This is a genomic window from Pedobacter terrae, from assembly GCF_900100705.1.
Taxonomy (GTDB): Bacteria; Bacteroidota; Bacteroidia; order Sphingobacteriales; family Sphingobacteriaceae; genus Pedobacter; species Pedobacter terrae.
This window is the reverse complement of record NZ_FNCH01000002.1, coordinates 173,015-288,357: the sequence shown is the minus strand read 5'-3', so window position 1 is coordinate 288,357 and position 115,343 is coordinate 173,015. Positions and strand designations below refer to the sequence as shown.

The following is a 115,343-nucleotide window of genomic DNA, read 5'->3' as shown; positions in this document are numbered from 1 at the left end:
AGGATGTAATAATAAATACAAAATCAAGAATAAAACCAAAACCTAGAAAATGAAAAAGCAAAAACTGAAAAATCTACCTGTACAGCCACAGCCGTCTGTCATCGAAAGCCAACTCGCAAAAATAACTAAGATAATTTTAAATAGATATAAGGTAGAAAAGATTATTTGTTTTGGAAGCGAAATTATTACAGTTCTAAAGGAAAGTTGCTTCATAGTTTTAGGAAACGGGTCGGTACCTCTAACAAAATCAAATAGTTACTGTTTGCTGGTGATACCTTCAAAAAATGAGACATGCCATGATATCAAAATGCAACAATGTCTAGAAGAGCTTTTAAGGTCTGAAGCATCGGTCACCATTTTAGTTCATAGAATGGAAGAATTTAATGAGGCTTTAAATAAGGGTAGTTCGTTCTTTACATCCATCTATAGAAAAGGAATTATTTTGCACGATAGCAACGAAGAGCAATTCGATTCTCCAGCTGAAGGAACACCTATCAACAAACGCACTATACGTAAAGAAAAGGATTGGAACCAATGGCATCATTTATCTTTGGATTTCATCAAGGGTAGTAAGTTTTTTATTGATGAAGGCCGTAATAGCTTGGCAGTTTTTATGTTGCATCAGGCACTTCAACATTGTTATTTTGCGATGATCAAACTTCTTACGGGGTACAGGGCTAATAGCAATAGTTTGCGTCGTTTACTAAATTTAATCAATATAGCCTTGCCCGATTCTTCTTTGGTAGCGCCAAATAAAACCACGCCAGAAGATTTGCGAGTAACTGGACTGTTATTGAAAGGTTTTAGTCATGCACGTTACGATGATAAACTTATAGCCACCGAGAGCGATGTAATGACGCTTTTAAAAAAAGTAATTGCGATAGTTGAAAACGCAAATACCATTTGTTCAGAGCGTATAGCCGATTTGAAAGATGGCAAAACTGCTTATGGTAATTAAAATAAAAAAGGCAGATGTAGTTGGTGATCTGCCTTTTTTATTTTTTTAGCTGAAATCATTTCGCGCACAAATCAAAGGATATAAATCCATTCTGCTGATGAAGTCATTTGTGATCAATCCTGCACATCCGATGATTTTTTCATCCTTCTCCAGAAGATACCATTGGGGTAACGACTGTTCAGTATTTATACTATTAGTTATACAATTTGCATAGACAATTGGTGAAACTTCCGGCCAACTTTTTTGTAAATACTCAATAGCTATCTGTTTGTATTCTGGATTTTGCCTTATTGATACTATCTTCATTATTATTCTATAAATAGGTAAGAGTGGAGTAATTTGACTTGATACAGCAAGTTGTAGCTGAGTCGTTAAATGTACAGGTCGTTCGTATTTGCGTTATCCAATTCTAAGAGAACCTCAGCAATTCGATTCGTAATTTCACAGAAAAACCTTTCCCCCTTTTCAATAGTAGAGGCTGTCGGATCTCCAATACCAGTATCTTCAGTTACCTGTGACCATTTTCGCTCAGCCCATACCCAACCTTCCCTGAAAGCCAAAATTCTATTTTTTTTCTCAGCTCCGAGCCCAGCCTCTTGCAAAGGACGTACTAACGAGGGCGACAGATATAGCATCAAACTGGTTTCCATTTCATCGGCATGATCACCAGGTTGCTTAAAGAAATCCATTTTTCCCTTAAACTGGAACCAGTTGCATAGGCAGATAAACATATCCTGAAATTCCAGCCCCAACTCTCGGATAATTGGTTTGAAATCATTCCCGCCGTGGCCATTTAATATCATTAGTTTGTACATACCTTGACGCCGCAAAACCTGCACAATGTCACGTAAGATGGCAAGCTGTGTACTTGGGTTGATATTGATGTCAAGCTTTATATCTGCCTGCCCAGTGTTTACCCCGAATGGTATTGTGGGCAACACAGTAACTTTTGCTCCGTTTTGCCATGCAATTCTGGCAGCTTCTTCTGCGATTCGTTCAGCCTGTATATTATCAGTTGCGTAAGGAAGATGATAGTTGTGAGCTTCAGTTGCGCCCCATGGTAATATCACCAGATTGAAATTTTCTTCTTTGATGGTTTTCCAATTCGATTCTGCTAACAAGTATGGCTTCATGAGTGCTTTTGTTTTATGCACTAAAGTACGATTTATTGTTATGCTAGAACAAAAGAAGTCATAGCTTTATTAAACATTTGTCATTAAGAGTATTTACATTAATGGTATAGCTAATCCAGAAATTTCTTATTCGATCAATGATCTATTCAATAGATTTTTAAATTTAAACATTGTACTGACTTTTGATTCTATTCAAGTGATCCCTGTTCTAAATTTGTATAACTGAAAGGGTTGATTTATATTGCGTCATCTAAATATCTTAAGCCTTGTACGTTCTCTTAAATTTTCATATTTCTGAAGCTTCTCTTCGCTAAGTATATCTTGGATTCCCGTTTATCTTGTCGATAAACGAGTTTATAATAATTAAAAAAAATAAAACATGAATTACTGGATTGATACAACAAGATTATTTCCACCAGGCGAAAGAGATAGTTTTCCTTTAATACATATGACCCAGAACTGGGACATTTTAAGATTAATTTTAAAGGAAGGTTTGAGACCTAGTTATTGTCGTGAAAACGTTACAAATGACTACGAAAATAAGTCTGCCTGCTTTCCGATGATTAGCACTTCAAACGTTTCGATAGATTTTGCAATTGATTACCAACGGTCTTACGGGACTTTAGGAATTGTTCTTGATAAAGCCTGGGGAGAAATCAATGATTTTAATCCTGTACTTTATTTAGAAAGAAAGTCTGACTTAACGAATGAAATTATCGAAGGTTTCAAGAGCATTTCGGCTGCTTCAATTGAGGATATTCAATCTGCTGTTAATGGAACCACTACAGATCATAAAAGTTTAATGACTAAACAACTCGTAAAAATATTTGCTCATTCAAAAAACTACGATGGTGAATTGGTAAGAAATGAGAGGCTATTGGCTGAAAAGTATCCGTACGGTATGGAACGAGAATGGCGTAAAATAATTAAAGTTGATTATGCTCCATATTTTATAGTTGGGCATGATATAGAAAAAAAGAAAGATTTTAATGATCTTATCAAAGAAGTAAGAATAGACTATAAACTAGAACATCTACGAGCTGTAATAGTAGAGGACTATGATCAGCAAGATGTAGTTAAAGATATTATCTGCAAGAAATTCGATTTAAATGAGTTTCCTAAAGAGATTAAGATTAAGGTAAATACAATAAGACACGTGCCTGACGAATAACAATATTTAAAATTTGACTGAAGTCATAAATGATTAACTTCCTTTCGGTCTCAGTTTCTCTAAAACCTAAATTCTGAAATTTTCAAGCTCTAAATTGACTGCATTAAAATGATAATTAACAATCTCACCAGACACAATCACTTGTTTTATCTAAATCAGATTTTCCACTCAGCAAAAAATATTTTTATAATAAGTCCATTTATTACTAAAAATATTCAACTGATAAATTTTGGTGATTTCAATTATTTACAACGAGTCACAATAGTCACTACTTTGAAGCCTTTTGATAAAGACCAATATACAAAAATCGCCTATTTCAAAGAGCTCTATTGCATTTTCAATCAAAAAAGTATATCACTAGAGATCCTAATAGACAATTCGCTTCACGGAAAGATTTTTCTAGGTGAATACAACGATCATAGCGCTAAAGCAATTATTACTTCAGCCAATTTTACCGATAGTGGTTTGAGGATAAATAATGAGTGGGGTATTTTAATTGAAGACTTAGCTGAAATCAATAAAGTAAAGTTTGGCATCGTTGATAAAGTAAAGTATAAACGACTAAATGAAAAGTCTATAGACGATTTTATAAAGAAGATTGAAGAATACCCCAAGCCACCCCTTGAAAAAAATCCGATTGAACTCAACTTATCATTGCTTTTCTGTCCTAAAGAAAATTTCTTTAATATTGGGAAAGATATTACTTTTTGGCTCAAACCTATCGGGGTTACTGAAAACAGAGTTCCACTAGACAGTAGATTTGATGAAGTTGACAAGGACTTACATTTTTCGAAGATTATGCCAAAGGGCGTTAAGAAAGGCGATTTGTTAATATGTTACGCAGTTGGCCACCAAAATATTCTTTCAATTTATCGAGTTAATTCCGAAGTCCGAAAAACTACTTTAGAAAACGATAGGTGGCCTTATTATGTAGTTGGAGAAAATCTCACTCCAAATTATGGCAGGGAGTGGTCTAAACAAAATATCACTATTTCAAATCAAAAAGATTTAGTGCTGAAACAGGGGCAGTTTAACGTTACACCAACTGGAAAAAACAGTTTTGGTAGTTTAATGAGGGGCGGTGATAAGCTAAGATTGACTAGAGAATTTGGTCTTTACCTATTTAATAAAATATCAAAAATTGATTATGATTTAGTAAAATCTTGATAGACCGATGAATTTATCCAAAAAAACTTCTAAAAGTACGTTAATAAATTACAGCAAAATTTATTTTTTCGGAATAGAGATTGCATTTCGGGAACTGTTAGACTATTATAGTATAATTGAAGATGGTTTAGTTTCAGAAAAAAACAAACGTTTCCAAAATTTCAGCAAAAATAATAAGCACGCAAATGAGGCTGCAACTGATCCAGAATATGAAAGCTTCTTAGAAAGCGAACTGGCTAGTGAATACATGAAATTAGATTATTATTTTCCTCATAATTTCAGAGCATCATTTCTAATTCAAATTTTCTCTTTTGTCGAGTATGAATTGAAACAAATTTGCAATCAACATCATTATCAATTTTCAACAGCTGTTTCGATTTCAGATTTGAAGGGAAGTAGTGATTTGGACAAGGCAAAAGTCTATCTAAGCAAAATTTGCAAAATAGACTTCAATAGATTACAGCCTGAATGGAGCTATCTAAATTCGTTAAGAAAGATACGCAATAGATTGGTACACCATCAAGGAACAATTACACATGATGATCCCGATAGAAAAAAGCTACTTTCTTTTATTAGCGAGAATGCTGATGTTTCAATTAAAGAAGACTTATTACTTAATAAGGATTTTGATGGGGAAGAACTCACTATCATGATAACAGGAAGAGCTTTGAATGAATGTTTTTTAGAATATGCTGAAATTTTCTTTAAAAAACTATTGGAGGAAGAAGGGAAGGATTTGTTTACAGTTTGATATATTTATTCCAAGTAGTTGCTGGGAATGTATTCCTATATTCTGAAGCACTAATTGTTATTAATTTCTTTCTGGTTCTTTGTACTGAAATAATTTGGGTAATGGTCGCTGCCATTTTAAATACTATTTACATTTAATGACCTCAATAACTTGAATTTTTTGAAATTGAGTATATTCTTGCAATATGGAAAAATATATACAATGCACTAAGTGTAAGAAGAATTTCGATTATACAATAATTGAAGAAACTGGGCCAGGAAATAAAACTAAAGAGGAAATTTACTGCCCCCACTGCGGTGAGTCTTATCGCCAACTAATGACTAGCGGATTGGTAAGAAGTTTTAAAATCTGGTTATGATTTGGAAAACACGAAATGCCCCATTTATTGGGGCATTTTTAGCACTATATCATTTATCTGAAAGTTTAGAAACTGTTTACATTAGGCTGTGATAAATTACAAGATAAAATTTCGAGTATCCCATAACTTCCCATTTTTGATATTTGGAATTAACTAATTATAATTTTACCAATTTTGCAATCAGATTTATATCGCAGGCATCTACAGATAATTTTACACCAGAAGGATACTCCAATGTAATTTGTTTCTCTACTATGATATTGTTAGTGAGTACGCTAGCTAACTCGTCCCGATGAGATTCCACTTTTCTGTATATGGTCGAATGTGCAAGTTCACCACCATATTGTGGATAGCTGTCTTTTGTTATCTTCGCAATTCCCTGAATTTGATCAGACCGTAGAAAATTATTTTCTTTAATAATCCCTCTTTCCGTAATTAGTAGTTCTGAAATTGAACCAGATTTACCCTTAAAAGAACGCCAGTAGTTCGAAAATGGTCGTGGTTGAAAATCAATCAACCAGGCAAGTAGTTCGATGTTTTTATCTCGCGTATTAATTCTTTTTTTTAAAAATGTACAGAGTGGCCTGAATTTATCTATATCCCATTTTCTAAATGGGATATCTGAAAGTTGTTTCTGGAACGGAAGTTCAAAGAATTCTTTGAGCATTCTAACGTCGGAACTATTCGTACAAGCGCTTAGTAAAGCAAATACTTCTTTGCGTATTTTGGCGGGTGTGATGTTGGTCAAGTTTGGCGAAAGTTGACCCGCATCTCTTTTCAATTCATAAAATTCGATAACCTCCGATTTGTATTTTTCTATCATCGTTCAAAATTTGATTAATAAATTTAGTTGCTATATATTTCAAGCTGATTTTTTTATTTGGAATTACGGAAAACCGTAAAATTGAATCTATATTTAATTTTATCTTTGAATTATCAGTTAATAGAGGAGAAAGTATTTAACCGGAAAAACTTGGTTATTTTCCTCAACATTTAATTATATTTAAATTTTCGACTTAGCAATGGAAACAACAAATAAAGAACGAGAGTCAATGGATTACGTTATCCAACTTGCAACTCAACACGGCGACACTTATAAAGAGAACAACGACGCTAAAATTGCCGCTAAGGGGTTTGCTTTAGGATACCAACAGGCATTATCTGAAAAAAATATAGAGTTGAAAGAGCTGGCTAAAATTGTGAAGTTGTTGCTTCCAGGTATTTATCATATACCAGATGAAAATCTAAAAATTATTGAGGAATTCACTGCCAAATCAGACTTATTTAAACTTCAGGAATAGCGGTTAGCTATCATATTAAATCTCATCGATTTCCTATTATTTAAACTGTTGTCTTTGCCAGTAATCTAAGATTACGGTCAGAACAGCTATCAATAGTACTCCAATAAATAGAATTAAAGCAGCATCTAAACCGTTAGCATTGTAATCGATTTGTTTTCGATGATAGAAATATAATTCAGAACATCCTGTTGAATAACATTGATCCATTATGTAGTAAATTTAGAGAGGCAACGAGATATATTCTAAATTCATATACATCTACTAGCCAGATTTTTTACTGATTAATTGTAACTAAGACGATATCTCTTTTAAACTTTATTACTTGCTTTTCGCTAAGCCTGTCAATAATGAGATTGAAATGAGTAATAACATCTTCTGTTTCTAATACTGGGCCGAGGTTTACTAGAAAATCCCCTTTCTCAATTTCAGAGATTGGAATGGTTTTAAATTCAGTATTGTTCAAAAAATCATTCATAGGCAAAAGGTTTACCCACAGAGTGGAGAGGTTTATTTAGATATTTATTAATTTAATTTCGCGTTTTACAATGAGAACTTTTATTCTAATAAGGCGGAGACATCCAAGAATGGATTTGTCCCCGCTTATTAACGCTCTCATTTCAAAGGTAATCATTTTTAAATTTTTTAGTATTCCCTTTAAAGTGAGAATACACAAATGATTTAATGAGATGAAACTACTTGTGACAGGTATTCCCTTTAATAGCCAATTTTTCATCATTTAATTCAACCCTCAATCCTGAGATCATATCTAATCTTATCACTTGGATTTCGATTTGATTATTTCTGGAATATCAGGATATGACGTTAATAAACCTATTAATTTAGGTAAATACCATTCTCTTATCAAATCCTCATACATTGATCCCAGATTCGTCAACTTTTGCCATAACATAATGATATCATTTCTTGCCTTATCCCATTCTAAACTATCACTCTGCAAATAGTTTTTTAATTTTATCATTTCCTGTTTTGCATCAGGTAAAACAAGCCAAGCTTCATAATTCCATATATCAAGAATTTCTATTTGCTTTATGAAGAAAATAGCCAATTCATAAACTTCTCTTTCGGTCACTTTCAGATCTTTCTCTAGAGTATCTCGGTAAGTAATTACCGGCCAGAATTTTATCTTAAAAGCATAACTTAGTTCATTTCTCTGATAGTTGAATTTGGTAAATGCAGCCAGTAATTTAGATCGCTTTCCGTAAAGCTTTAGCGCAGTCGAACTAATTATGCTATTTTTCAGATTGTTCAATACTGGTATTTTTACAGTTAAAGTCAGCTGGGTTGCATACTTCGGTTTTTGTGGCAGTATAATCTTGTCTATGTAGTCATTCATGTTGATGAAATAAACATCTCTGGATTGAATATCAACATAAAACAAAAGTACCGATACGCTAGCACCTAAACTATGGATAGTATAAATGGAGTTAGTATCAAAACTGTATTTAACTAGGTCTAGGTTGATGTATTCAGATTTATCCTGATTCCATTTTCCTTTAGCTACGTTTCCAACACTATATATTTTTTCTGTGGTAATAGGTATTTTTTCCTTAGATTTTACCTGTATATATATAAACTCTCCAAGGGTCTCATAAGTATGATCATCTACTTTATCAAATAATTCGATTATAAGATCAATGCCGTAGTCAGGTCGATTAAACTCTCTAATCACCCATTCCCTTGGAATAAGATCTTTGATGATCTGATACGATTCATCTTCCATTATGTGCTGATTTACCCTTTGCTTCTTACGGGCCATGATATAAGTTTGTTAATTTTCTCAAATATACAGCCATCACTATATAATTGGCACAAGAAAAAATGGGTATTTCATGGGTAATATTGGTCATTTAAATTAATATTGTAATCAAAATAAAAAGTATGTCAAAACCAACACGAATTGAAATTACTGCGGTTTCTGAATTTGATTTTGAAGATCTTCGCGATGTTAAAAAGAGACTAGAAGCTAATAAGTGTATGGAAAATGCCATTATTTGCGGAAAAGTCTGGAATGCAGAATTTGTCGAAGGTATTCTTAAAACCACTCTGAAAGACGGCACTGGAGTATTTGTGGCGCATGCCTGGAATTGTCTAAATGGAACGTACTTTGATGTTACGAGGGACTTCTTTCTTTGTAAAATTGATCCGGAGAATACTTATGAATACTTTGCAAATCAAAAATATTCACCAAAACAATATAAAATCAATAAACAAAAACTTTACTCCTGGAAATCGGATGTTTTAGAAGGGGCCAAATTTTTAAATGAAAAACTTAAAAATATGCATTAGCCTTAATTTTAACTGGAACAATTTTTCTGGCATTACCCCACTATTACGCATTTTATTCTTTGCTAGGGCTTTCAGCTGAATCACGGTTTTTGCGGTTTTTTTTCTTTACTAATCATTTTGGTAAGAAAGATTGGTGAGCTTAATTAAAAGAAGCTTCTAATCGTTCCCACACAGTTCAATTCAATTGAATTTACTTCGCAGAACACCTTTTAAAAACTTCTTGTCAGCAAGATTACTGCTTGTTGTCTGTCCATTTAATTTTCACTGCTGAAATTTTGTCCAGTTCAAGCCTGATTTCGCTTAAAATTTCAAATCCGCACTTTTCATAAAACTTCAAAGGTGAATAGTAAACGGTTCCGTTTTTCTTCAGGTCATTATGGTGGTCAATTACCCAACCGTTCAGTACTTTCTCATTTCGCTTAATTTCATTAAGCATCTTTCTTCCCAATCCTTTTCCCTTAATTTTTTCGGATAGAATGATGGCAAACCAGGCCTCGTTATCCCTTCGAAAGGTAAGTGCCCAACCTAAAACAAGGTCTTCGTTACTTTCCAATAAAAAATGATTGAGGTTCGTAAGGTTTTCCAGATAGTCATCGAATTCAGCAAGTTCATTGTAAGCAAGTTTTTCAGGGTATTCGCTATTCCATAAGTCAAATACCTGCTTTTTCGTATAGTCGTCTAGTTCGGTTGCTCTGGTAATCTCAAAGTTATCTGTCATTTGCTTTGCAGGTTTATTGGAAGATATTTTAGGTATTAGACCTAAACTTCAATCTGATATACTCTTGATTTTTCCTCCCATGGATGATACCCCTCGCCCAGATAGGTAAATCCATATTTTTCATAATAACCAATATGGTCGGTACATAAATTCAAGTATTTAAATCCAAATGCCTTAGTATCCTCTTTTGCCTTATCTATAAGTAGCGAACCGTAGGCATTTCCCCTAAATTTTTCGTCAATGTATATGGCACAAATCCAAGGATATAGATCCATTCTACTTATGAAATCGTTTGTGATCAATCCTGCACAGCCGATGATTTCTCCATCATTTTCTAGCAAGTACCATTGAGGTAAAGGCTGATGGGCATTGATGCAATTTGAAATGCAGTCTTCATAAATAATTGGCATAACTTCAGACCAACTTTTTTGAAAATATTTGATAGCTGTATCTTTGTATGATGGATTTTCTCTTACGGATATGATGTTCATATTAAAATTTTTTGCTGTCAGAGCTCTTGTTTCGCATTTGTCATTGAGATACAACATTGGCCTGATACTTTGCTAATGTTATAGCGTGATAAACAAATAATATCATTAAATTATGACAACGTGTCGCGGAATAAAGCGGCATGAGAATTATTCATAAATCCTAATTTTCAAAAGAAGATTTAACAGCAATAAGCAAATTAATGTGATAAAAGTGGGGTTAGGGCAGTTGGTAATCTAGCTAGTTAATTTCCAGTTCTACCTGTTTTTTCTAACAAATCCATAATACGTTTGTTCATCTCCACAACGTTGTCAATCAAAGTTAGAATCGCGTCATTCTGTTTTTCGTTTGTTGTTGAGAATGTACTATTCGTCTGAATAGCTATAGGAGAATTGGTAATGTTTTCTAGCACATGTCCTTCCGACACATTCAACAATGTGAACGGGTCGATATTCAAAAATTCAGATACCTTTTGTATTAGCTCTATGGTTATTTTAGTTTCTCCACGCTCATACTTTGTGTAAGCAGCTTCGCCAATACCCACATATTCAGCAACCTCAAAGGCTTTTTTGTCTCTAAATTTCCTAAATCTGGATATATTTCTACCTATAGCCTTATTTTCAAGCACCGTAAAATTTTCGTTAGTTTCTGTATCTGACATAGCGTTGTATTTTTTAAACAAATTGATAACCTAAAACTACTAAAAATAATAGCATTAAGCCAATCAAACTGGATATATTGCTTTATAAAAATGATGAAACTACAAAGATAAGATAGTTATTAGTTTAAAAATTATAATTTTGCCATACTTCTGATGTAAATTACATGGTATGGCTTACGAGCCTCGCACCGTTAAATCTGACAATTTACCCCGCGAGCGTAAGCAGAGCAACCTTGTTCCTATACAAGCTATAGGGCTGGTTCTCGCTTATGTCTAATGGGGAGCCCTTCCATATGGAAGGGTGGCTTTGTCAGAGCCGACGGTCATTAGTCTTTGCGAGTTACCAGCCCTATTGTATTTTTCAATAGTTGGTTTCTGTAGGCTGACAAAGGTTCGTTGTTAAGGCAACGGGAATGAAAAGCAATACCAACAAACAACTCAACAGATTTAAATTACGGCAGCCTTGGTTAACGGGGCTTAGCGTCGTGTTAAGGTTATCTGCTTTTCATTGTTCAAAGGCATCAAGTCAATACCATACAGATATATTAACACATGATCAGCGATTGGAGGTTACTGGTATTAACTGGATAAGTCGTCCACAGACTGGTTCTTCCATTTTAATATTACCATTTAAGGAATTAGGTTTTAGCAGCAATGCTACAAGGCCCGTTTTACATTGGTGCCTAAAAACACATTTTTACCTTTTAGTATACTGCAGTCGTAACATACAAATACTTACCAGCAGACTTATCATATTAATCAGTTTGGTAATATGCCACCCTGAGTAAATAATATATTTAGCAAAACGGCAACACCTAGGTTTAGTTAATGATAGTTTTTACCCGTTGCCGTTTGCTTTTTTCCTTAGTTAATAGATCAAACTAACCTTATTCACAATCTCATGAAAAAAATAACGACATGCCTCGTAATGGCTTTGCTTTGCCTAAAATTTTATGTAAATGGGCAGGAAAATAAGCCGGTTGATGTAACATCAAAAGGCATCCAAATCGGCCAGACAGTACCAGATATAACCATTAACAACATTCATAACTACAAAACAAAAACTGCAAAAATCTCAGATTTTAAGGGTAAACTTTTGATACTAGATTTTTGGGCAACTTGGTGTTCGCCCTGCGTAGCTATGATACCAAGAATGGATAGCCTCCAAAAGAAGTTTGGAGATAAAGTACAGTTTCTTTCGGTGACCTACCAGAGTGAAAAGGAAGTGCTCCCCTTTTTGGAAAAATTGGAAAAGAGGGATGGAATGAAATACACTATACCGCTTGTTAATGCAGAAAATGAACTACATAAGTTATTTCCCCACGTTTACCTACCACATTACGTCTGGATTGATGTAAAAGGGAATGTATCTGCAATTACCAGTCATAGGGAAATAAACGAGATAGAAATCCACAACTTTTTTTTAAAAGGAAATGTTGCTGAACATAAAAGAGACGAATATCTGCCTTATGATTTGAAACAATCTTTTGCTTCAAATCTCAATGGATCGCAACTTGAAACGTCATATTCCTCTACGCTTACTAAATATATAAAAGGACTTACACCTTTATCGGATGTGTCAACTGATGAGGCTGGAACGAAAAAAATCATAGTTCTGAATGGCTCATTAATGGGACTTTACCGCACATCATTAAGAGACAAGTTTATCATGGCCAAAAACAGAGTTATTATGGAAACTGTAGACAGTAATCTGTTAAATACAAGATTTAAAGGAGCTGAATATCTGAATTGGCTTAATAAGGGAAATGGCTTTTGTTATGAATTAAAGGTAGAACCAGCACTTGCCAAAGATATTTATGGATTTATGAGAGACGATCTTAACAGGCTGTTCCCAAAATATAAAGCTGTTATAGAAACCCGCAACAAGGAGGTTTATGTTCTAAGAAGAACATCGAAAGTTGACAAAATTAAAACAAAGGGTGAACCTTACTTAGCCACATTCAATCTTAATGGATGTAAAATGGTAAATACTTACCTGATACAATTTATTAGTGAGCTTAACAAAATTTATCAGCAAAGAAGTCCATATCCTATTATAGACGGAACCGGGTATATGGAAAAGGTAGATATTGAACTAGAGGCAAACCTTAGCGACATCAGTTCTATTAATAAAGCGATCAAACGCTACGATCTTTTATTAGAGAAATCAATAGCGCCAATTGAAGTATTGGTAATCAAGGACACTTCTGTTCTTACTGCAAAATAATCCAAACATGAAAAAGTATCTAAACCTAATATTATTGCAATTAGCGTTTTTTATTATCGCATCAGTTGCATTTGCTCAATTTAAAATAACTGGAAAGGTGGTTTCTAATGTATCAAACCTGCCAATTGAAAAAGTATCAATATCAATTAATGAAAGCACTCAAATTGTACAGACTGACAGTGAAGGGAAATTCACAATCATTGCTGCAACTAACGGAATTTTAACAGCCAGCCATGTTGGTTATTTAGATTATACAGTTAGTTTAAAGGCTGAGCCCAATGCGCAAACATTATTAATAAGACTACAACCAAACACTCAACAATTAAGCGAAGTGACAGTTATCTCTACAGGATACCAAAAGATTCCAAAAGAAAGAGCAACTGGATCATTTGCGCAAGTTGATAATAAATTGCTTAATAGACGAATCAGTACTGACATACTCTCTCGACTTAATGACGCTGTGCCAGGCTTAATATTTAATCACGAAAGTGGTGCAAGGGCCAATAGTATTAGCATTAGAGGTCAAAATACCATAAATGCCAATGATCAACCATTAATTGTGTTAGATAATTTCCCGTACGATGGCGACATTACTAATATTAATCCTAATGATGTAGAAAGCATAACTATACTAAAGGATGCATCTGCTGCGTCTATTTGGGGTGCAAGAGCTGGAAATGGCGTAATCGTCATTACTACAAAAAAGGGATTGTTAAATCAGCCCTTACAGATTTCATTTAATTCAAATCTGACAATTGGGACTAAGCTCGACTTATACTATACACCCATAATGTCATCTGTAGATTATATCGAAACAGAAAAGAAATTGTTTGCCCAAGGGTATTACACTACACTTGAAACATCTGTTTCAAAACAGCCCCTAACGCCTGTTGTTGAGTTATTAATCGCAAAACGTGATGGAAAAATAAGTGCGTCCGAAGCTGATAGACAGATTGAGCAATTTAAAGATTTTGATGTACGTAATGATTACAATTCATATTTACAAAGACGAAGCATAAACCAACAATACAGCCTTAATTTGAAAGGTGGAGGCCAGTTTCACAGATATTATTTGTCATCTGGTTACGATAAAAATCTCTCAAACCTCATAGGAAATGATTTTAGTAGATTGACTTTTAATCTTGGAAATTCATTTAGCCTGATAAATAATAAGCTAGATATCGCAACAAATGTTTTATATACCAATAGCCGGACAGATCAAAACAGTATAGGTATTTCAAATCTTGGATTACAGGGAAGAGATCTGTATCCTTATGCCAAGTTTGCTGATGCGAACGGCACTCCACTTTCTATTGCCAGAAACTACAGAACAAATTATATTAATGAGCTTGCCAATAACGGAATAGGCCTTTTAGACTGGAACTATCGACCCTTACAGGAATTAAACCTTTCAGATAATTTTTCAAACTCTTTTGACTATTTGATTAATACAGAGGCTAGATATAATCTTATTAAAGAATTAGACATTTCTATGCAGTATCAATATGGTAAAACTTCTTCAAAAACTGAAAACCTAAACAATGCAGATAGCTATTACACAAGAAACCTTATTAATGAGTTTACTATCATCAATCCGGGTATGCCAATTGAGAGGCCAATACCATTAGGTGGTATATTGAATTATTCAGATCAATCTTCGATCAGGAACAACTTACGCACCCAACTAAACTTTAATGACAAATTTGGAGAAAAACATAGTTTAAACGCTTTAGCAGGTGTCGAAATAAGAGATTTTAATATTATAGGAAATTCATATCGCATTTATGGTTATGACAGCGAACATGCAACTGGAAAAGCTGTGGATTATGTACATGCCTATAGTAATTTTGTGTACCCACAATCTAATAACAATCTAATTCCAAATCGGGATAATAGGCAAGAACTAACAGATCGTTATTTGTCTTATTATTCTAATCTAGCATATACTTTTGATGATAGGATCATAATATCTGCAAGTGGAAGAATTGACAAGTCAAATCTTTTTGGTGTAAATTCCAATCAAAAAGGTGTACCGCTATGGTCTATGGGTTCTAGTTGGGAAATATCTAAAGAGAGCTTTTATAATTTAACATGGTTACCTTATTTACGAATTAGAGCAACTTATGGTTATAGTGGAAACATCGATAAAACACTGTCGGCGTATACTACTGCAATGTATTATAATGGCAATGATATTGTTACCAAACAACCTTATGCAAATATAATTAATCCACCCAATCCAGAATTAAGATGGGAAAGGATTTCAACAACCAATTTTGGAGTTGATTTCAAACTATTTGACAATAGGTTTGGCGGAAGCATTGAGTACTATGCGAAGAAAGGAACTGATCTTATTGGTGAAACTGCATTTCCACATTATACCGGAATAACTTCCTTCAGAGGAAATAATGCCGACATTAAAGGCAATGGTATTGAAGCAAACCTATACACTAAAAACCTGAATGGAGTATTTAAGTGGTCTACGGATTATCTTTTTACTTATGCTAGTGATGAGGTGACGAATTATAAAGTTGATGGAACGGTAAGCAAGTTTCTTACTTACCTGAATACTCCGCAAGTTGGAAGACCTCTCTATGCAATCTATAGTTATAACTGGGCAGGTCTTGATCCTTCAAACGGAAATCCACAAGGTTATTTGGCTGATGGTTCAATAAGTTCTGATTATGCAAAAGTTATTGCCCAAACTACTGCATCTGATCTTAAATATAATGGAAGAGCAAGGCCACTATTCTTTGGTGCAATGCGTAACAATGTGTCATGGAATAATTTTTCCCTTTCTGTTAACATCAGCTACCGTTTGGGTTATTATTTTAGAAGATATTCGGTACAGTACGGCGACAATTATGGTTTAGGTTCCCACGGCGATTACGATCTAAGATGGCAACAACCAGGAGACGAACAAAGAACACAAGTTCCGTCTATTCCACTAACCCCGAATACGAATAGAGATAGTTTTTATTTGAGATCGGAAAATCTTGTTGAAAAAGGCGATCATATCCGACTTCAGGATATCAATTTAAGTTACAATCTGTCTAAACTAGGAATAGCCAAATTACCTGTTAGAAACTTGCAGTTGTACCTCTATGCAAATAATCTTGGTATTTTATGGAAAGCATCAAAAAGCAGGATCGATCCCGATTTTCAAGCTTCACTACTTCCGCGCACACTATCGATTGGTGTAAAAATTGATTTTTAAACATACACGAAATGAGAAAGATATTCATTATTATGGGAGTTTCCCTATTTATCTTATTCGCAGGTTGCGAAAAGGATTTTCTTGATAAAAAGCCAAATAAGGCCCTGCTAGTTCCAACAACATTAAATGACTTTCAGGCTTTGCTTGATAATAATATCGTCTTTAATGTAAGCCCAGCCTTAAACATTATTGCCGGAGACGAATATACAGTAACAAATAATGGAGCAGGATTAAATGCCTTACAGAGTAATACATATTATTGGGCAGACGATATTTATCAGGCCGCTACTGCAATTACCGATTGGGACATACCTTATAAGCAGATATTTTATGCAAATATCGTACTGGACGGATTAGGAAAGATTGACAGGAATATTAATCCAGTGCAATATGACAATATAAAAGGGAGTGCACTTTTTGTGCGGTCTTTTGCCTTTTATAATCTTGCACAGCTATTTGCTCAACCTTATAGTCCCGCTAGTGCAAATACTACTCCTGCCATTCCGATGCCGTTATTTTCGGACGTCAACAAACGTCCAGGACGTGGGAACTTACAACAATTATATGCTCAATTATCAGCTGATCTAAAGATTGCAGTTGAACTTCTACCTGCCACTTCGCAATTTAAAACAAGACCGAGTAAATGGGGCTGTCTTTCGTTTCTTGCAAGAGTCTATTTAACTATTCAGGATTATCAAAATGCGTTTGAATTTGCAGAAAAAAGTTTAGCCATTAATAAGGACCTGCTTGACTACAACAATTTGGATGCTAATGCTGCCAATCCTTTTCCCAATACATTACCTAATGGAAATTTAGAAGTATCCTATCACAGCGAAAATATATCTTATGCCTTTGTACGTTCAGCAATAGTGAAGTTTAATACCGACCTGACAAATTCTTATGTTCAGGGAGATTTAAGGAAAAATATGTTCTTTATTCCTTCAAATGGAAGGTTTAGGGGATATGTAGGTATAGCAAATGATGAGGTATATCTTATACGTGCAGAAAGTGCATGTAGGTTAGGCAAATTGGAGTTGGCGGAACAAGATCTTAATTTTCTTCTAACAAAGCGTTATAAAACAAATACTTATGTTCCTACTAATGGAATGGAGCAAACGGATCTTTTGAAAAGAATACTTTTGGAAAGAAAAAAAGAATTGGTAGCCAGAGGATTGAGGTGGACAGATCTTCGACGGTTAAATCAAGATCCACTTACGGCTATTACCTTGCAAAGAAAAAGGGATCAAGTTGATATCTTACTTGCTCCAAATGGATTAAAGTATACGTTTCCTTTGCCTAATACGGAGCTAATGGATGGTATAGAGCAAAATCCAAGATAACATTAGAAATGGGTGTTCATAAACCGAACACCCATTTTTTTTAGTTCAAAGAAAAGTCTCCATCCAATGTTGTTCCACTATCTGGAATAGAAGAACCACTTGTTGGCGGGGTACTGAACAATCCACTACAGGTTTCTGAACTTGCATCGCATCTGTAAGTTCCTGGAGCCGGGTTACCAGAATTATCCATTGTTTTTCCCTCAATTAATACCCATTGATTATTGGCTTGGTCATAGCCATATTTTTGAGCAACTGAATTGCTTTTAGCTGGTGTAAAAGCCATTGCTGCAAATGCAACAAGTGCAATTGCAAATAATCCGATTTTGTTCACGCTTTTAAGCGCAATGTTTAATTTGTTCATGATTATAGATTTTTAGGGTTCTGTTATTTAAAGATTTTATTAGAACCTGTCTGATATTGAAATCCTAGAAGCTATAATTTCTTTATCAATAAGAATGATATTTTGTATATACAGGCCAGCTTTATCCTGAATTATAATTTTATCTGAACTGATTTGCACGCTCCTTTCTATTTAATAGGTTTAACCATTTATTGTTTTCTATCCCTAGCCCTACGATTGCGATTAAAATGAAAAAAAGATTAAAAATTAGATGCTTACCATAACTCATGTTCTCCAATATACCCCCGCAACTACAAGGAATACGCCCAAATATTCCGGTCATTATAAGACCTATGTAAGAAGAAAAGAGGATCAACAATGCAAGGGATGCCCAAAGCGCCTTAATTCTTGTAAAAGGAAAAAGCAACCCTAACATTAAAATTATTTCTATGGTGGGGATTAACCAGGTCAGTATTGAAGATATTAAAGAAGGGAAAATCTGATTGTTCATCTGGTCCCTTGACTTGTCATAATCCATTAATTTGCTATATGCTGCATAAAAGAAAAGCGCTGCAATTATTGCAGTGATTATCGCCAATATTGTTTCCTTTTTCATATCTGATTAACTGGTAAAGTAAAATTAGATAGCTTATAATCAGAAAACTATAGGTCAATTAGAAAGTATTTGGAATATTTTAAACGGTTTTAGGGTTGGATTTCTAACCTCGGTATAGTCAGATTTCAAATCGATCTTGGATAATCAACATGCATTTGATTCAAGGGGGGTATACCTTAAAAATAAAAAAAGCTAGGATTATTTATTGTTTCTTTTAATACTATAGTAGTATTTTTTGTCGATCCTTAATATCTGTGATATTTGTTCATCAGTAATAGCTTTTTCCATTCCTGGATTCATCTGATTGAAATATTTTCGGCGCTCAACGGCATTTGGAATGCGTAACATTAGCTCCCTCTTACGCCCCTCTAAAAGATTTTCCTCATAAATTTCTAATAACATTTTATAAAGATTTACATCTTCTTTCGCTAGTTTTTCCGCACGAAGCAGATTTAACGCATATGCTGTTGTAGGCTTCAATATTTCAATTATTTCCGAAATGCCCTTTGTTGCTAAAAAACCGTGGCTTGGAATTAAAAAGCCAGTTTCGAGCATCCAAAGTGTATAGGTAGATTCTTTGTATTCTACGGAACCCCGTACTAGGCCAATTGAAATAAAGTAGAGCATCGGAACTGATTGTATCGTCCCGCCAAATATCCAACCTTTCTTAAATTCTGTTTTGACAAAGAGATTAATTAATAATTCGATGGTGTCTTTCTTTGCAGTATTAAGAGTTTTCAGTTTTTCTACAAGTGCTTTCATCCGTCATTATTTTGGTAAACATTTCCAATAAACCAATTTTTTTCAAATAATTCGCATGACACTTTTTACATAAAATGTGTCATGTTTAAATGAAATCGAGCTTACTAAGGTTATGAAAGGCAATTTTGGATGACAAAAATTATTTCGTTTTAACGCCTAATTTCATGATATTTATTCTTTATTACGCAATCGTCCCAAATGAACGACCTGTATTTTTAGACTCTGAAAAATATAAGCGTCTATTCTCCGAAAGGGAATTCTAGAAAGAAGAGCATATGAATGAGGTATTAAATAAACTACAGACACACGTTGATTCTTTTGGACAATTAGTCAATTTCAATACTGAAAACAGAGAATATATTGAGCATGAAAAGATACTAAAGGAAACTTTAGGTACTTTTAGCGATAGATTACAGGAACGTATTGGTGAACAGGATACAGAGGTGAAGCTATCTGTATTTATAAAGCTAACACAAGCTCGTTTAACAGAATTTTCTGATAGGGTATTTCAATATCATAGTGGATTATGCTCCTCCAATTTGGAATGGGAGATTAAGTTGAAGAGCTTATATATTGATATTGAGAATAAAATTATCAAGGTTTTAGAATTTCTACGAATAAATTTTTCACCAAATTTTGACTTTTTTGCTAAAGTTCCGATGTGGGTGGTTTATGAAGATAAGGATGTTCCAGCAAAAAAAATGTTCGTTATCAATGGACTAAAGGAGAAAGCCGTCGATGAGAACCTTATTTCCATTATCACCAATTTCTTAGATAAGTATCAGGATTTGAATTCTTTTGCATTCGAAAACTGGCATCAATACCTTTATTATAAAAATCTATTATCTGCAATTTTCAATTATCTCATCTCGGATGAATCTGGAGATGACTCGATGAACATAATCAAGTTGTTAATAGGTTATAATTTTAATCCTTTAGTCTTCTATAATTTTATGGTCGAATTTGGGGAAAGCATAGTCTCCAAAAGAGCTCCATTTGAAGAGCAGGAAATTGCTTTACTCAATCTTCTCAAGACTGTGGGCAACATTCGCCCTGAAGTCAGTATAGGCTACAATCCAGAAGTCCAGCCAATACTTGATTCTATATCCGGCTCAATTCTCCATGAACTTGCAATTATTGCGAAATTGAAGGAAGTTGAGAGTTTTAATGCCATAGATGAAGGTGGCAAAAAAAAAGCATGGCAATATTTCGAAGTCTCTACGACTTTAGAAGAACTTTTCTTTTTACTCAAAGTGATGCAGGCTGTCAATTTCTTGAAAACGAGATATAATGCAAATCTTTATAGATTTGTTGAGCGCCACATTAAAACGGATCGGATAAGGAATTCAAATGCTTCACCTCATTATATGCGTAATATCTTTGCGCCGAAATGGGAGTTTTCATCTCGCGTTGTCAAAAAAGTAAGATCATGGCTGACTATGATGATAGCTTATATTGATGCCCAATTTCCTGAACAGCTTAGGATTTTAGTAACTATTTCGTTTCTAGAAGTTCCAGTAAATCTCTATTTTTCAATAGCCTAACTAACTCATTGAACCATGAATAGCAAAAACCATCTAACTTTAACAGCTTTCCCCAGCCCACATCCGTAATATCTCTTATTGTTAAGAAGCCGAATTCAAGACTTTTCTTTTTGAAATTGTCAGTAACAGGTAATTGATCGATAAGTATATCAATGAATCCTTCATCTTCATTTATGTTCTTTTGCATAATATCGAAAGAGCATTAATCTAATTTAGCCGTTTAAAATTGAATTAAATTTTTGCTTGATGGTATTCTTACAGTTTGAAAAGTTGCTAACTGACCTTTAAATGATTACTTCAGCTTATCCCCATTAGCCTAAAGTATTGTTTCCCTAATTACTATGCTTTGTCCTATCAAATGTAATCAACGATTATTAAAAAAATGGATATTTTGAAAAAAAATAACTGGCCTAAAATGTCACATAAATATATGTTCTTACCTATTTTAAATGCCTGTATTTAATATAAATGACACTTATTGCATGTCATGTTTGTCACTTTTTTGGCAAGAATAGCTTGTCCAATTTGGGGAAAAATAACCTAAATCCCTGAACTATGAAACCAACATTTAAAATCATGCAGTGGACAAATGAATTTATCCATCCTAACGTATTAATCAATGGTAAAGCCAGCAAGGAAGAGCTCACGAAACTTCAAACTGGATTCTTAAATCAGTTACGGAATTATAGTGAGGTTCCCTTTGTAAAATCAAATTTCAATAAAAGGAAAACCTTGATGCATCTAAGACAACTGGTTGGCATAAGTAATGCAATCTATGCCTACCTTTTCCATCTGTCGCCTGTTTGGAAGAAAAAAAGAACATCTTCTAACATTAAATCAACGTATTTAAATCTTCTCGATTCAATAGAAAGAACGATTATTAATGTTAAGCAGATTGAGCCGGAAGCTGACTCAAAACTACCCATCACCATGTACCATAATTATTGCATGAGGATGGATTTAAATGGTGTATTCAACTCATTTCTTGATCTTTTAAATAAATTATCCATAGAACCGGAATTATATCGCCTGGTTGAGAAATTTCTTATGTTATTTAGACAAAAGAAGAATATTACTCAATGTGAAATTGACTATATAACTAATCTAATCAAGCAAATTGAAACTAGCAACATTAGTGATACATCACACTTAGTTGATTTATTATATCTACAAGGATTTAACACTAGGGAATTTTTCCATTTTTATAGCAATTCATTTAATAATCATCTAAAATCTATTTCTAGCCTGCCTGATCAGATACAATCCATAATAAGTGAGCAAGACAGGTTAAATGGTTTGCTGGTAGGCAATAGAAGGATGTCGATTCACCACGATCAAATAGACAGACAGTTTAAAAATTTTCTTTTGAAAAAGGAAAAGCACCTATCAGAAATTCTAAATCTTCGTAGAGCTATCGTTCAAGACGAGCAGTTTTCGAAAACAACAAGTAGATTGAAAATATTTCTATCTGTAGCGCAACTGGGTCTGCTCATTCGTTTATTCATCGAAAAAGGACTTCTAGCAAAAGAAAATATCGGAGAACTCTTTACTTTCTTTGCAACCCATTTTTCTACGCCACAAACGCAATACATTTCATCAGATAGTTTAAGGAAAAAATCTACTGATGTGGAGTTTTCTACGGCGCAAAAGCTTAAAGGACATTTGATAGGAATGTTAAACTGGTTGAACGAAAATTACAACCTTTCCAATTACAAAAACTCATAATTTTTTCACTTCTGAATAGAAGATTTAAGCAGGGGGTGACCATTTTTTGGTCATCCCCTGTCACTGTTTTGGCCCCCCTCTAATTTCTTGCTTTGTTTCGGAAATGATAGTTAAACCAACATTTTAAGGAACTCTTATGAAGCTGAAAGACCTGTTTTATCTGTTGAAAAATGCCACTGAACAAGGGGTTGACAATGCCCTTTTAGAAAGTGGACAACTACAGGAACAGCTTAGTAAGGCAGAAGCCTATCGGCTTTTTGGTCGTGGCAATGTGGACCGTTGGATCAATGAAGGTCTAATAAGCCCGATTCAAAGCACAGAGAAATGTTCCAAAAAATCCCTTGACCGGAATAAGCTAGAAGCAATTGCAGCTGCCAGCAACCGGATTACCTATCTGCCTGTGGCAGATAGGTAGACTTCTTCATTTCCCAAAGGTCTTTGACGTATAGGGATGAAGCATTAACCCGCCTTAAAGCCGGGAAATTTTGCGAAAGTGAGGTTAGTTATCTATTCTACTTTACAGGCTAATATCGCCTGTTACAGGAATGGATCAAGCACCAATAGCTGAAAGCGCATTGGCAGGCCGAGGGAACTATCGTGTATAGTCCCCAAGTGGCCCGTATCGTAGGATACGACGCTAGTAGTCCCGAATTAATAAACCGGCAAAGCGGATTATAGCGGGCTCGTTACCCGTTGCCGGTTCTCCAGAGGAACTTCTATTCCCTATCCCATTTCTCTTAAGCTAAATCTTTATGAATATTTTATTAACCGATTACCAGTTAGGAATACTCTTGCGCAATGCTGCCGAAATGGGTGCCAAGCTTGTGCTTTCCAGAACCGGAAAGATCAAACCTTATCTGAACAAGTCAGAGGCATTTCGTCGCTATGGACGAAAGAACATTGAAAGGTGGATTGATCAGGGATTAATTACGCCACGCAAAGACGGTAACCAGTCTGCTGCCTGGCGGATCGACCGTATTGAAGTAGAAGCCATCCAAAAATCGCTAGATGCTATGCTATACATCTAAACCATTTCTCATTAATCCTAAATAAGACCATGAAGAAAAATTTTTTAAATGCAGGTTCCATAAAGGAACAAGTGCCCATATGTACATTACTAAAACACTTAGGGTACAAACCAGCTAAAATAAATGGCGTTGAACATCATTATATTAATGTGTTAAAAAGTGCCGAAATAAAGTCAGCTTTTGTTGTAAATGAACAGCTAAATATCTGGTATGATCGTTTAACAAAGAGAAGTGGCAATATAATAGACTTTGGAATTGCCTATTGGCCAGATCTTAATTCAGAGCAGGTAATAGAAAAAATCAGCCAATTTTTTCAGATATCAAAACGACCTACTGGAATCCAAAAAACAAATGGCCAGAGAAAAAGGCTTGCAGTGAAAATACCTTTCTATCATATTGAGGAAATTAAACCTGTTGGCTGTAATGTCGAAATCACGGCTTATCTGCAGTCTCAAGGATTGTGGGAAATTTCAATAGGCCATTTAAAGGAAGTCTATTATTATGTGGTAGATGAAAAACGCAGGCGCAAGGAATTTTTTGCAGCCGGATGGCAGAATGAAAACGGCGGCTGGGAAGTTAGGGGCAAGAATTTTTCAGGCTGTTTGGGGCATAAAGGAATGACGTTTATTCCTGGCAACGAAAGCAGCCTGATCTTGTTTGAAGATTACATTGACTACCTGAGCTGGAAATTTGCTAATAAACTTCTTGGCCCCAGCATATTGATTTTAAATTCCCCTGAATTTGTAGAAGCAGCAAAAAAGCGGGCTTCCAAATTTCATGAAGTCGCAGTTTTCTTTGGAAAACAACATCTGAATGCAGAGGTCTTATCTGCCATTCAGGGTATAAATCCACCTAAAATTATTAATTCGCCATGACAGAGTTTTTAGATATGTCCACATTGGAAAATATTTCCATTGTAGATTTTTTATCCCGTTTGGGCCATCAGCCCGTAAGGAAGATTGGCAGGGAACACTTTTATCATAGTATGCTTCGGGAAACCAAAAAAGATACCCCTTCTTTTACGGTTTGGGATGCTGGTGGTAAGTGGATTGATCGCGGTGGTCCCGGACAAACAAACATTAAAGGTGGTGGTATTGTGCAGTTAGGTTTGGCATATTGGCCCCAATTAACCTTTATTCAAGTCCTGCACAAGATTAAAGAAGTCAGTAACCTGGATACCTCATTGCTCCCTGAATATATACCACCTGTAAAGTACGCGCATGAAAAGGAAGAAGAAGGCTACAAATTTGAATTGGTAAATACCAGACCAATAGGATCAAATTACGTACTGACCCAATATCTTAAATCGAGGGGCATACTCGATGTAGCAGCACCTTATCTAAGTGAGGTTTATTACCGACATAAAAGCGGAGCTGGAGATCAGCGGACATTTTACGCCATTGGCTGGCAAAACGAATATGGCAATTGGGAATTTTCTAATGCAAAGGGTTTCAAAAGTAGTATTGGCGCCAAAGGTATTTCGGTAATAAATGGAAACCCTGATCATGTGGTACTTTTTGAGGGAACGTTTGATTTTTTGAGTTGGCTGAAAGAAAAACAGCCTCAAGTGATGCCTACCGTAATCGTTTTAAACTCAATAGTGTTTTTGGATAAAATCATTGAACCCCTTAGTGATGTCCAAATGGTTGACGTTTATTTTGACCATGATGGACCGGGAAGAAGGTGTACAGCTCAATTAATAAACGAGATACCCCATGCCATTGACCGCTCTTATGAATATCAAGGCTATAAAGATTATAACGAAAAAATAAATAAAGAAATGGAGCCGCCGAATTATGCTCAAAAGTCCGAGGATCAGGCAACAAGGAATATTGGAACAACCCCAAAACGTTAATCTTTATATATCTATCAGACTATTTGCATAGCTAGATATATAGATGCCCAGCCTATTGTATAGCCATCAAAGCATTTATTTAACAATCTAACTAGATAGTTATTTGGATATATCCATATGTGTTGATGCACTGCTTTGTTTGCCTACTATCTATATGTATGGATAAATGATTATATAACCAACCAACTATACCTATTTCTGCTAATATGGATTTATAACTATTCCTTTATGCCGATACCTATATATATGTTAATACGGATATAGGGTTATTTTATTAATAGCTATTTATACAGTTATCTAAATAGATATCTGGACTTAATTTTAAACATGTTCACCTGTATGGCTCACGAAGTATTGGCCTATGCTATACCAAAAAGTGCATTTCAAGTAAAAACGGTATAACGGTATTTTTTTGTTTTGTTGTGGGCAAGTTGTGTTTTTGTCCGTACAGCCCGCCTTCGGCCTGGGCTGACGACAAAAACGAACTTGCCTTAGCCTGCCTAACCCCGTTGGGGAAAGGCTGGGCTAAGGAAGAAAAAAGGTCGCAACTCCCTTTTTTTCCTGCAAAGCGCCAAGACAACCGCCATAAAAAATTACCCTCAAATTTTTAACCCTAAAAATTCATTGTATGTTATCTAACCATCCTCTTAGATTAAGAGTAGGCATGGCATTGCCATGCCCATTTATCCCTCGTGAGTATCACAATGCCAAACATTTTTTAATAAGGGCATTCAATGTTTAGGCATGGGAGTTTGTTTAGTGGCATAGGCGGTTTTGACATCGCTGCTACATGGGCAGGTTGGCAAAATGTGTTTTCAAGCGAGAAAAACCCTTTTTGTAAAACCATTCTTCAATATTACTGGCCTAACATTTACCATTATGACGACATCTTTAAATTCGATGCAACTCAGTTTAGAGGAAGCGTTGACATCATCAGCGGAGGTTTTCCCTGCCAACCATTCAGCCAGGCAGGAAGAAGAAAGGGCAAAGCGGATGACCGCTATCTCTTCCCAGAGGCTTGCAGAATTATTACAGAAGCACGACCTAAGTGGATCGTTCTTGAAAATGTTGCTGGACTGTTCAGCATTCTCGAACCGGACAGTTTATCTGAAATGGAGATCAAAGCGGTTGAGCTTTTTTGTAAGGACAACGACCAGCAGGCGGACAGTATCATTGTCAGGCTCCAACGAAGGGTTATCGCCAGCATCATTTCAGAAATTAACGGTGCAGGATATGTATTACCGCAGCTTAAGGACGGCACGCCAATCGTTTTGTGTATTCCGGCTGCTGCCATTAACGCACCACACCAAAGGGACCGGGTCTGGTTTGTTGCCCACACCGACAGCTACGGAAATAAGCAATCTGGGAATGACAAAAAAACAGGTAGAACAAGGCAGGGAGCTGGCAGATCGGAAAAGCGAGAAGGGAAACGGCGGGCAGGTATCATTGACGGACTTCCTGATCTATTATACCCTAAAGGCACAATCTCCAACATATCCTGTGATGGAGGAAAATATGCCAGTATTGATATTGCGCCGCCTGTTCCGGGTGCTTCCAACGACAGAGCAAATTGGCAAAACGAAATTCCCAACTGGGAAACATGGCCAACTGAACCCCCGTTTTGTGGCGGAAATGATGGGCTTCCCCTCGAATTGGACGGAATTACCTTTTCTGCATGGCGAGCCGAAAGCGTAAAAGCATACGGCAATGCAATTGTTCCGCAAGTTGCCTTAGAAATTTTTCGGGCCATCGAAAAAGCAGACAGCTCAATTTAAAGCTAAAAGAAACATGGCAAAGAATGAACTTTCCCCACGAAAGATACGCCGATTTGAATTGAGGTTGAGCGAACCGGAACTTCATCAGTTTCTCGAACTGGAAAAATCACTGGGCATAAGTCGCGCGGATATTGTGCGTATTAGAGTACTTAAAAATTCTACCAAGATGCTTGTGAACGCCAAAGAGCTGATGAAACAGCTTGATCTTATCGGCGCTGAACTGGGGCGGTCCGGCAATAATATCAATCAGTTGGCAAGACATGCCAATGTGCTGCACAAACGAGGAATGCTTGGGCATGAAGTGACGGCTGAATTTAACAGCCTTTTTACGGAGTACGTTGAAGTTCAACAGGAGCTTGAAAAACTGTTCCGACAGATTATACGGCTAATGAAAGGTTGACTATGATCGTAAAACTACTACGTCCATCTGCCACATTTGGTGGCATAAGCTACAATACCGATAAAATAGAAAGCGACAAAGGTGAACTGATGAAGGTAGAAAACTTCGGGGCATTACAGGCTTTGGAACATTTGAAACCAAGAGATTACGTTAATTACCTTGAAGCACGTTCTGCAACAAGTGCCAGGATTAAATACCCCCAGTTTCATGCCGTTTTATCCTGTAAGGGTAAATCACATACCAAGGAACAGCTTACCGAGCTTGCAACAAATTGGCTTAAGGGAATGGGCTATGAAAAACAGCCCTATTTGCTGGTATTCCATAAAGATACATCCAACAATCACATTCACATTGTTTCTACCCGTATTGATGAAAACGGCAAAAAGATCAATGACAGCTACGAAAAGATAAGGGCCTATCAAGTGCTTAACCAATTGATGGACCTTAACGAAAAGAAGCAGATAGATAAAGACATAGAAAGGGCCCTAAGCTATAATTTTTCTACAAAGCCCCAATTTATGATGCTTTTGGAATGCCAGGGATACAGTTTGCAGCAAGATGGTGATAAATACAAAATCTCCAAGTATGGCTTGCAACAGAGAACTGTTGACCTGGCTTTGGTTGATGCTCGCAGGAAAACCTATAAACAGGATGTTGACAGATTGGCGCAGCTTCGGGCGATAATAGAAAAGTATAGTAAAATTCACAATCCCGCCGTTGTTCCGGTTTCAAAACCTGTACCTAAAGGAATGATTGCCAAACCAACAGGCTACACTTCTGATCTTGCCGAGGAATTGTCAGCAAAATTAGGGCTTCAGATACTCTTCCATGGTCAGCCTGGTATGCCACCTTATGGCTATACAGTAATCGACCATTCCCGAAAACATCAATCTGTCTATAAAGGCGGTGAACTTATGCCATTGGAAAAATTGATAGACCCAACACAATTTCTCGCAAATAATCTTCAGGAACCCAAAATCGAAATGCTAGAATCGGTGGATGCCGATAGAGATATTGAAGATTTACCCGCGCAGTCTGTAGAGCATACAGATACAACACCTGCATTTACTGGTGGATATGAAGCAACATTTTTTCTACCAGAAATCAGCCTGGATCTTGCTGAAGACATTGATGATGAAGCCATTCTTGGCAGGAACCGTCAACGCAAGCGCAAGGCAAGAACAAATACAAGATAATACTTACATATATTCTATAACCCACTTATCAGAACGATTATGGTCATTTTAATAGGAAATCAAAAAGGGGGCGCAGGGAAGAGTACGCTCACGCTACTTTTTGCGAACTACCTTACACAGGTCAAAAAAAGAAAGGTAACAGTGTTGGATATGGACTATCAACAATCCATATCATCAAAAGCTGAAAAGGCAAAAATTTTGGAAAATGAACCTCTTTATGATGTCGTGCCTGCTGAACTTAAGATCTTCCCATCCCTGCATAGTTCCCTTACCAACCGGGCAGGTGAAATTATAATAATAGATCTGCCCGGCAAAATGGATGATGACGGCCTTTTGCCAGTGTTTGCAGCCGCAGATGTCGTAATCTGTCCTTTTGCATACGATGAATTTTCAGTAGATTCTACGATCCTTTTTGCAATGGTCTTGCGTAAGATCAACGAACGGGCTCCATTTATCTTTATTCCCAACCGCATTAAGAATACCGTAAAATATGAAACACGTTCGGAGATAGAAAAGGTCATTCAGCGATTTGGTGTTATTGCTCCAGCCCTTGCCGATCGTGTAGATTTTCAGCGAATAAGTACATTCCAAACTCCCCTAATCCTATTGCCAGTTGTGCTTCCGGTTCTTGACCACATTTATAACCAATATATCGATTGGGAGGAAAAAACATGAATGAAATTAAAACCCTTGCAGACGAATTAAGGGAAACCATAAAAAAAGACGGAAATTCCAAGCCTGTCACCCAACCAAAAGCCCTTTCTACCGAGAAAGAAAGACCATCAGCAAAAAATGCAATTCCTATTGATCCATCTGTGGAAAAGCTATTTGATAACATGCTAAGCTATGAGCTGACCGGAAAAGAAAAACTGTTGATACGGCTTGATGACAGAACTGTCTTCTTATTGAAGCAGCTAAAAATTGCCAAATCCATTGACATGAATAAACTAATCGCTTATAGCCTGCAATATTTTCTACACCAGCACCCAGAACTAATCCAATATATCAAAGAAAACATTAAAACAATCGAATTATGAACTGGAACCAATTTATCCTTTACCTTTTGGTCGCTTATTTTATTTATTACCTGATAAATATATTACTTGACCTGCTAAGGCCCAAACAGATGTATGCTGAAAATTCCGGTCAGGAAGAACTTACCTTTTCCGAAGAGCATCAACCCAAAACTGTTGTTGAAAATGATGTTCAAAAGGAAGAGAAAAAATTACAGGCCCATAGTCCAAACAACAGGCAGGCTATCTCTTCCGGCCCAATCAGTGCTACGGGGGGCGTAAGTTTGAAACAGCTTTTTTCCCTTGCGCAATCAGACCTGATCGAATTTACCAAAACCATTCCTTATTGATGCAATAATGCAGTTAGGAACATTTCTCAAAAAGACAACTTCGGTTGTCTTTTTTTTTGGACTGCCCTTACTGGGCATTTGCCAAACACCACCAGGGATAGGCGAGTTTTACAGCGCCAGTGGCGAAGTCCACCGCTGGTATTTCAGCTTATCCGATATGGTGCTCGTATTGGGAGCGATCAGCGGCATGCTTGGGGGACTGCGTGTTTACGCTAACTGGCAGTCCGGCAAGCACCATATAGACGCCCAGGTCATGGGCTGGCTCTTTTCATGCCTGTTCCTGTCCATTCTGGGCACAGTTCTCAAAGCCCTATTCGGGATACACTAATCAGCCATTTCAATTTTTCACTTTTTAATTTCTTAATCTATGACAGTAAAAAATCAAAGACTGTTCGCAATTGCCATGCTTTCATTGCTGGCCCAATCTTCTTTTGCCCAAGGTGGCGGTTCTACGGGCATCAATGCCGCAACCTCTTCGCTGACCAGCTATGTTGATCCGGTTTCAACCCTGATCCTGGCCATCGGTGCAGTGGTCGGTTTGATCGGTGGGGTACGCGTGTACATCAAATGGAATGCAGGTGACCAGGACATCAACAAAGAACTGATGAGCTGGGGCGGTTCCTGCCTCTTTCTGGTTCTGGTATCGGTGGTCATTAAAGCCTTCTTCGGTGTATAATGGTGCCTAGATATTCCATTTATAAGGGGCTCCAGAAGCCCCTTATTTATCGTGGCTTTAAAGGAAAATTTATTTACTGGGGCATAGGTTCCCTGGTTGGGGGCCTCGTTATCGGTGGCCTTATCGGGGCGCTTATCAGCATGTACCTGGGCGGTTTCCTTACCATTTTACTGATCTGCTCCGGGCTTGGCTATACCTTTTTCCGCCAAAAAGACGGCCTACATAGCAAAAAACGCTACAAAGGGGTCATTGTCCACCCAGTTCAATTAAAAATAACGTATGCAACGAGAAAGAAAAACAGCATTTAAAATGCCCTATGCAGGCATTGATGCCTATAATGGCATACAGCTTCTATATGGTGAGAAAGGAGGCTTTTCGGTTATCATGCACATAGACAACCCTGTTCTTCAATATAGTGCCGATCCAGAAGCCTATATAGCTTATCAAAGTGTGCTTCTCAATATCATCAAGATTTTGGGTGAAGGCCATATCATACAAAAACAGGATGTCTTTATCCGTAAAAAATACAAGCCGATACCAGCCAACGAATTTCTTCAGCAAAAATACCATACACATTTTGAAGGAAGGGAATATACCGATATTAAGACCTATCTTATAATTACACGCCAGGTTAAAAGAGGTGCATTTTACACCTTTGATAAAAAAGTTCTGGCCGATTTTTTCCAGAACATAGGAAAGGTTTCTGACCTGTTGGCTGGTGCCGGATTTGATCCCAAATACCTTACCGAGGCGGAGATCAACCGTTATGTAAGCAAGGTGCTTAGCATGGAGTTTGCCTCTCCAACAATAGCCCTGAACAATATGCGGTGCAACGATAGCCAGCTTAATTTGGGCGATGCGGTTATCAGGTGCCTAAGCATCGTAAATACCGATGCGGTTGAACTTCCCGAAAAAGTCGGCGCCTACACAGAAAAGCAGGATAACAAAGGCATGAGGGATTTCCCGGTGGACAATCTCTCGTTTTTGCATCAGGTTCCCGGCTATAAGGTGATCATCTATAACCAGCTTTTGGAAATACCATCACAACAAATGACGCTTAATAAGCTGGAACTGAAACGAAAACGCCATTTAGGTGTCCCAGATCCTGCCAATCTGATGTGCGTGGAAGACATCGATATGCTTTTGGTCGATGTGGCAAGGGAAAATCAGTTATTGGTGAATGCGCACTACTCATTGATCGTATGCGCCAACCAAGAGCACATTGATAGAGCAACCAACTTTATTGAGGCCGCGCTTTTCCAGCAAGGTATCATTCCGTCAAGGAATGCCTATAACCAATTGGAACTTTTCCGTTGTGCGTTGCCTGGCAATGGTGTTGAACTACAGAAGTATGATTGGTTTTTGACAACGGCAGATGCCGCATTATGCCTCTTTTTTAAAGAAGCCCTGGTTAAGGACGAACCATCTGATTTTCTGATCCGGTTTACTGACCGCCAGGGGGTGCCGGTGGCAATAGACCTATCGGATTTGCCCATGCGTACAGGGCGCATCAGCGCTCGAAATCGGTTCTGTTTGGGGCCATCAGGTGCTGGAAAATCCTATCTCATCAATGCGCTGGTTGAACAGTATATGCTTTATAATATGGATGTGGTCATTGTAGATACCGGGCATTCATATTCCGGTTTATGCTCATACTATCATGGCAAATACATTACCTGGTCGGAGAACAAACCCATCACAATGAACCCTTTTGCAATTGCCGAAAGTGAGTACAACATCGAGAAGAAAGATTTTTTGTGTACGCTGATCAGCCTGCTTTGGAAAGGTTCCGAAGGAACGGTGAGCACTGTGGAGCGCGATGTGATCTCAAACGTAATTTCCGGGTACTATAGCCAATACTTTGACCCAGACCTCAACGAAAAAAACAAGGTGGCGCAATTAAATTTTAACTCATTTTATGAGTTTGCACTTGAAAGGATACCAGAAATCAAAAGAGAAGAAAAAATACCTTTTGAGCTTGACGAGTTCCGTTATGTTCTCAAAAAATTTTACCTGGGCGGAGAATTCGATACAATTCTTAATGAGGCATCGGATAAATCGCTGTTTTCCGAGCGGTTCATAGTCTATGAAATCGACAATTTGAAGGAGAATAAAATTCTGTTTCCAATAGTAACCCTTGCGATAATGGACGTTTTTATCCAGAAGATGCGGCACCGTTCTTCACAGCGCAAAGCCCTGATAATTGAAGAGGCGTGGAAGGCAATAGCATCCCCATTAATGGCTGGGTATATACTTTATTTGTATAAAACCGTCAGAAAATTTTGGGGGGAGGCTATTGTCGTTACACAGGAATTGGGTGACATCATAGGCAATGCAGTGGTAAAAGACAGCATCATCAGCAATTCCGATACTATCTTTCTGCTTGACCAGAGCAAGTTCAAGGAGAACTACAAAGAGATAGCCAAGCTCTTATCCATTACCGAAACCGAGCAGAAGAAGATATTTACCATTAACAATCTCGACAATAAGGAAGGCAGGGCCCGCTTTAAGGAAGTTTACATCCGCAGGGGCGCTACGGGGGAAGTGTACGGCGTGGAAAATTCTATTTACCAATACCTTACCTATACTACTGAAAAGCCTGAAAAAAATGCAGTAGAGGTATATGTTAAGGCTAAGGGGAGCTACCAGGACGGACTGGAAACCTTTGTTTCTGATCTTGAAAGAAGTGGCCTTACACTCGAAGCATTCGTGCATCAGGTCAATAATACGGGTCTTCCGGTTAACTCCTTTGTCGAATATTTTAAACCCGATTTTATATGAAAATAATATTATTAATAGCTGGGCTTTTCCTTATTGGATGCCCTGTATTTGCCCAAATTTATGTTGATCCCGCAACCGCTGGTGCAATGGCAGCCCATTCAGGGGTTATTAATGGGCAGCTCAACAGAACAAATGACAACCTTACCCTGATCCAGCGAGGCCAGCTAGCCGTTACCGGGCAACTGGTTATTGTAAACGACCTACAGCAGCAGATCTATAGGGGCCTGAGCGAGGTTTCCGCTGCGGTAAGGTCTTTATTAGCCATTCAGGATATATCGGAAATCAGTGTAGATATTGTTACGGATGTTAACAAAGCGGTTGTTTTGGCGCAAAGCAATCCAGCGTTGCTATTGTTTGCCGAAAATGGCGCAAGAGAGTTTAAGCGCCGCGGAACAGCACTTGCTGTAGAGGTCAGCTCTTTTGTTTTGCAAGGAGGCTTAAATAATCTTATGGATTCCGGGGAACGGGCGAAGCTCCTGAACCGGATAAGAACAGAGCTCATGATCTTGCGAGGCGTAGCCTATGGAATGCAAAGAACCATGTTCTGGGCTAAGCAGCGTGGAATCCTAAACTCCCTTAATCCCTACGCAGGCTATATCAATATTGACAAGCAGATTGCCGACAACATCATAAGGAACGCTAAATACCTAAAGCAATGAAAAAGATAGTATTTATAGCCATCATTTTTTATAGCATTTCAGTTAATGCTTATTCGCAACTTAACGTCGAACTTCTGCACCAGTTGGTTTCCGAAAGCAAAAGCGAACACAGCAGGCAGGATGAGGCAAAGAACAAGCAGGCTGTTACATCTGCCAATGAAGAGGTTAACAAAACGCAGATGGGCAAGCTGAAAACCAAATACAGGGAATTGCAAAGCCGTTTTCATACCATCGGGTTAGCAATAGATGTGGCGCAGATCGGTTTAGATGCAAGTCCTTTGGTTTCAGAGATCATCAGGCAACAAAGCATCATTTATAATTTGGCAGCTGATAACCCTCTTCTTATAGCCATCGCCCTGCAAACCGAAATTGATCTGGTGCACAGGGCAAAAATGCTTGCCAATTATATTGCGGGACTTGCTTTGAGCATCGGGGAAATCAACCAGATGAAAGCAAGTGACAGGAAAATACTATTTTCCCATGCCCTTACTGAACTCCGGCTTATAGAAGGGGCCAGCAAAGGTTTGGTTATCTGTATGCAACAGGCAAATTACAAACGTTCGATCGATCCCTTTAAGGACTTTGTAAATAGGGACAAGCAGCTGATCGATGATATTATCAGAAATGCAGACATTTTAAAGAACGGAAAGCCATGAAGCCATATATAATATTCGTAGCCCTATTAATTTTTGGTACGACTGAAAAGTCGTTCGGCCAGAGAATTGTTTTCGATAGAAACCATTTCAATATTGTAAATGAGAATGGCGCAGTCCGCCTGGCCGCAGAAAATACGCACAATGGGTATCTGAATACCATACATAATAGACTGGACGATATTAATATCAATATCGGATCGGTAATTATGGTGCAGACCCTTATACGCAATTCGCTTACCCATGTCAATCAGGCCCTTAAAAGCGGAATTGCAGTGTACCAGATAGCAGAAATAAGCAACGAAATCATTCGTGAAAGCAATAACACGATTTCCATCGCGGGATCGGAACCTTATCTGCTTCTTTTTGCCGAAGACGTAGCAAGGCAAATGAAAACAAGGGGTATCAATCTGGTAAGCGAAGTATCGGCATTCGTTTTAAAAGAAGGCAACAATGTGCTAATGGACTTTGAAAAGCGCGATGCCCTGTTGCGCAAGATCATTTTAGAGCTAAAGGTCATAAGGGCATTATGCTACAGTATGGGCAAATCTATGTATTGGGCCAAGATGAACGGAATACTAAAAATGGCAAACCCATATCGGGATTTCGTCAACCAGGATATGCGTATTTCCAGCGAGATCATAAATAATATTAAATATCTAAAAAATTAAGCAATGAAAAATTACCTCTTAACAATACTGCTTTCCTGCCTGTTGATACAAACTTCTGCACAGAAAACAATCAGGGATAAACATATCACCAATCAACAGGAACGCATGGTGTTTAAACAATGGGACAGGAAAAAATTCACCCCCACCAGCGGGTTTTTGGGACTAAATCCTGAATATTGGCTTACCTGGGCATGGCACCCGGATTATCCAAAAAAGGATTTGCGCCCATTGGGTCCAATAGGCCCACAAACTCAACGCCTTGCCTTTGCAGCAGCAATGCAGAATACCACCAATGCCTATAAACTACATTCCGATACCTTAAGAAATACCGCTTTGACAGAATCCTCTAACTATTCTGCGGTATTTTCAGAAATTGATCCGCTTTGGCAATTATACTATAGGCATGAATTTGAACCGCTGTTAAACCAGAGCGATAATATCCTATTAAATGGCATAGCACAAAAAGAAAAGGATTACCTGGTACGCACAGGCGTATATGACTGGTACCGTACAGAAGCTGCCGCAATCCGCGAAAGACTTGAAGCCGCCCAAGCCTCGACATTAGACCGGGGATCAAGGATAATCGCCTATCACCGCCTTTTTTTGGAGTATCGAAAACTACAGGCTTCCTGGGAGGCCAAGAAGCAATATTCCCGAAAGTTCCTTTCGCTTAGCGAGACGGCAGGTAAAATGAAAACAAGGGAAAAGCCTATTGTCCAAAATCAGGGATATCGAACAGATCAACAGATTGCCAATGACATATTGGCGAAATCCAAACTTTAAATCAGCAAGATGAACATATCAAATTTAATGACCGGCACTGCCGGTTTTTTTGTGCAATCTGGTTCCGGTGATGTACCGGACAGCTTTAAAAAAACCTTCAATTTTTTGCAGGGCAACGGCGTGTATGAAGAGGGCATGATGCACTTTTTGAAGACTATGAAAAATACGATCTGGACACATTATGATGCCTTTATTGCGGATGCACAGGCGTTGGCTGCCATATTCATGCTCATTTTTTTTGCCATAAAATCCTATGAAATGATGTCCGGTGATAAGAAAATGGAAATCATGCCATTATTGAGACCATTTGGATTGGTGATGGTCATTCTCTGGTGGTCTACATTTACCAGAGTTGTTGCATATCCCACTGATCTGATTGCAAACAAGACCGAGCTTATGTTTGAGGGCAGCCAGATACAGGTTAATAACCTGCGCATGGAAAGGGCCCAGCTTATGGTCCAGGTTGCAGACCAGTTGCTTACAGTCCAGGCACAGACCGAAACAGCGAAGCAGGAAGCAGATACCTGGTACGAAAATGCCTGGGAAAGTGTAAAATCTACTGTTAAAGAAGGTTTTGCCGAAGTCTGGAACCCAATAGTCGAGCTCCGAAACCGTATGCAGGTCGGTCTTCAACTCCTTGCTACTTCGATTCTGGAAACACTTGCCCTTTGGATTTTGCGCATTTGCGTTTACATCATCTTTATTATACAGATCATCTTTTCAACTATTCTGATTATTCTGGGCCCATTTTCGGTAGCGATCAGTATTCTTCCTGCTTTCAGGGACAGTTTCAGTACATGGGTAGCCCGGTTTATTTCCGTAAACCTGTATACAGGCATTGGTTTTTTGGTTCTTTATGTTGCCTCGCTATTCCAGCATTATGCGATGGAGGCTGAAATCAGCCGTTACAGGGAACTGGTCGGTAGCTCTGGCGAAAGCCTTGAAAAGCTTGGCTGGTTTGCTGGCAATGGTCTTCTTTCGTTTGGGATGGTGATCGTAACCTTTCTGATCGGTGGCCTGACCATGCTTACCGTACCAAGCATCAGCACCTGGATCGTGTCTACATCAGGCATAAGCTCTGCCACATCTACAATGGGCCGAGGCGCATCAAATCTTTCACGAATGCTTACCAAAATGATGAAATAATGATTATCAAAAATATTGAAGCCAAGGTTCGCTTGGCTACATTCCTTTCTGCTGGCAGTTTTATTTTAACAGCTCTTATTGTCTTGATGGTTTCGTTTTTTGCCTATAAGCAGGTTTCAGATGCGCGTAAAACCGTATATGTTCTGGATGCAAACAGTGTTCCTCTGCTCGCTAGGCAGACCAGTGTACAGTTAAACAGGGCCGCGGAATATCGTTCGCACATCAACCTGTTCCACGGCCTTTTCTTTTCTCTAACTCCTGACGATAAATATATCGAATATCAGATGAAAAGGGCAATGTACCTGGTTGATGAAAGTGGAGCGCTCCAATACAATAACCTGAAAGAAAAGGGATTTTTTAATTCAATACTTTCTTCCAGTGCGGTATTGACTATCCAGACCGATTCCGTCGTCATCGACGAGGCCAGAAAGTACTTCCGTTATTATGGCAGGCAAAAAATCGACCGCAGAAGCTCAACGATTATACGTTCGCTGGTAACCGAAGGGTATCTGAAAGACCTTGAAACAAGGTCAGATAATAATCCCCATGCGGTGCTGATTACCCGCTGGAAAACATTAGAAAACAAAGATCTTGAAAATGTACAGAAAAACTCATTTTAAACCCGATAAGGCTCTTTGGAATGAAATTTCAAAAGAGTTCGCCATTTATTTTGCACGCTTCGGAAACCGGATCAGGCATATATGTGAAAAGTACCCAAAACAGATATTCTTTACTATGCTTGGCGTTATGCTGATTTCCGGTATACTGGCATTTACAGTTATGAGGGTCAAGAAGGACAAACCAGCGCAATTGCTTGCGGGTACTGCCGCCCCAATAACACAGGGACTCGGTCAGATACTTGGTGCAGGCCAAGCGTTAAAAAAAGTTCTTGAACTGCAAAACGAGATCAATACAGTGCTTCAAAAAGATACGTTAACGGGTGCTGATAGCCTGATCGTAAAAGATGCTATTGACCAACTGGAAATAATTCATCGACAACTCAATGTCAAATAAACCAATAATTATGAAAATCAATTTTAAGCAACCGCGTTACATGCTTCCGTTGATACTTCTGCCATTTTTGTGCCTTTTCTTTTATGTATGGAAAAGCAGCTTTGGCAAGGAAGTGCCAGTAGTGGAGAAAGGGAACGCACTTCAGGAAAATTTAGCAGATGTGTCCGATGGTGTAAAGAACAAAGGAATTGAGGATAAGCTTGACGCATATCGCAAACAATACAAAGATGCAGACGGCTATACCGCAGTGGGTGGCATCGGTGAAGACCAGGCAATTAAACAACAGGTACCTGACCTTTATAATCAGATGGAAAAACGTATGTTGGATTCCATAGACAAGGAAATGAAAAGGAAATTTGGAGTAACGGCCAACGAACCGCCCAAACCCCGCTCCACTTTTCCAGATGCTGGTCCAAGGCGAAACAATTCGAGGGCCTATGATGCAGACCGCGATCTGGCAACAGCGCTTTCAAAATTAAAACAACAGCCAACGGGAAACACCAGCAGCTCGATGCCATCTGCTGGTACGGGACAAACTGATCCAATGAAGATTTTTAGGGAACAGATGACCTTGATCGACAGCCTGGGAAAAGCAAACGACCCCGATTATAAAGCTGAACAGGCAAGGAACAAGGCAATCGCAATTGCTGAACGCGAACAGAAAAACCAAAAAAAACTAAGTGTCTCCAAAAGCACTGGTTCTATTGAATATTTTAATACCATTCTTCCAGATAGCGAGGAAAGCTTTATTCGTGCAATTGTAGACCAGAATATTACTGGCTATGCTGGTTCACGCCTGCGCATCAGGCTATTAGATGACATCAACGTTGGGAAATTCCTTGTAAAAAAGGGAACATATCTGTATGCACAGATTACGGGTTTCAGTGGGCAAAGGGTCAATCTTACGGTTACTTCAATCCTTCAGAACAATAATATTCTCCCAATCAGATTAGACCTTTACGATAATGACGGCTTACCAGGACTTTACGTTCCGGCGTCAGCATTCAGGGAGTTTTCAAAAGTTTTGGGAAGTGATGCAAGCCAGGGTATGACCATTCAGCAACAGGCAGAGAACAATAACCAATTGGTGATGAGCCTGCTCCAAAAGATGTTCCAGTCTACCACTACCGCCGTAGGAAAACTTATACGGAGCAATAAGGCCAAGCTGAAATACAATACACAGGTCTATCTTATTGACCCCGAAGAACTAAAAAACAAGCAGAACAAATATTAATCCCACATTCAATATGAAGAAACTAATTTTTTTCCTATTGGCAATTCTATGTACTTGCCATTTGCTTTTTGCGCAGCCAAATAGCGGAGTAAACCGTACCGATCTTCCAGACATTTTTATCAGCAGTGGTAGCCCTTTGCATTTTATTTCGCCCGAACCCATCCAATATGTTGATATTTCATCGCATGCCATTGCTGGTGATCTGCCCCTAAAAAATTTATTGCGTATAAAATATATAGCTGATACAGCTAGCAATAAACACTTAACAAATGGCTATCTTGGAATAATAACAATTGTTGGCGAAAGTTTCATAGCGCAATATAACCTGCACTTTGTTGATAATCACACATTCCCTTTTCTATCACAGATAAATGTTCTGCCAGAGCAAATGCGCCCCCTCGATGTTCCCGGAATGACCTTAACGTCAAATGAAATGTATGTTTCCGCCATAAGGCTTCTAAATTCACCAAAGAACAGACCAATAAGGAAAAACAAGGATTTCGGTATACAGGCGCAGCTTAATAATGTTTTTACCGCCGGGGATTATGTTTTTTTGGATATAACCTATTATAATTCTACCAATCTTTCTTACCAGATCGATGAACAACGCTTCAAGATTGAAGACAAAAAAATTGCCAAAGCGACAAACGTACAATCGGTTGAGGTCAAACCTGTATGGCAGCTTTATAATTCCACATCTTTTAAAAAGCAGTATAGGAATATCTATGTGCTCAAAAAAATTACTTTTCCCGGGAATAAAGTTTTGAATATAGAGCTTACCGAAAAACAGGTTTCCGGAAGACTTCTAACGCTTCAATTGAAATACAGCGATATACTTAATGCAGATGCATTTTAATCGTTTAGGCTGTCTTTGTGATTCTGGATGAAATAGTTAAGCAAATTGAATTTCATATGCGTATACCGCCGAATGCTCTCCATATCGCTATTTTGTCTTTCCAGGATGTTATAGTAATTTGATTTTAAGTATAATTCTTTACCATGAAAGCCAATATGACTTTGCCGATAGATTTTCTCCGGATCTTCTCTTTTCATCCTCAAATATTCCTCGCGAATGAGCATCAGATCTTCTACTTTTAGGTCAGGAAGAGACTCCATCATTTCTCTTTCCACCATATTTAGAAGATCAAGCTTTCCCATTTTTTTTGCAGCTACGTGCATCGCTATTTTACTAGCAACAGCCTCAATTGAATCCGTTAGATCCATTTCGTAAGAGACGGTAAATTGGTTATAGCGCTTTTGTACAAATGAAAAACGCTCATCCAAAGTCATTCCTTTTGTTTCTTCTGAGCCAATCTTCAAAAACTGTTCAACTATCAACAGTTTTTTAGGACTTTGGTTCATTATATTGATCTCAGGTTTTTCCATCTTAGTGATTGATTGCTGATATACCGAATGAACGTCCTTACCCTTATAATTGTCATTAAGAACGACGTAGAATGCAAAAGTGCTGAAAAGATCGACATAGCAAATGAGTTTTTTCTGATCTCCATAGTCGTCAACATAGAGAATTAATGTATGGTTGGGGAATTCAGGTTCCAATGCGATCCTTTGTTGGTCATATACCATTTCGAAAACCTCGCATGGTATGTATGGCACAATCTGGTCTGTGTAAATTAGGGCGTTTTCCTTGACGTCAATTGTATTAGGTGTATCATTTCGGTCAACGCCATTCATCATTGCAAATCCAGTTGCAATCTTAATGAATCCCATTTTTAATTTGCGATCGAAATCTTCAACACCTTCAGAAAAATGGATTCCTAATTCAATATGGTCCTGAAGATTGCTGACGATTGTAAATTTCAATTTCTCAACTTCATAACCTTGTTTTTTCAATTCAGACTTGGCAAAGTTTATGAAATTTTTTGCAGTCTTACTTTCACCATAAACCTTGACTTCACCATTTACAGGTAAATCAAAAAAGGGCTTTTGAGGATTAATTATCCCTCCCTTTATGAATACAGGGATTTTTCTGCCATCCATTAGTACAACATGGCCTTTGAGTGAAGGTTGGAAATTCTTATTTTTCTCAGTTGAAGTTAGAATATGTGCAAACTGTTCAGAGATGGATTGAAATATTTTGCCAAAGTCGGAATCGACTTCTACAGACAATTGACTTCCACAAGACTCGCATAAAATCTTATCAGATTTTAGTCGCCCATATAGAGAATCCTGAATTACATGTTCGCCATGAATAAACTTCGGTTTTTCATGGAAAGATTCAGGATTCAATTCATACGCTTTCCGATCGATCATCGGCTCATTACACAGATAACAAGTATTCATAGTTGTAATTATCTAAAAACCAAATTTAAACATTTTTGTATGGAAGAAACCAAAGAACAGCAGAGCCTGCACAGGTTCCTGCAATTTGGCATCTATTTGTCCGTCCTGATTGAGATTTTTCTTTTTTTTTATGCTGGTAAATTACTGGATCAAAACTCAACGGATAACAACGGCCTCCTTTTTTTTGCGGTAAAGCTAGCAAGGATACCTTTTTATCATCAGCTTGTTTACAGTAAGCTTTTTACGCTAACATTGATCTGCCTGGTTTCAGTAGGTACGCTCAGCCGAAAAAAGAAAGACCTCAATCCTAAATCACAGATTGTTTATCCCCTCGCATCAGGACTGCTCATTTTCTTTTCAGGCATCTGGTTCCAGGGCAGGCAACAGCCCGAAGTGTGGTTTGGGGCGGGCTGGTATGATATTGCCTATATCACTAGTGCCATTGCCGGAACTCTTTTGATCCACGTTGCGATGGATAATGTGTCAAAGATGATTAGTTCTAAGCTCGGCAAGGACAAGTGGAATATTGAGGGTGAAGCATTTATGCAACCTACCGAACCGATTGAAACGCCATACTCGGTTAATATTCCAATGCTTTTTTATTATAAGAAGAAAGTCCGAAAAGGGTTTATTACGCTTTCAAATTTATTCAGGGGACTTCTTTTAATTTCAGTTCCAGGCGGTGGCAAGACCTTTTCGGTAATCATACCCGTAATAAAGCAGTTTATCGCAAAATCTTTCACTTTGTGCATATATGATATAAAATATCCTGACTTGGCGAAAGTTGCGTATCATCATTACCTGCTCGCGAAACAGAACGGTAAATGCCTTGATTATAAGTTTCATGTTATCAACCTGAACGAACCTGAAAAAAGCAGAAGAATAAATCCTTGGAAAAGCATATACCTGCAAACATTGGCTGATGCCTCTGAAACAGCAGAAGGATTGGTAGAGGCTATGAAAAAAGGCGACAAATCCAGTGGCAGCGACCAGTTCTTTACCCAGTCGGCCATAAATTTTCTATCGGCCTGCATCTATTTTTTTGGAACGTTTGAACATGGGCGGTATGCCAGTTTGCCCCATGTGCTTTCCTTTCTAAATCTGTCTTATGACGAAATATTCAATACACTGTTTTCCGAACCTGAATTGGTTTCGCTTCTTTCTCCTTTCCGAAGTGCCTACAACGCAAAAGCATTCGATCAACTAGAGGGCCAGATAGGCACCTTGAAAATTTTTATCAGCCGCCTTGCTACCAAAGAAACGTATTGGGTGTTTTCAGGTGATGATTTTGAACTGAAAATAAGCGATAGAAAAAATCCATCAATCCTGGTACTCGCCAATGATCCCTTAACGCAGAGCATTAACTCTGCCTGTTATTCGGTAGTACTTAATAGGATAACAAAACTGGTGAACACCAAGGGCAACATCCCCGTTGGATTGGTCATAGATGAGGCTCCCAGCTTGTATATTTTCCGTATCGAGCAGGTTTTGAGCCAGGCCAGAAGTAATTTCGTGGCCTCTGTTTTGGGCATTCAGTCTCTACAGCAATTCCAACAGCAATACGGTAAAGAAACCGCTGCTACAATTAGCTCTGTTGTAGGTAATGTGCTCTCTGGTTCTGTACAAAATAAGGAAACCCTTGATTGGCTCGAAAGGCTGTTCGGGAAAATAAAACAGCAGAGCGAAAGCCTAAGCATTGATAGAAATAAAACGTCAGTTTCATTAAGCGAAAAACTTGAACCCTTAATACCTGCCGGAAAAATTGCTTCACTAAAAGCTGGTGAAATGGTCGGACTTTTGGCCGCGGATGCCGTTGAAAAGTACACAGGACAATATAAGTCCTCTGCGGTACACTGTCGGGTAAATCTTGATGTACAGTCTATAAAAAAAGAAGAAGAAAGCTATCGCGAATTGCCTGTGTATTATGACTTCAAGGGCAAGAAAGATGAAATCCTGAGAGAGAATTTTTACAGGATCAATCGAGAGGTTCAGGAAATGGTTAAGCAGTTCAGACCTGTTCAGCCATCTGTTCCATTGCCCCAAGCCAAAGGAATGATGAAGCAATCATTTAATAAATAATCCTTTACCACTAATCTTAAATTTATGACGAATGAAATTCAAGGTACCTATGCACAGGTGCACCCAAAATTGGATGACCCTGTTGGAAGGCAGGGACAGATCGGAATGATAACCTACGCCGATTTAGAAAGAGACGACGTTTACATCAATTTTGAAAAGGGGCAACAGGCCCTCTACAGCAGTAATGCATTATTGGTAATGCGGAAATCCAATGAAATTTATAGAGATACAATTTCAAAGGTTTCTGAATTATCTACTGCTGATTTTAAAATGCTTTTAGAAATAAGCATGAAAATGCAATCGTCAAATCTACAGGAGCATCGAGCGGCACTTGAAATGTCTTTAACAAATGAAACTACAAGACAGTTCAGCCAAATCAGCCTGCAAGAACGGCTTGGCGTAACCAACAACTACCAGCTAGAACAGGAACAGGTTCACACCCGTGGACGCTAATAATTAGTACAATGGAAGAACTAATCGATAAATCGGTAATGGTGCATCCCTTATTAACCGATGACCCGAGGCGTATGCAGGGCCAAGTCGGTCTAATAACTCAAATCAATCTTCAAAAAGATGAAGTGCATGTCCAATTTCCCTACAATAATATTGGGATTTACAGTACTAATGCCCTGCTTTCCCTGCAACCAAAAGAATTGATCTTGGCAACCATACGGGAAAAATTGGTCGAACTTGACCCAAAAGACGTAAGGATACTGCTAGATATATACAGACTGCAAAATATTGGGCAGCCGGGAGCCATTGAAGAAGCGCTTCGCTGGGCCATTGCCTTTGAAAATGTCGGAGGCAACTCGCTAGTTACCTTAGAAGATTTCATTTCACGTGGGTTTACAGATCATATTGAACTTCAATCATCAAGGGGCAGATGATACGCAAACTGCTGGTATGGTGGATATTTACCCTGTTTTTTCAAACTAATCCTATAATTATAAATGCCCAGGATACTAACACGTATCGTTGGAGTTTACCCCTAGAGAATTTAAAGATTACTTCTGGTTATGGTTACCGCATCCATCCGGTAACTAAACAGCATGATTTTCACAAAGGGATTGATCTGGCCGCTAGGTGCGACCCTGTTCTAAGTGTTTTGCCCGGAACAGTAATTGAAACAGGCTATAATTCAATTCTGGGCAAATACGTGCGGATTGGGCATGGAGATTTTCAAAGTATTTACGGGCACCTTTCATATATCCTGGTTTGCAAAGGTGATACCGTTGATGCTAAACAACCAATTGCAATTACCGGGGCTACCGGGAGAGTTACAGGCGAGCACCTGCATTTCAGCGTCAAGTTCAGGAGTAACCACATTAACCCGCTTCTTTTTTTATGGCAGATGGCTTTGCCCGAACAGCTGCCATCAATCACTAAACAATAATTTATGGAACCAAATTCAAGATCACTAGAAGACAAGCTAAATACGCTTGCCGCTGGACAGGCTATTGGCCTTACTCCTGCAGAGGCAGCCGTTTATGGCGTAGATTATGCCGACGTACTGCCGGAAGACGATGACCTGCAGGAGGAGGAAGACGATGAGGAATGATAAAATAAAGGCCCTGCATGTACAGGTAGCCGAAAAACTCATTGAACAGCTTAAGGCTGGTACTTCACCCTTGCAAAAACCTTGGAGTACCGACAACCTACCAACTTTTGAACTGCCGTATAATGCTGTTACAGGCAACCGCTATAAGGGCATCAACATTTTTTCCCTAATGCTAAGGGATTATGAAGATCCCAGATGGATGACTTTTAAACAGGCTGCGGCTAATGAGTGGAAGGTTAAAAAGGGTGAAAAGGCTTCACTTATTCAATTTATTAAAGCTACAGAACTTGTTGCTAAAAGAGATGAAAGCGGTAAGCCAGTACTGAATGAGGAAGGAAAACCTGTCAAAATTATTGTAAGGCTAGATCGACCTATTGTTACAACAGCTTGGGTATTCAATGCCAGTCAAATTGATGGCATTCCCGAACTTCGAAAAAAAACATTAGCAGAACTGGGTTGGGACCCGATAGAAAGGGCAGAAAAACTTATTGCCGCATCAGGTGCTGAAATTCTTAATAAGGCTGGTGACGATGCCTATTACGATATTTTAGAGGATAAAATTACACTGCCCTTAAAAGAGCAATTTGATGCACCTGATAAGTATTATGCGACTGCGCTACATGAGCTGGGCCATTGGACAGGCCATAAAGACCGACTTGATCGCAGTATTATGAATGCGTTTGGTACAGAGGATTATGCAAGGGAAGAATTGCGTGCAGAAATTGCTTCATTACTGATTGGACAGGAATTGAATATCGGCCATGATCCTGAACAACATGCTGCGTATGTAGGCAGCTGGATTAAACTATTACAGGACACGCCGTTTGAAATACACGCTGCGGCAGCCGATGCAGAAAAAATATTTACTTATCTCACAGGATTGGAGCAAAAAAGGAAACTCGGAAATGATATGCAGCCCGAACAAGTACCTCTACGGACTAAAAATACACCCATTTCAGAGCATCTTACCATTGGCGATAAGATTGAGTACAATAATACTGTTTTCAAAGTTCAAGGGCATTTGAAGCAGGGTCGGTTGCGGATGGAAGATATGGGAACAGGAAACAATTTTATTCTTTCCCGAAATGATAATCTGTACAGCTCACTACTACAGGCTAAGCAAAACCCAATCATGGAAACAGGACTTTCCAAGCAAACCGCTTTGCCTTTTTACCAACAAACAGAAACTATAGCTCCTCAAGTATCGAGGCGGTAATAATCAAACTACTAATAATTTTTTATGGAAACACCAATTAAGGAGAAAGAACTTCCAATCGGAGAACTGGAGAAACTGGGCCTCTACAAAGATGGCACATTGACATTGCATGATAGTGACGTCACCGCACTGTTAGCAGGCAGGAGGACCGAACTTCGCAGCTTCTACAATCTGGAAATGGATGGGTTTAAGATGCGCCAGCTTGATGCAAAGTTATCTTTGTTACGCGAAGATGACGGCAGGATTGCCCTAAAAATACACCCGATCTACAATGAGGTTCAGCCGCACCCACTTTTAGATGAGAAAGAAACTAAACAATTATTGTCAGGGAAAATCGAAGCCATTAGCAAAACTCTAGATGATAAAGGTATTGAACGCAAAATGATCATTGAGTACGACGAACAGACCAAAGAGTTTATTTCCTATTATCCTTATCAAGTGGAAGTGCCTATTAAAGTGAACGGAGAGATACTGAACGAAAAGCAGAAAAAAGCATTCCAGCATGGGGAGGTTATTGAACTAGAGGATGGAACACGTTTGCGACACAGTGCCGCCGATAGCAGAGGCGTTAAGTCTGATGCCAAAAGGCTAATCTTCTCGGTACTTTTGGATGGCGGACTTTCCTATCTGGTAATGCGGGGCTTACGCCACCTTGCTTCTAATGAGGACTTTCAAAAAGAAGGCTATACCAAGGGTTATAATCAGGCACTAGCGGATATGATGGTAGGAAAACCTAAAAGAGAACAAGATATGACTGTCGCCGATCAGGCAAATCATTCTGTAGATGCTCAACATCAGCGAGGATATGGACGTAGCGGATCGCGCTAGATGTATTCGCCAACTACTTCAGTTTCAAAGTCAGTTCTTGACTTTTTCGAAAAGTATGTAAAAATTCGGGATGAGGATTTTCTGTTTTCATTCCAGAAAAGTAAAGAAAATGGTCAACTAGAATATTGGTCGGCAGACTTGCATCTAGTTCCTTCTTCAGGAGGGATTTGGTTGGCCTCTAATGGGTTTCCGGTACAAGTAAGGCATTTGTTTCTTAGCCATTCCGCCGCGGATATTCTTTGTTTTTGCCACCATTTCCCTTCTTGGCTTAGGATATCAGATAGTGTTGCATTTGTCGCCTTAGGACTAAAAGCTTCCTATTCCCAAATTGATCAGTTGAAACGCCAGTTTTTTAATGCGAAAGTTCATACACTTTTCGATGCTGGAATAACTGGTCGGGTAACAGATTGTAAGGTCGCTCTTTGGATAAAGGGAACAAATGCAACCTTTATTGCTGCTGATGAATTAATACATATTAATTATAGTAGAAATCGTTTTAGAATACCTATAGACGTGTTTTCGCTAAGCCGTTTTGAAAAAACAATAGGTATACGAAGCGGTATTCGTACGCATAAACCAAAAGGTGATTTTAACTCATTCTATGAGTTTTTTATAAATACACGATAACGATCTGAGATTACAAATTGGCACCCTGGTACCTACGGACCAGGGTGCTTTGCTATGCGCAACATCTGGTTTTCCATTTTAATTATCAATAACCCTAAGTATTATGAAAATTGAACTAAAAAACATCAAACATTCTCCATCACTGAGTGAGGAGACAAACGCTTTTACTGCTAATCTATACATTGACGGTAAAAGAGCTGCATACGTAAAGAATGATGGACAAGGAGGCTCAACCTCATACCTTGCAGATAGCAGAGAAGTTTGGAATCTTGTTGAGCAAGCGGAAAGTTATTGCAAATCTATACCTGACAAACACTATCCTAAAGATAAGTATTGGGAAGGCTTTTCAATCAAAATGAACTTGGAAAACTATATCGATGACCTGTTGGAAGCACATTTGCACAAAAAAGAACTTGAAAAAGTTGAAAAGAAAGTGCTTAAAGACATGGAAAAAGGCATTGTCTTTGGGAAGCCTAATGATTTCTCATGGATAGTACAAACTTTTAGCGTTCCGTTGTCAAGTGTACTAAAACATCCAAAAGGCAACGAAATTATTTCAAACTCCATAACTAAAAGCATAATCAGTGAGTTGAAGGATGGTGTCAAGATACTTAACACCAATATTCCAGAAAGCATATTTAAAATGGCAGGGCTTTCCAAAGATCAATATGTTGATTCCACTGTTGCAGGCATACAAGAAATTAACGTTCCGACCGACGAGCGAAACGAGAATGTCAGTTCCAGAAACAGAAGTAGGTAAATGATTTAAAATCGATTAGATGATTCGAAGCAATTATTGTCATAGTATCATTTTTAATCAGCGTTTCTTGCAAACAGCTCGCCTCTAAAACTAATTGCAATTTGGGATGTTATTTAGGTAAACTAAAAAGATATCATTATGGCTAGAGGAACAAAAGTAGAGCGCAATTCTGTATCCAATCAGGACCACGAAATCAAATACGAGGCTACAAAACTTGATGTTAAGCCGGACAAAATTAAAGACGCTAAATCGACTGCCGGTAACCAGCGAAAAGACATCGAAAAAAAAGTAAAATAAAATCTAGCTCCGAAAGGGGCTTTTTTTAGCGCCATGAAGATTGCGACGTATAATATCAACGGTATCAACGGAAGGATTGATACCTTGCTCAGGTGGCTGCACGAGGCCGACCCAGATATCGTATGTCTTCAGGAACTCAAATGCGAGGATCGCTCATTTCCCGTGCAGAAGCTTAAAGCGGCCGGATATCATAGTGCCTGGCATGGTCAAAAAGCATGGAACGGTGTTGCCATTCTATCCAAAAAAGAAATCAAGGAAATACGAAACGATCTGCCAGGGGAGGATTCAGAATTTACCCATAGCCGGTATCTGGAAGTATTCACCCACGATACGGTGATCGGATGTATATACGTACCTTTCGGAAACCCATATCCGGGTCCGAAATACGAATATAAAAAACGGTGGTTTTCTAGATTGGTGGCGCATGCCGCAACACTTATGGCAACGGGCCTTCCCGTGATGCTCATTGGCGACTATAACGTGATGCCGACCGATCTTGACACTTATAAGCCTGAGAAATATAAAAACGATGCCCTTTTTCGCCCTGAGATAAGAGAAAATTATCAATCGCTTTTAGACCAGGGCTGGACGGATGCCATCCGCACGCTACATCCCAGCGAACGTATCTATACCTACTGGGACTACCTGAGAAAAGCCTATGACCGCAACGCTGGATTGCGACTGGATCATTTTCTATTAAGTGCTGACCTTGCTGAAAAACTAAAAGACGGGAACGTGGACAAGCAAGTCAGGGGCTGGGAAGGGGCAAGCGACCACGCGCCCGTATTGATTGAACTGGCCGCCAAAGCTTTAAAGAAAAATACTACGGTCAGAAAAATCACTTCTATTAGGAAAAACGAAGATATCGACGGGCTCCCACAGGACATACTAGAGATTATCGGACTGGCCGAAAAATCTGCTATCCCCAAAGGACTAAAACCGATGAAAGCTACACTGGTAGACGAACCTTTTGACGAACCTGGCTGGATATACGAGATTAAGTGGGATGGCTACCGGGCAATTTCCTATCTCCAAAAGGGGAAAGCCGAAATTTATTCAAGGAACAATCTGCTGTTTACACAGTTTCATGTTGTAGAAGATGCGCTTGCGGAACTGGGAGTGAACGCTGTATTAGATGGAGAAATTGTAGCGCTTAAAGATGATGGCACTGCAGATTTTGGAGCGCTTCAGAACTGGAAAAATACCCAGCGCGCGAAACTCCACTATTACCTTTTTGATATACTTTGGCTAGAGGGATATTCTTTGCTATCGCTTACGCTCAACCAAAGGCGGCAGATACTGGAAGCTATCCTGCGAAAAGAACATTCGTCCATCAAACTAAGCCAAGCCTACCAAACCTCGGGCATTGATTTTTTTGATGCGGCAAAGCGGATGAAACTTGAAGGAATCATTGCCAAACGGGCCGATAGTTACTACTCTTCTGACAGCAGATCCAGGGAATGGCTAAAGATAAAGGCCAAAAGACGGCAGGAGGTTATTATAGGCGGCTACACCCGCAACGAGGGGACCGAGAAGAATTTTAGCGCACTAGCCATTGGCGTTTATGACCAAAAGGGAAAGCTGAACTATATCGGAAAGGTGGGCACAGGTTTTAACCAGATCACCCAAAAGGAGCTGATGGCAGAATTTGAAAAGTTGACTACGCAAAAATGTCCGTTCGAGACTATTCCCGACGTGGACGAGCCTTCGCAGTTCCGGCCACAGCGCCTTGGCGCAAAGCCGACTTGGCTAAAACCCAACCTGATCTGTGAGATTGAATTTGCCGAAATCACCAATGATGGTAAGGTGCGCCAGGCGTCTTTCAAGGGACTGCGCAAGGACAAGGTTCCAAGTGAAGTCATCCTTGAACTTGAAACCGACACCCAAACTGTTGTTCATGAAATCGCCCTTGAGCAAAAGCTATCGGAAAATAATACCGAAGAGACCATTAGGGCTGTACGGCCTAAAATGGCCGGAACCCTTAAGGCTTCAAAACCACTTTTAGAGGGGACTTCGGAAATGCTAGAAAAAAAGGTAGATGGCCACCTATTAAAGTTCACTAACCTAAGCAAGCTCTACTGGCCGGAGGATAAGGTAAGCAAACGCGATATGTTTAACTATTACGATGCGGTAGCGCCGCTTATGCTTCCCTATCTTCTAGACAGGCCCATGTCCCTGAACCGTTTTCCCGGCGGTATTCACGGGGAAAGCTTCTATCAAAAGAATGTAAAGGAAACCGCTCCATCCTGGGCGCATACGATGCCCCATACCAATGAAAAGGGCGAGGAAAAAAGCTATCTATTAGGCAGCGATAGGGCTACCTTGTTATGGATGACTAGCCTAGGTTGCATTGAGATGAACCCATGGTTCAGCAAGGCCAGCTCTCCAGACCATCCAGACTATTGCGTAATAGACCTGGATCCCGACAAGAATACCTTTGAGCAGGTGATCAAGGCCGCCCAGGTAACCAAGGCTATCCTTGACAGTATTGGTGTTCCGAGCTTTCCAAAAACCTCCGGTTCTACAGGGATACACATTTATATTCCCCTTGCCACCAAGTATACCTATGAACAATCCCAGCTGTTTGCCAACCTTATCGTGCGACAGGTAAACCGAGAACTGCCCAAATTCACCACGCTCGAACGAACCATCTCCAAACGGGGAGGAAAGATGTATCTTGATTTTCTTCAGAACCGTCCCGGAGCGACTATCGCAGGTGTCTATTCGCTTAGGCCAAAACCAGGGGCAACGGTGTCCATGCCTTTATTATGGGAAGAGGTAAAGCCGGGACTGAAGATGCGGGATTTCACCATCTTTAACGCTATTGATAGACTAAAGGAAACCGGCGATCTATTTACGGGCGTTCTGGGAAAGGGAATAGACATGCAGCAGGTGCTTTCTTCTGCCCAGGAGAATTTCACCTAAAGTGCGCGGGCAAAACTAAACTCACATATCAATGTTTATCACAAAAGGAAATAACGGTCAGCACATTTATAATTTATCAGATTATGGAAAGTTACGTTTTTGAACTCCCAACCGATAAGGGGAATATACAGGCTACTGTTGAACAGGCAGGAGATTGTTATAGCGTTCTTTTGGATGGTAATTTTGCGGGAAGCATGTGGCAGGATGAAGAAAAAGGCATGCAATGGACGACCAACGATAGGGAACTGGATCCCTTTATGTGGGAAATAGCTGTGCACCTAAATGAGGCTTTTTCCAGGAAAGGATTTCCCTCGCTACTGATGGGCACCTACTCCGAAATCGTGTCTACGGAATGGAAGACTACTGAAACCCTTGAGGTGAACGTCAAGGTCGACACCGATATGGAAGTATTTACAACTTTCCTAAAGGACGAGGTGCTGAACTTGGTAACCTTTGAAGAACACCTAGACCTGATTGTAAAAAAAGAGGGAGACGCCTATTTCACCATCGTTGGCATCAACTAAGCGACTGCTATTTAAAATTCCTTCCCTCATGAAAGGCTTTTTTCGTCGCATCCTCGCGTACCTGTGCGCGTTTATTCTGCGCTGGATATGGCGCCGTTTTCTCATCGCCACGGGCCAGCGTTAATACTGGAAGATCGTCCGCCTCCCGCTGCAATAGCTTGCCCAGCATTTTGGTAAAATCAAAGCACTTGGAAACCACAACATGCACCACCTGTCCTTCGCGTTGCAAACGTCCTTCCACCATTAAAAGCCTGGCATGCAGTATTTCCTTGCGGTATGTTTCAAACAGCTTTTCAAATACTACAAGATTAGAATAGCCCGTGTCATCCTCAATGGTAATAAAGCAAACCCCGCCCGCAGTTCCAGGACGCTGGCGCACCAGTACCAGTCCCGCCACTTTAACTAGTTGCCCATCGGTAGAATTGTTGTTAATGTGATGGCATGTTCGAATATTGAGCATATCCAGCTGCGAACGTACAAAGCTCACCGGATGGGCCTTTAGCGATAGCCCGACAGTCTCATAGTCCTGCACTACATGCTCGCCTGTTCCCATCAGCGGCAGCTCGACCTGTGCCTCTAAAACACTTTCAGATTTTTGGCCCTTGAACAATTCTATCGGCATATCCTGCAAGGCGGAAACTTCCCACAACGCTTTTCGTCTATCCATCCCAAGGGAATGGAATGCATCGGCATCAGCCAATCTTTCAAGCGAAGCCATCGAAACGCCCGCATCCCGAAGCGACGTGATGCTTCTGTATCCCTCGCCACGTCCAGCGACCAAAACCTCCATATCATCTTCCCTTATGCCGCTGATCTGCCGAAACCCCAGGCGCAGCGCGAAATCTTTGCCCGACTTTTCTTCGAGCCTATTATCCCACAGCGAATGGTTGACATCTACCTCCCTGACCTCAACGGCATGTTTCTGCGCGTCGATAACGATCTGCGCCGGCTGGTAAAATCCCATCGGCATACTGTTCAGCAGCGCTGCCGCAAATACATCGGGATAATAATGTTTGAGCCAACATGACACATATACAAGCAAAGCAAAACTTGCCGCATGGGATTCGGGAAAGCCATAACTTCCAAACCCTTCCAGCTGTTTGAATATCCGCTTTGCGAATTCTAGGCTATAGCCTTTGGCCAACATCCCATCGATAAGCTTCTGCTCATACTGGTTGACCAATCCCTTGAACTTGAAGGTAGCCATACTTCTGCGCAGTCCATCCGCCTCGGCAGGGGTGAATCCCGCGGCCACGATTGCGATCTTCATCGCCTGCTCCTGGAACAGCGGCACCCCGAGCGTTCTTCCCAAAATTTCCTTAAGCTCGGGCGAGGGATATTCGACAGGTTCTTCGCCATTGCGCCTGCGCAAGTACGGATGCACCATATCACCTTGTATCGGTCCAGGCCTTACGATCGCTACTTCGATTACCAGGTCATAAAATTCTCTGGGCTTTAGCCTTGGCAGCATTGACATCTGCGCTCGGCTTTCGATCTGAAAAACGCCCAATGTATCGGCCACACAGATCATATCATAAACTTCTGGATCATCCTGAGGGATATTGGCCAGCGTATATTGTATTCCGTAGTGGTCGCGGCAGAGATCAAAAGCCTTTCTGATGCAGGTAAGCATCCCCAGCGCGAGCACATCCACCTTCAAAAATCCCAGCGCATCGATATCATCCTTGTTCCATTCTATATTGGTGCGGTCCTCCATCCGAGCATTTAGGATTGGGCAAAGGTCTGTAAGCTTCCCTTGGGTAACAACAAAACCGCCTGTATGCTGACCGAGCTGGCGAGGGAAACCCATCATTTGCGATGTGAGCTCCAATGTTTTTTTAAGGTGCGGATCATTGGGATTTAGCCCCTGTTCTGTAACCCTTTTCCCCTCGAACCATTCGTCGGTAAACTCCCATATCGAACTCGATAACCTGTTGATGGTATCTATCGAAAGTCCCATCGCTTTCCCGACATCGCGGATGGCACCCTTCTGGTGCTGCTGGGTAACCGTTGCCACGATTGCAGCTCTGTCACGGCCATACTTTTCATAGATGTACTGGATGATTTCTTCCCTCCGCTCATGCTCAAAATCCACATCGATATCCGGGGACTCGTTTCTGGCAGGCGAAATAAACCTTTCGAAAAGCAGGTCAAATTTCATCGGATTTACCGAGGTTATGCCCAAAACAAAACATATAGCAGAATTTGCCGCAGAACCGCGACCCTGGCAGAGAATGCCACGTGAGCGTGCTTCCCGCACTATATCGTCTACAAAAAGAAAATAATTGGCATAGTCCATCTGCTTGACAAACTCCATTTCATGGTTGATCATATTGACCACTTTGTCCGGGATAACCTCTCCATAGAATTCATGCGCCCCTTTCCATGTGAGGTATTCGAGTTCCTCCAGCGGCGAGCGACCGCTTTTATTGATTTCCTCTGGGTACACGTATTTGAGCTCATCAAGCGAGAACTCGCAGGCCTCAGCTATCGCCATCGTATTTTGGATTGCACTGGGGTATTTTCTGAACAATCTCTCCATCTCGGCCACTTCCTTCATATAGCGCTCGGCATTCTGGTGCAACCGAAATCCGGCTTCCTGTATGGTGCATTTCTCGCGCACACACGTCAGTACATCCTGCAATTCTCTGCGCGATGGACAATGGTAATGGATATCCCCTGTAGCAACCACTGGGATTCCGTATCGATCAGAGAGCTGCGCGGTCCGAAAGATCAGCTTGTCATCATTTCCCATGTATGACCTGGTAGCCGCCAAATAAAGCTGCCCACCCAGCGCCTCGCGGTAATCTGCGACCGCTGAGACAAAACCCGCATCATATTCGAACCTGCGGTTGAGTACTCCGGGGGTAACCACCGTGAAGATTATCCCTTTGCTATGGGCATACACATCTGTCCTGGAAATATGGCACGAACCTTTTTCGGCGCGCATATTCCCTAGGGTAAGCAGAGCCGACAACCTTCCGTAGGCTTCCTTATCGGTGGGGTAGGCTAAAAGGCTCGGTCCATCCAATAGATCAAGCCTGCACGCTGGGATCAACTTTACATTTTTTTCCCTGCATGCCACATGCGCTCTGACGATGCCAGCAAGTGTGTTCCTATCTGTGATAGCTATTTTTTTATACCCGAAAAGCTCGGCCTGTTCAACCAGTTCATGGGCGTGCGAAGCGCCCCGAAGGAAGCTGAAATTTGAAGTAACCTGTAATTCGCTGTATGTCATGACCCACCTCCTCTATGCAAAAAATCCATGTATAAACCATTTGTATTTTTGTCCGCTGCCGTAATGACCCGAACGGAACAGCCAGTACCTGCCTCCCTGGTCATCCTCCACCTGGTAATAATCCCTGTGCTCGCCCTTATCGAGCCACCACTCGCGCTCTATGCGCTCAGGACCATCGGCCTTTGTGACCTCATGGCGCACTCCTTTATAGATAAAGAATTTTGGCGGATGATCCGGAATGATGGCCATCACCTCTATGGGAACGGGCATTTTGAGCAGCTCCGTTGGGCGTGGCTTATCCACCCTCCAAGCGGCCTGTGGTTTTTCGGTCACCGAAACCGCCTTTAGCAGCGACCTTTCGGGCCAGTACTTTGTTGCCGGCAGGTACCGGTGAATAGCCTGAAAGCCGACTTTTCCACCGACCCGGTCTATCAGACGGATGACGCTTTTATCATCTAGTCCGGGCGTGGAACTCCACATCTCTTCCTGGGGCACTTCCACATCATCAACTTTAGGCGCATCCAATACAAAAAGTTCAATGCCAAGTGCAGGCCTAATCTGGTCGATCTTAAGCTGGAACAATTTGAACAGGTGGCTGACGCTATGCGATGCCCCACTTGTGCCGATATCCACCTTCGCTATTTTCCCATCGATACGGTAGCATGTGAGCACACCCGAACGCAAGCCTTTTCCCTCTGCCTGCATCCGCCTGCAGAGATTTTCCAGCAGTTTATTGATGGCGATCTCAATTCCGTTCCGGGTTCTGATGGGCTCCAAGCATGCCAGCCTTTCGCTAAAGGGCACCGGCACCTGAAGTGGAATAAGCGCTTCATTCTCTGTTCCGATTGCCTGCGCCAGCCGGAGCAGGAAATCCTCACCAAACCTTCTGCGCAATACCGATCTTGGCATGCCTATGAAACTTTTGATCTGATAAAACCCGAGCTTTCGAAGCTTAGCCAGTACCGATTGCTCTAGGCGCAAAGCTTCAGGTACAAGATTCATTAATGCATCAACCTGTCCATCTTCAGGAATCAGCGGAGTTACTTTGCCGTAGCGGGAAACCGCCCAGGACGCTCCAGGCGTATCGGCAATGGCTAGCCTCACCGTATAGCCCTTGCTTTTTAGCCTTGAAACGATTTCCTTTAGGTAGCCACGCTCACCGCCCCACAGATGGCAGCATCCGGAAACATCCATCAGCAGCCCATCCATCCCAAACTCATCTATGGCAACGATAGGGGAATAGCGCACGCACCATTCGCCAAGGCCTTTTAACAGTTTTTGGGGCCTGCCCGGTTTATCATCCAAAACATCTAAACCAGGGCATATTGCCTTGGCATCGGCTGCCCTCATTCCGATCTCAACCCCAAACCCCTGTGCCACAGTGCTAACCGCTGTGATCATCATCTGCCCATGGTCGGGCGCAGCAAAAACAAAGGGTACGCCGGAAAGCTCCGGCCTACGGATAACCTGCCAGTCGGCCAGCAGCTGGCGGAACCATATGGAAACATAACGCCTTTGCATGACTCTCATCCAATCTGCCTTCCCTCAGCGCCTGCCCAAACAGGCTGTTTTTTGGCCTTTTTTACTTCCTCGAATCTTTCGCCAGCCCACTCCAAAACGAAACTGCCTGGGTTGCCATTTCTCACCTTCAACAGCTCTACCTGCCAGCGGGGAAATCCCAGCCCAGGCATGCCGTCTTCTGTAACCGAAGGCAGCGGGCTTATTCTCCATCTTGCCGTGGCTACCGTACTAGAAGTTTTATTCTCATCTTTTCTAAGGATAAAGCCTGTTACGCCACTGGCCTCAACTGCAAGCTGTAATCTTCTGGACTCGATCAGGCTCAAGGAATTCACTTCCGCGACAACGGCGGCAAGCCCTTCACATTTGAGTGCTTCCTCTGTGATCCACAGTACTTCCTTTTCAGTTTTAACATCCATGAAGATAATGCGCTCGGGCTCTACGTTGAAATGACTAAGCGATGCGGGGAAGAGTTTTCTGGACGTACTTGCCCATACGCATGCCGCGCCGTTTTCCATCAGCACTGCCAGCAGGCCTGCGATAAAGCCATCACTTGCCGCCGAGTGTTCGGGAAGTATGGTGATAAATTCATGGATGGCCTTCTTGGGGAATACGTTTCCCGGAAAGGCGTCTTCTATTTCCCCAAGACCGATACGTTCAGCCTTGCCGGCGGACAGAGGCTTGAAGCCCTGCCACAAAAGGATATCCTGCTGCAATTTTTGAAATAACTCCCTTTTACCATCCATGACTGCTAACTAATTTTATGCTATTTATTTTAGCTTTTATAAACTAAACAACAAACATAAAGCTAAAATTGTTAGCAAAATATAAAATGTTGAAAACATTGTGACTTTGGTGGAGAAGTCAAATCATGGTGGACTCTGAGGTTGTAAGTACTAAATAATATTTTCATTGGTCACGATAAGTTCCAACCGTTTCCGTGATAAATGTCTATCAAAGCTTCGTTAGCAATTATAGATCAGATGGCCAAACAATACAGGCTTTAATTTGGATAGCTGTTCGACTTCTTCCTAAGGCGTTTGGTCTGCCTAAGATAAGCTATAGCAACAGCACTCACAGAAGAAATTTGAAATAAAAATGTTTGCTCTACGCTACTAAAGGCTCGTGCCTGAAAAACTTAAACCAAACCGATATGCATTCGTAATGAAGAAATCAGGTTGTAAACATCGCCAAATGATATATGATCATACGTCAATTTATTTCCGCAATCCCCGCATCTTTCCCCTAAGATGAATAGATGGACAAGAAGGAAAAAATAAAGCAGGATTTTGGTAGCCACCTGCAGAAGCTAAGGGTCAGTAAGGATTTAAGTATCCGCAAACTCGCAAGCAGGTCAAACCTGGAATATAGCCAAGTGCAGCGGATTGAGCAGGGTAAGGTTAATATTACACTCTCTACGATTCATGCATTGGCAGAAGGGCTTGAGATTTCAACGGCAGAGCTTTTTACCTACTAAAAAAAAATATTTTAATTATTTCTTTCCGCAGGAAAACTTTTCATCCCATGATAAATGAAGGCTGGCTGATCAGAACGCATCTATCGGTTTTAGCCTTGAACATAAAACATCGGTGGTGTCGGCATTGCGCTTACATCATTTAAACATTGGTTTATGAAAAGTTTAGAAAATGGGGCGAGCTCTATCCCCTCAACTAATGAGCAAATTGACTGGGTGGCCTATGCCATTTTACAGCAGAAACGTGCACGCACGAAATCAAATTTCAATCTTGAGGCCCTGGAATATGCCCAGGACCGGATTTTACTGCCTTTTGCGAGAAAGGCTATTGGTAAAAAGCTGGCTGAAGACCTATTCAGGGATGGCAAGCGCAAAGCTGGACAAAGGTACGATCCTGATAGCAACCAAAGCAAGGGGGTAGGTGAATTTCTCCGTAACCAAGAAGTACATAGTCATCCAGCCCCTTCATTGAACTACAATTTTAAGCTATCACTGAAAACGGTAAAATCGGCTTTTGGGAAGTTAACTGCCCGTCAGATGATTGCTTTTTACCTGAAGGTTTCCGGAAATGACAATGAAGCTGCCGCGCAGCAGTATTTAGGGGTCGGGCTCAGGCAGTATAGAAACATCATTGTTGATGTAAAGACTGTGCTGTACGAAACTGCCGGTTTCAGGGAGGCCTTTTTTATACTGATGATCCATTCTGCTGAAGCAGACCTGGTAGACTTTTTAAAAGACATCGTTAAAGGACATCTTTCCCTCATCAAAGCCGCCTAAGGCTTAAAAATCTTGAACTAATGGATATTCAAAATAATTTAAATACAAAAACAGCAGAACTTGTTAGGGCGGATACCGCCCTACAAAGTTTCCGCGACGGTGGATATAATTTCAATGATGCCATCGGTGAAATCGTTGACAACTCTATCCAGGCAGGTGCCCGGAAGATCCGTTTCGGTTGGAACTTCGAATCCGTTAAACGGGGAAAGTCGCCAAAACCCAAAAGAGAGATTACCTCGCTTGCCGTTGCCGATGATGGGCAGGGGATTACCGCTACCATCCTTGCCAATGTGCTTACCATTGGCTTCAGTACACGTTACAATAGCCGGGAAGGCATTGGGCGGTTCGGTGTCGGATTTAAGCTGGCCTCGATCAGTCAGGCCAAAAGGCTGGAGATCTATACCAGGCCAGCGTTTTTGGAAGTGGACGATACAGGTGAAACCTTTCTTCCCAGGACTGGATCCAATAACAGGGAAAAAAAGGTTTTCATGACCTACCTGGATTTGGATGAGATCAAAAACCAGACCCAGGTAAGTTACAGCTACCGCGAGGTTGATGGGTTTCCCAAAGACTACCAAAAGCTGATGGAGGATTTTAACAGCGGGACGCTTATCGTTTGGAGGAATATTGACCGGATGAATGAGGATAAGGCCTATACCGAGTCGGCCGATGAAAAGATATCGGGCCTGGATTACTTTTTGGCCAGGACCTATCGCCGTTATATTGATAAAGGATTGAAGATCTTCCTGCCCAGCAAGGAAAGTCAACTTTTTGGGGCTCAGGAGCTGAAACCCTACGATCCATCTTTTCAGATTGAAAATACGGAAGCGGAAGCTCTGGCCCATGGGGAGCCGATGAAAGGTGAGTTCGTTGAAAATGGTGAACTTAAGATAGATGGACATGTTGTACAATGGGGGGTATATATGACTCCTCAGATCACCAGGCTGATCGAAGGTGGAGGTGGGGTCAAGGGGCCAATTGGTGATAACCAGTTTAAGCGTCTTCACATTCCGGATAACCAGGGTAAGATCAGTTTCCTGAGATATGACAGGGAAATCAGTTATACGAAAGTACCCCACCTGATACAGGCGGATAACCTGGATAGAAACAGTTATCTGGATAGGCATATTGCGATCGAGGTCTCCTTTCCGCCAGGCCTGGACGAATATTTTCAGGTCCGTCACATCAAAAGAGGGGTTGAGCCTGTAGAGAAACTTAAGAAAGAACTAAAGGAAATCCTGAACAAGCCTGTTAAGGCCGCTAGAAAAAGGATCAGGCAGGTATGGGCCGAGACCAAAACAGTCACCGCAGAGGCGACACCAGATGATTTCAGTGGTGGCAGAACGGTCAGTGAGGAGACTGTGCAGGCATCCAATCCAAGTATGCCAACGGGCAGGGCTGGTGAATCCGTTGCGCCGGACGCCGAGTTCAATAGGCTTGTTGAAATCGCCGAAACCCTCGGGATCAAGGAGCAGGATAAACAGGAGGAGTTTGCCCTACAGACACAGCAAAAACCTATGGTTGCGCTGGAAATGGAGTGGGCCGGCAAAGGTCTATTGGATATCGAGCACCTTAACCGTACGGTAGTAGTTAAGATCAATAAACGCCACCCGTTTATACGTGAAGTTTATAACCAGATTAAAGAGGCCGCGCAACGGGATGTTTCGGAAATGGAACCCGAACAGATTACGCATTTGTTTGAAAAGGCCCTTGCGGGAATAGATCTGTTATTCTTTGCCTACGCGAAGGCCGAAAATATGCATGAAGATCCGGAAGACGCCTACATAGAGCTTCGGGAGGACTGGGGCAAATTTACCGCCGCCTATCTTAAAAAGAGAAACGAGGTCAATATTGGTTAGTGGTGAATGGACCCAATAAGGCCGTGCTGAATTGGCAGCACGGCCTTATTTCCAAAATCAACCGATAATTCCATCAGCTAGCATGGAGCTATAAGTCTCTATAATCATCAACATGCACCTGGATACCTTATAATTACAATTGTAATGAAGTTACAGCCATGGGGGATTTTGATCTGATAGAATATTATTACCAACTATAAATTAACGCAATGACAGAATTTTCAAAAGTTATCCTGGGCAAAAGCCTTCAGGACCTGCAGTATAAAGATGTTGCAGATTTTTTTATCAATGAACATGGTGAAAGCAATACCATTGAATTCAAAGCTTTTTCTGCTACCCATGGCAATTTCAAGGAAAATATTAAAGGGGTTATCCGCGCGGTATGTGGGATGCTCAATTCAGACGGGGGATTAGTGATCTGGGGCGCGCCGCTAGGGGTTGCCGATCCGGTTACCAAGGAAAAGAAATTTATTGGTGCCTTGGCTCCGGTTCCTGAATATAAAGAAAAAGACTGGCTTATCAATAAGATATCAGACAGTATCAGCCCACTTCCCACGGGAATCAGGGTGGCCGTGCTTCAGCAGGGCGCAAATGAAAACTTGTATGTAATCGAGGTAGAATCCAGCCCATATAAGCCGCATCAATTTGACAACACCTATTTTGTGCGCCTGGATGGCCAGACCAAGCCCGCCCCGCATTATTTTATTGAAGCTCTTTTCAGAAGGATCTCATATCCCAACATCGAGGGGTACGTTAAAATAGATCGGGCAGGGTTGTTAACTGGACAATCGCTATATTACATGGATATCACCTGCTTCATGTTCAATTTTACTCAGATGCAAAATGAAGAGGATATTACCGTAAGGTTAATGACCGATCCGGGCTATTTTGACGACACAAGTGAGTTCACTAACAATTCTAAAAACTATGAAATCAGCAAACTGCATTTTGGACTAGTTAACACCCACAGGGCGCGGATTTTGTTTGACCCCTATCAACTTGATGCCAAGGGCAAGAAGATCCGTTTCATCATGACTTACACTGGCAAGCATTCGCCGGCCAAGTCCTCTATCTATACTATTGACTTTGCCAGGGTAGATTTGGGCAATGCGGCAAATACCGGGCAGATGCTCGTTCAAATGGAAGAAAATGTACTCTTTTCAGAACGCCAGGAGCGCTTAGGCACCACACGGGAGAGTACCCTTCAAGCTTCGCTCGGCAGGACACCCGATAAATTCTAGATCATGCAGGCTTCTGTAGTTGTGCTACAGAAGCCTGCTTATGTTCATTTTCAATCTTTATGGAATCCAGAAGGTTTTTTAGTCGCTCTAATAGCTCATCATATAAAACGAACTCAATATCCTTTAGGCTTTCTCTTAGGTTTTTGAACTGATTACGCTTCTTATCTGTATTAAGCTCCTTTGTATGGCCGATAACGATAATTGCCCTGGGGTTGATTATATTTACCTCAAGGCCTGGCTCTGTTTCCGTTTCGGTCTCATCTTTTATTGCCTTGGCATAGGAAAGGGCATTCTCCTTTGCTTTTTGGAGATAGTCAGAAACTTGAGAGATCACCATCGACACATCCCTGCTCCAGAACCAGCTTTTATGGCTCTTGTCGAACTGGATGAGTTCTGTGCCGCTTTTTTTTAATTCGTAGAAATCAATGTAGCCATAGATGTCCACCAATACCAAATCGGGGTATTTTGTAATACCTGTTGCAATATTCTTATAGTTCACTTTATGGACATACCTGCTGTCAAATAGGGTAATGTACTCATCGAAGAACTTTTGCCATTCGCTCTCTGCAGGATTGTCGTTGAGCAGTTTTTCGTATTTGAGCACTATCTCCTGGAGGGACAACATTTGTGCATTTTTGATTAGCCCAGCATTTATCTTCTTAATGATGTGACCAGCCTTGAACTTTCTGGTTGCTTTGACATAGAATTCCCCAAGCTGTTGAACCTCCTCGGCGGTCAGTTTCTCAATCAGCTTGTCGTTCAGGTTTCGCAGAACCATGTCCTTGCTGCTGTTAACCGAAGCACGATCAAAGTTCACCTCGGGAAAAATATCCACAATCATATTTTTGACCAACGTTTTCTTAGTTTCATTACAACCACGTTGTTCTTGATTGATGGAAGTGATCAGCTTTTCCAGTTCATCAATATTTATCCTGAGTTTATTGCCTTCCCGGATAGATGGGAGACCACCAATGATGAGGGTATCAACCTCTGGGTGGTCAAAGGAATACCTGAAGAAGTTGTTTACGGTTTTTTCGGAAAAACCAAAACCATATTGGCTAAAAAACGACGGAAGCTCATCCGCCTCCTCGATAATAATCTCTTTAATTTTTTCTCCCTCGAATCCATATTGGATATTTCCGTCAAGATACTGATATATTAATACCTTCTCTTTCTGCTCATCTTCTTTCCGTTCCCTTAATATCTTGAGGTTACCTCCTTCACTGTCCTCATATAAGATCAGCTTTTCTGTGTTTTTGAATTCTTTCATTGTTTATAACATATATCTAAACTATAGTAGGGTCGATAAGCCTAAAATACAAGCTTTTGAGCAGCAAAAAAAATTACTTAGGACGATTAAGCCTGGTTTTTAAATCGAGGCAAGTCCTTATTTAAGCGTCATGTGGTAGTTGAAATAAGTATTTGAGTTCTAATATAATCTTAGAATGGGGGCTTCACTGGTGTTCGAGTAAAAATGTGTAAACCTCTTTACCCAGTGTTCGCGTATTCTTTGGGTTTTTTGCTCCCGTCGGGTGGTGTAACTCAATTTGGTGGTTGAAGGTTACGCTGATATAGGGAATGATAATATCCCTGATCACGGTGAGGGCTTTTAGTGGCGTATTGCTGTTCATATCAAAGAGGTTTATGCGTTCATCAGGACTGACGGTTAGGCCGTAACGGCCCATAATCAGGATTTCGATTTCGGAAGCATTCTGAGAAAATCTAGTGCGTTTGGCCAACTTTTTTTTTCGCGGTTTTTTCTCTTTTGGCTCGTTTTGGACATAGAGATATCTGGCCAGATCCACATTTGGCAACCCGGTGGCTATGTTCCAGCGTTCCACAAGCTGATGCAGGCGTGGTACTCCATTGCCAAGCCTGGCACCTGTGGGAGAATGTAAACGGCTGTTATTGATCCCCAGTTGAAGAGCTTCCTGTTCGATCTTTAAGATCTGGGGCGAAAACAGCGATCTTCCATCCGTGGAAAGCAGGGTGAAATAAATGTTTGCCGGTCTTTTTTGAGCTAGAAAATCTTTAATGTTATCTGTATTCCATACAATTTGATCAAAACTTTCCAGATCAACATCTTTTACCGAATAGATTTTTTTCCGATGGTCCTGGTTTTGCTGATCGGCATCTTCAACCGATAAGATCAGATCGGTAAAACCCATCCTGTGACGTTTGCAGAAATCCACCATTGCCTGCCTGTCGTTGCGGTCAAAGGCATAGGTTGTGTCTTCAAAAAAAATACTTACCGCATCCCAAAAATAAGCACTCCGGCCATAGAAATATACTGCATTGAGTGCATTGGGCCGATCCCAAAGGGGATTAAAGGTTCCGATAAAAAGGTGGTCGATCTCCCAATCGGGTAATAGGGATGCCGGCAGATGCAGGCCGAGGTATCGGTGAGGACAAGGCATAGCGTTATGGATTAGATAGCAGCAAAAATAATTGGAAAAAACAATAAGACACGATATTCCGGTAAATATGCCTGTGATGTGAAGAACCTAAGGCATGATTTATTTAAGGATGGAAGTAGAAGTTATTACAGTTGCAACAACTCTGCCCAAATCCGGCAGAGTTTCTCCACGTTCATTGTGGCATAGGTGCTGCTTGTGCTGGGCAGGAGCACGTAACGCATGGTAGGAAGTTTTGTGAAGAACTTAATGAACATTCTTTCAGCCTTCATTCCGTTAAAGGCAATTGTGTGCAGTAAAGGATGATCATCGATAAATGCCCGCAGGTCATTGGGGCGTTCATTTTTGATTGCCGAGTCCAAACTGCTCTTACGCTGGGCACTGTGGGCAACGTCCCAGATGCCAATGCCAAAGCCAAGCAGGCATTGTTTTTTCTGTTCGTAATTGACTGGCGCTTGTCTGCCGGACAGACCGGCAATCACCTTCCAGAACCTGTTCTGAGGATTGCCGTAATACTCATTGCGCAATAGGGATTCATCCCCAGGCAGGCTGCCCAGGATAAGGATCTTGGTCTGCTTATCGGATACAGGGGGAAAGGAAGATTTTAAAAAAAGAGTTGAACGATCTGTTCCGTTTGTTGCTGCAGGGATAGCGGGAGGCGTGGGTTTTGTTCCCTGGATTGTACCTGCGGCCATGTGCGGTAGAGAAATCTGAATGGGCCGGTTTAGCCGGTCAACGCGAAATAGTAATGGGTGTCCGTTCACTCTTCCCATAATCTGGTCCGGCCGGATCGGTGACCCATCACGCTTGGAATATAATCCGTTGAAGTTAAGCGCCTGTGCGATCTGGTTTGCGGTCATCGCACGGGCGTTATCCCGGATCAGTTTTTCAATAGCCTCATGTAGTTTCATTTGTCAGGTTGTGGGGGTTTTGGACTGCCAGGAAAGATCTAGTGCATGCCGAATGCCGTTGAGTGTAAATTCCACACGGTCGGTCTTTTGAAGGTGAAATTCCAGTTCCCCAAGATCAAATTCCTTGTGGTGATTAGGACAGAGCAGTAGGATATTATCGATTGTTTCTTTCCCTTTTTTGCGATGGTGGCCGAACAGATCTGGCAGCGGTAATCACCAAGGTTTTTGATTATTGCAATGGCGCTGTTCCTTCTCTTGTAGTTTTTACCTTTGATCATTACCTGCCTGTGGTCCCAGGCGCCCAGTGCTGCCAATGCCGCTAACAATTCCTCTTTAGTCTTTTGACCGTACAATAATTCCAGGGATTGCTGCTCTTTATCATCTATTGTGACAAATTTCGGTTTAAACTGTTTTCCTGTATAATGTTCGTAGACGGCGCCCAATTTCATGAAATCCCCTTCAGCTGCACCAGCTCCCGATAGTGCAGTGAGCTCATCATATAAGATCCGTTCAGCTAATTCCTGGTCCAGATAAGTGAAACCGTTCTGGCCCACCAAGCGGTCAGCCGAGCGCTCCTTATATACTTCTGCATCCAGGGGAATGGGGAACAGCATAGAATAATCTACTTCTCCACGGATATTGGCAAGATAAGGGGTATCCTGAAGTGATACTTTTCGTTCCTGGGGAGGGGCAACGAGTTCCGCCCGGCCATAAATCCCTACGATCTGGCCCCGTTTGATATCGGTATTCTTGGTATAGAAGATGATCAGGCCATCCTTTTGGAATTTTATGGGCGCTGCAGTCCACCTAAAAAAACCGTAGACGAATTTTGCAGTGTCCAGCCCTTTTTTGTTGAACTTAAAATTCAAGGCTTCGCCGGCAACATTGTTGCGGGCATATGCATGGCCGGCTCGGGGGTTGATATAGGTATTATCCCTCCACTTTGAAGCATTCCAGGTAATGTTGACGAGTAAAAAATTGCCCATAATTTTGCTTTAGCCACCTTCAGACAGACCGCGTTGGTAGGGTTGGGGTATCGGAAAATGTTGTTTTTTAATGGATCCGCTATTAAATTATTTTTTGTGATGGAGTTCTAAGATAACGCTGAATACACAGAATTCAAAATCTATTTCGGGGATTTTTGCTATCCCTGAGAAATACGATCTGATGTTGTATCCTGGGAAGTGGGTTATACAGATGATCATTTTTCCTTTGTAAAACAGTAATGGAATAATTACTTTAGCCCACCAAAATTACACGCTCCAATGATCAGAAAAATAATAAAGAGTAATCCCACAAATACCCTCGGGCTGAGCCGGGGAATAAAAGAAATCTCACCGGTGTTCGAACTGGATCCATCATCTCTCATTGTTTAATCCCTGTTTTTTAGGCTTATGTCTCTTACCCAACTCCAGGGACTGGAAGTAGCAAGCTGTTCGGTAGAAGAGCTGCTCAATGCCACCACCGGAAACCCTATTGCACTTACCAATATCCAGGGCCAGCTGACCATCCCCGAATACCAACGTCCTTATGTCTGGTCGGGAAAACAGATGCTGCGACTGATCGCAGATCTTGATGCCCATCCCGGTGACGGTGCAGATTATTATCTGGGCAGTTTGATCCTGCACCAGCAGGATGGCAAGCTCAACATCATTGATGGGCAGCAGCGCCTGACCACATTGCTTATCCTCCAGGCTTTCTCCTCGAGCCCCGATGTGGGCATAGTTTATGATTCGCCCTTAAGCGTTGCCCGGATCCGGGGAAACATGGCCCTGCTCAGGAAAAAGATCGAAGATGACCAAATCAGGCTCGATCATTATAACCTGGCGGCAATCAATGTGACCCTGGTGGTTACCGATAGCGAGGATCTGGCCTATACTTTTTTTGAAACGCAGAACACAGGTGGTAAGCGTCTTTTCGGGGCGGACATCATCAAGGCCCACCACCTCCGGGCGATCAAACCCGGTCCGCTGGTCAATGTCAATGCGCTGCGCTGGGAATCCCGTGACATCAAAACGGTGTCCCATGTTATTTCATTGATTACCAAGGCCAGGTGCTGGAATGTGCTGGATCCAAGGGGATTTCCATCGCACCGTGATAAAGTTGGTGTGAAGCAGAAAGTCGTGGAGGAGTTCACTGAACGGACCCTGCATGAATCCGTAGACCGCTCTTTTATGACCGTAGAGGTCACAAGGGAGATGCATGGTGAACAGACCCGTTACCTGAGCAGCTTCGGAGAGATCCGTCAGCCCATCTATGATGGAACTAATTTTATGGACTTTTTGGATAAGTACGCAGACACTTACCAACAGTTGTTTCTCTCTGAGGATGATTATCGCATTGATCCGCGTTTTTATAAGTTCCGCAAAATGCTTATCAATGGCGAGAATGGAACGGCTTTTTTAAGGGACCTTTTTCAGCTTGCGGTACTGGTATACGTCAGCCGCTTTGGTTTAAATGATCTTTATTCATTTTCACTGTGGTGTTTCCGCTATGTCTATTCGGTCCGGATCACCAGGGAGCGTACCGTGAGGGAGGATGGGGTGTACAGTTTTGCGACAGGCGAACAGCTCATCGACCGTATCCTGGCCAGCTACAGCACGCGGGAACTCATCACGTACTTCAGTGGTAAAAGCCATTCGCTGAATACCAGTAACTGTGGAGTGAACAATGTCAAGGGAAGATATATACTCATGCTGGGAAAATATTTCAGCCCGGATTTCGACTCCAGGGCGATCAATACCGATAATTTTGACCAAAGACTAATACAAGCAATACAATGCAAGATAACGCAAGATTTTTAAGTAGTCTCATCAGTCTGTCCCGCCTCGAAGGGAGGCAATTTGTTATCCCTACCTACCAGCGTCCCTACGTTTGGGGCATTGAACAGATCGAAAAGCTGCTGTCCGATGCCTTCCAGGCCTTTCTTACTGCACCTAAGTCGCCTTATTTCATCGGAACGGTACTGACCAAGCAGCGGGCAGAGGCGTACGAGCTCATTGACGGACAACAGCGTTTTACCACCCTTTGGATGATTGCCGCTGTTTTTCAACAGTTGGGGATCCCAAGCCTGCTGACCACTTTTCTCAAACAGGATAAGCGTCTGCGCATCGATTTTGAGATCCGCAGGGACATTACTGCGTATTTTGAGCAGCTCAGTTTAGGTGCCGGTAAGGGCAAAATAAAATATTCAGCAGAAGAAATCAGGGAGAAGCCTTATCTAGAGGGTATCACCATGGGTCTTACCATTATTGAGTTGCGTATCAGCGAACTCTCCGCAAGAAAGAGCGATATGACCGGGTTCGGTAACTTTATTTACGAGCAGCTTGTTATGGTTGAAAACCTCGCGCCGGAAAAGGTTGACCTAAATAAACTTTTCGCCACCATTAATTCCACCGGCATCCAGCTCGAACAGAGTGATATCCTCAAAAGCAAGCTCTTAAGAAAAATATCAAACAAGCTGCTTTATAGTAAGATATGGGAGGCCTGTGAGAACATGGAGGATTACTTCGAACGAAACGTTCGCCGGATATTTACCAAAACAAATTGGTCTGTTCTTTCAGGCTCCGACTTTTCTACCTTTGCCGAATCGGTGTTTTTGTTGAAGGGGGATGAGTCGATGCCCGAACAAGGGGACGAGGAAACAATTGCCTCGATGTTTGCCTATACCGGTGAGGATAGCACCCAGACGGGGAAGAAGGAAGGACCGGAAGTTCAGAAGGGAGGCTACTGCCGTTCGATCATCACCTTTCCCCAGTTATTGATCCATACTTACCGTATACACCGTTATAAAAACGGCGATAAGGATTTCGCAATGACCTTTCATGGTGACAGGCTTATCCGGATATTTGAGGAACTCGGTGCAAAGGGCGATGAGGAAATTGAAGCTTTCTTCCGACTGTTATGGGAGACCAGATTTATCCTGGATAAGTATATCATCAAATGGACTGCGGATCTGGATAGTAAGGATATGTATCTGGAACTGACCGGGATTACCAAAAACAGCGATCATTACTTTGGCCGTAGCCCGCTGGAAAAGTCTGCCTCACAGTTGCTGCAGTCGGTGCTTTATTTTACAGGGGATTACCTGCGTCAATACTGGCTTACACCAGCACTTTTCCATCTGGGGCAGCCTGGCCTGTTGCAGACCTCGCCGGGCAGTGCTGAGGTATTGCAATTACTCGAATCGATTGATAATACACTTTCCCTGAGTGAGCAGACGGACAAGGAAACCAGTTTTGCCCTGCTGGCAGATATTTCCCACAGGCCATTTAGCTATGGTAATTATCTGCGTTTGCCCGAGGGGACCGGATTCTACCGCTATTGGTTCCAGAAACTTGAATACATATTATGGAAAAACTGGACAAAGCGGGAAACTCCCGAGTTCAAGGCTTTCAGGATTACCTCGAAGAACTCTATTGAACACATCTTTCCCCAACAACCTGAAGACAGAAAGGCAATGTACCCGGAGGACCTGCATAGCTTTGGAAATCTTGTTTTGCTTACAGTCAGCCAGAACTCTGAATATGGCAGAAAACAGGTTCCGGTGAAAAGGGCGGAGTTCGAAGGGAAGAACCATTATGATTCGTTAAAGTCAAAAAAGATATTCGATATGATGGCCGGCGGGACGGTATGGAACGAAGATGCGATTGCCCGGCATCGGGATGAGATGATCGACCTCATTACTGACCATTATAATGGAATAATACCGGCAATGTTGGAAACCCAGATGCTGGAGGTAACAATCGATAATGATGAACATAATGATGAGTAAATGCCTTGGGAATAACAGAAACTTTCCTGGCAGCGTAAATATTCTGTGAATGTTAAAGCGGTCATACGCTATTTAGTTTTTTCATGTTTGAAGCTGGTTCTGTCTAACAGAAATGTAATATTTGTTCTTATGGTTTTCCGTAAGCCCTTAGCTTACAGTGTGGCATGTGGAATTTGTTCAAATGTGGATAAAAAGCCTTTTTCATAGCGCATTTTAGTTAATATATTTATTTTACTATTAGTCTGCGATATGCAGGATTCCGATGTGAATCTAATGCTTTTTTGCAGTATCTGAAAGGTTAGCCTATGGCATTAGATATTAAATTTTTACAGAACGAAGTCTTCGAGCAATACATGGCCGATGACAATAACCGTCCCTGGATTATCGGGTTTAGCGGAGGAAAGGATTCGACCATGCTATTGCAGCTGGTCTGGTCAACGGTTAGCAAGATAGAACCTATGCTGCGTACCAGACAGATCCACGTGGTGTGTAACGATACAATGGTGGAGAATCCCAAGATCGCGCAGTTCATCCATGTGACCCTTAACAATATACAGACCGAGGCAGTGAGGCAGGGGATCCCCCTTACCGTACATGAGACTACACCCAGGTTGGAGGAGAGTTTTTGGGTAAACCTGATCGGTAAAGGCTATCCTGCTCCGAATAATACCTTTCGCTGGTGTACCGAAAGGCTAAAGATCAATCCTACAACCGAGTTTATCAAGAGTAAGATCTCTGAGATCGGCGAGGTGATTATATTATTGGGTACCCGAAGTGCGGAGAGTACCAACAGGGCAAAGAGCATTAAAAAGTATGAGGTAAAAGGGGAAAGGCTGCGAAAGCATGTATTGCCCAATGCCTATGTATTCGCATTGATCAAAGATGTGGAAACAGATGAGGTCTGGCATTACCTGTTGCAGAATGATCCGGGCTGGGGTGGAACCAATAGGGCGCTGGTAACCTTATACCGCAACGCGAGCGGGGGGGATTGTCCTTTGGTGATCGATACCACTACACCTTCCTGTGGCAATAGCCGCTTTGGGTGCTGGGTCTGCACAGTCGTGAAAAAGGATAAGTCCATGGCAGCGCTGATCGATAACGGCGAAGAATGGATGGAGCCATTGGCAGACTTCCGGGACATGTTACAGGATAACCGCAATAAGCGCGAACTCAGGGATACCAAAAGAAGGGGCAGTTATATCGAGGATGAAAATACCTGGGGACCCTATATCGAAGAAGAAAGGGCGAACATGCTGCGCGTGCTGCTCGAGGCACAGAAGGAAGTGCAACGCACGGAACCCGAGCTTGTACTGATCAATGCACAGGAACTCGTTGGTATTCAGGTAACCTGGCACAGGGATTCGCTTTTCAGGTTCAGCGTAGCGGACATCTTCAATGCTGTTAACGGCACGGATCTGGATGCAAAGGATTTCGATGTACAGGACGTTTTTGAAAAAGAGATACTTAAAGAGGTCTTTGATGATGAGGCTGACTATGAACTGATCAACGAAATGCTTGAAGTACAACGGTCCAAATATATATTGGTGAGCAAATATGGTTTACAGAATGATCTAGAAAACCATATTGACCGTCACGTTAAAACAAAGAAATAAGGATGTTCATAAACCAGATAGAACTGACCAATTTTAGGGTCTATAAGGGGAAGAATACCCTTGACTTCTCGGTCGATCAGGACAGCAATATTACAGTGATTGCAGGGAATAACGGCTTTGGGAAGACTTCCTTTCTAACCTCGCTGGTGTGGGCGCTGTATGGAAAGCTGATGGTCGACGTAGATGACCGGTACCGTCAGGATATTTCCGAATCGGGAGGTTACAGACGCTATTGCGAAAAGCTGATGAACAGGCTTTCGTTTTCAGAGGCCGTTGATAAGACCAGGGTATTGGAGGAGGAGTTCACCGGTGTGAACCACGTACAACGTGAACATCTCCAACAAGAGATTGATCAGGTCACCTCTTTCAGTGTGGCACTGCGCTTTAGCAACCTGATGATCCCTTCGGTACAGTGCAGGGAACTGGAGGTGAAAAGAAGCTATAATGTGCTCAACCACAAGGAAAAGGTTGAGATCCTGATCGATGGCAGACCTAACGAACTGACCAAGACCGCAGGACCGGAAATATTTATCAATGATTTTATCCTGCCCAAGGAGATTGCGAAGTTTTTCTTTTTTGATGCAGAAAAGATTGTTTCACTGGCAGAAATCAATACTGCGGAGGAAAAACGTTATCTGAGTCAGGCCTATGCCGAGGTTTTGGGTATCAAAAAATATACAGACCTGAAAGCGAGCCTAGAACAAATGAGGTTCCGTATCAGGGAGAAATCTGCCGTGAAAAGCGATCGTTCGACCCTCGATAAGTTAATTAAAAAGCTTGAACAGAACCAGAAACTGGTACAGTTAAAAAGCGATAGGCTGGAGGAGATCTCAGAATCTTTACACGGTAAGCGGATTTCATCTGACCGTTACCAAGAACAGTTGATCAGGGAAGGAAGTGCAATTACTTTGGAGGAGTTCAAAAGACTTAAGGAAGAAAAGCATATTCTTTCAGGCGATCTTATTAAAATCCGTAATAGGTTTAACGACCTGTTGGAGCTGGCTCCATTCGCCATGTTGGCAGGGAAAATGATGGAGGTAAAAGCACAGCTAGAACTGGAAAACAGCAATAGTGCCTCTGCGCTTGCTTTGCTGCAGAGCAGATACGAGCTGGTGGCTACTGCGATCAAGGGAGCAAAAGGACTGGAAACCATTAGTGAAACACTTACTGCCGAGATACTGTCACTGGTAAAAAACAATCTGCTTCCAGAACAGTCTCAGGAAGTTGAAATGTTGCTGAACTTTACCCCTGATCAACAGCAGCGTTTTTTTGTGATCCTCGAACAGCTCCGGAATTCTTACAGCAAGACTTTTCGATCGCTGATGAACGATCAGAAGAGATTACAGTCGGTATTTTATACCGTAAACCGAAACCTTATAGACGCGGAATCCAAGGGGAGGGACCCTGTTATTGCAGATTTGCGTAAATCAAAGGACCGGCTGGATGAGGAAATCAGGGCGCTGGAAAGCGAACGTGAAAATCTTACCGCTGCCAAATCGCAGATGGAAACCGAATCACAGACGATTTCTAGACAGGTATCCGAACTGACCAAAAAGGTAGAGGTAGAGGATATCGATAGGGAAAAAGATATAACAGCTGAAAGGTTGATCCGTAAACTGGACCAGTTTATTCAGCGGTTGAAAGTAAAAAAGAAAGGTTCCCTAGAGAAAAACATCTTTACCGAACTGAACAGCTTGATGCATAAGTCTGATTTTGTGAGCAGGGTCAATGTGGTGATAGAGGGGGATCTGATCGATATCGAATTATATGATAACCAGTCCAGATTTATCGATAAGGAACTACTCTCTAAAGGAGAACAGCAACTGTATGCAACAGCGCTGCTCAAAGCGCTGGTAGATGAGTCCAATATCAGCTTTCCGGTATTTATTGATAGTCCGCTCCAGAAATTTGACAAAGAACATTCCAGGAACATTATACGGGAATTCTATCCGAACCTCTCTGCCCAGGTGGTGCTCTTTCCTTTGCTTGAGAAAGAGCTCAATAGCGAAGAATATGGTTGGATGATCGATAAGGTGGGTAGCGCCTACCTCATCAGACAGAACAATAAATATAACTCAGGCTTCAAATGTGTCCCACCGGATCAGCTTTTTGTAGCTTATAAAGATTTGGAACAGCATGTTTAGTAATATAAAGACTTCTAAGGCCAATAAGGAAATCGTTACCCTATTGACTAATAAGCTGGCTTTGGGAAGTGAAAATGTCATAGCCCGTATTGCTCTGGCCTACTCGCTATCCCAAGGGAATAAGCTGGATGTAAAAGATATTGCAGACTCAGGAGGCAAGGAGTACAGCGAGAAGGTACTCTTTGGCGACTATACCGACTATTATGTTGCACTGATCTGCCTGCATTATGGCATCTATGCCTCAGATAAGGATATCGTCAGGTACATCAAAATGCATATCGATGAAGGGCTGCAGTTGTTGGGCGAGGAGTTCCGGAGCAACCACAATACCACCGGTTTTGAGTTCATAGCCAACAAGATAGATCAAGGGCTGTTGCCAATCGGTCTTTAGGATATTTTAAATACCGACTTAAGGGAGTCTGCTGGGAAAAGCAGGCTCCCTTTTTGCTTGATGATGTTGCCGATTTCTTAAAAAGCCGTTTTAAACAGGTACTATAAGCTGGGCAATTTTCCAACATTTGTTGATGCCCGAAAAGAAGGAAGAAAGTTTTGCTAAGATCGATCAGAAGTTGCTGGGAAAGATAGCTGCGCGGCTCAAGAAGCTGCGCATCGATAAGGGCTTTACCAATTACGAGCACTTTGCCAATGAAAGCGGTATTTCCCGGACACAGTACGGAAAGTATGAGACCGGGGAGAACCTCAAGCTGCTGACCCTGGCAAAGATCCTACGCCATCTGGACATATCACTCAAGGATTTCTTCGCCGAAGGCTTCGAAGACTGACCCTAAAACACTAAACGCGCTCTAAATGTCGAAAATACACCCCCTTATACAGCAGCTCAGTAAGCTGCGAGAATCCTCAAAAGAGGCTGTGGCAGATGCCAATATTGTGCTTGATGATGAGTTAAAACGGTACCTCCATATCCGCAGATCGATCGAACAGGAACTGGAGGGGCAGATTCTGGAAGCTTATAATCAAGATGGGCCTGGACTGATCATGGTTTGTGGTAACGTAGGAGATGGTAAATCACACCTTCTTTCAAAACTTAAGGAGTCTAAAAAACTAAAGGATGTACTTCCTGCCTTTACAACATACAATGATGCTACTGAGAGTTTCAGCCCTAATGAGACCAGTAATCATGCACTAAGACGAAAGCTTGCAGGTTTTGCCGATGTGAAGCTTGGTGAGGGTAATCCAAGGATCATTCTCGCTATCAACCTTGGTACGCTGAATAACTTTCTCGAGGAATATGGAGCTGAATTTTCCCATATGGACAGTTATGTCAGGCGTAAGGGGATTATTGATGAGGATGTATCCCTGGATCATCATACAGAAGAACAGGATAGATACTTTCGGTACGTAAATTTCACTAACCGTCATTTTTTTAACCTTGGACCTCATGGCGCCCTGGCCTCACCAATCGCTGAATTATTGGAAAAGGTGGTGAGTGCAGAGAAAAATAACCCGATTTATCAGGGATATCTTCAGGCTAAAGAAGAGTCCTGGGCACCATTTGATCCAGTTCTTCATAATTATGAACTGCTCTTTAAATCCGCTTACCGAGAGGTAGTTGCGCAGCTCATAGTTACCTGTATTGTAATGGAGAAGCAGATCATTTCATTTAGACAGCTTCTCAACTTTATATACGATATCATCGTACCCTATCAGCTCAGCAAGATTTATGGGCCGGATTACGGCCATGAGATTGCCAAAAAGGATATCGGCCAGCGGTTGGCTTTTTCCCTTCCATATTACATCTTTGAGAATCCAAACCTATCCAAGATATTCCATAGCCTCAACGTCCATGATCCCGCAGTAAGGAGATATGAGGGCATGGATGAGCGGATCATATTGTTGTTTACCGAAGTCGATCCATTAAATTGGCTGAGCGTGGAATACAAAGATCTGTTCCCTAGGAGCAGTGGTTTTGAAATACATCCCGATCTGGATTACAAAATTATCTCGAAGGCATATCTGCGTTATGAGTTTTTTGATAGGGCAGAGGACATACGTTATGGTGATAACTACTTCAGGGAATATCTAAAATACCTGTATGCATTCAATAATGGTGATAAGCCTGGACTTAGAGGTGTTGTTGACCTGGTGAAATCAGCAACCTATGCCTGGAACGGCGGAACTATTGAAAAAAAGGTAATAATTGTTCCTACCGCAGTGAAGAATTCTACTTATAGGGTATTCAAAGACTTGACGCTAAAGGGATCATGGTCTAAAGACATGGAGCTTCGGGGAATGGATGAGATCAGTGAGTTCCGGCAGGAGCTTATGTTGAAGTTTTCTACGGGAGATAATAACCCCACTGAACCTTTTGATCTGGCAATAGATTACGCACTATTTGTTCTGCTCAAGAGCGTCTCCCTTGGTTATAGGCCCAATAAGATAGATCGTTATACCTATATAGGTTTTGACAGGTTCGTGGAGCAGGTCACCTTTTCATCTATAGAAATGAAAACGCTTTACGTGGATCAGATCAACTTCGGGAAGCCATTGGACTATCAGTTTGATTTCGATGAAGAGAATGATGAATTTACCTTTATAAAAAAATAGCCGGACAATGAGCCTGAATATAAAAAACACATTCAAGGGGTATATTACCATAAAGGGTGACGACTATACTTTAAAACACAATCCGGCAGAGTTTTACCGAATTGTACCCTATACAACTAAACTTGAGACCAATGATATAGAAAAAATTGATTTTAGGTCTTTTGACGGGATAATTGGACATTGTTATAGGACGATGATCAAAAAGGAACTTCCGGACGATTTGCCGGAAACCAGCTACAGTCTGGCACTTAAAAAGCGAATTACGGCTACGGTACTGGAAAAGGTGAAGATGGAACCTGAGCTTAGTGACCGTTTTATGACTATGATTGATTCGATGTTCTTCAATGGTGATGAACTGGCTAAATATAGTCCTGAATCACAGGCATATCTTTTTTGGAAACAATCAAATCCTGGCCTGGAGAATATTGCAGATTTTATCTATGAGGTTTTCGTCAGTGGCAAGGTTGCAGCAGAGTGGAAATCAGATTCAGGTTTTACTGAGGACATCTTTCAGAAACTGATGAACATTTCTCTGCCCCGCCTTAAGGATATCAGGCAAAAGAAGGAAAAAACAGATTTTACTGTTACAGGATATCGCATACAAAACCCATCAATTATAACATTATTTGAACAGGATTTTAATTTTCTATATACCCATGACAAGCAGGGCTTTTTAAAAGAAAGTGATAAACTCTTTAAATTTTATTATTTTTTGTACGTAGTACAAATGGGATTTTCATTAAACAATTTCTTTACTGACAACGGGCAGCTAAAACCCTTATATTTTACCTTGGAGAGCGAAACTGTTTCTGAAAACAGGAAGACGGTTAAACAGGGTTGGAGGTTGACTGAGCCTAAGATAGCAAACCTGATGTCACATTCGGTGGCCGTTGATATATTGAACAAGCTGGAACTGAACGAGGGGCATGGCTACAACTATGTAGAGATGGGCCAGCTTTATGATGGATTTACGTTGGATGGCAAAATGGACATCGTTGAGGATATGCAGGAACTGATTGATATTTATAGAAAAGCCGTAGCCCCCGAAACCAAATCATGGGATGACTTTGAGTCAGAACTGGAAAGGATCAACCGAACTACGCGTTATAATCCTTTTGAAAAAAGAGTGATTGAATTTTTTCAGCGGATAGAGTTTCAGTTTGAACATTCGAGCCGAAAATCAAAGCGAAAGGCATTTTCAAACTGGTTTATCTTTTTCTGTAAGCAGAATTTCCTGAAGAATAGGGGAAGAAATGGATATATTTTAAACCTAAGCCAGGAAATGCTCATTTTTTTGACCAGGATGTGTATCGGTACCCGTGCGAAGATCAGATTGAATGAACTAATGAGTGCATTTCAGGAAAGAGGTCTGTATTTCGATGAGGCGACCAAAAAGGCGATGATCGATATCTATGAAAAAATTAACGTAATCGAGAAAAAAAGCGATAGTGGAGATGCCCAATACATTAGACAAATTTTATAATTATACGGCTGAGGCCTTAGTCGATTTTTTTGCCAATACACGTCCTTTGAAGGCAGGCGAACGATATTTTGTGCATTTAGAAGATGCAGCAGCAATTCCCCTGTGCGTGGAGGCACTTTTGGACTACTGCAAGGATTCAATTGGTGATTTCATATATACCGCTGAGAAAGATGCCGAACCGTTCCATACCCGTTTGATCCGGTTTGGAACAATCAACCTGTTGATCGGTACTACACTAGAGACCACTCCGCACTTTCTTACCACCGTGAGAAACCTGGTGGCGGGACAACAAGAGGAATTTAAGGGTACCGCACTGATTATGTTCATTACCGGTCAGTTGGACAGTTTGTTGGAAGGCTGTAGTGACCTTACCAAATCTGGAATGCCGCTCAGTTTTGAGCGTTTTTCGGATAGCTATCAGGAAAGGGTCGAGACTGCTTTCGGAGGAATGGCCGATAAGCAGGTTATCTTAAATGACGCATACAGGACCAAAGTAAAGGAATTCAGGATGGCTGAACTCAATATTTTCGATTTCAGCAATATCATTGCGATTATCCAGTCACGGACCTTTCTCGAAAAGGATTGGCAATTATTGGGGCTATTTCCACACGCCTACCTTTCAACCATTCCGGAAAGAGACAAGATCGGGGCCAAGGTTGAGCTGAATAAAAAGTACTTTGAATCCATTGAATTTGCCGTAAACTACGGGAATATCGATACCGATTTAAAGAAAATTCTAACGACTGCGGGAATTGATCTGATAGAAAAAGGCATGGTAGATGGCAGTTGGAAAAATATTGATTTTCAGGTTCTGAGTGATTATTTCGTAAAGGATGTGGGGGCCAAACCTGTTGAGTTTCTCCATCTTGACCGGAGTAACAATGAAGAACATATTCAGTCATGGGGCAGAACAGATGATAAGAACAAAAGACTGAACCATATTATCCTTTTCAATAATACCGGGGTTTATCCTTTCACCCAGGATCTGATATTCGGGTCTGCACTAAAGGGTGAATTAATTTTGCCTGCTGTGAGTAGCGATAAGATTTCAGTGGAAAAAATCGGAAAGAACCTGAGGCTAACGGTCAAAAAACCTTTTTACAGTGAGGATTTTATATCGTTGATCTATATCGATCAGAAAGTTAAAACAGCAAGATTCCATTTCCGTATCTGGGCAATCAATGGGGATAGTGATTTTCTTGAAAAATATTACACACGTTACGCGATTGATCTCAAAGGACGATTGGAACTTAGCGAAGATAACAAGTTTGTTGAGGTTTACCCAGCGGCAGAAACTGAATACCTGGCAGCGCTGGAGAGCGGTAAAGAATACAAGGTTGAGGAGCAACAGAAACTGAGCCTTGCTATCAGCAATGAAGATGAGGATGCATTGGATTTTAGCTTATTATATAGAGAACAGTCGCTAAGCTGTCTAGCCAAGCAGGTGATCACTTCCCTTGACACCATTAAGGGATGGGAAGTATGGCAAAAGAAGCGTACAAATCAGAGCAGCTATCGTTATGGCTATGTCGAGGCAACTGACGTATTCAAGGTAGTTACTCCAGAGCAGGTAGAGGTTAATCCTGTTAGTGAATTTAAAAAGCTGCTCAAGTTAGAGCTACAGATGATGGGTTCGCTCGCGCACTGTTGGCAACAATCCGATAATGATCAGCTTACGCCACGAATGCTTGGTCTGGATCCAGAACTTCTGGAAGCCTACGAAGCTTATTATAACTTTCTGCTTAAAAATGGAGGACTGCCAAGTCTGGTTTACTTAAAGGAGGACGGGAGACAACTGGCAAAAAAATACGTTGAGTTATTTATCAGTCAGATTACCGAAATCGGAGAGGGAAATATGCTGTCGGATGCCTCTAAATCTGAGCTGATCATGCTTGGTACAGTTTACGAATCCTCAAGTGAACAGGTCTTAAAGTTTAGCCCTCTGCATCCTGTAATGGTGGCCTACCAACTTGAAATATATCAGGAACTAGGTACTGATACCTTGTATGAAGCAATGCTCAAAAAGCTGACGCCGCTGAATGTGGTCCCATACCTTTACTGGGCAAATCCTGGAGAGAGTGGGCGCCAGCTTTATGCAAGCAAGGAAAATATCCATTCTCCAGAATGGCAGTTTTATAGCAGTGATCTTCAGTTTAAACAGTTTTCTGGAAGGGAGTTTATCCGCGATCTAGTGAATGAAAAGATCAGCGAATTTGTGCTGAATTTTTCATTTTTGTTTGATTTTGACAAAAGGGCACCCATCAGGATCAATGTTTATAATATGGGGGATTGTCTGCACGTGCTTCAGGGGATTTTTGACTATTATAAGGATTTTATTCTTGGTGGAAAGTCGATATTCGACCTACGTCCCATTGAACTTTATCTTTATGGTTCCCAGAAGTTTGTAACGACTTTTGAAAGGCTTTCCCACCTCATCCAAAAGGAAGATATCGTGGGATCATTTGAACTTTCTAGCAATAGCAAGCGTATCGATTTTGAAGAACTTATTAACGAGTTCCGCAAAAAAGTTAAATATTTTGCCCTAAAGGAAGATTCTAGAACACAGTATGCTCATCTGACTTTCTATCAGTTTGATAAGAATGGCGCTGAGGAAACCGATAGGGAACACGCGAAGATTCCTACAGGACTTTCGTTAAATGGGCTAATTAATGATCTGCCCTCTTATTACCATGATCACACATTTGTGACAGGTTTCGGTACCGAATTCTCAAATGCAACAGGTAATCTGATTAGAACCTCACTTGCATATAATGCACTGGGAAGGGTTGCTTTTTCAAAAAATCTCTTTAGGTTGGGCGAGGTGGTATGTACCACTATCGATACCGCTATCAAAGCAGACCTGACCGAACTTTATGACCGCTCACAATGGGTCGTATTTGTTGATCCACAGTTTGACCTATCTTTTTTTAAGGATGATAGCGATCTTATTATGGTACATTATAGCGACCAATATAGTAACGCCAGTGGGTTTGATGCTATTACGGTCAGTAACAAGGCCAACCAGTACGCTAATCTCCTTGGTAATATCCTTAAAAGGCAGGACGTTATCTATAATGAAAAAGACATCAGAAAAATAATTGATCTTTTCAATGGTATCAATGGTCAATGGTTGATCAAGATGATAGGAAGAAAAGATGATAATGCACGTAAGGAAAAAATGAGTATTCCTGCGGCACTAAAGGTTTCACTGGCTTATTTTGATCACCCTGAGATAATCTGGGTACCTGTTTCCCTAGAGGAGATTTTAAGGATCTCAGGTGGGGCCGGCCTAAGCCAGAAGGAAGGACTTTTCTCTGCAAAAAACTTGGGAGCTAAGAATGAGCATTCTGATGACCTACTTTTGATCGGGCTTTACCAGGTTCAGGGCAGGCTTAAAATGGAACTTTACCCAGTTGAGGTAAAGATTGGTAATAATCAGTCGGATACCTTTGAAAAGGCAAGGAATCAGGCTTCTAAAACCAGAGACCTGCTATATGAACGTCTGACCACTGAGGATAAATTTGAAGCGAAATTCTACCGGTTATTTTTTGCGAAACTCGCCATTATCAACTCTGGAAAGATGGCATTATACGAAATATGGAATGAAAAGGACTGGAGCAGCGTATTTGAAGGATTTAGGCAGCAGTTGATGAATGACGATTTTGATATCAGTGATACTTTATCACAGTACATAAAAAATTATGCCGTAGTCGCTTTCACCAAAGACCTTACTGATGTTTCCTATTCTGTGGAAGATGAAGGGGTAATTATAAGACTTTATGAAAAAGATGCTTACCATAACCTCGTCCGTGGAGTGGACCAGATCAGACATTTGGCACTAAATGTACCTAATCCTATGACTACCGACCTTTTTCTGGTAAACCAGCTTTCAACCTGGCCCCCGGAAGACAAAGAATATATCCCTGTTGTAGTGATAGAAGAAAAAAAAAAAACTATTGACGAACCTGAGCAGATCAGTGTAATTACACAAAAAATTTCAAGGGAAATTGCCGTTCCAGGTTTCTCTCCGATGCAGATTAACATCGGAAGCCGGATTGCAGATGATTTTCAGGTAAATTGGTGGCCAACCGATACCACTAAGACCATGCATACCAATACAGGTATAATTGGAACAATGGGAACCGGTAAAACACAGTTTACCAAATCGTTGGTGACGCAATTGAGCAGGGCATCCGCTGACAATATCGGGGGAAAAAAGATCGGCATCTTAATTTTTGATTACAAGGGGGACTATCTTGATAAGGAATTTTCTCAGGCAACCGGAGCAAAAATATATCAATTGCATAACCTGCCTTATAACCCCTTGGCGATAGATGTGAGCGAGCATTCCATGCCGCTTTTACCCCTGCATATAGCCTCGACTCTACAGGAGACGATCTCCAATGCGTTCAATCTGGGTAATAAACAGAAGGCACTACTGAAAGAGACCATTATGGCTGCTTATCAGGAAAAAGGTATATTTAAAAATCAGCCGGAAACCTGGACTAGAACTGCCCCGACAATTTCCGATGTCTGTCAGCTATACTTGAGTGATGAAAAAGTAGCTGTGGACAGTCTTCATGCTGCCCTCAGTCAGCTCCATGATTTTGAGATATTTCAATCTAATGGAGCAAAGACCAGCTCCCTTTATGAGCTTATCGATGGGGTAACGGTGATCAAACTATCGGGCTACAGTGCCGATATACAGAATTTGGTTGTAGCCATTACCCTTGATGCTTTTTACTCGCAGATGCAAAAGAACGGACACAGTAGGATCGACGGGAACTACAGGCAACTGACTAAAATGGTTTTGGTGGATGAAGCGGACAACTTCCTAAGTAAGAACTTCCTTTCCCTGCGGAAGATCCTAAAGGAGGGAAGGGAATTTGGGGTAGGTACAATTCTGTCCACACAGTTTCTGAACCATTTTTCTACTGCTGAAAACGAGTATGACCAGTACATCCTGACTTGGATCATTCACCGTGTGAACGATGTTAAGGTTAAGGATATTGATGCACTTTTCTCTGTACAGGAGAAGGATAAAAAAGAAAAGCTGATCCAGACGATCAAGAAACTGCAGAAACACCAGAGTTTGGTGAGTTTGGGCGGATCGGCACCAGTGGTAATCGAGGATATGCCGTTCTGGAAATTGATGGAAACTTAAAAAGAGAGGAAAGAAGAATGAAAAAAAGAACCATACCCGAAGCGATAATCGAGGTCTTCAAACGCGTGGATAAGCCCATGTTCTACCGGGATATTTATGATTTTATCATTACCCATGATCTCTATCGCTTTAATGCGGATAGGCCTCAGGATATTGTAAAAGCGAGCCTGCGCAGACACTGTGTCGGCCTTGATTTTCCCTCAGCGAGGCTGGAGAAGTATTTTCAGATCCTAAGGGACGGTACCTACTGGCTGAAAGACAAACCTGTTGTCGGTCAGAGCGCCTCTGATGTAAAATCCGAGACAATAGTAAGAAAGGAATCAGAAAACCTTAAATCGATCATTTCTGAACTCAAAGAGATCCACCTTAAGCACACCATTGCGTTTAAAAAAGTGGTGCTGGATCAGCTTCAACAGATGTCGCCACAGTCGTTTGAAATTTTTGGCAAGCGGTTATTGGAAGTTTATGGTTTCCGCAAAATGGTGGTGACCAACTACGTTAAGGATGGCGGGATTGATGGGCATGGACAGCTGAAAGTTGGCATTACCCATTTGAATGTTGCCTTTCAGTGCAAGCGTTGGAAGAATAGTTCTGTGGGCAGAACAGAGATCGATAAATTCCGTGGGGCGATACAAGGTGAATATGAACAGGGTATTATTTTTACCACTTCTAAATTTACCAAAGATGCATTGGGAGCGACCAGACGCAATGGCGCCGTGCCGATCATTCTGATAGACGGAAATGCGCTCATCGACATTATGATCGAAAAACGGTTTGGTATTGATATGGAGCAAATGCCCGTGTATATCAATGCATTGGATAATATATTGAATGAATTAAATTAGCAATAGAGAATATTTGAATCTAATCTAAGTGTAAGTTTTATCCGTCTATAACTTGCTAAACGCAGTTTTATTTCTCTATCACATACTTGTATTTTGTTGCGTTTTTAAATTAATGAAAAGTCCTAGCGTAGACGAATTTTTCATATTCATCTGCATATCGTCCAACAAAAATTAAATAATCTCAATGATTGGAGATAAGGTATGTTCTGCAATTGCTTTTAGCCATTTGTCTTTGGCTGCCTCAAAAGCCTTTTTATTATCCTCATCTATTAAACGCTCCATCTCCGCCTGTCCATCAATCGCAATTTGCTGAGTATTTTTTATATAGTCATGCAGTCTAACTTCATCCTTTGCAAATGCATAAACCGCCAGGTTAATGATGTGGCCATTATATCCTATGTATTTAAGTAGCAATTTTAAGATTAGACTATGCAGCTTTAAAGATATCTCACTCAATTCAAAAACAAATTTAGCATCTAAAGGAGAATTACCATGTAGGTAGGTATTACGTTCATTAATTGTTTTAATTTCATCATTAGTTAGTGCTATACCATACAAATAGAAAGTTTTAACTAATTTATCACGATTAGTTGGTGAATTCAAGTTGCCTAGTTTTATACCAATAATAGTCATCCCTTCAGGGCTAATATCCCCTCTATAGCCATTCAAGACTGTTTTTAGCTCGTCGTTGAGCTTTTTAAATAGCTTCTTATCCGGTATGGGATTCAGTTTATCTTCGTTGATTTTACTTAAAAGGCCGGTAATCGTTTCTAAAGCGACTGAATACATCGCTCCTTGCTGAACGGGATCTGGATTATCCATTGCACTGATTACCAGCTCAGCAGTTCGTAAAATTTCATCCTCCTGTATTAATTTAAGACATAAATTTTCAAATATTTCAATTGGCATCGTATCTCTAAAGGTACTGCCTTGCGGCAACTCCGCTTCAATATCTTTACCATGCTGATCGTAGATGACCATGTTCACAATTCTCCTTAAAGAAATAGCAGTTGCATTTTCAAAAACGTACCAAAGGCCATCGATGTTTTCGAAATTTTGATCGCCAGAAGTCAAATAATAAGTCTCATCGGCATAATATTTACCAGAAAGAACCGCTAAACCTTTTCTAATGGCGTTTGAATGTATTCTGAATAATTCATGATCTTGAATTTGCTGACTGTCAATTACCAGGCAGTAATCTTTTAACTCATAAATGTGATATCGGTAGCCTTCGATTTGCATATCTATATAAGAGATTCCCACACGAAATCTTGGGCCCATTGTCGATTCATGGGAATTGAACGCTTCCTTATCACAGACAAGTTGGCCGGAAGATTGAACAATTGATGCCGGACTGATGAAGTCGGTATCATTAACGGAGACTATCAAACGTTGAAACCCGTTGTTATATTGAGAAGTTGTTAATGTCTTTAGGTTGCTGAAGTTACCTTTAAGCACCTGTGGCTGGTAAGGATAGCGAGTAGTGAAATTAGATGTAGAATTTTCAGCTACTTCTATTATTACTGATTGATTTTTAAGAAACAATTTCCTGTGTAGTCCATATGATTCTTTAAACATCACCCCACCCACCTCTGGTAAGGTGTACATGACAATAGAAAAAGAAAATCCTTTACCTTCTGAATGCTTTATATAGGCTGGAAACGTGCTGGACTTAACTTCTTGTTCACGAGTAAAATATGATAAGGTAACTTCGAATTTACCGCCTGCATTAAAATCAAGTATAGCTGATAGTGACGGAAGGATATGCTTTAAAGCTACCCCATTTAATAAGTTTCCAGCTTCTATCGGGTTTGCAAGGATTGCTTCTGTGCCATCATTTCTTTTAAATTGTTTCACTATACTTCTCTTCCAGTTTTGAAGGATTGCTTTCGTATTGACGGGAAACAACCACAGCGGTAAGAAAGAAAGCTGATGTGCAATAGTTCTTTTTCGAACGCATTTCGAGGGATGGTCGCTACTACCATCACTGGTTTTTTTTGACCATACTGGAGTATGCAGGTGAATTTCTGATTGAATTACGGCAAAAATCATACGTGTCACGCTGTAAGGCCCAACCCATTTTTTATCATCATTTAAGTAAAAGTATTGACTCACTGCTTTATCGTTTAGTTTAAATTCTAATCGCAAAGTTACTGGAATTCAGCCGAAAGGTGTCTGTGTTTTTCGAAACGAGGAATTCTATTTTAATAGGCTTGCAAGTTTCCAGTATTATTAAAAATTCTAATATTTGTTGCAAACTCCAAAAAAAGCTTGTGGAATTTCTTCAAAATGGCCAGATGCTTTGACCTTGGGAACAAAGGAGTTCACACTAGATAAGCAAAATTTAGATTGCAATCGTAAGGGCGGTAATCGCTATTATCGAAGACTGTTAAATTAAAGGTATACTCTCAATCCCTGATAATTGGAATGTTGAGAAAAACCGGTCGCCGAGATAAGAGATATGTTTAACTTTTTTTTAATTTGATCATTTTACAAAATATTAACCTAGTATACCTACATAATGGCAACTTATGGTTAAAGTTGACTAGATGATAATGCTCAAATGCAAAATAGAAGCCCTTATAAATTCGAAAGGAGAAGGAGATCATTGGGACTTTAAAGAGAAAACACATGAAAATAACGCAGCTTCACTACACCACATATTGAGCCTTGCTAAAAGTCTGGATAAGGGAGAACGATATTTGATTTTTGGTGTGGCAGATCCTAATGATGGTTGTACAATAAAAGGTTTATCGAATGGAGAAGTTAACCAGAAAAATCAAACCGATTTATTGATTTTATTAGGGCGCAGGAGTTTGCAGTTGACGTCCAACCATTAATTGAGCTAAATACTTTAGTTTTTGAAGATAAAATTATCGACGTTTTACCTATTTTTGATACTCCTAACAAACCATATTATCTTACTTCTTCATATCGTTATAGAAATAATTATTTCAAGAGGAAGTGGAGCACCTTTTCTTCTGTTCAAAGATGATCAAGAAAGTAAAGACTTTAATAATCATGTACTGGCAAATTCTATAGAACTAAAAAATATTGAACCCTGCCTTTCGGGGAAAATAAGCATTAAATACGATGGGGCAAACTAGAAAAGAGTCAGTTGTCGATCCGCTTTTCCTAGATCGGATAAAGCAACTTCATCAAAGATGGACATTGAGAAACATTTAATACTATGCATGAATATAAGACTGATAACATTAGAAGCTGGTTAGAAGAATCCTTAAGATCCTTAGCCTTTGCCGATCAGATATTGTTGGAACGAAGGGTAAAAGAAGAATGTATAAATCACAGATTAGCACGTTTTCTTGAGTTGTGTTATCCGAGTGTTTTTCATGATGAGTTTCCTGCAAATTTGGATATTGATCTTGAATATAACAAGAATGTGAATGAAGGCGCTAAAATGCTAGAAATAGAAAATGGCGTACTAATATCAATCAGGCCGGATATAATAGTTCATCATCGTTTAAATAATTCGTCTAACATTCTTGCTGTTGAAGCCAAACTTGATTACTTGAGGCCCGGCGACCGAATAAAATTATCCGGTCTTGTGAAAGAACCTTATAATTATCTGTATTCAGTAGGAATATCTTATTTACCTGAAAAAAAATATTTTAGGGTAATGCTTTGCAGTCGAGATAATGAAGCTTTTTTATTCGATGTAGATAAAATCTGAATATTCAAAAAACGTTACAAATAAGTTACGGGTTAAATTTTGTGATTTCTAAAAAAAGTAATTAAATTGCTTCTGTAAGTTAGAAACGAAGATTTTTGTCCATTATATGACGGATAGGCTAGAAGACTCATAATCTTTTGGTCCCTGGTTCGAGCCCAGGTGGGCCCACTGACAAAAAATCGCCTTTCAGTATAAACTGGAGGGCTTTTTTGTGCCTTTGAACGCTATTTAAGCCTGTTTTTACCATAGTGGCCGAATAGGTATTGGATTCAGCACACTTTCTGTCGCATACCTTGAAAGAGGAATTGGGCCTGATGATACCAGTCAATGATAACTTAAGTCAGGACAACATATCCGCTTTAAGCTAGAAGATTAAAATTGCCCTTACGGAGTGATGATTATTCTGGCTGACCTTTTACATGATTTTAACTGCCAGGCTAAAAGGATTAGCTAAATTGCGAAGAAAGAATTAGCACCATGCTTAGAAATTAGGCTGAAGATCGGTGGAAGGAGGCAAAGAAACTTCTCTTTGAAATACCTGTTTGCCAGGTAACATTCCAGAAAGCAGGGAACGACTTAAGGTTGATGCTGAAAAGTTCAACAAAGGCCTATCAAAAAGCAGGCTTACCTCATTGCTCACGACCATAGGTTTGAAGCTGATTTCTTCATTAACCATTTAGGTATTCGGATAAGGATTATATGCCGTTTCATTGATGATCAAAACAAATTGCTATATTTATTTAATCAAGCTTCTTTCTAACCAAAGTATATTTACATCCCTCGTGAAGTAGAAATCAGTTTATTTGAGCATAAGGAACGGGGGACGGGGGAGGCAATTCTTATTTAAAATAATGAAAAGAAGACAGCTAATAAAAACAGGTGTTGTTACAGCATTGGGAATGGATAAGGTAGGAACTGAACAAGATTCGCTTATCCAGAATTTTGCAAATGCCGGTAAAACCGATGGAATCCATCCAACAACCAATGGATACCGGTTTATCGCCCGCTCCGTGTACGAATATTTGAAAGCAAATCATTTAGATGGTTCTAAATCTATAGTTTGCTTCGGGGATAGTGTAACCGGAAGAGACGGGTTCATAGATAAAGACAGGTATGCGGTATATTTAAGTAAATTATTATCCTGAAATGAATTGCCAATATTTAAAACATTTAGTTCTAGCCGTTTTATTCCTGGCAAAATTGCCTTCTTATGCATATGCAGAAACCGGACTAACCCATCAGGCAGATATTGTTGTTTACGGAGGGACTTCTGCGGCTATCATTGCTGCAGTGCAAGCTTCGCGCTCCGGAAAATCAGTCATTGTGGTTTCCCCAGACAAACACCTGGGCGGACTTTCCTCTTCCGGATTGGGATTCACGGATACCGGAAATAAGTCGGTGATTGGTGGCATAGCCAGAGAATTTTATCATCGTGTTTATTTGCACTACCAGAACAGGGAGGCCTGGAAATGGCAACAAAAAGAAGAATACGGAAATAAAGGGCAGGGCACGCCTGCAATTGATGGAGCTGACAGAACCATGTGGATTTTTGAGCCACATGTTGCTGAATCCATTATGGAGGATTTCGTGAGCGAAAATAACCTACAGGTGTTCCGCGGGGAATGGCTGGATAGAAAAAAAGGGGTCGAGATGCGGGAGAGCGTCATTTCGGGTATCCGGACATTATCTGGCAAATACTTTAAAGGTAAAATGTTCATCGACGCAACCTATGAGGGCGACCTGATGGCCGCTGCGGGGGTGAGCTATCACATCGGAAGGGAAGCCAGTTCGGTATATCAGGAAACCTGGAATGGTGTTCAGCCATTGGTTTTTCAGCACAATCATCATTTTACAACAAACATCAGCCCGTATCGGGTATCAGGTGATAAAAACAGTGGTCTGCTGCCTGGTGTATCTGAAGAGCCCCTGGCAATGAAAGGTAGCGGAGACCGTAAATTGCAAGCTTATTGCTACAGGATGTGTCTTACTGATAAACCGGAACACCGAAAGGCCTTTGCAAGGCCTGATCACTATGATCGTATGAACTATGAAATATTGGCGCGTCTTTTTCAAAGCGGCTGGAGTGAACTTTTTGATAAATATGATCCTATACCAAACAGGAAAACGGATACCAATAACCATGGCCCTTTCAGCACAGATTTCATCGGTATGAATTATGAATATCCTGAAGCTTCCTACGAAGAAAGAAAAAAGATCATCAAGGCACATGAAGATTACCAGAAAGGTTTGATGTATTTTATGGCTAATGATATAAAGGTGCCGGAATTATATAGAACGGCAATGCAAAAATGGGGGCTTGCAAAAGATGAATTTGTTGATAATGAAAATTGGCCATATCAGATTTATGTACGTGAAGCACGAAGAATGATAAGCGATTATGTGTTAACTGAACACGAGGTGTTGGGTAAAAAAAGTGTTCCGAAGCCGATTGGTATGGGTTCCTATGCATTAGACTCCCATAATACACAGCGATACATTACAGCAGAAGGGTATGTACAAAATGAGGGAGATATTGGAGTGACAGCGCCTAAACCGTATAGCATTTCATATGATGCGATTGTGCCCAAAGCGAAAGAGTGTAGCAACCTCCTGGTTCCGGTATGTCTTTCTTCTTCACATATTGCATACGGTTCAATTCGCATGGAACCGGTGTTTATGATTTTAGCAGAATCAGCGGCAACAGCTGCCGCTTTGGCAATTGATCATAATATAGGCGTGCAGAAAGTTAGCTATAGTGAACTTAAAGCATTATTGCTGGAACAAAAACAACGCCTCGCACTTAAAGAATAGTTAACAGCCGGAGCATCCAAAAAACATGATGGGTAGCGTAAACCGGGGTTTTAGCAATTGCAACTTCGATGGATTAAATATCCTCTCTGGTCGCTTTTGTTTGTTCATCAAAAAGCCTTCAGCCGGGCCTTTACCGGTGGCGCTGATATCTTCCTTTATTTTTCCTCTAGCTCCAGGCGGGTGTAATCAATATCATAACGCCGTGTAAAGGTCTTTCCTTTAGCTAGAATACTATAGGCCTGGCGTAATATTTTTCCATTAGCTATTTTTCTATTCGCCAAAAAATCCTTTTTCCGGTTCACAAAATCAAACATTGGCTTATTTCACTTGTTTATTAATAGAATTTAAAAATGATATCATGGCGAATAACGAAGAAAATGAAATGTTTGATGGTGAAAAAGATTCAAGCGGATCCGCTAAAGGACTAACTGGTGACAATACCATTAAGAACCCGGATGACTGGACCACCGGAGATGAGCCGATGACAGGTGCACAGGGATCTTACTTGAAAACGCTTTCTGATGAAGCTGGCGAGGAATTTGATGAAAACCTAACGAAATCGGAAGCATCGAAGCGCATAGATCAACTGCAGCACAAAACCGGCCGCGGTTTAAATACTGATTAACGATTGTAGGACAGGGATTAGAAGCCTCTGGTTCCTGTCTTTCAAAGATAAATTTACCGCCCTCTAACCAACCGTCTTCGAATGATTTGAACAGCCTGTTAAGGCTTCAGTTACCAGGCTTTTTTCTGAATACATTAACGAAAGAAGGCCAGATGAGATAAAAGATTTAACCAATGCTCAATTCTGATACTTTGATCGTACCACAACAATCATCACTTTTCAAAATATCTCAAATATTGATAATCCCACTATTCAGCCATACGGAAAATAATATATATGATGAACGCAAAAAGTAAATTCCGCAGCGCAGAAATACCTTTTGTCATCAGCTATTTATGTTTGTGGTTCTTCATCTACCTGGCTTCACGCTTCACATTTGAAATGATTGAAATCAAATCCACGTTTGGCCTGCTAAAATGGGTAGCCATTGGGGTGTCACCAGTTGTTATATATGCGACGTTAAGGACAGGATTTGCTGCAAAAGTTAAATGGTATGGTTTTGTGGGCTACCTGGTGGGATATAGTGCGCTATTGATTTTTGCAACCGAATACATGTTTATACAAAGCAACTTATTGTGGGATGCTGCCTTTAACGGGCAAAACTTTACGCAGGTAAAAATATTGGAGGTACACAAAGTATTTAAACGCAAATCAGGTTTCCACCATACCGAAGTTACTATTCTAAGGAATGGGCAGGCAAGGAAAATGGAGGCAAGGCCATATGCTTATTTCTATCTGAAGGATAAAAAGCAACTTGATATGAAAATAGGTGACTCAGCTATGGGCGTATATGTGACCGCTGTGCGTAGCACTTTTGCAGACAAAACAGTTGCGCGCTGGATTCATTTAAAAGACATGATTTATCGGATGCGCTGGTTTATCGGGGTCATCATATTCATATCGGCAGCTGCATTAATTAAGCCAGGCTACTTTCCGGATAAGGCTGGGATAGCAAAAAAGAAAGCGAGTTTCTGGCAACAAATTGGACTCGTGATGGCCGTACTTTTTAGCCTTTCACTATTGTTTTATGCAGGATTATGGATCTATATCAAGTTTTTCGTGAGCCGTTAACTCAATGGTTTGTTCAGATCAGATGCAAATCCTTGCTGTAAGTAAATGAAAAGGCTTACTGGTAGCATGCCAAACGTTTACTTATTGCGGTTGGTTTTTTATGACCGGGCAGAGGCGGTTATGGAGACCTGGAAGATCTGCCGGTAACCCAGGCTAAAAAGCTTCTTCGCCATGAGCTTTGGTCATCTATTACGTATTTCCGTAATGGGATAATCAAATTAATGATTAGCCCCGATTTAAATTAGCTTAGTCCGGCATCTGCCGGATGTAGGTCTCTCAGCGCCTACATTGCCATGATAAGTATTGTAAATACTTTGTTTTCCATGCTGAGATTTCAAGGCTGGTGGGACTGCTAAAGACAAGCAGGCCCCATCAGCCAGTAAGGCGGTGATATCATACCCATAGTTGAGATGTTTAAAAAATTAAGGCGCAGACGATAGATCAATACCTTGTTCCGGCAAATACTTATCATACTCTATTTGTTTTGCAACGGCTTCCGCTACTTCTTTGCCTTTTAATTTTGAAACGAGGTGTAAAGCACCATCTATACCAGCCGATATCCCCGCCGTAGTGATTACCCTGCCATTATCAACATAGCGGACATTTTGAAGCACTTTAGCTTTCGGGACGGCCTTTTGGAGATTCGTAATGCTTTTGTGAAAAGTGGTAACGGTAAGCTGATCAAGCAACCCTGCTTTCCCAAGAATAAACGCCCCGGTGCAAACAGAAAAATAGTTTTTGGTGACGCTGTCCCTGGATTTTATCCAGGAGATAACTTCGGGATCATTAGTTGCCACCTCGTCTGAACCACCAAATACCGCAAAAATATCTGTTTGCGGGGCATCCTTAATACTGTAATCCGGAATGATCTTTAAAACACCCTGCGAAATAAGAGGCGCTTTGGTTTTTGCGACGGTGATAACTTTGAATCCTGCATAGGAAAATACTTCCATTGGCCCTGCAAAGTCAAGTATCTCTACGCCATCATATAAGTAAAAGCAAACGGTAATTTTTTCATCCATTGATGCCTGTCGATTTTTCTCGACTAACGCCATCCCGCAATGCTTACAAACTCCAGGTTGCTCATAAGTGGTGGTATCACATGGATAGTTACAAGGAGTACATGCATATCTGGTTGCATAAACTTGCGTAAACACAAAACACGGGATAAAAAACCATAGGCGTAACAGATATCTCATAGCTATTTAATTAAAACCCAAAATTAACGGAACACGGCTAACAAATCAGGACAACCATAGTAACAATCCGGCCAGTTTTAGCAATAATCATGGTCAATGTTGTGCTTCTTTAATTATCTTTCTCAGCTGAGCAGGATTGCTAAAACCACATTCTTTCGCTACCCAGGCTAATTTATGATTGGTTTTAAGTAGTTGCTTTGCCTTTTCCTGTCTTAACGACTGTATATATTTTCCGATCGTGATTCCTGTGACAGATTTGAATAAACGTGTAAGATTACGCGGACTAATAAAGACCAATTGGGCCAATTCATCTATGATGAGCTTCTCATGCAAATGCCTGGTAATATAATCCTGAACCATATGTATTGAATGGTTAATATGCTGCCTGTTTTGCAAGTAAATGCTGTTTTGTGCTTCCATGCCATCTCTGCGGATATAAACAACCATGTCCTTTGCTACAACGCATGCAAAAGCAGCCCCGTGCTGCTCTTCAATAAAATATAGCGCCAGGTCAATACCCGTGGAAATTCCCGCACTGGTAAATATCCGGCCACTTTGTACAAATAGTTTATTCTCTATTACTTTAAGGAGGGGATATTCTCGTTGTAAAGCTGCGGTCCATGCCCAATGCGTTGTGCAAGTGTGCCCGTTTAAAAGTCCGGCAGCAGCAAGCGCAAATGCTGCAGTACAAATTGAGGATATGGTGGCACCGGTTGCAGCAGCATCCTGTAGCCAGGGTATCCAAAGGTGATCATCTGCTCTGTCCCATTTTTTGATCTCCATTCCGGCCACAATAACCATGTCATTCTTATTAACTGTTACTGATTTTAGTGGCTCAATATTTGAAAATCCAAGACCTGATGAGGTTACCGGTTTGTGATATGGAGAAACATAACGTATCTCGTAATTATTGCCGCAGCACCCGGACTCATAAAAAACAGTTACCGCACCAGCCAGGTCCAAAAGGTGAACATGATCAAATATGAAAAATATAACACGGTTAGCGCTCATTTTTCAAAGTTAACAGTTTAGACACAAACCTAAAGACTTTCGCATAGCCGTGTAGGTGTTCACGTACCGATGGGGTTGCAACAGGTGTACTGTTTGTCCCGATATTCTCATTTACAAACTCATCTGCTCCTCCAGCTATTGCTGTAAATGCATCACTCATCGGGATATTGGCGCGGTTTATTGGTTTTACTGTAAGTCTGGCCGTTAGCAATGAACTTCAATTATTTGCGAAGTCAGCCGTGAGGGAAAAAGTGAGGGAAACCATCACGGAAATTAATCCGCATTTACCTGTTACCTTAATGGATATTCAAAACGAATATGCCACAGCAGGAAATGATATGTATGCTGCTAAAGCTTTATCAGCAAGCTATCTTAATAAAATGGTAGGACAACAGATATTGGCGAGGGCCACCCGCGATTATTATAACCTGATGCTTATCGGGGTAATATTGGTAATTGTTATGTTGATTTTATTACCAAAAATCAAAAAGGTAGCTTTGAAATTAAAGAAGGAGCATATACCTTATTAATCAGGTTTTTATTGCCAGAACGAAATTAAATCACGGTGAGTTTACTTTCTACCATCATAATCTTTTCCCTATCAGCAAGTGCATTCTACGCACAATCCGGCGAATAGCAGCCGGTGATATGGCCTGATGTGATCCCGCCACTGGAACTTTATGGAACACTGGTGCCAGCGGTATAACTGCGCGTGTTGAACCCAAATAGGTGGATTGCTATACCAAGGTTGGCTCATTGGATAAAAGCCGATCTGAAACGCAATCCTCCACATTGATGTACGGTTCTGCTATTTGCGTTTCTATCATTTTAAGATAGCCAATATTATATTTGTTTCATCCTGTGTGGTTTTGTCTGGAATAATCGATAGTTGTTCTTGATTTTTATTCTCCAAATCATATATTTGCGACTGAAATTTGAGAACATTACTATCGGGATGTAGCGTAGCCAGGTATCGCGCCAGCATGGGGTGCTGGAGGTCGGAAGTTCGAATCTTCTCATCCCGACGAAAAATGTCAAATTTAAACAAAGCTTTAGCTGGAAAATCAGCGTAGTTGAACCGATCCAAACGGAAACGAAATTGTCGTAACGTTTGCTACCCGTATATTATCAAACTGGCGATAGTGCAAATAAATTTGGATCCCCATCTAAGCTAACCACCGAAATGTTGACGAAAAAATAATATCCGATTTTTTTTACCGCAAGAAATTGAATCAGCAACTATAGAGAACAGCCAGATGTTCGACTTGAATGGACTAAAGGGCAGATTAAAATCTTCATCATATTGTCCACAAGCAGGAGTAGCATTGGAAGATCTGATGTCCAGGATTGATGGTTTGTTTTCAAAATACGAAGATAGGGGAAAGTTCAGTTTGTATATGATACCATTATGTTTTGGTCTAAATAAGCTGAGACCACGGTAAGTAAACTAAGAGCGGATCACAAGTTACTTGTGAATAGAAACGATTGCAGCTGATACATCAGCCAATGTTATCCCAGCATCGTCATTTGCGTCATTTTTTTTCTTTACTTCGTATCATATACCTGATGTCGCCGTGAAAAATATAGCATTTACATTTTGAAAAAAATTGCGTCAGTTTTCGGAATTTTTTGGTTTCAAAAAGATGTACCGAAAAGAATGTATAGAAAAATAAATCTAAAGAGGTTTCTTTTTGTATATGTAATAGATAAAATAAAATTAAACGATCAATATCAAACAGAATGAGAAATATAGTATATATTATTTTACTGATAGTACCTCTATTCAGTTTTGCTTATCAGGCAAATCCGGGTAAAGTAAGGACTGGATCTCATGCATTTACCATTCAATGGATTACTTTTGATAAGAATAATAAGCCCGGAAAAGTTATCATCAAATCGATAGGTGATAACGAGTACAGTATTGAAGGTGAGCAAAGGGATAAAACTAAAAATGAATATGTGACCATCAAAGGAACTTTTATTGTAGTGGGGCGGCTGCTTAAATTCAATGGTAAAATCGTATCAAGGATAGCTGATATCAATAGCGGGCAACCTTGTGAAAGCAACGGTCTTGTGGTATTTAAAGCTTCCGGAAAGCGAAAATACTGGCGCTTACAACAAATGCTGAATTGTGATGGCATGACAACGGACTACATAGATATCTTTTTCTAAATATCAGCAAGATAAACCATCTGGCGGATTTGCCTGATTGCAATTGCTCAATTCTTTTTAAAAAAGAACATCACCAAATCATCCTTTTTTGGTGTTTTTAAAGGATGGTCGCACGGGATATAGCGGAAAGGCCGGCCGTTCCTTTTTCGGTATGGGAAGGCCGTGGACTGATGTTGCATCTTGCGGAAGCCACTGTACCGGCTGTTTTATTTCCATCTTTCCGAAGGATAAAACCGGTAACGCCACTGAATTCTACCGCCAGCTGCAGCCTGCATGATTAGATAAGGCTGCAGCTGGTTAACCTCGGCCACTACAGTTGCAAGGCCATCGGATTTCCTCGCTTCTTCTGTGATCCATAACCATCCTTTTCCGTTTAACTTAGCGGCTATTTCAGGTGATTCTCAATCTCACCAACGATCTGGTTGACCAGGGGTGAGTGCAATTCGATCCCTTTTTTTTCAGATTCAAGATCGGGTTCAAACAAGGCAATCTTACGGGTAATCTCGCTATAATCAAGCAGCTGCCACTCTTCACCCGGAGGCCTGAGTGCGCCGATCACGCGTCCATCATGAATAATCTCAAATACACCGTTTTCCTGCTGTATCCTGATTGTTTTACGCTCACCATCCTGATCGATATCCATTTCAAACGGCTGCATGCTTTTGCCTTGTTCTCTCATTTTAATCTGTTGTATATGGTTTATGATTTAATTTCTCCATTTGGATTGACTGATCTGCAAATTATCTAGACAGGTAAAAATAAAACATCGCCTTAACGGTTTTGCCCATAGCTTTTTTACCTGTCACCCAGTCCGAAATACTTTCGCGGTCAATACCCGTTTCAAAGGCAATCTGCTTGATCCGCAGACCCTTTTCCTGCATTTTCTGATCAATCCATGGAACATCAACCACATCAGCAGGAGAGGGTACAACAGCATTAGCCGTAATCTGCAGCTCCAATCCAGGAAGCCTTTTTTTGAATAATTCTTCTGTTCTTTTTAGCAGCACCTGTTGGGTAGCATATTTTCCTGAGGCTGTTTCCCCTTGACTTGTCTCTATTTCTACAATCTTATCGTCAACTGAAACGATTTTGAAATCCATAGTTGACTGCTGCGAGTGCCGTTCTGCCGCTTTTTTAAGCGAGCTCAGCTCATCTGCATTTAAAAGGGAACCCAGTGCATCTATATTCTGTATACTCATTTTTATTGATTTGGTTTAAAAAATGAAAAGGCCGCTAAAAGCGGTCGTTCCTTTAAAGCTGGGGCAAACGCCCGGCCTTGATATCTTTGTTGCCGTTTAATCCCTTCAGTTCTTGCTCTTTTACCACTTTGCTATCGTTTTCCCTGGCTTTGTTGCCGGCGGTCAGATCAGTTCATCGAAATGGACCGGAAGCCTGTAAATACGTTTGCCGGTGGCATGGTAAATGGCATTGGAGATTGCGGCCGGCATGCCTACCAATCCGATTTCACCGACACCCTTGGTGCCCAGCTCATTGATCAGGTTGTCTTTTTCATCGGCAAATATCACATCCAGTTCGCCGATGTCGGCATGTACTGGGATATGGTATTCTCCCAGGTTGGCATTGATGTATTTGCCAAGGTGCGGATCCATAATGGATTCCTCATGGAGTGCCTTACTGATACCCCAGACCATTGAGCCAAGGATCTGGCTTTTAGCTGTTTTGGGATTGATGATTTTTCCCGCTGCGACAGCGGTTACTGCCCGGGTGAGGGTGATGGTTCCCAGATCGCGGTCAACCTCCACCTCCACAAACGAAGCGCTGTGTGTGGCCAGGCTGTATTTTCGCAGTTTGAGCATGTGGGGCCTGCCCATTTTTGTGGTCCTGATGGCCGCACCTTTGTTAAAGGCAACGATGTCTTTCAGACTTATGTTTATGGTTGGATCGTTTTTAAGATGGATATGGCCCGAAGAAAACACAACCTCTTCTTCCTTTGCCTTCCTGAAAGGGGAACCGTCCATCTCTGCTGCTTTTTTTAACAGTTTTTTACGCATCGATCTGGCGGCAATCACAATGGCAACCCCTGTCGAGGAGGTGATCGCTGATCCGCCCTGGAACATGGAAAAGGGTTTTTTGCTGTCCCCGTATCTGAATTCCACATCGGCCATCTCCAGTCCCAGTTCATCTGCTGCAATCTGGGTCATCACCGTTAGGGTTCCTGTACCAATATCTGTAGTGGCATTGTCGACTATCATTTTTCCTTCGCTGTTGATCATGATTTGCACCCTCGAGGGAAACTGGAAGGCATCCCAAATCCCGGTTGCCATGCCGTAACCCACCAGTTTATTGCCGCGCTGCATGCTACGTGGTTCAGCACTGCGTTTATCCCATCCGAATTTTGCTGCTGCCTTAAGGTAGCATTCCCTGAGCGCTTTGCTGGTATATGGTTTTCCTGCCGAGGGATCAACATCCGAATAGTTGAGCAGGCGGAGTTCCAAAGGATCTATATTAAGCTTATAGGCCAGTTCATCCATTGTGCATTCAATGGCATGGAGTGCTGTGCTACCCCCGGGTGCGCGCATATCCATGGGGGTATAAACATCCAACGGGACAACCTTTTGTTCAAAAAGCGTATTGGGGGCAGGGTAGAGTTTATGGCTCCAGTTGGAAGTGGGTTCGGTATAGTCTTCGAAATTCGAGGTTTCGGCGAATGTGCTGTGGCCAAGCGCAATGAGTCTTCCGTTGATGTCGGTGGCAAAACGCATCTGCTGTACTGCCGGCGGCCTGTGGCTAAAGGAGAACATCTGCTTTCTGTCCAGTACCACGCGTACATTGCTTTTTAAATGCAGGGCTGCCATTACGCACAGGAACAACTGGTACTGCGGCCTGAGCCCAGAACCGAATGCACCCCCTACAAACGGAGCAAGTACCCTAACGTCCTTATAATGGAGTCCGAATACATTGGCAATAAAAAGCTGGTTATTAATCGTGCCCTGGGTTTTATCGTAAATGGTCAGCTTTCCATCCCCTTGAAAAAGGGTTGTGGTTGCAAAGAGTTCAATGGGGTTATGGTGCTCGGTACCGTGGCGATATTCTGAGCTTACCTTAACTGCAGCGTTTTCGAACGCGTTTTCAAAGTCCCCTGTCGGTGGCGGCGGTGGTGGTTTAAGTGCAGTAGCCAGTCCTTTTTTAGGCGCTCTGGCCTTATCCAGATGTTTTTCCAGGCACGTTTGGTGCGGCTCCTGATGGTAGCGGAAAACTATTCTGGTGGATGCATACCTGGCCGTCTCGAAGTCGCGGGCAACGACCAGCGCAATAGGCTGACCATTATAGAGGATGTTTTCATCATAAAGTGGTTTGAAAACGGTTCCAGGAGGGGCGTCCATATCAGTATACTGCAGATCGAACCAGGCAAGTTTGGGGCGATTGAGGTGCGAGAGGATATCCACCACACCGGGTATGGCCATAGCTTCCAGGGTATCGATTTCCACGATCTTTCCTTTGGTGATCGGGCTGCTCACCACATAGCCGTGCAGCACGCCCTCCAGTGGATGTTCGGCAGCATACCTGGCCGATCCGGTAACTTTTTCCCTTCCCTCCAAACGGCTCAGCGGCCGGCCTACGTTTTTATCTGTATTCATCTTGATCTTATTAGGTATTTTATTACAAGGAGGGTTGTGCGCCGGGAAGCTGTGAATCCGGATCGATTGCCATCATGCCGTTGCGTATAATGGCATTTTTTGCAAGTTTGATCTTGAAACGGTTATATTCAAGTCCTACTGCTCCCTGAAGAATAATATCTGCCGCGGCAGCAAAGTTTTCACGGCATGCCGTTTTTTCCCGGAGAAATTCTTCTGCTTCCAGGGAACGCCAGGGTTTGTGGGCCACCCCGCCGAGGGCAATCCTCGCCTCTTTGATGGTATTGCCATCCATTTCCAGTGCCGTAGCTACCGAAACCAGTGCAAAAGCATAAGAGTGGCGGTCACGGAGTTTGAGGTAGGAATAGTTTAGGGGAAAACCTTTTGCGGGCAGATCTATTGAGGTAATAAGTTCACCTGGTTTCAGGTTGTTGTCAAGATCGGGCCTTTCGCCGGGCAGGCGGTGGAAGTCTGAAAATGCCAGGCTGCGTTCGCCATCCCCACCGGTTATATTTATCCGGGCCTCCAGCGCGGCCAATGCTACGCACATATCCGATGGGAACACTGCAATACAGGCTTCACTGGCCCCGAGGATGGCATGCATCCTGTTATAACCATCCCTGGCCGGACAACCCGATCCCGGGATTCTTTTGTTGCAGGGTACCTGATGATCATAAAAATAATAACAGCGCGTACGCTGGAGCAGGTTACCCCCGTTGCTGGCCATGTTGCGGATCTGCGCCGAAGCACCTGCCAGTATAGCTCTGGACAACAGGGGATATCGGGATTCGATTATAGGATGGTAAGCGGTTTCGGCGTTTTTTACAGCAGCGCCCAGCCGGAAACCTCCATTTTCAAGTTCACGGAATTCTGAGAGTGCGGCCAGCTGGTTGATGTCGATCAGCGCCGTAGGGTTAACCAAATTATACTTCCATAAGTCAAGCAGGTTCGTACCGCCGGCTATGAAAGCAGAAAGCTGATTATTGGTAAGCTGGATGGCAGTAGGGACATCAGGAGCCGTTAGAAAATTGAAACTATTCATAACTTCCTCCATCTTTTACCTGCATAATCGCATCAATGATGCCCACATTTGCCCCGCAACGGCAAAGGTTGCCGCTCATCAGCTCCTTCACTTCCTCACGCGAGGAGGCCCTGCCTTCTGATAAAAGGCCTAAAGCACTACACAGCTGTCCTGGCGTACAATAGCCACACTGGAAGGCATCATGGTCGATAAAAGCCTGTTGCAGGGGGTGAAGACTACTTTCTGTTGCAATTCCTTCAACAGTGGTGATTTCCGCCCCGTCTTTCATCACCGCCAGGCTCAGGCAGCTTAAGATGCGCTTCCCCCCACAGATTACCGTGCAGGCGCCGCACTGCCCATGGTCACAGCCCTTTTTGGTCCCTGTGAGATTCAGGTGATCACGTAGGCAGTCCAACAGGCTGACCCAGGGGCGTATACTGATGCTATGGTTCTGGCCATTTATCTTCAGGGTGATTAAATGGGTTTCCACCGGTTGGGGCTGCAGGTTCTGCGGATCTGTTTCCATAATAGTCTTGTTAACTGGATTTTATTGTTAACAATAAAATAAGGAATAGGTTTTTTTAATTTTATGTGCGGGAATGAGGAACCAGTTGTGCTACATATGCGGGATCTCAGGTGTAAAAATGCGGGTGCGATAGCCTGCTGTCCGCAGAGCGGGACATAAACTAAACAACCTGCCGGAGCAATAACTGCTTGGTTCGATTGTCCTGAAGGCAGGAGAGGTTCAAATACTGTTTGCTAGAGTGAAAATAAGGAAAGCGAATGACAAAATTCGCTCATAAAAAAGAGATCTAAATCCATAGGCTTGCTAAAAAATAGCCCTTCAGTTCAATCTGGCGGGCTATTTTCTGCTTTAGAGAACGTTTATATGGCTTTATCAGCAATTTATCGGATAGAATTTATTTATCATTCAGTGAAAATGAAAGTTTCCCTTTATCGGGCTTAACTTTAAATCCTGCGCTATTATCTGGCTCGGCAAAATGGCCTTGGATGGCTTTCAATTGATAACTGTGATTCTCAAACCCCATTTCAACTGCTTTTGATAAGATTCTTTTTATTGTAAGTTTTTCCGGATGATCGGCATGTAAACTCATGTACCAATTTTTAGCTGGTTTGTCATTTAGCTTGATGGTCATATTTCGCTCTTTTAAAGTGATTACAAAATTGCCGTATTTAGACGGCCAGGTAATTCTTGTAGAAGATTTTCCAATATTTTCAAAAGTTGGTGAACCGCCGATAACAGGTACTGCTTTTCCATCTTCAACAACCATCAAACGTAAACCTGCAGGGGTGCCATTTTTTCCCAGCTGTGAACCATCAATGACTGGTAGAGTATAGAAAAAACTTTTATTTTCAGTAGTCACCGATTTGAGGTAACGGTCAGGAATTTTTTCATTGAATAAATGAATATCGGCGATGCGCATGGTTCCATGCTCCCATAAAATATTCATCCTGTAGAACCGGCTATTATACCACACCGTTTTCTTATCACTATTGCCCAAATCTTTTTCTACGGTGAAGGTGGTTGCTGGGGTAACTTTGTATTTTTTACTAAACCATTTTCCCGATTGCTCCATTGTTTCAACCCTGACTTTGCCCTCATTCTTCAGTCTTGCAATCATTAGAAATTGTATTTCTAACCCTGTTTTCATGTTAGACCAGGTAAATGAATTTTCCTGTCCGGCCTGTGTATAATTAAATCCCAATGCAGAATCTTTAGTGAAGGTTTCAAAAAACCAGTTGATCCAGTTTTTATTGCCGCCTGCCTCGGGGTATACGGGTTCCAGCGTAACAACAGCACTTCCGTTGGCATATTGCCTGATGGGGTCGCTTCCAAGCATGCGAAATACTGGTACCGGGATTTGAGCTGAGGCATGTTGAGCCGGCATGTAAGCGTTGATTTTGCTTGGATAATAAGCTTGGTTCCAATAACCGCCCCACAAGGTAAAACCATCTGTTCCAATCTGATCTTTGCAGTTTGCGGTAGCAACAATTTTATATTTATTATACATGTAATTCAGGGAATGGGCATCGATAACCCAGGCTGCAACAGACCTGGGATAGTGACCAAATATTTGTTTGAAATCATTAAAATAAACGTCAATTATTTTTTCCCTTTCAGCTGGTGTATAACCTACTGAAAAACCAATGTCGGAATGCCAGTCCCAGGCATATTTTCCACGCCACTTTATCCCTGCTTTTTCGATAAGGGGTTTAGGAAGTTCCCACCAGGCACCTAATTCAAATTTATCTTCGGGAAGCGCTTTAAGTAGTTTTTGATAACGTTCATCAATAAGGGCATCATACTGCAACAAAAATGTGCCACCCAGGTCGTTTTTGGTCATCAGCTTTATTTGTTCAACAACGGTTTGATAGAGCACATCAGGTGTTACTTCTTTTTCCCGGGGTTCTATTGCTCTGATAAAATTAACGATGTTGACGATCCTTGGGCTTTTTTCCTGCTCTTGTTGCGGCTGCTGCGCAAAAGAGAAGCTAATATTGGTGAAGGATATCAGAAAAAAGTAAATAAAAATATATGATCTTTTCATAAATAAAATATTGGTAAAACCCTGCAGAAGCCAGTTCTGCAGGGCATTAAATTAATATGCACCAAACTCGGCAAGGTGTACACTCGATGAACTATAACTGGATAGGATAACGAATTTTACATAACGGGCATCAACGAAATCAGTTAACCATTTTTTTTGCTGATTTCTTACCGCATTGAGCGTAAACTGTGCCGCCGGCTTCCAGTTAATATTGTCCATACTGGTTTCTATGCGAACGTCCTGAGGTTTACCGCCGGCACCATCAACCTGCCTCGCGGTGAAATTTACCCCGTGCAGGGTGATTACCTTACCCATATCTACTGTGATATAATGGGGCGGTCCCGGGCTAGCACCCTGCCATTGCGAATGCCAAAAGCTCTGGATATTATTATCCAGTACAAATATTGCCCTTCCGTTATTTGCACCCTCGCCGTTCGCCTCCTGAGAAGAGAAATCTACCACTTTCCATGCTGAACGGCCGTAATCCGGATAATCGGCCTGATTAGGCTGTGAGCTGATTAAAAAGTAAGTGGTTTTAAGTTTCTCATTAATTTTGAAATCAGCAGATACACTCACAGGCAGCAGGTAATTTCTGAACATTTTTATTGCATTACTACCCGTTGTTTTTACCGAAATTTTAAATGGCGAAGTGGACAGGCTTCCTTTAGGTATAACAGACTCTGTTGCACTTAACTGATAAGCACCATCAGGAAGAGGCTCATAATTTGTATTGTTTAGTGTATTATAGGTGTTTACCAAAGCATTATCTACGCTAAACCGAACCCGAATGTCATTCTCCGGATAACCCATACCTCCGAAATTTGCACCATAAACGAACGACTGGTCGCCGTCTTTAACATCTAATGTTTTGCTAACAGTGCCGTTTACAGATTGAGGCATGTAAACCTGATTGTAACTGGCTTCATCCTGCTCGGGCAACATAACGGTCTCTTTACAGGAACTGGCCATCAATATTGCGCCACCCAGCATCAATATTTTTATAATTGACTTCTTTTTCATAATTTTTATTTACCAGAATGGATTTTGAACTATCGAACGGTTTCTATCTAATTCATACTGCGTTATTGGCCACCAATAATAAGATTGGCGGAATAGGTGAGGAGTCGCTGTAGGTACTCTTTTATAAAAATCGTTACCATCCTTACTGATATCCATCCCATGCATGATGCCCATTACCTGAGGTGCAATTTTCCAGCGTCTGATGTCGTAAAAACGATGCCCCTCGTAAGCCAGCTCAATACGGCGTTCAGCCCAGATTTTATTGCGCATTGCAGCCTGACCAGCCGGAAAGGCAACTTGTCCGGTACCTCCGCCATAGGTTGGAATACCTGCCCGCTCTCTGATTGCATTAAGATAGTTAAGTATATCAGGAGCGCCCGGCTGGTATTCATTCAAGGCTTCGGCATAATTAAGGTAGATCTCCCCAAGGCGGAAAAGAATAAGCGTTCTGGATTGTACCTGTCCGTTTCCGCCAGCACCCACGTTAGTTTGCCGGCCAACATTCTTACGTATCAGATACCCGGTTTTCGAAAAGTCTGTTGGATGTCCGTTTCTTCCGTTAACACTCGATAAAAAAAAGCTTATTGGTACCGGAGCAGACATGGTGCCCCCTTGCCATATACTGTTATTGTATGTTACTCCATGATAAAATCTTGGCTCGCGATTAAGGTACATATTAGACACTTGTACACCAGAAACGTTGGTAAAACCTGCCTCTGAATACAGCGATGATTCAGCAGGCAGGAGGCCATCTGACATAAAATAGGAATCAACTATTTCCTGGGTAGGTGCCAGTCCACACCATCCACCCGCCTGTCTGGGTGTCGCATGCACATCCCAACGGGCCAGATCGTTCGATTTTCTTACAAATATCTGCTCTGAATTCCAGCTGTTAAAAAACAAACCATCCAGTGATTTTATCGGATCTCCCGAAGCATCTTTATAGAGGCTATAAATATTCAGGTCGATAACGGCCTTGGCTGCATCTGCGGCCCGCTTCCATTTCAGAGCATCATAAGTTTGTGAAATTAATGGTGTCCCATCTTTACTCACAAAGGAACTAACTTCAGTGTTTCCATTGTACTGGGGACTGGCAGCATACAATAATAATCTGGATTTTACAGCAAGTGCTATACCTTTGGTAATGCGGCCGAATTCAGCGTCACTCGTTTGCCCGTTACGTTGAGGTTGCAAAGGCAAAACAGCCGCAGCTTTATCCAACTCACTTGCCACATAATTCACGCAATCATCAAATTTACTCCTCGGTATTTGCATATCTGCAGCTACAGCATCCGGAGGCGTTACTTCTTCGCCCATTAACACAACCGGGCCATACTGACGCATCAAAAGGAAATAAAAGTATGCCCTTAAAAAACGGGCTTCAGCTTGATACTGGTCAATAAGTTGCTGTCCATTCAATGAACGGATCTCAATATTTTCATTAATGTGCTGCATGAAATAGGTTGCAGAACGAATACCCTGGTAATAATTACCCCAGCGGTCGAAAATAACGTTTGAAGGGTTTAGATTTCCAATGTTAACTGGATAATTTGGACCACCTGCCCAGGTTAAATCAGCCTCGTCTGCGCATCCAACCATCGGATAGCCATCTATCGCATTGGATTCATCTGGTACAAAACTATACACATTGGCTAAAAATGCTTCCGAAGATGCTTTTTTACGAAATACCTCTTCAATGGTTATTCTATCGTTTGGCACCTGATCCAGGAATTTTTTACAGCCCGCCAGCATCGTACCGCAACCTGCCAGTAGCACGATGATAAATTTCAATTGTTTCTTCATCTTTATGTCCTTAAATCAACTTATTAAAAATTACACCTTAAACCCATATTGTAGGTCTTTAGCAATGGATATTGCGAACCCCTTCCGTCACCCAGCTCAACATCCCATAGTTTGAATTCACTTGTAGTTAACAAGTTGTAGCCAATGAAATAAATGTTCAGGTTTGATGCACCAATTTTTTTCAGCCATTTTTTGTTTGCGAAATTGTAATTCAGTTCTACCGTTTGCAAACGTAAAAAGGAGCCGTTTTTAGTCCACCATGAACTCGTTTCGTAATTCATGTTATCATTTCCATAGGTAATTCTTGGGTAGAGTGGGTTTGAGGCATTGTTTTGCGGTGTCCATCGGTCAGTAATGGCACTGAATAAATTTCCGCGTTCGCCCCCAAGCCTGAATGGCTGGAAACCATCACCATTTAGAAAAATATCAACATTACTGATGCCCTTGAACCATCCAGCTAAAGACCAGTTCTTCCATTTAAAAGTAGGTCCAAAGCCGTATACGATTTCAGGAATACTTCCATAACCAATAGGTGCCTGATCGTAAGAATCAATTTTCCCATCGCCATTTAAATCTTTGTACTTAATATCTCCAGCCTTGTTAATGCCTGTTTGATAGGGACTGTTAGCAACATCTTCATCAGATTTAAACAAACCTTCATCTATATAACCAAATCGTTGACCTAGCTTGCGCCCGATTCGCTGTTGCCATGGATAAGGCCATGGTGCATTTGCATCATCGATAACGATAGCCCTGTTCCAGTTGATGTTTCCCCTTATGCCAAGGGTAAAATCACCTAATCGCTTCTGGTAATCTACCGTTGCATCGATACCGGTATTGTTAACTTTGCCCAAATTTGCATAAGGCAGATTGGGAACCCCAACTGTTAATGGGACATCCCCACGCTGTCTGAAAATTCCGTCCCTCTTCTCGCGGAATAAGTCTGCAACAATTGAAAGTTCATCTTTAAATGCCTTTAGCTCAATACCTAAATTATATTTAGTTGCCCGTTCCCAGGAAACGTCCACTGCATAATCCCCAAAATTTAATCCGTCAATTTTATTATTGGTATTGTTTTGCCCATACTCATATCCTCCCTGATTGGTAATGGTACTGATATAGGCAAAGCGCCGGCCTCCAATGTTACTGTTACCAACCGTACCATAAGAGAAGCGGAATTTCATGAAAGATAAAACGTCTTTGATGGGTTCATAAAACTTTTCCTGCGAAACAACCCAGCCTAAGCCGAAGGATGGGAAAAATCCGAACCTTTTTTCAGGTGCAAATGTTTCAGACCCGTTATAACCAAAATTGACCTCAGCAAGGTATTTATTGTCGTAGGCATAAGTTAATCTACCTGCAAGACCCATATAACGGTATGGAATAGAGGTGATGAAGTCGCCAGCGAAGGCCTCCACCCGGTCAGATTGATTGTAAAGGACCATGGCACCAAAATCATGCGCTTTAATTTTTTTGGTGTAGTTGATGGCGCCTTCCATATAGAACTGTCGGCTACCGCCATTTTCCCTGCCATATCCGAGATAGTTGGTGCCAATCTGGGTTTGATCAAATAAGAGATTACCATTCGTATCCCTGCCGGTTGCCAAAAAGCCATCGACGGTTTTTGATCTTGAAATTTTGTGGTTATTATAGTTGTCATAAGAAAACATGCCAGTAACAGAAAGTCCATCTGTTAGGAACGATAAATCCTGGGTGACCCTTAGGTTACTCCATAATTGTCCACGAAATTCAGTTGCATAGCCAGATTGCGTGAGTATGGTATATGGATTACTTACATCAGCAGTACGGATTTTAGAGGCTAATCCATTAGAATATTGAATAGGGATGGTAACGGGCGTTAATACATAAGCGGCGTTAAAGATATTGCCAGTGCCTGATCCAGGATAGTTTCCATTACTCAACCATCCGGATACGCCAAAATCGACTTTAGTCGTTTTGGTAACGTCTAGCGTAAGATTGGAAGTGAAATTAAAGCGGCTGAATTTTATGGATGAGTTGTAATTGGCCAATTCATCTGTTTTGAACATGCCGGTTTCATCATAGTAACCAACAGATAGATAATATTTAGCCTTTTCAGAACCTCCATTGGCATTTACCCTTAGCCTGCGGTTATTGCCTGTATTCTTAAGAATTGCATCAAACCAGTTCACGTTCGGATACAAATCTGGATCTGTCTGGTCGCGGGTGGCGGCAATGCGGGCCGCAGAATATCTTGGGTTAGGATCATTGGGGAAGCTGTTTCGATAGCCTTCATTTGCGATCTCCATGTAAGTTACCCCGTCGGCAAATTCAGGTAGTTTGGTAAACTGTGTCAAACCCTGATCATACTGCGCATTTATAGTCGCCTGGCCAACACGTCCTTTCTTAGTCTGGATAATGATCACCCCATTCGCACCTCTTACACCATAAAGTGCGGTAGCAGATGCATCTTTGAGTACGCTGAAACTGGCAATGTCTTCCGGATCAATGTTATTGAAGGAACGTTCAACCCCGTCTACCAATATTAAGGGAGAACTGCTTGTAAATGTCGAGATACCCCTGATATAAATCTCGGAATTATCATAACCGGGTTCTCCACTTCGCTGAACACCAACAATTCCTGCTACACGACCTGCAACCAAATTAGAAATATTGGCTACCGGCTGCTTAAGATCATCTACCTTCACTGTACTCTGGGCACCAATTGATGTGACTTTTTTCTGTGCTCCGAACGCAACAACAACTACTTCGTTCAAATCAGAAGTCTCTTCTTTTAAAGAAACTTCATAGCGGATCAGCGTTCCTAACCTGAGTTCGGTTGTTGTAAAGCCGGTCATCCGGAAAACCAGTACGTCACCTGAGGTAGCCTCAAGCCTGAATTCTCCATTAGTATCTGTTGTTGTTCCTTTTTTAGTCCCTTTAACCAGAACCGAAACCCCTGGGATTGGCTTTCCAAGTGTATCAGTTACCTTTCCGGTTATTTGTGCAAAGTTTTTTAAGCTACCGGACTCTTTATGGAGGGTTAAGGGCTTGGAATTTGTTAGCGCTCTTGCCATGTTTGCAGCCTTGGCTAAAGGTGAAAGTATGAGCATCGCCACACATAGCGAAAGCGTAAACAGCAATTTTAGCCTTGATTCATCCCGAAAGATGAAAAACAGGCGATTTGTAAAAAATTTAGATTGCATAATTTTTTTTAAAAAACGATAAATTAGGTTTATTGATCTCAGTTTGGGCCAGGCGCGGCCTTTCACTTTTTTGCAGACGTGTGAGATTAAAACCCCAGCCTCGGCTACGCTTTTCTGTCCATGCTCATCGAAATGGTTTTTTGTAATTATTTTTAATCATAGTAATTGTTTATGGTTTGGGATTATTAAATTCTAGCGGTTAATGGGCTATTGTTTTGTTAGCGTTTGTTTGGTAGTGTAAACTGGCATTCGAGGGTAGGCGATCAGTTATATTTTAATTTTATTAAATACGATGCTTAAAAAGGTGTTGGAGTGGGTCCGACATTACTGCTTGAATTGCATAAAAAAAGAAAATGAGCTTTCCATACAATGCCTTCGGCATTTTAGTCAGTGTATTCATCTAATTAATATTTGGTTATTTTTATTGAGGCCAATATCCAGCGATTGAATTAAACTTCCATCCTCAACTGTCTGACGGATATTGTCGATTGTGCTTATTTAAAACGTTTTATATCAACAAGCTGCTGAATTGATCGCTCTATAGATCTGGGATTTCTTACCTATAGAGACCTAGCTTCGTTAAAAAAAATGGATAATTTTCCCCGAAGAAAATTCTGAAATCTCTTACCCCCATAAGGCTTTTTCATTTGTCAATTATAAAACCAAGTATAAATTCAACGTCAGTTTCAGGAGAGATTTCGGATACTGGCGCAGCAAATGATAATGAAGAATTATTTAAAATTTATAAAACTCAACGAGGAATCCATTACTCCGAAATACCTGCAGATCTACAATGCTTTTCTGGCTGCTGTAGAAAACAATCAGTTAGAGGTTGACGATGTACTCCCATCCATTAATGATCTTAGCATTGCCCTGGATGTTGCCAGAAATACCGTGGAGCGGGCATACCGCCAGCTAAAGAATTTCGGTGTAGTCGACTCCGTTCCGGGCAAAGGATATTATATCTGTAAGGTTGACTTTACCCATCCGATAAAGGTCTTGTTGCTATTCAACAAATTAAGTAACCATAAAAAAATTATTTATGATGCGTTGGTATCCAGGCTAGGAGAATCCGGGGTGATTGATTTTTACATTTATAATAATGAAATCAATGTTTTTAGGAAAATTATTGAATCTAAAGCCGACTCATATGACAAGGTTGCTATCATACCGCACTTTTTTGATGAAGAGGAAAGCACCTATACACTTATAGAAACGATAAACAAAGATAAACTTGTTCTGGTTGACAAATTGATTAAGGAAATCAACGGTGATTTTTGTGCAGTATATGAAGATTTCCAAAAAGATATTTATGGTGCATTGGTAGAACTTAAAGACAGGCTCAATAATTATAAAACCATAAAAATCATATTTCCTGCAAACAGCTATTATTCTAAAAATATTCTGGAAGGTTTTATCAATTTTTGTGTACACCATTCCTTCGATTATGAAATTCTTTCCAATTTAAAAAATGAGGTGATGATGGAGGGTACCGTATATATTAATTTGAGAGAGGATGATCTGATAGAACTTATCGAACAGCTCATTTCCACCAACCTGGTGCTTGGCCAAAACGTAGGTATCATTTCATACAACGAAACGCCTATCAAGAAAATAATCCTCAATGGTATAACTACAATTTCAACTGACTTTAAGATGATGGGAGAGACAGCGGCAGATATGATCATGAGCGGATGTAAATCTCATGTATCTATACCTTTCAAAGTTACACAGCGAAATTCAGTATGATGTTTTGATGGAATAGTGGGTGACAGTTTTAGGCTGGTCATAATATATCTTTGTGGATATGTTAGCGGCTAATTAAAACTGATGCTTAAAAAGGATATAAGGCCGGTCTTTTCGTTGAGAAACGGTTTTGGTTGAAAGTGACTGGCCTTCCTTTTTTAAAGATACACTAGTTATACACAGACGTAAAATTGAAAACCCGTATTGATGCGAACAGTGCCATTACAGACAGATAAGGTTGCGGGCTTGTTATGATATTGTTACATTTGATTACGGTGAATACTCAGCCTGATTTGCGATTCAACAAAACGTTATCGAATGACCAAATATAACGCAGCCACAGACAATCAGCTTTTGGACTTATTAAAGTCTGGAGACCGTTGCGCTTATGCTGAATTTTATCAGCGGTATTTTGACATGCTTTACGTTCATGCCCGCAAACGACTCAAAAATACACAGGAAGCCGAAGATGTCGTTCAGGAGATTTTTGTAGAATTATGGTCTGGCGCACAATCTATTAATATTCACACCAGTTTATCCAATTATTTAATTACCTGCACCAGAAATAAAATATTAAACCTTATTTCACGTAATGGTTTCCAGGAAAAGTACAAAATATCACTGGCTGTAACTGAAAAATTTGAGTCCCAGACGGATCATCTGGTGCGGGCACGTCAGCTCTCAGCACTCATTGCCAAAGAAATTGAGTGTCTGCCTCCAAAAATGAAGCGCGTATTTTTAATGAGCAGATCTGAACACCTGACTTATATTGAAATAGCAAAGGACTTAAACATTACAGAACAATCTGTAAGGAGCCATGTAAAGAATGCCCTTAAGGTTTTAAGGTTTAGGCTGGGCTTGTTCTTCTACATTGTTTTGTTTTTTATAAAATAATTGGATTTCTCTACCCCCTATACTATTTACTTAATTGTCTATACGATATAAGCGATAATTATTTATGCCTGAATATAAGATTAATGATTTGCTGAAAAAGTTCCGTCAAGGTACAATTCTTCCTGAAGAACAGGCATTTTTGGAAACCTGGTATCTCAAATGGACTTCTGATAATCAGCACTTTACAGAGGAGGAGATAAATGCTGCGAAAAGCAAAGTCTGGTTAGCGCTGAATCCTCCGGTGCACAGGCTTAAGCCCTGGTACTGGCTGTCTGCTGTTGCAGGTATTTTATTATTCATTATCGTATTCTGGTTCTATAAAGAAAGAATTGATAATCCTCGTACAAATTTAGTTGTTGAAAAAGTACATACAGACTTCAAACCCGGAGGGAACAAAGCAATATTAACATTGGCCAATGGGGAAGAGGTTTCACTGGGAAACCCCGCGAAAGGCGAAGTTGCAAGTCAAGGCGCTGTACAGGTAATGGAAACAGAAACCGGAAAATTGGTATACAAAAGGCGTAAAGAAATTTCGGAAGCAATAATGATAAACAAATTGGCCACCCCGCGTGGCGGTGAATATCAATTGGTATTATCTGACGGAACGAAGGTTTGGCTGAATGCAGCTTCATCCATAAGCTTTCCGGCCGCATTTGAAGGTAATTATCGAAAAGTTTCTATAACCGGCGAAGTATATTTTGAGGTTGCCCATGATAAAAAGAAACCTTTTTTAGTCACCGCAAGAGAACAGGAAATTTCTGTTCTGGGTACCCATTTTAACATTAGTGCCTATCCGGATGATGAATTTGTTACCACCTCGCTGATCTCGGGGGCAGTGCGTGTTAAAAACTTAAAAACTAAAGTGGAAAAGTCAATACAGCCCGGGCAAGGCGCAACAACTTCCTCCGCAAATGATGATGTATTGATCCATGCAATAGATAAGGACGAGATATTGTCATGGAAAAACGGCTATTTTCAGTTTGACAACCAAAATGTCTACAGCATTATGAAAGTTTTGAGCAGGTGGTACAATGTAGATGTTCAGTTCCTGAGCGATAAAAATACAGAACGCTTTGGCGGAACTTTTTCCAAAGGAAAGCAGCTTTCAGAAACATTAGCAAATTTGGAAAAATTGGGAAATGTTCATTTCACTATAACCCAAAAGAAGGTAATTGTCACCGATTAATCCACAAACCAATCATATTAGAAAGGAGGAATTTCTGAAAAAAAAATAACTAACTCATTAAACCAGGAACGTTGCGACCGTCCCTGGCAGATGACTATAATTAGCCTAACAGGTAAATAAACCGACAACAGTTTAACTAAACCCATTAACCAAATGTATAAAAAATTTACTGAATTACTATTCAGGAGGAACTCCTATGTATATTCCAATTATTTACTGAAAATGAAACTAACTTTTGTTTTTCTAATCGTTATGTTTCTCCAGGTAAGGGCTGAGATTTTTGCACAGAAAATCAACATCAATGCCGATAAAGCGAAACTTAAGGAAGTGATCGCACAAATCAGGAAACAAACCGATTACGATTTCCTATACAATAACGCAGACGTAAAGACTGCGAAGCCGATTTCGTTAAAGGCGAGCAATATGGATTTGATTGCTGTGCTGGAACAATGTTTTAAAGATCAGCCGGTCAGTTATACCATAAAAAATAAAACAATTCTCATCACCAGAAGGCCATTACCAGTTACCAACCCCCTAAATGAGCAAAAAAAACAGCGGGTAACCGGAAGTGTTACTGATGCAGCT

At 41.0% G+C, this 115,343-nt stretch carries 105 protein-coding genes and 1 tRNA gene (2 of these 106 running past the window's edge); 73 read left to right on the top strand and 33 right to left on the bottom strand.

The window, feature by feature from the left end:
• Nucleotides 1-53 carry the 3' portion of a hypothetical protein gene (locus BLR60_RS04375; RefSeq protein ID WP_090497189.1) on the top strand. It extends 433 nt beyond the left edge of the window, so 53 of the gene's 486 nt are visible here — the last part of the coding sequence; its start codon lies beyond the left edge, outside the window; its stop codon occupies nt 51-53.
• Nucleotides 50-958, top strand: coding sequence for a HEPN domain-containing protein (locus tag BLR60_RS04370; protein ID WP_090497187.1), 909 nt, complete (start codon nt 50-52; stop codon nt 956-958). The genes BLR60_RS04375 and BLR60_RS04370 overlap by 4 nt, the downstream gene beginning before the upstream one ends.
• 45 nt (nt 959-1,003) lie before the next feature.
• Here the strand turns inward: BLR60_RS04370 and BLR60_RS04365 are convergent, their stop codons facing one another.
• Entirely contained in the window at nt 1,004-1,264 is a 261-nt protein-coding gene (locus tag BLR60_RS04365) for a hypothetical protein (protein ID WP_244155587.1), read from the bottom strand.
• 65 nt (nt 1,265-1,329) lie between these two features.
• The gene (locus BLR60_RS04360; protein ID WP_090497184.1) at nt 1,330-2,091 is read right to left on the bottom strand and encodes a creatininase family protein; all 762 of its coding nucleotides are present in this window, start codon (nt 2,089-2,091) and stop codon (nt 1,330-1,332) included.
• 379 nt (nt 2,092-2,470) lie between these two features.
• On the opposite strand from BLR60_RS04360, the gene BLR60_RS04355 reads away from it, so the two are divergent.
• The 3 genes from BLR60_RS04355 to BLR60_RS04345 all read left to right on the top strand — a co-directional run bounded on the left by BLR60_RS04355 (nt 2,471) and on the right by BLR60_RS04345 (nt 5,180).
• A complete protein-coding gene (locus BLR60_RS04355) occupies nt 2,471-3,262 on the top strand; it encodes an abortive infection system antitoxin AbiGi family protein (protein ID WP_090497182.1) in 792 nt (263 codons plus the stop codon).
• A gap of 108 nt (nt 3,263-3,370) precedes the next feature.
• Nucleotides 3,371-4,429, top strand: a complete 1,059-nt coding sequence (locus BLR60_RS04350; RefSeq protein WP_090497180.1) for a restriction endonuclease PLD domain-containing protein — start codon at nt 3,371-3,373, stop codon at nt 4,427-4,429.
• Between the two features lie 7 nt (nt 4,430-4,436).
• Nucleotides 4,437-5,180, top strand: a complete 744-nt coding sequence (locus BLR60_RS04345; RefSeq protein ID WP_090497178.1) for a hypothetical protein — start codon at nt 4,437-4,439, stop codon at nt 5,178-5,180.
• Between the two features lie 515 nt (nt 5,181-5,695).
• On the opposite strand, the gene BLR60_RS04340 is transcribed toward BLR60_RS04345, so the two are convergent.
• Complete coding sequence (locus BLR60_RS04340; RefSeq protein WP_090497177.1) at nt 5,696-6,361, bottom strand: hypothetical protein; 666 nt, start codon at nt 6,359-6,361, stop codon at nt 5,696-5,698.
• A 199-nt stretch (nt 6,362-6,560) separates the two neighbouring features.
• Between BLR60_RS04340 and BLR60_RS04335 the strand changes: the two genes are divergently transcribed.
• Nucleotides 6,561-6,839, top strand: coding sequence for a hypothetical protein (locus BLR60_RS04335; RefSeq protein ID WP_090497175.1), 279 nt, complete (start codon nt 6,561-6,563; stop codon nt 6,837-6,839).
• Between the two features lie 274 nt (nt 6,840-7,113).
• On the opposite strand, the gene BLR60_RS04330 is transcribed toward BLR60_RS04335, so the two are convergent.
• Nucleotides 7,114-7,314: a hypothetical protein gene (locus BLR60_RS04330; RefSeq protein WP_090497173.1), complete on the bottom strand. Its 201-nt coding sequence runs from the start codon at nt 7,312-7,314 to the stop codon at nt 7,114-7,116.
• Between the two features lie 300 nt (nt 7,315-7,614).
• Entirely contained in the window at nt 7,615-8,616 is a 1,002-nt protein-coding gene (locus BLR60_RS04325; RefSeq protein WP_090497171.1) for a DUF4365 domain-containing protein, read from the bottom strand.
• A 122-nt stretch (nt 8,617-8,738) separates the two neighbouring features.
• Between BLR60_RS04325 and BLR60_RS04320 the strand changes: the two genes are divergently transcribed.
• Complete coding sequence (locus BLR60_RS04320) at nt 8,739-9,146, top strand: hypothetical protein (protein ID WP_090497169.1); 408 nt, start codon at nt 8,739-8,741, stop codon at nt 9,144-9,146.
• 232 nt (nt 9,147-9,378) lie between these two features.
• Here BLR60_RS04320 and BLR60_RS04315 read toward each other — a convergent pair whose 3' ends face one another.
• The 3 genes from BLR60_RS04315 to BLR60_RS04305 all read right to left on the bottom strand — a co-directional run bounded on the left by BLR60_RS04315 (nt 9,379) and on the right by BLR60_RS04305 (nt 11,014).
• Nucleotides 9,379-9,864: a GNAT family N-acetyltransferase gene (locus BLR60_RS04315; RefSeq protein WP_090497167.1), complete on the bottom strand. Its 486-nt coding sequence runs from the start codon at nt 9,862-9,864 to the stop codon at nt 9,379-9,381.
• A gap of 41 nt (nt 9,865-9,905) precedes the next feature.
• Nucleotides 9,906-10,355 carry a GNAT family N-acetyltransferase gene (locus BLR60_RS04310; RefSeq protein ID WP_090497392.1) on the bottom strand — a complete coding sequence of 150 codons (450 nt, stop codon included), beginning with the start codon at nt 10,353-10,355 and terminating at the stop codon, nt 9,906-9,908.
• A 242-nt stretch (nt 10,356-10,597) separates the two neighbouring features.
• Complete coding sequence (locus BLR60_RS04305; protein WP_090497165.1) at nt 10,598-11,014, bottom strand: helix-turn-helix domain-containing protein; 417 nt, start codon at nt 11,012-11,014, stop codon at nt 10,598-10,600.
• A 901-nt stretch (nt 11,015-11,915) separates the two neighbouring features.
• Between BLR60_RS04305 and BLR60_RS04300 the strand changes: the two genes are divergently transcribed.
• From BLR60_RS04300 to BLR60_RS04290, 3 genes are read left to right on the top strand one after another with little or no spacing between them, the layout of a single operon-like run.
• Nucleotides 11,916-13,241 (top strand): TlpA family protein disulfide reductase, encoded by a 1,326-nt coding sequence (locus BLR60_RS04300; RefSeq protein ID WP_090497163.1) that lies wholly within the window; start codon nt 11,916-11,918, stop codon nt 13,239-13,241.
• Nucleotides 13,242-13,248: 7 nt separating this feature from the next.
• Nucleotides 13,249-16,458 carry a SusC/RagA family TonB-linked outer membrane protein gene (locus tag BLR60_RS04295; protein WP_090497161.1) on the top strand — a complete coding sequence of 1,070 codons (3,210 nt, stop codon included), beginning with the start codon at nt 13,249-13,251 and terminating at the stop codon, nt 16,456-16,458.
• Nucleotides 16,459-16,469: 11 nt separating this feature from the next.
• Nucleotides 16,470-17,798 (top strand): RagB/SusD family nutrient uptake outer membrane protein, encoded by a 1,329-nt coding sequence (locus BLR60_RS04290; protein ID WP_090497159.1) that lies wholly within the window; start codon nt 16,470-16,472, stop codon nt 17,796-17,798.
• Between the two features lie 40 nt (nt 17,799-17,838).
• On the opposite strand, the gene BLR60_RS04285 is transcribed toward BLR60_RS04290, so the two are convergent.
• The 3 genes from BLR60_RS04285 to BLR60_RS04275 all read right to left on the bottom strand — a co-directional run bounded on the left by BLR60_RS04285 (nt 17,839) and on the right by BLR60_RS04275 (nt 19,516).
• Nucleotides 17,839-18,159, bottom strand: a complete 321-nt coding sequence (locus tag BLR60_RS04285) for a hypothetical protein (protein WP_090497157.1) — start codon at nt 18,157-18,159, stop codon at nt 17,839-17,841.
• 139 nt (nt 18,160-18,298) lie between these two features.
• Complete coding sequence (locus tag BLR60_RS04280; protein WP_090497155.1) at nt 18,299-18,754, bottom strand: MauE/DoxX family redox-associated membrane protein; 456 nt, start codon at nt 18,752-18,754, stop codon at nt 18,299-18,301.
• A 198-nt stretch (nt 18,755-18,952) separates the two neighbouring features.
• Nucleotides 18,953-19,516: a cyclic nucleotide-binding domain-containing protein gene (locus BLR60_RS04275; RefSeq protein WP_090497153.1), complete on the bottom strand. Its 564-nt coding sequence runs from the start codon at nt 19,514-19,516 to the stop codon at nt 18,953-18,955.
• Between the two features lie 275 nt (nt 19,517-19,791).
• Between BLR60_RS04275 and BLR60_RS04270 the strand changes: the two genes are divergently transcribed.
• The 24 genes from BLR60_RS04270 (at nt 19,792) to traN (ending at nt 40,875) form a co-directional block, all read left to right on the top strand.
• The gene (locus BLR60_RS04270) at nt 19,792-21,060 is read left to right on the top strand and encodes a hypothetical protein (RefSeq protein ID WP_090497151.1); all 1,269 of its coding nucleotides are present in this window, start codon (nt 19,792-19,794) and stop codon (nt 21,058-21,060) included.
• A gap of 555 nt (nt 21,061-21,615) precedes the next feature.
• A complete protein-coding gene (locus tag BLR60_RS04265; RefSeq protein WP_090497148.1) occupies nt 21,616-22,785 on the top strand; it encodes a hypothetical protein in 1,170 nt (389 codons plus the stop codon).
• Nucleotides 22,786-22,921: 136 nt separating this feature from the next.
• Nucleotides 22,922-23,200 (top strand): hypothetical protein, encoded by a 279-nt coding sequence (locus BLR60_RS04260; RefSeq protein ID WP_090497146.1) that lies wholly within the window; start codon nt 22,922-22,924, stop codon nt 23,198-23,200.
• 337 nt (nt 23,201-23,537) lie between these two features.
• Nucleotides 23,538-23,813: a hypothetical protein gene (locus BLR60_RS04255; RefSeq protein WP_090497144.1), complete on the top strand. Its 276-nt coding sequence runs from the start codon at nt 23,538-23,540 to the stop codon at nt 23,811-23,813.
• A gap of 29 nt (nt 23,814-23,842) precedes the next feature.
• Nucleotides 23,843-24,688: a hypothetical protein gene (locus BLR60_RS04250; protein WP_090497142.1), complete on the top strand. Its 846-nt coding sequence runs from the start codon at nt 23,843-23,845 to the stop codon at nt 24,686-24,688.
• Nucleotides 24,685-25,668: a toprim domain-containing protein gene (locus tag BLR60_RS04245; protein WP_090497140.1), complete on the top strand. Its 984-nt coding sequence runs from the start codon at nt 24,685-24,687 to the stop codon at nt 25,666-25,668. The genes BLR60_RS04250 and BLR60_RS04245 overlap by 4 nt, the downstream gene beginning before the upstream one ends.
• 752 nt (nt 25,669-26,420) lie before the next feature.
• Complete coding sequence (locus BLR60_RS04235) at nt 26,421-27,443, top strand: DNA cytosine methyltransferase (RefSeq protein ID WP_167354683.1); 1,023 nt, start codon at nt 26,421-26,423, stop codon at nt 27,441-27,443.
• Nucleotides 27,444-27,456: 13 nt separating this feature from the next.
• Nucleotides 27,457-27,843, top strand: coding sequence for a plasmid mobilization relaxosome protein MobC (gene mobC / locus BLR60_RS04230; RefSeq protein ID WP_090497135.1), 387 nt, complete (start codon nt 27,457-27,459; stop codon nt 27,841-27,843).
• A 2-nt stretch (nt 27,844-27,845) separates the two neighbouring features.
• The gene (locus BLR60_RS04225) at nt 27,846-29,039 is read left to right on the top strand and encodes a relaxase/mobilization nuclease domain-containing protein (protein WP_090497134.1); all 1,194 of its coding nucleotides are present in this window, start codon (nt 27,846-27,848) and stop codon (nt 29,037-29,039) included.
• Between the two features lie 39 nt (nt 29,040-29,078).
• Entirely contained in the window at nt 29,079-29,714 is a 636-nt protein-coding gene (locus BLR60_RS04220) for a ParA family protein (protein WP_090497132.1), read from the top strand.
• Nucleotides 29,711-30,076 carry a hypothetical protein gene (locus BLR60_RS04215; RefSeq protein ID WP_090497130.1) on the top strand — a complete coding sequence of 122 codons (366 nt, stop codon included), beginning with the start codon at nt 29,711-29,713 and terminating at the stop codon, nt 30,074-30,076. Before BLR60_RS04220 ends, BLR60_RS04215 begins: the two co-directional genes overlap by 4 nt.
• Nucleotides 30,073-30,402 (top strand): hypothetical protein, encoded by a 330-nt coding sequence (locus BLR60_RS04210; protein ID WP_090497128.1) that lies wholly within the window; start codon nt 30,073-30,075, stop codon nt 30,400-30,402. Before BLR60_RS04215 ends, BLR60_RS04210 begins: the two co-directional genes overlap by 4 nt.
• Before the next feature lie 7 nt (nt 30,403-30,409).
• Complete coding sequence (locus BLR60_RS04205; RefSeq protein ID WP_090497126.1) at nt 30,410-30,730, top strand: DUF4134 family protein; 321 nt, start codon at nt 30,410-30,412, stop codon at nt 30,728-30,730.
• Nucleotides 30,731-30,769: 39 nt separating this feature from the next.
• Entirely contained in the window at nt 30,770-31,078 is a 309-nt protein-coding gene (locus BLR60_RS04200) for a DUF4134 domain-containing protein (protein WP_090497124.1), read from the top strand.
• A gap of 279 nt (nt 31,079-31,357) precedes the next feature.
• Nucleotides 31,358-33,859: a TraG family conjugative transposon ATPase gene (locus BLR60_RS04190; RefSeq protein WP_090497120.1), complete on the top strand. Its 2,502-nt coding sequence runs from the start codon at nt 31,358-31,360 to the stop codon at nt 33,857-33,859.
• Nucleotides 33,856-34,518 carry a hypothetical protein gene (locus BLR60_RS04185; protein WP_090497118.1) on the top strand — a complete coding sequence of 221 codons (663 nt, stop codon included), beginning with the start codon at nt 33,856-33,858 and terminating at the stop codon, nt 34,516-34,518. The genes BLR60_RS04190 and BLR60_RS04185 overlap by 4 nt, the downstream gene beginning before the upstream one ends.
• Nucleotides 34,515-35,174, top strand: coding sequence for a hypothetical protein (locus BLR60_RS04180; RefSeq protein WP_090497116.1), 660 nt, complete (start codon nt 34,515-34,517; stop codon nt 35,172-35,174). Before BLR60_RS04185 ends, BLR60_RS04180 begins: the two co-directional genes overlap by 4 nt.
• Complete coding sequence (locus BLR60_RS04175; RefSeq protein ID WP_090497114.1) at nt 35,171-35,842, top strand: hypothetical protein; 672 nt, start codon at nt 35,171-35,173, stop codon at nt 35,840-35,842. Before BLR60_RS04180 ends, BLR60_RS04175 begins: the two co-directional genes overlap by 4 nt.
• Before the next feature lie 3 nt (nt 35,843-35,845).
• Nucleotides 35,846-36,625, top strand: coding sequence for a hypothetical protein (locus BLR60_RS04170; RefSeq protein ID WP_090497112.1), 780 nt, complete (start codon nt 35,846-35,848; stop codon nt 36,623-36,625).
• A 9-nt stretch (nt 36,626-36,634) separates the two neighbouring features.
• Entirely contained in the window at nt 36,635-37,771 is a 1,137-nt protein-coding gene (locus BLR60_RS04165) for a TraJ family protein (RefSeq protein ID WP_090497110.1), read from the top strand.
• On the top strand, nt 37,771-38,391 hold the full coding sequence (gene traK / locus BLR60_RS04160; protein WP_208600569.1) for a conjugative transposon protein TraK: 621 nt from the start codon (nt 37,771-37,773) through the stop codon (nt 38,389-38,391). The genes BLR60_RS04165 and traK overlap by 1 nt, the downstream gene beginning before the upstream one ends.
• Nucleotides 38,369-38,785, top strand: coding sequence for a hypothetical protein (locus BLR60_RS04155; RefSeq protein ID WP_090497107.1), 417 nt, complete (start codon nt 38,369-38,371; stop codon nt 38,783-38,785). Before traK ends, BLR60_RS04155 begins: the two co-directional genes overlap by 23 nt.
• Before the next feature lie 10 nt (nt 38,786-38,795).
• On the top strand, nt 38,796-40,019 hold the full coding sequence (traM, locus tag BLR60_RS04150; protein ID WP_167354682.1) for a conjugative transposon protein TraM: 1,224 nt from the start codon (nt 38,796-38,798) through the stop codon (nt 40,017-40,019).
• 13 nt (nt 40,020-40,032) lie between these two features.
• Entirely contained in the window at nt 40,033-40,875 is an 843-nt protein-coding gene (gene traN / locus BLR60_RS04145; RefSeq protein ID WP_090497103.1) for a conjugative transposon protein TraN, read from the top strand.
• On the opposite strand, the gene BLR60_RS04140 is transcribed toward traN, so the two are convergent.
• A complete protein-coding gene (locus tag BLR60_RS04140; protein ID WP_090497101.1) occupies nt 40,872-42,323 on the bottom strand; it encodes an HNH endonuclease in 1,452 nt (483 codons plus the stop codon). The two genes, traN and BLR60_RS04140, sit on opposite strands and share 4 nt — an antisense overlap.
• 39 nt (nt 42,324-42,362) lie before the next feature.
• Between BLR60_RS04140 and BLR60_RS04135 the strand changes: the two genes are divergently transcribed.
• The 12 genes from BLR60_RS04135 to BLR60_RS04085 all read left to right on the top strand — a co-directional run bounded on the left by BLR60_RS04135 (nt 42,363) and on the right by BLR60_RS04085 (nt 53,137).
• Nucleotides 42,363-44,402: a TraM recognition domain-containing protein gene (locus BLR60_RS04135; RefSeq protein WP_090497099.1), complete on the top strand. Its 2,040-nt coding sequence runs from the start codon at nt 42,363-42,365 to the stop codon at nt 44,400-44,402.
• 24 nt (nt 44,403-44,426) lie between these two features.
• Complete coding sequence (locus tag BLR60_RS04130; protein WP_090497097.1) at nt 44,427-44,855, top strand: hypothetical protein; 429 nt, start codon at nt 44,427-44,429, stop codon at nt 44,853-44,855.
• Between the two features lie 11 nt (nt 44,856-44,866).
• A complete protein-coding gene (locus BLR60_RS04125; protein WP_090497096.1) occupies nt 44,867-45,289 on the top strand; it encodes a hypothetical protein in 423 nt (140 codons plus the stop codon).
• Complete coding sequence (locus tag BLR60_RS04120; RefSeq protein WP_090497094.1) at nt 45,286-45,795, top strand: M23 family metallopeptidase; 510 nt, start codon at nt 45,286-45,288, stop codon at nt 45,793-45,795. The genes BLR60_RS04125 and BLR60_RS04120 overlap by 4 nt, the downstream gene beginning before the upstream one ends.
• 3 nt (nt 45,796-45,798) lie before the next feature.
• Complete coding sequence (locus tag BLR60_RS24785) at nt 45,799-45,960, top strand: hypothetical protein (protein ID WP_167354681.1); 162 nt, start codon at nt 45,799-45,801, stop codon at nt 45,958-45,960.
• Nucleotides 45,950-47,176 carry an ArdC family protein gene (locus BLR60_RS04115; RefSeq protein WP_090497092.1) on the top strand — a complete coding sequence of 409 codons (1,227 nt, stop codon included), beginning with the start codon at nt 45,950-45,952 and terminating at the stop codon, nt 47,174-47,176. Before BLR60_RS24785 ends, BLR60_RS04115 begins: the two co-directional genes overlap by 11 nt.
• A gap of 24 nt (nt 47,177-47,200) precedes the next feature.
• Entirely contained in the window at nt 47,201-48,004 is an 804-nt protein-coding gene (locus BLR60_RS04110; RefSeq protein WP_090497090.1) for a DUF4099 domain-containing protein, read from the top strand.
• Nucleotides 48,005-48,631 carry a hypothetical protein gene (locus BLR60_RS04105; RefSeq protein WP_090497088.1) on the top strand — a complete coding sequence of 209 codons (627 nt, stop codon included), beginning with the start codon at nt 48,005-48,007 and terminating at the stop codon, nt 48,629-48,631.
• Between the two features lie 103 nt (nt 48,632-48,734).
• Complete coding sequence (locus tag BLR60_RS04100; protein ID WP_090497086.1) at nt 48,735-49,391, top strand: hypothetical protein; 657 nt, start codon at nt 48,735-48,737, stop codon at nt 49,389-49,391.
• A gap of 138 nt (nt 49,392-49,529) precedes the next feature.
• A complete protein-coding gene (locus BLR60_RS04095) occupies nt 49,530-49,688 on the top strand; it encodes a DUF3606 domain-containing protein (RefSeq protein ID WP_090497084.1) in 159 nt (52 codons plus the stop codon).
• A gap of 33 nt (nt 49,689-49,721) precedes the next feature.
• On the top strand, nt 49,722-52,613 hold the full coding sequence (ligD, locus tag BLR60_RS04090; RefSeq protein ID WP_090497082.1) for a DNA ligase D: 2,892 nt from the start codon (nt 49,722-49,724) through the stop codon (nt 52,611-52,613).
• 83 nt (nt 52,614-52,696) lie between these two features.
• Nucleotides 52,697-53,137 (top strand): hypothetical protein, encoded by a 441-nt coding sequence (locus tag BLR60_RS04085; protein ID WP_090497079.1) that lies wholly within the window; start codon nt 52,697-52,699, stop codon nt 53,135-53,137.
• A 7-nt stretch (nt 53,138-53,144) separates the two neighbouring features.
• Here the strand turns inward: BLR60_RS04085 and BLR60_RS04080 are convergent, their stop codons facing one another.
• The 3 genes from BLR60_RS04080 to BLR60_RS04070 are packed head-to-tail and all read right to left on the bottom strand — an operon-like array spanning nt 53,145 to nt 58,639.
• Nucleotides 53,145-56,375, bottom strand: a complete 3,231-nt coding sequence (locus BLR60_RS04080; RefSeq protein ID WP_090497077.1) for an error-prone DNA polymerase — start codon at nt 56,373-56,375, stop codon at nt 53,145-53,147.
• 12 nt (nt 56,376-56,387) lie between these two features.
• A complete protein-coding gene (locus BLR60_RS04075) occupies nt 56,388-57,896 on the bottom strand; it encodes a Y-family DNA polymerase (RefSeq protein ID WP_090497075.1) in 1,509 nt (502 codons plus the stop codon).
• Nucleotides 57,897-57,901: 5 nt separating this feature from the next.
• On the bottom strand, nt 57,902-58,639 hold the full coding sequence (locus tag BLR60_RS04070) for an ImuA family protein (protein WP_208600568.1): 738 nt from the start codon (nt 58,637-58,639) through the stop codon (nt 57,902-57,904).
• Between the two features lie 512 nt (nt 58,640-59,151).
• On the opposite strand from BLR60_RS04070, the gene BLR60_RS04065 reads away from it, so the two are divergent.
• The 4 genes from BLR60_RS04065 to BLR60_RS04050 all read left to right on the top strand — a co-directional run bounded on the left by BLR60_RS04065 (nt 59,152) and on the right by BLR60_RS04050 (nt 63,244).
• Complete coding sequence (locus BLR60_RS04065; protein WP_090497073.1) at nt 59,152-59,370, top strand: helix-turn-helix domain-containing protein; 219 nt, start codon at nt 59,152-59,154, stop codon at nt 59,368-59,370.
• 153 nt (nt 59,371-59,523) lie between these two features.
• The gene (locus tag BLR60_RS04060; protein WP_090497070.1) at nt 59,524-60,144 is read left to right on the top strand and encodes a hypothetical protein; all 621 of its coding nucleotides are present in this window, start codon (nt 59,524-59,526) and stop codon (nt 60,142-60,144) included.
• Nucleotides 60,145-60,164: 20 nt separating this feature from the next.
• A complete protein-coding gene (locus BLR60_RS04055; protein WP_090497068.1) occupies nt 60,165-62,003 on the top strand; it encodes an ATP-binding protein in 1,839 nt (612 codons plus the stop codon).
• A 209-nt stretch (nt 62,004-62,212) separates the two neighbouring features.
• Complete coding sequence (locus BLR60_RS04050; RefSeq protein WP_090497066.1) at nt 62,213-63,244, top strand: AlbA family DNA-binding domain-containing protein; 1,032 nt, start codon at nt 62,213-62,215, stop codon at nt 63,242-63,244.
• 1 nt (nt 63,245) lies between these two features.
• Here BLR60_RS04050 and BLR60_RS04045 read toward each other — a convergent pair whose 3' ends face one another.
• From BLR60_RS04045 to BLR60_RS25400, 4 genes are all read right to left on the bottom strand, one after another.
• Nucleotides 63,246-64,514, bottom strand: coding sequence for a Shedu immune nuclease family protein (locus tag BLR60_RS04045; protein ID WP_090497063.1), 1,269 nt, complete (start codon nt 64,512-64,514; stop codon nt 63,246-63,248).
• A gap of 184 nt (nt 64,515-64,698) precedes the next feature.
• The gene (locus BLR60_RS04040; RefSeq protein ID WP_090497061.1) at nt 64,699-65,661 is read right to left on the bottom strand and encodes a hypothetical protein; all 963 of its coding nucleotides are present in this window, start codon (nt 65,659-65,661) and stop codon (nt 64,699-64,701) included.
• Between the two features lie 125 nt (nt 65,662-65,786).
• The gene (locus BLR60_RS04035; RefSeq protein ID WP_090497059.1) at nt 65,787-66,569 is read right to left on the bottom strand and encodes a DNA-deoxyinosine glycosylase; all 783 of its coding nucleotides are present in this window, start codon (nt 66,567-66,569) and stop codon (nt 65,787-65,789) included.
• A gap of 3 nt (nt 66,570-66,572) precedes the next feature.
• On the bottom strand, nt 66,573-66,722 hold the full coding sequence (locus BLR60_RS25400) for a hypothetical protein (protein WP_394333559.1): 150 nt from the start codon (nt 66,720-66,722) through the stop codon (nt 66,573-66,575).
• 1,241 nt (nt 66,723-67,963) lie between these two features.
• Between BLR60_RS25400 and BLR60_RS04025 the strand changes: the two genes are divergently transcribed.
• The 10 genes from BLR60_RS04025 to BLR60_RS03980 all read left to right on the top strand — a co-directional run bounded on the left by BLR60_RS04025 (nt 67,964) and on the right by BLR60_RS03980 (nt 85,157).
• The gene (locus BLR60_RS04025; RefSeq protein WP_090497057.1) at nt 67,964-69,373 is read left to right on the top strand and encodes a DUF262 domain-containing protein; all 1,410 of its coding nucleotides are present in this window, start codon (nt 67,964-67,966) and stop codon (nt 69,371-69,373) included.
• Nucleotides 69,349-71,343: a DUF262 domain-containing protein gene (locus BLR60_RS04020; RefSeq protein WP_090497055.1), complete on the top strand. Its 1,995-nt coding sequence runs from the start codon at nt 69,349-69,351 to the stop codon at nt 71,341-71,343. The genes BLR60_RS04025 and BLR60_RS04020 overlap by 25 nt, the downstream gene beginning before the upstream one ends.
• 305 nt (nt 71,344-71,648) lie before the next feature.
• Nucleotides 71,649-72,956: a DNA phosphorothioation system sulfurtransferase DndC gene (gene dndC / locus BLR60_RS04015; protein ID WP_090497053.1), complete on the top strand. Its 1,308-nt coding sequence runs from the start codon at nt 71,649-71,651 to the stop codon at nt 72,954-72,956.
• Nucleotides 72,957-72,958: 2 nt separating this feature from the next.
• The gene (locus tag BLR60_RS04010; RefSeq protein WP_090497051.1) at nt 72,959-75,100 is read left to right on the top strand and encodes an AAA family ATPase; all 2,142 of its coding nucleotides are present in this window, start codon (nt 72,959-72,961) and stop codon (nt 75,098-75,100) included.
• Nucleotides 75,093-75,491, top strand: coding sequence for a DndE family protein (locus tag BLR60_RS04005; RefSeq protein ID WP_090497049.1), 399 nt, complete (start codon nt 75,093-75,095; stop codon nt 75,489-75,491). Before BLR60_RS04010 ends, BLR60_RS04005 begins: the two co-directional genes overlap by 8 nt.
• A gap of 133 nt (nt 75,492-75,624) precedes the next feature.
• Nucleotides 75,625-75,882 carry a helix-turn-helix domain-containing protein gene (locus tag BLR60_RS04000; RefSeq protein ID WP_090497047.1) on the top strand — a complete coding sequence of 86 codons (258 nt, stop codon included), beginning with the start codon at nt 75,625-75,627 and terminating at the stop codon, nt 75,880-75,882.
• Nucleotides 75,883-75,907: 25 nt separating this feature from the next.
• Complete coding sequence (dptF, locus tag BLR60_RS03995) at nt 75,908-77,665, top strand: DNA phosphorothioation-dependent restriction protein DptF (RefSeq protein ID WP_090497045.1); 1,758 nt, start codon at nt 75,908-75,910, stop codon at nt 77,663-77,665.
• Nucleotides 77,666-77,672: 7 nt separating this feature from the next.
• Nucleotides 77,673-79,148: a DNA phosphorothioation-dependent restriction protein DptG gene (gene dptG, locus BLR60_RS03990; RefSeq protein WP_090497042.1), complete on the top strand. Its 1,476-nt coding sequence runs from the start codon at nt 77,673-77,675 to the stop codon at nt 79,146-79,148.
• Nucleotides 79,120-84,312 carry a helicase HerA domain-containing protein gene (locus BLR60_RS03985; protein WP_090497041.1) on the top strand — a complete coding sequence of 1,731 codons (5,193 nt, stop codon included), beginning with the start codon at nt 79,120-79,122 and terminating at the stop codon, nt 84,310-84,312. The genes dptG and BLR60_RS03985 overlap by 29 nt, the downstream gene beginning before the upstream one ends.
• 17 nt (nt 84,313-84,329) lie before the next feature.
• Nucleotides 84,330-85,157, top strand: coding sequence for a restriction endonuclease (locus BLR60_RS03980; RefSeq protein WP_090497040.1), 828 nt, complete (start codon nt 84,330-84,332; stop codon nt 85,155-85,157).
• Between the two features lie 171 nt (nt 85,158-85,328).
• Here the strand turns inward: BLR60_RS03980 and BLR60_RS03975 are convergent, their stop codons facing one another.
• Nucleotides 85,329-87,272 carry a hypothetical protein gene (locus BLR60_RS03975; RefSeq protein WP_090497038.1) on the bottom strand — a complete coding sequence of 648 codons (1,944 nt, stop codon included), beginning with the start codon at nt 87,270-87,272 and terminating at the stop codon, nt 85,329-85,331.
• A 434-nt stretch (nt 87,273-87,706) separates the two neighbouring features.
• Here BLR60_RS03975 and BLR60_RS03970 point away from each other — a divergent pair, with 434 nt between their 5' ends.
• The 4 genes from BLR60_RS03970 to BLR60_RS03945 all read left to right on the top strand — a co-directional run bounded on the left by BLR60_RS03970 (nt 87,707) and on the right by BLR60_RS03945 (nt 91,659).
• Complete coding sequence (locus tag BLR60_RS03970) at nt 87,707-87,997, top strand: hypothetical protein (protein ID WP_090497036.1); 291 nt, start codon at nt 87,707-87,709, stop codon at nt 87,995-87,997.
• A gap of 350 nt (nt 87,998-88,347) precedes the next feature.
• Nucleotides 88,348-88,848 carry a hypothetical protein gene (locus BLR60_RS03960; protein ID WP_090497032.1) on the top strand — a complete coding sequence of 167 codons (501 nt, stop codon included), beginning with the start codon at nt 88,348-88,350 and terminating at the stop codon, nt 88,846-88,848.
• 851 nt (nt 88,849-89,699) lie between these two features.
• Nucleotides 89,700-89,993 carry a hypothetical protein gene (locus tag BLR60_RS03950; protein ID WP_090497028.1) on the top strand — a complete coding sequence of 98 codons (294 nt, stop codon included), beginning with the start codon at nt 89,700-89,702 and terminating at the stop codon, nt 89,991-89,993.
• A gap of 1 nt (nt 89,994) precedes the next feature.
• On the top strand, nt 89,995-91,659 hold the full coding sequence (locus BLR60_RS03945; RefSeq protein WP_090497026.1) for an FAD-dependent oxidoreductase: 1,665 nt from the start codon (nt 89,995-89,997) through the stop codon (nt 91,657-91,659).
• A 155-nt stretch (nt 91,660-91,814) separates the two neighbouring features.
• On the opposite strand, the gene BLR60_RS24780 is transcribed toward BLR60_RS03945, so the two are convergent.
• Nucleotides 91,815-91,973, bottom strand: coding sequence for a hypothetical protein (locus BLR60_RS24780; RefSeq protein WP_167354679.1), 159 nt, complete (start codon nt 91,971-91,973; stop codon nt 91,815-91,817).
• A 44-nt stretch (nt 91,974-92,017) separates the two neighbouring features.
• On the opposite strand from BLR60_RS24780, the gene BLR60_RS03940 reads away from it, so the two are divergent.
• On the top strand, nt 92,018-92,284 hold the full coding sequence (locus BLR60_RS03940; RefSeq protein ID WP_208600567.1) for a DUF3072 domain-containing protein: 267 nt from the start codon (nt 92,018-92,020) through the stop codon (nt 92,282-92,284).
• Nucleotides 92,285-92,560: 276 nt separating this feature from the next.
• Nucleotides 92,561-93,355 carry a hypothetical protein gene (locus BLR60_RS03935; RefSeq protein ID WP_143009026.1) on the top strand — a complete coding sequence of 265 codons (795 nt, stop codon included), beginning with the start codon at nt 92,561-92,563 and terminating at the stop codon, nt 93,353-93,355.
• 422 nt (nt 93,356-93,777) lie between these two features.
• Here the strand turns inward: BLR60_RS03935 and BLR60_RS03930 are convergent, their stop codons facing one another.
• The 3 genes from BLR60_RS03930 to BLR60_RS25055 form a co-directional block, all read right to left on the bottom strand.
• A complete protein-coding gene (locus BLR60_RS03930) occupies nt 93,778-94,377 on the bottom strand; it encodes a DJ-1/PfpI family protein (RefSeq protein ID WP_167354678.1) in 600 nt (199 codons plus the stop codon).
• A 270-nt stretch (nt 94,378-94,647) separates the two neighbouring features.
• Nucleotides 94,648-95,565: a GlxA family transcriptional regulator gene (locus BLR60_RS03925; protein WP_090497020.1), complete on the bottom strand. Its 918-nt coding sequence runs from the start codon at nt 95,563-95,565 to the stop codon at nt 94,648-94,650.
• Nucleotides 95,555-95,725: a hypothetical protein gene (locus tag BLR60_RS25055; RefSeq protein WP_208600566.1), complete on the bottom strand. Its 171-nt coding sequence runs from the start codon at nt 95,723-95,725 to the stop codon at nt 95,555-95,557. Before BLR60_RS25055 ends, BLR60_RS03925 begins: the two co-directional genes overlap by 11 nt.
• Before the next feature lie 7 nt (nt 95,726-95,732).
• Here BLR60_RS25055 and BLR60_RS03920 point away from each other — a divergent pair, with 7 nt between their 5' ends.
• From BLR60_RS03920 to BLR60_RS03910, 3 genes are all read left to right on the top strand, one after another.
• Entirely contained in the window at nt 95,733-96,095 is a 363-nt protein-coding gene (locus BLR60_RS03920; RefSeq protein ID WP_208600565.1) for a hypothetical protein, read from the top strand.
• A 421-nt stretch (nt 96,096-96,516) separates the two neighbouring features.
• A tRNA-Pro gene (locus tag BLR60_RS03915) sits at nt 96,517-96,590 on the top strand.
• Between the two features lie 715 nt (nt 96,591-97,305).
• The gene (locus BLR60_RS03910) at nt 97,306-97,737 is read left to right on the top strand and encodes a hypothetical protein (protein ID WP_090497018.1); all 432 of its coding nucleotides are present in this window, start codon (nt 97,306-97,308) and stop codon (nt 97,735-97,737) included.
• 385 nt (nt 97,738-98,122) lie between these two features.
• Here BLR60_RS03910 and BLR60_RS03905 read toward each other — a convergent pair whose 3' ends face one another.
• From BLR60_RS03905 to BLR60_RS03865, 9 genes are all read right to left on the bottom strand, one after another.
• Nucleotides 98,123-98,416: a hypothetical protein gene (locus BLR60_RS03905; protein ID WP_090497016.1), complete on the bottom strand. Its 294-nt coding sequence runs from the start codon at nt 98,414-98,416 to the stop codon at nt 98,123-98,125.
• A 61-nt stretch (nt 98,417-98,477) separates the two neighbouring features.
• Nucleotides 98,478-98,936, bottom strand: coding sequence for a helix-turn-helix domain-containing protein (locus tag BLR60_RS03900; RefSeq protein ID WP_090497013.1), 459 nt, complete (start codon nt 98,934-98,936; stop codon nt 98,478-98,480).
• 162 nt (nt 98,937-99,098) lie between these two features.
• Nucleotides 99,099-101,336 (bottom strand): xanthine dehydrogenase family protein molybdopterin-binding subunit, encoded by a 2,238-nt coding sequence (locus tag BLR60_RS03895; protein WP_090497012.1) that lies wholly within the window; start codon nt 101,334-101,336, stop codon nt 99,099-99,101.
• Between the two features lie 22 nt (nt 101,337-101,358).
• Nucleotides 101,359-102,375 carry an FAD binding domain-containing protein gene (locus BLR60_RS03890; protein ID WP_090497010.1) on the bottom strand — a complete coding sequence of 339 codons (1,017 nt, stop codon included), beginning with the start codon at nt 102,373-102,375 and terminating at the stop codon, nt 101,359-101,361.
• Nucleotides 102,368-102,880: a (2Fe-2S)-binding protein gene (locus BLR60_RS03885; protein WP_090497009.1), complete on the bottom strand. Its 513-nt coding sequence runs from the start codon at nt 102,878-102,880 to the stop codon at nt 102,368-102,370. The genes BLR60_RS03890 and BLR60_RS03885 overlap by 8 nt, the downstream gene beginning before the upstream one ends.
• A 394-nt stretch (nt 102,881-103,274) precedes the next feature.
• Nucleotides 103,275-104,924 (bottom strand): hypothetical protein, encoded by a 1,650-nt coding sequence (locus BLR60_RS03880; protein ID WP_090497008.1) that lies wholly within the window; start codon nt 104,922-104,924, stop codon nt 103,275-103,277.
• A gap of 51 nt (nt 104,925-104,975) precedes the next feature.
• Entirely contained in the window at nt 104,976-105,944 is a 969-nt protein-coding gene (locus BLR60_RS03875) for a BT_3987 domain-containing protein (protein WP_090497007.1), read from the bottom strand.
• A gap of 9 nt (nt 105,945-105,953) precedes the next feature.
• A complete protein-coding gene (locus tag BLR60_RS03870; RefSeq protein WP_090497005.1) occupies nt 105,954-107,747 on the bottom strand; it encodes a RagB/SusD family nutrient uptake outer membrane protein in 1,794 nt (597 codons plus the stop codon).
• Between the two features lie 23 nt (nt 107,748-107,770).
• Nucleotides 107,771-110,932, bottom strand: a complete 3,162-nt coding sequence (locus BLR60_RS03865) for a SusC/RagA family TonB-linked outer membrane protein (RefSeq protein ID WP_143009025.1) — start codon at nt 110,930-110,932, stop codon at nt 107,771-107,773.
• Nucleotides 110,933-111,655: 723 nt separating this feature from the next.
• Here BLR60_RS03865 and BLR60_RS03860 point away from each other — a divergent pair.
• The 4 genes from BLR60_RS03860 to BLR60_RS03845 form a co-directional block, all read left to right on the top strand.
• Entirely contained in the window at nt 111,656-112,681 is a 1,026-nt protein-coding gene (locus BLR60_RS03860) for a GntR family transcriptional regulator (protein ID WP_244155584.1), read from the top strand.
• Nucleotides 112,682-112,996: 315 nt separating this feature from the next.
• Nucleotides 112,997-113,572 (top strand): RNA polymerase sigma factor, encoded by a 576-nt coding sequence (locus tag BLR60_RS03855; protein ID WP_090496999.1) that lies wholly within the window; start codon nt 112,997-112,999, stop codon nt 113,570-113,572.
• Between the two features lie 64 nt (nt 113,573-113,636).
• A complete protein-coding gene (locus tag BLR60_RS03850) occupies nt 113,637-114,758 on the top strand; it encodes a FecR family protein (RefSeq protein WP_090496997.1) in 1,122 nt (373 codons plus the stop codon).
• Nucleotides 114,759-114,980: 222 nt separating this feature from the next.
• Nucleotides 114,981-115,343, top strand: partial view of a TonB-dependent receptor gene (locus BLR60_RS03845; protein WP_167354677.1) — the beginning only. The gene runs 3,042 nt beyond the window's last position; the window shows 363 of its 3,405 coding nt (coding positions 1-363); the start codon lies at nt 114,981-114,983; the stop codon falls past the right edge of the window.

Bases quoted from the DNA above. Each gene is read 5' to 3' on its own strand.
- BLR60_RS04120 (WP_090497094.1), top strand. From the start codon at position 45,286: ATGATACGCAAACTGCTGGTATGGTGGATATTTACCCTGTTTTTTCAA.
- BLR60_RS03875 (WP_090497007.1), bottom strand. From the start codon at position 105,944: ATGAAAAAGAAGTCAATTATAAAAATATTGATGCTGGGTGGCGCAATA.
- BLR60_RS03985 (WP_090497041.1), top strand. From the start codon at position 79,120: ATGCCCAATACATTAGACAAATTTTATAATTATACGGCTGAGGCCTTA.
- BLR60_RS04295 (WP_090497161.1), top strand. From the start codon at position 13,249: ATGAAAAAGTATCTAAACCTAATATTATTGCAATTAGCGTTTTTTATT.
- BLR60_RS04080 (WP_090497077.1), bottom strand. From the start codon at position 56,375: ATGACATACAGCGAATTACAGGTTACTTCAAATTTCAGCTTCCTTCGG.
- BLR60_RS04175 (WP_090497114.1), top strand. From the start codon at position 35,171: ATGAAGCCATATATAATATTCGTAGCCCTATTAATTTTTGGTACGACT.
- BLR60_RS04135 (WP_090497099.1), top strand. From the start codon at position 42,363: ATGGAAGAAACCAAAGAACAGCAGAGCCTGCACAGGTTCCTGCAATTT.
- BLR60_RS04370 (WP_090497187.1), top strand. From the start codon at position 50: ATGAAAAAGCAAAAACTGAAAAATCTACCTGTACAGCCACAGCCGTCT.
- BLR60_RS04300 (WP_090497163.1), top strand. From the start codon at position 11,916: ATGAAAAAAATAACGACATGCCTCGTAATGGCTTTGCTTTGCCTAAAA.
- BLR60_RS04360 (WP_090497184.1), bottom strand. From the start codon at position 2,091: ATGAAGCCATACTTGTTAGCAGAATCGAATTGGAAAACCATCAAAGAA.
- BLR60_RS04220 (WP_090497132.1), top strand. From the start codon at position 29,079: ATGGTCATTTTAATAGGAAATCAAAAAGGGGGCGCAGGGAAGAGTACG.
- BLR60_RS04365 (WP_244155587.1), bottom strand. From the start codon at position 1,264: ATGAAGATAGTATCAATAAGGCAAAATCCAGAATACAAACAGATAGCT.
- traM (WP_167354682.1), top strand. From the start codon at position 38,796: ATGAAAATCAATTTTAAGCAACCGCGTTACATGCTTCCGTTGATACTT.
- BLR60_RS04355 (WP_090497182.1), top strand. From the start codon at position 2,471: ATGAATTACTGGATTGATACAACAAGATTATTTCCACCAGGCGAAAGA.
- BLR60_RS04070 (WP_208600568.1), bottom strand. From the start codon at position 58,639: ATGGATGGTAAAAGGGAGTTATTTCAAAAATTGCAGCAGGATATCCTT.
- BLR60_RS04140 (WP_090497101.1), bottom strand. From the start codon at position 42,323: ATGAATACTTGTTATCTGTGTAATGAGCCGATGATCGATCGGAAAGCG.
- BLR60_RS04100 (WP_090497086.1), top strand. From the start codon at position 48,735: ATGAAAATTGAACTAAAAAACATCAAACATTCTCCATCACTGAGTGAG.
- BLR60_RS04170 (WP_090497112.1), top strand. From the start codon at position 35,846: ATGAAAAATTACCTCTTAACAATACTGCTTTCCTGCCTGTTGATACAA.
- BLR60_RS04020 (WP_090497055.1), top strand. From the start codon at position 69,349: ATGCAAGATAACGCAAGATTTTTAAGTAGTCTCATCAGTCTGTCCCGC.
- BLR60_RS04190 (WP_090497120.1), top strand. From the start codon at position 31,358: ATGCAACGAGAAAGAAAAACAGCATTTAAAATGCCCTATGCAGGCATT.
- BLR60_RS04325 (WP_090497171.1), bottom strand. From the start codon at position 8,616: ATGGCCCGTAAGAAGCAAAGGGTAAATCAGCACATAATGGAAGATGAA.
- BLR60_RS04185 (WP_090497118.1), top strand. From the start codon at position 33,856: ATGAAAATAATATTATTAATAGCTGGGCTTTTCCTTATTGGATGCCCT.
- BLR60_RS04025 (WP_090497057.1), top strand. From the start codon at position 67,964: ATGTCTCTTACCCAACTCCAGGGACTGGAAGTAGCAAGCTGTTCGGTA.
- BLR60_RS04000 (WP_090497047.1), top strand. From the start codon at position 75,625: ATGCCCGAAAAGAAGGAAGAAAGTTTTGCTAAGATCGATCAGAAGTTG.
- BLR60_RS24785 (WP_167354681.1), top strand. From the start codon at position 45,799: ATGGAACCAAATTCAAGATCACTAGAAGACAAGCTAAATACGCTTGCC.
- BLR60_RS04180 (WP_090497116.1), top strand. From the start codon at position 34,515: ATGAAAAAGATAGTATTTATAGCCATCATTTTTTATAGCATTTCAGTT.
- BLR60_RS04205 (WP_090497126.1), top strand. From the start codon at position 30,410: ATGCAGTTAGGAACATTTCTCAAAAAGACAACTTCGGTTGTCTTTTTT.
- BLR60_RS03905 (WP_090497016.1), bottom strand. From the start codon at position 98,416: ATGAGAGAACAAGGCAAAAGCATGCAGCCGTTTGAAATGGATATCGAT.
- BLR60_RS03930 (WP_167354678.1), bottom strand. From the start codon at position 94,377: ATGGATGAAAAAATTACCGTTTGCTTTTACTTATATGATGGCGTAGAG.
- BLR60_RS04255 (WP_090497144.1), top strand. From the start codon at position 23,538: ATGAATATTTTATTAACCGATTACCAGTTAGGAATACTCTTGCGCAAT.
- BLR60_RS03945 (WP_090497026.1), top strand. From the start codon at position 89,995: ATGAATTGCCAATATTTAAAACATTTAGTTCTAGCCGTTTTATTCCTG.
- BLR60_RS03960 (WP_090497032.1), top strand. From the start codon at position 88,348: ATGCATGAATATAAGACTGATAACATTAGAAGCTGGTTAGAAGAATCC.
- BLR60_RS04045 (WP_090497063.1), bottom strand. From the start codon at position 64,514: ATGAAAGAATTCAAAAACACAGAAAAGCTGATCTTATATGAGGACAGT.
- BLR60_RS04005 (WP_090497049.1), top strand. From the start codon at position 75,093: ATGTTTAGTAATATAAAGACTTCTAAGGCCAATAAGGAAATCGTTACC.
- BLR60_RS04040 (WP_090497061.1), bottom strand. From the start codon at position 65,661: ATGCCTTGTCCTCACCGATACCTCGGCCTGCATCTGCCGGCATCCCTA.
- BLR60_RS03900 (WP_090497013.1), bottom strand. From the start codon at position 98,936: ATGAGTATACAGAATATAGATGCACTGGGTTCCCTTTTAAATGCAGAT.
- BLR60_RS04340 (WP_090497177.1), bottom strand. From the start codon at position 6,361: ATGATAGAAAAATACAAATCGGAGGTTATCGAATTTTATGAATTGAAA.
- BLR60_RS04115 (WP_090497092.1), top strand. From the start codon at position 45,950: ATGAGGAATGATAAAATAAAGGCCCTGCATGTACAGGTAGCCGAAAAA.
- BLR60_RS04110 (WP_090497090.1), top strand. From the start codon at position 47,201: ATGGAAACACCAATTAAGGAGAAAGAACTTCCAATCGGAGAACTGGAG.
- dptG (WP_090497042.1), top strand. From the start codon at position 77,673: ATGAGCCTGAATATAAAAAACACATTCAAGGGGTATATTACCATAAAG.
- BLR60_RS04010 (WP_090497051.1), top strand. From the start codon at position 72,959: ATGTTCATAAACCAGATAGAACTGACCAATTTTAGGGTCTATAAGGGG.
- BLR60_RS03880 (WP_090497008.1), bottom strand. From the start codon at position 104,924: ATGAAAAGATCATATATTTTTATTTACTTTTTTCTGATATCCTTCACC.
- BLR60_RS03865 (WP_143009025.1), bottom strand. From the start codon at position 110,932: ATGCAATCTAAATTTTTTACAAATCGCCTGTTTTTCATCTTTCGGGAT.
- BLR60_RS03950 (WP_090497028.1), top strand. From the start codon at position 89,700: ATGAAAAGAAGACAGCTAATAAAAACAGGTGTTGTTACAGCATTGGGA.
- BLR60_RS04200 (WP_090497124.1), top strand. From the start codon at position 30,770: ATGACAGTAAAAAATCAAAGACTGTTCGCAATTGCCATGCTTTCATTG.
- BLR60_RS04095 (WP_090497084.1), top strand. From the start codon at position 49,530: ATGGCTAGAGGAACAAAAGTAGAGCGCAATTCTGTATCCAATCAGGAC.
- BLR60_RS04320 (WP_090497169.1), top strand. From the start codon at position 8,739: ATGTCAAAACCAACACGAATTGAAATTACTGCGGTTTCTGAATTTGAT.
- BLR60_RS03895 (WP_090497012.1), bottom strand. From the start codon at position 101,336: ATGAATACAGATAAAAACGTAGGCCGGCCGCTGAGCCGTTTGGAGGGA.
- BLR60_RS03850 (WP_090496997.1), top strand. From the start codon at position 113,637: ATGCCTGAATATAAGATTAATGATTTGCTGAAAAAGTTCCGTCAAGGT.
- BLR60_RS04245 (WP_090497140.1), top strand. From the start codon at position 24,685: ATGACAGAGTTTTTAGATATGTCCACATTGGAAAATATTTCCATTGTA.
- BLR60_RS04335 (WP_090497175.1), top strand. From the start codon at position 6,561: ATGGAAACAACAAATAAAGAACGAGAGTCAATGGATTACGTTATCCAA.
- BLR60_RS03925 (WP_090497020.1), bottom strand. From the start codon at position 95,565: ATGAGCGCTAACCGTGTTATATTTTTCATATTTGATCATGTTCACCTT.
- traN (WP_090497103.1), top strand. From the start codon at position 40,033: ATGAAGAAACTAATTTTTTTCCTATTGGCAATTCTATGTACTTGCCAT.
- BLR60_RS04290 (WP_090497159.1), top strand. From the start codon at position 16,470: ATGAGAAAGATATTCATTATTATGGGAGTTTCCCTATTTATCTTATTC.
- BLR60_RS03890 (WP_090497010.1), bottom strand. From the start codon at position 102,375: ATGAATAGTTTCAATTTTCTAACGGCTCCTGATGTCCCTACTGCCATC.
- BLR60_RS03935 (WP_143009026.1), top strand. From the start codon at position 92,561: ATGATGAACGCAAAAAGTAAATTCCGCAGCGCAGAAATACCTTTTGTC.
- BLR60_RS04075 (WP_090497075.1), bottom strand. From the start codon at position 57,896: ATGCAAAGGCGTTATGTTTCCATATGGTTCCGCCAGCTGCTGGCCGAC.
- BLR60_RS04280 (WP_090497155.1), bottom strand. From the start codon at position 18,754: ATGAAAAAGGAAACAATATTGGCGATAATCACTGCAATAATTGCAGCG.
- BLR60_RS04055 (WP_090497068.1), top strand. From the start codon at position 60,165: ATGGATATTCAAAATAATTTAAATACAAAAACAGCAGAACTTGTTAGG.
- BLR60_RS04315 (WP_090497167.1), bottom strand. From the start codon at position 9,864: ATGACAGATAACTTTGAGATTACCAGAGCAACCGAACTAGACGACTAT.
- mobC (WP_090497135.1), top strand. From the start codon at position 27,457: ATGGCAAAGAATGAACTTTCCCCACGAAAGATACGCCGATTTGAATTG.
- BLR60_RS03870 (WP_090497005.1), bottom strand. From the start codon at position 107,747: ATGAAGAAACAATTGAAATTTATCATCGTGCTACTGGCAGGTTGCGGT.
- ligD (WP_090497082.1), top strand. From the start codon at position 49,722: ATGAAGATTGCGACGTATAATATCAACGGTATCAACGGAAGGATTGAT.
- BLR60_RS04275 (WP_090497153.1), bottom strand. From the start codon at position 19,516: ATGAAAGCACTTGTAGAAAAACTGAAAACTCTTAATACTGCAAAGAAA.
- BLR60_RS25055 (WP_208600566.1), bottom strand. From the start codon at position 95,725: ATGAGTGATGCATTTACAGCAATAGCTGGAGGAGCAGATGAGTTTGTA.
- BLR60_RS04345 (WP_090497178.1), top strand. From the start codon at position 4,437: ATGAATTTATCCAAAAAAACTTCTAAAAGTACGTTAATAAATTACAGC.
- dptF (WP_090497045.1), top strand. From the start codon at position 75,908: ATGTCGAAAATACACCCCCTTATACAGCAGCTCAGTAAGCTGCGAGAA.
- BLR60_RS03980 (WP_090497040.1), top strand. From the start codon at position 84,330: ATGAAAAAAAGAACCATACCCGAAGCGATAATCGAGGTCTTCAAACGC.
- BLR60_RS04310 (WP_090497392.1), bottom strand. From the start codon at position 10,355: ATGAACATCATATCCGTAAGAGAAAATCCATCATACAAAGATACAGCT.
- BLR60_RS04085 (WP_090497079.1), top strand. From the start codon at position 52,697: ATGGAAAGTTACGTTTTTGAACTCCCAACCGATAAGGGGAATATACAG.
- BLR60_RS03860 (WP_244155584.1), top strand. From the start codon at position 111,656: ATGAAGAATTATTTAAAATTTATAAAACTCAACGAGGAATCCATTACT.
- BLR60_RS04125 (WP_090497096.1), top strand. From the start codon at position 44,867: ATGGAAGAACTAATCGATAAATCGGTAATGGTGCATCCCTTATTAACC.
- BLR60_RS04305 (WP_090497165.1), bottom strand. From the start codon at position 11,014: ATGTCAGATACAGAAACTAACGAAAATTTTACGGTGCTTGAAAATAAG.
- BLR60_RS04330 (WP_090497173.1), bottom strand. From the start codon at position 7,314: ATGAATGATTTTTTGAACAATACTGAATTTAAAACCATTCCAATCTCT.
- BLR60_RS03910 (WP_090497018.1), top strand. From the start codon at position 97,306: ATGAGAAATATAGTATATATTATTTTACTGATAGTACCTCTATTCAGT.
- BLR60_RS04260 (WP_090497146.1), top strand. From the start codon at position 22,922: ATGAAGCTGAAAGACCTGTTTTATCTGTTGAAAAATGCCACTGAACAA.
- BLR60_RS04215 (WP_090497130.1), top strand. From the start codon at position 29,711: ATGAATGAAATTAAAACCCTTGCAGACGAATTAAGGGAAACCATAAAA.
- BLR60_RS04350 (WP_090497180.1), top strand. From the start codon at position 3,371: ATGATAATTAACAATCTCACCAGACACAATCACTTGTTTTATCTAAAT.
- BLR60_RS24780 (WP_167354679.1), bottom strand. From the start codon at position 91,973: ATGTTTGATTTTGTGAACCGGAAAAAGGATTTTTTGGCGAATAGAAAA.
- BLR60_RS04065 (WP_090497073.1), top strand. From the start codon at position 59,152: ATGGACAAGAAGGAAAAAATAAAGCAGGATTTTGGTAGCCACCTGCAG.
- BLR60_RS04165 (WP_090497110.1), top strand. From the start codon at position 36,635: ATGAACATATCAAATTTAATGACCGGCACTGCCGGTTTTTTTGTGCAA.
- BLR60_RS04225 (WP_090497134.1), top strand. From the start codon at position 27,846: ATGATCGTAAAACTACTACGTCCATCTGCCACATTTGGTGGCATAAGC.
- BLR60_RS04285 (WP_090497157.1), bottom strand. From the start codon at position 18,159: ATGAACAAATTAAACATTGCGCTTAAAAGCGTGAACAAAATCGGATTA.
- BLR60_RS04265 (WP_090497148.1), top strand. From the start codon at position 21,616: ATGAAACCAACATTTAAAATCATGCAGTGGACAAATGAATTTATCCAT.
- BLR60_RS04210 (WP_090497128.1), top strand. From the start codon at position 30,073: ATGAACTGGAACCAATTTATCCTTTACCTTTTGGTCGCTTATTTTATT.
- traK (WP_208600569.1), top strand. From the start codon at position 37,771: ATGATTATCAAAAATATTGAAGCCAAGGTTCGCTTGGCTACATTCCTT.
- BLR60_RS04270 (WP_090497151.1), top strand. From the start codon at position 19,792: ATGAATGAGGTATTAAATAAACTACAGACACACGTTGATTCTTTTGGA.
- BLR60_RS04130 (WP_090497097.1), top strand. From the start codon at position 44,427: ATGACGAATGAAATTCAAGGTACCTATGCACAGGTGCACCCAAAATTG.
- BLR60_RS04035 (WP_090497059.1), bottom strand. From the start codon at position 66,569: ATGAAACTACATGAGGCTATTGAAAAACTGATCCGGGATAACGCCCGT.
- dndC (WP_090497053.1), top strand. From the start codon at position 71,649: ATGGCATTAGATATTAAATTTTTACAGAACGAAGTCTTCGAGCAATAC.
- BLR60_RS04250 (WP_090497142.1), top strand. From the start codon at position 23,843: ATGAAGAAAAATTTTTTAAATGCAGGTTCCATAAAGGAACAAGTGCCC.
- BLR60_RS03940 (WP_208600567.1), top strand. From the start codon at position 92,018: ATGGCGAATAACGAAGAAAATGAAATGTTTGATGGTGAAAAAGATTCA.
- BLR60_RS03855 (WP_090496999.1), top strand. From the start codon at position 112,997: ATGACCAAATATAACGCAGCCACAGACAATCAGCTTTTGGACTTATTA.
- BLR60_RS04155 (WP_090497107.1), top strand. From the start codon at position 38,369: ATGTACAGAAAAACTCATTTTAAACCCGATAAGGCTCTTTGGAATGAA.
- BLR60_RS04105 (WP_090497088.1), top strand. From the start codon at position 48,005: ATGTATTCGCCAACTACTTCAGTTTCAAAGTCAGTTCTTGACTTTTTC.
- BLR60_RS04060 (WP_090497070.1), top strand. From the start codon at position 59,524: ATGAAAAGTTTAGAAAATGGGGCGAGCTCTATCCCCTCAACTAATGAG.
- BLR60_RS03885 (WP_090497009.1), bottom strand. From the start codon at position 102,880: ATGGAAACAGATCCGCAGAACCTGCAGCCCCAACCGGTGGAAACCCAT.
- BLR60_RS03970 (WP_090497036.1), top strand. From the start codon at position 87,707: ATGATAATGCTCAAATGCAAAATAGAAGCCCTTATAAATTCGAAAGGA.
- BLR60_RS04050 (WP_090497066.1), top strand. From the start codon at position 62,213: ATGACAGAATTTTCAAAAGTTATCCTGGGCAAAAGCCTTCAGGACCTG.